This window comes from Sphingomonas sp. Leaf28 (genome assembly GCF_001421685.1).
GTDB classification, from domain to species: domain Bacteria; phylum Pseudomonadota; class Alphaproteobacteria; order Sphingomonadales; family Sphingomonadaceae; genus Sphingomonas; species Sphingomonas aurantiaca.
Genome location: NZ_LMKX01000001.1, coordinates 790340 through 905682 on the forward strand (window position 1 = coordinate 790340; position 115343 = coordinate 905682).

At 68.1% G+C, this 115343-nt stretch carries 99 protein-coding genes, 1 tRNA gene and 1 riboswitch; of the genes, 51 read left to right on the forward strand and 49 right to left on the reverse strand.

The features are described from left to right. Positions 1 to 357 precede the first annotated feature (357 nt). The 3 genes from lnt to ASE79_RS21930 all read left to right on the forward strand — a co-directional run bounded on the left by lnt (position 358) and on the right by ASE79_RS21930 (position 4503). Complete coding sequence (gene lnt / locus ASE79_RS03730; protein ID WP_056411861.1) at positions 358 to 1917, forward strand: apolipoprotein N-acyltransferase; 1560 nt, start codon at positions 358 to 360, stop codon at positions 1915 to 1917. Positions 1918 to 1988: 71 nt separating this feature from the next. Then, positions 1989 to 3230, forward strand: a complete 1242-nt coding sequence (metK, locus tag ASE79_RS03735; RefSeq protein ID WP_056411863.1) for a methionine adenosyltransferase — start codon at positions 1989 to 1991, stop codon at positions 3228 to 3230. Between the two features lie 229 nt (positions 3231 to 3459). Beyond that, complete coding sequence (locus tag ASE79_RS21930) at positions 3460 to 4503, forward strand: methyl-accepting chemotaxis protein (RefSeq protein ID WP_056411865.1); 1044 nt, start codon at positions 3460 to 3462, stop codon at positions 4501 to 4503. A gap of 7 nt (positions 4504 to 4510) precedes the next feature. Here ASE79_RS21930 and ASE79_RS03745 read toward each other — a convergent pair whose 3' ends face one another. From ASE79_RS03745 to ASE79_RS03765, 5 genes are read right to left on the reverse strand one after another with little or no spacing between them, the layout of a single operon-like run. Further along, on the reverse strand, positions 4511 to 5125 hold the full coding sequence (locus ASE79_RS03745; RefSeq protein ID WP_056411867.1) for a phosphatase PAP2 family protein: 615 nt from the start codon (positions 5123 to 5125) through the stop codon (positions 4511 to 4513). Further along, positions 5125 to 5949 carry a formate/nitrite transporter family protein gene (locus ASE79_RS03750; RefSeq protein ID WP_056411869.1) on the reverse strand — a complete coding sequence of 275 codons (825 nt, stop codon included), beginning with the start codon at positions 5947 to 5949 and terminating at the stop codon, positions 5125 to 5127. Before ASE79_RS03750 ends, ASE79_RS03745 begins: the two co-directional genes overlap by 1 nt. Positions 5950 to 6003: 54 nt before the next feature. Beyond that, the gene (locus ASE79_RS03755) at positions 6004 to 8124 is read right to left on the reverse strand and encodes a glycosyltransferase (RefSeq protein ID WP_056411871.1); all 2121 of its coding nucleotides are present in this window, start codon (positions 8122 to 8124) and stop codon (positions 6004 to 6006) included. Then, complete coding sequence (locus tag ASE79_RS03760) at positions 8121 to 9947, reverse strand: glycosyltransferase (RefSeq protein WP_056411873.1); 1827 nt, start codon at positions 9945 to 9947, stop codon at positions 8121 to 8123. The genes ASE79_RS03755 and ASE79_RS03760 overlap by 4 nt, the downstream gene beginning before the upstream one ends. Beyond that, on the reverse strand, positions 9838 to 12366 hold the full coding sequence (locus tag ASE79_RS03765; protein ID WP_056411874.1) for a glycosyltransferase family 2 protein: 2529 nt from the start codon (positions 12364 to 12366) through the stop codon (positions 9838 to 9840). The genes ASE79_RS03760 and ASE79_RS03765 overlap by 110 nt, the downstream gene beginning before the upstream one ends. Positions 12367 to 12530: 164 nt before the next feature. Here ASE79_RS03765 and ASE79_RS03770 point away from each other — a divergent pair, with 164 nt between their 5' ends. Then, complete coding sequence (locus ASE79_RS03770; RefSeq protein ID WP_162236988.1) at positions 12531 to 13853, forward strand: class I SAM-dependent methyltransferase; 1323 nt, start codon at positions 12531 to 12533, stop codon at positions 13851 to 13853. Between the two features lie 19 nt (positions 13854 to 13872). Here the strand turns inward: ASE79_RS03770 and ASE79_RS03775 are convergent, their stop codons facing one another. From ASE79_RS03775 to ASE79_RS03805, 7 genes are read right to left on the reverse strand one after another with little or no spacing between them, the layout of a single operon-like run. Continuing rightward, complete coding sequence (locus ASE79_RS03775) at positions 13873 to 15150, reverse strand: glycosyltransferase family 4 protein (RefSeq protein WP_056413334.1); 1278 nt, start codon at positions 15148 to 15150, stop codon at positions 13873 to 13875. Positions 15151 to 15173: 23 nt separating this feature from the next. Beyond that, the gene (locus tag ASE79_RS03780; protein WP_056411878.1) at positions 15174 to 16409 is read right to left on the reverse strand and encodes a capsule biosynthesis protein; all 1236 of its coding nucleotides are present in this window, start codon (positions 16407 to 16409) and stop codon (positions 15174 to 15176) included. After that, entirely contained in the window at positions 16409 to 17941 is a 1533-nt protein-coding gene (locus ASE79_RS03785; protein WP_082445038.1) for a hypothetical protein, read from the reverse strand. Before ASE79_RS03785 ends, ASE79_RS03780 begins: the two co-directional genes overlap by 1 nt. Beyond that, positions 17931 to 19100, reverse strand: a complete 1170-nt coding sequence (locus ASE79_RS03790; RefSeq protein WP_082445039.1) for a lipopolysaccharide biosynthesis protein — start codon at positions 19098 to 19100, stop codon at positions 17931 to 17933. Before ASE79_RS03790 ends, ASE79_RS03785 begins: the two co-directional genes overlap by 11 nt. A gap of 55 nt (positions 19101 to 19155) precedes the next feature. Continuing rightward, entirely contained in the window at positions 19156 to 19959 is an 804-nt protein-coding gene (locus tag ASE79_RS03795) for an ABC transporter permease (protein WP_056411880.1), read from the reverse strand. Beyond that, positions 19960 to 21294: a glycosyltransferase family 4 protein gene (locus ASE79_RS03800; RefSeq protein WP_235516732.1), complete on the reverse strand. Its 1335-nt coding sequence runs from the start codon at positions 21292 to 21294 to the stop codon at positions 19960 to 19962. Beyond that, a complete protein-coding gene (locus tag ASE79_RS03805) occupies positions 21284 to 22540 on the reverse strand; it encodes a glycosyltransferase family 4 protein (protein ID WP_235516733.1) in 1257 nt (418 codons plus the stop codon). The genes ASE79_RS03800 and ASE79_RS03805 overlap by 11 nt, the downstream gene beginning before the upstream one ends. 68 nt (positions 22541 to 22608) lie before the next feature. Here ASE79_RS03805 and ASE79_RS03810 point away from each other — a divergent pair, with 68 nt between their 5' ends. From ASE79_RS03810 to ASE79_RS03825, 4 genes are all read left to right on the forward strand, one after another. Then, positions 22609 to 23280 (forward strand): ABC transporter ATP-binding protein, encoded by a 672-nt coding sequence (locus tag ASE79_RS03810; RefSeq protein WP_056411886.1) that lies wholly within the window; start codon positions 22609 to 22611, stop codon positions 23278 to 23280. A 95-nt stretch (positions 23281 to 23375) separates the two neighbouring features. Next, positions 23376 to 24533 (forward strand): polysaccharide biosynthesis/export family protein, encoded by a 1158-nt coding sequence (locus ASE79_RS03815; protein WP_082445040.1) that lies wholly within the window; start codon positions 23376 to 23378, stop codon positions 24531 to 24533. A gap of 69 nt (positions 24534 to 24602) precedes the next feature. Further along, the gene (locus ASE79_RS03820) at positions 24603 to 27620 is read left to right on the forward strand and encodes a glycosyltransferase (protein ID WP_056411890.1); all 3018 of its coding nucleotides are present in this window, start codon (positions 24603 to 24605) and stop codon (positions 27618 to 27620) included. A 134-nt stretch (positions 27621 to 27754) separates the two neighbouring features. Continuing rightward, entirely contained in the window at positions 27755 to 28885 is a 1131-nt protein-coding gene (locus ASE79_RS03825; protein ID WP_162236989.1) for a glycosyltransferase family 61 protein, read from the forward strand. A gap of 10 nt (positions 28886 to 28895) precedes the next feature. Here the strand turns inward: ASE79_RS03825 and ASE79_RS03830 are convergent, their stop codons facing one another. Beyond that, positions 28896 to 30194: a glycoside hydrolase family 130 protein gene (locus ASE79_RS03830; protein WP_056413343.1), complete on the reverse strand. Its 1299-nt coding sequence runs from the start codon at positions 30192 to 30194 to the stop codon at positions 28896 to 28898. Positions 30195 to 30464: 270 nt separating this feature from the next. Here ASE79_RS03830 and ASE79_RS03835 point away from each other — a divergent pair, with 270 nt between their 5' ends. From ASE79_RS03835 to ASE79_RS03850, 4 genes are all read left to right on the forward strand, one after another. Next, positions 30465 to 30737 (forward strand): hypothetical protein, encoded by a 273-nt coding sequence (locus tag ASE79_RS03835; protein ID WP_056411895.1) that lies wholly within the window; start codon positions 30465 to 30467, stop codon positions 30735 to 30737. A 148-nt stretch (positions 30738 to 30885) separates the two neighbouring features. Beyond that, complete coding sequence (locus tag ASE79_RS03840; protein WP_056411898.1) at positions 30886 to 32112, forward strand: multidrug effflux MFS transporter; 1227 nt, start codon at positions 30886 to 30888, stop codon at positions 32110 to 32112. Positions 32113 to 32217: 105 nt separating this feature from the next. Next, entirely contained in the window at positions 32218 to 32502 is a 285-nt protein-coding gene (locus tag ASE79_RS03845) for a hypothetical protein (RefSeq protein WP_056411901.1), read from the forward strand. A gap of 100 nt (positions 32503 to 32602) precedes the next feature. After that, positions 32603 to 33679 carry an AI-2E family transporter gene (locus ASE79_RS03850; protein WP_056411906.1) on the forward strand — a complete coding sequence of 359 codons (1077 nt, stop codon included), beginning with the start codon at positions 32603 to 32605 and terminating at the stop codon, positions 33677 to 33679. A 317-nt stretch (positions 33680 to 33996) separates the two neighbouring features. On the opposite strand, the gene ASE79_RS03855 is transcribed toward ASE79_RS03850, so the two are convergent. From ASE79_RS03855 to ASE79_RS03865, 3 genes are all read right to left on the reverse strand, one after another. Further along, positions 33997 to 34542 carry a cytochrome b gene (locus tag ASE79_RS03855; RefSeq protein ID WP_056411908.1) on the reverse strand — a complete coding sequence of 182 codons (546 nt, stop codon included), beginning with the start codon at positions 34540 to 34542 and terminating at the stop codon, positions 33997 to 33999. A gap of 36 nt (positions 34543 to 34578) precedes the next feature. After that, the gene (locus tag ASE79_RS03860) at positions 34579 to 35364 is read right to left on the reverse strand and encodes a SapC family protein (RefSeq protein WP_056411911.1); all 786 of its coding nucleotides are present in this window, start codon (positions 35362 to 35364) and stop codon (positions 34579 to 34581) included. Positions 35365 to 35425: 61 nt separating this feature from the next. After that, positions 35426 to 36853, reverse strand: coding sequence for an FAD-binding oxidoreductase (locus tag ASE79_RS03865; protein ID WP_056411915.1), 1428 nt, complete (start codon positions 36851 to 36853; stop codon positions 35426 to 35428). Between the two features lie 107 nt (positions 36854 to 36960). On the opposite strand from ASE79_RS03865, the gene ASE79_RS03870 reads away from it, so the two are divergent. From ASE79_RS03870 to ASE79_RS03880, 3 genes are all read left to right on the forward strand, one after another. Continuing rightward, the gene (locus ASE79_RS03870) at positions 36961 to 37428 is read left to right on the forward strand and encodes a hypothetical protein (RefSeq protein WP_056411919.1); all 468 of its coding nucleotides are present in this window, start codon (positions 36961 to 36963) and stop codon (positions 37426 to 37428) included. 352 nt (positions 37429 to 37780) lie between these two features. Then, complete coding sequence (locus ASE79_RS03875; protein ID WP_056411922.1) at positions 37781 to 39424, forward strand: DEAD/DEAH box helicase; 1644 nt, start codon at positions 37781 to 37783, stop codon at positions 39422 to 39424. Next, positions 39424 to 39948 carry a thioredoxin family protein gene (locus ASE79_RS03880; RefSeq protein WP_235516734.1) on the forward strand — a complete coding sequence of 175 codons (525 nt, stop codon included), beginning with the start codon at positions 39424 to 39426 and terminating at the stop codon, positions 39946 to 39948. Before ASE79_RS03875 ends, ASE79_RS03880 begins: the two co-directional genes overlap by 1 nt. Positions 39949 to 40454: 506 nt before the next feature. On the opposite strand, the gene ASE79_RS03885 is transcribed toward ASE79_RS03880, so the two are convergent. The 6 genes from ASE79_RS03885 to ASE79_RS03910 form a co-directional block, all read right to left on the reverse strand. Beyond that, entirely contained in the window at positions 40455 to 41069 is a 615-nt protein-coding gene (locus ASE79_RS03885) for a glutathione S-transferase family protein (protein ID WP_056411925.1), read from the reverse strand. 195 nt (positions 41070 to 41264) lie between these two features. After that, positions 41265 to 42134: a dienelactone hydrolase family protein gene (locus ASE79_RS03890; protein ID WP_056411928.1), complete on the reverse strand. Its 870-nt coding sequence runs from the start codon at positions 42132 to 42134 to the stop codon at positions 41265 to 41267. Between the two features lie 34 nt (positions 42135 to 42168). Next, the gene (locus tag ASE79_RS03895; RefSeq protein WP_056411930.1) at positions 42169 to 43233 is read right to left on the reverse strand and encodes an MBL fold metallo-hydrolase; all 1065 of its coding nucleotides are present in this window, start codon (positions 43231 to 43233) and stop codon (positions 42169 to 42171) included. 300 nt (positions 43234 to 43533) lie between these two features. Then, on the reverse strand, positions 43534 to 44211 hold the full coding sequence (locus tag ASE79_RS03900) for a DUF1013 domain-containing protein (protein ID WP_055873545.1): 678 nt from the start codon (positions 44209 to 44211) through the stop codon (positions 43534 to 43536). Positions 44212 to 44311: 100 nt separating this feature from the next. Next, positions 44312 to 45334, reverse strand: coding sequence for a glycosyltransferase family 4 protein (locus tag ASE79_RS03905; RefSeq protein ID WP_056411932.1), 1023 nt, complete (start codon positions 45332 to 45334; stop codon positions 44312 to 44314). Between the two features lie 161 nt (positions 45335 to 45495). Then, positions 45496 to 46380, reverse strand: coding sequence for a UDP-2,3-diacylglucosamine diphosphatase (locus ASE79_RS03910; protein WP_056411934.1), 885 nt, complete (start codon positions 46378 to 46380; stop codon positions 45496 to 45498). Positions 46381 to 46558: 178 nt separating this feature from the next. On the opposite strand from ASE79_RS03910, the gene ASE79_RS03915 reads away from it, so the two are divergent. After that, on the forward strand, positions 46559 to 46825 hold the full coding sequence (locus ASE79_RS03915) for a hypothetical protein (protein WP_056411937.1): 267 nt from the start codon (positions 46559 to 46561) through the stop codon (positions 46823 to 46825). Positions 46826 to 47012: 187 nt separating this feature from the next. On the opposite strand, the gene ASE79_RS03920 is transcribed toward ASE79_RS03915, so the two are convergent. Beyond that, on the reverse strand, positions 47013 to 48044 hold the full coding sequence (locus ASE79_RS03920; protein WP_235516735.1) for an NAD(P)H-quinone oxidoreductase: 1032 nt from the start codon (positions 48042 to 48044) through the stop codon (positions 47013 to 47015). A 73-nt stretch (positions 48045 to 48117) separates the two neighbouring features. On the opposite strand from ASE79_RS03920, the gene ASE79_RS03925 reads away from it, so the two are divergent. From ASE79_RS03925 to coaD, 7 genes are all read left to right on the forward strand, one after another. Next, positions 48118 to 48312 (forward strand): DUF1192 domain-containing protein, encoded by a 195-nt coding sequence (locus ASE79_RS03925; protein ID WP_056411943.1) that lies wholly within the window; start codon positions 48118 to 48120, stop codon positions 48310 to 48312. A gap of 143 nt (positions 48313 to 48455) precedes the next feature. Further along, the gene (gene clpA, locus ASE79_RS03930) at positions 48456 to 50774 is read left to right on the forward strand and encodes an ATP-dependent Clp protease ATP-binding subunit ClpA (protein WP_056411947.1); all 2319 of its coding nucleotides are present in this window, start codon (positions 48456 to 48458) and stop codon (positions 50772 to 50774) included. A gap of 147 nt (positions 50775 to 50921) precedes the next feature. Continuing rightward, positions 50922 to 52607: a sensor domain-containing diguanylate cyclase gene (locus ASE79_RS03935; RefSeq protein ID WP_056411951.1), complete on the forward strand. Its 1686-nt coding sequence runs from the start codon at positions 50922 to 50924 to the stop codon at positions 52605 to 52607. Between the two features lie 103 nt (positions 52608 to 52710). After that, positions 52711 to 52911, forward strand: coding sequence for a hypothetical protein (locus ASE79_RS03940; RefSeq protein ID WP_056411953.1), 201 nt, complete (start codon positions 52711 to 52713; stop codon positions 52909 to 52911). 77 nt (positions 52912 to 52988) lie between these two features. Then, positions 52989 to 53228, forward strand: coding sequence for an exodeoxyribonuclease VII small subunit (locus ASE79_RS03945; RefSeq protein WP_056411955.1), 240 nt, complete (start codon positions 52989 to 52991; stop codon positions 53226 to 53228). A gap of 13 nt (positions 53229 to 53241) precedes the next feature. Then, positions 53242 to 54132, forward strand: coding sequence for a polyprenyl synthetase family protein (locus tag ASE79_RS03950; protein WP_107956759.1), 891 nt, complete (start codon positions 53242 to 53244; stop codon positions 54130 to 54132). 21 nt (positions 54133 to 54153) lie between these two features. Further along, positions 54154 to 54660: a pantetheine-phosphate adenylyltransferase gene (gene coaD / locus ASE79_RS03955; RefSeq protein WP_056411962.1), complete on the forward strand. Its 507-nt coding sequence runs from the start codon at positions 54154 to 54156 to the stop codon at positions 54658 to 54660. 64 nt (positions 54661 to 54724) lie between these two features. Here coaD and ASE79_RS03960 read toward each other — a convergent pair whose 3' ends face one another. Continuing rightward, entirely contained in the window at positions 54725 to 55927 is a 1203-nt protein-coding gene (locus ASE79_RS03960; RefSeq protein ID WP_056411965.1) for a penicillin-binding protein activator, read from the reverse strand. 10 nt (positions 55928 to 55937) lie between these two features. Between ASE79_RS03960 and rsmI the strand changes: the two genes are divergently transcribed. From rsmI to ASE79_RS03980, 4 genes are all read left to right on the forward strand, one after another. Beyond that, positions 55938 to 56783 (forward strand): 16S rRNA (cytidine(1402)-2'-O)-methyltransferase, encoded by an 846-nt coding sequence (rsmI, locus tag ASE79_RS03965; protein WP_156359506.1) that lies wholly within the window; start codon positions 55938 to 55940, stop codon positions 56781 to 56783. Between the two features lie 48 nt (positions 56784 to 56831). Further along, positions 56832 to 57233 carry a YraN family protein gene (locus ASE79_RS03970; RefSeq protein ID WP_056411972.1) on the forward strand — a complete coding sequence of 134 codons (402 nt, stop codon included), beginning with the start codon at positions 56832 to 56834 and terminating at the stop codon, positions 57231 to 57233. A gap of 244 nt (positions 57234 to 57477) precedes the next feature. Beyond that, positions 57478 to 58431, forward strand: a complete 954-nt coding sequence (gene gshB, locus ASE79_RS03975) for a glutathione synthase (RefSeq protein ID WP_056411975.1) — start codon at positions 57478 to 57480, stop codon at positions 58429 to 58431. Positions 58432 to 58607: 176 nt separating this feature from the next. Continuing rightward, positions 58608 to 59207 carry a DedA family protein gene (locus ASE79_RS03980; protein ID WP_056411978.1) on the forward strand — a complete coding sequence of 200 codons (600 nt, stop codon included), beginning with the start codon at positions 58608 to 58610 and terminating at the stop codon, positions 59205 to 59207. A 9-nt stretch (positions 59208 to 59216) separates the two neighbouring features. Here ASE79_RS03980 and ASE79_RS03985 read toward each other — a convergent pair whose 3' ends face one another. Next, a complete protein-coding gene (locus ASE79_RS03985; RefSeq protein WP_056411981.1) occupies positions 59217 to 60086 on the reverse strand; it encodes a tyrosine recombinase XerC in 870 nt (289 codons plus the stop codon). A 165-nt stretch (positions 60087 to 60251) separates the two neighbouring features. Between ASE79_RS03985 and ASE79_RS03990 the strand changes: the two genes are divergently transcribed. Next, positions 60252 to 61706: a diguanylate cyclase domain-containing protein gene (locus ASE79_RS03990; protein WP_056411986.1), complete on the forward strand. Its 1455-nt coding sequence runs from the start codon at positions 60252 to 60254 to the stop codon at positions 61704 to 61706. An 81-nt stretch (positions 61707 to 61787) separates the two neighbouring features. Then, positions 61788 to 63959: a primosomal protein N' gene (locus ASE79_RS03995; protein ID WP_056411989.1), complete on the forward strand. Its 2172-nt coding sequence runs from the start codon at positions 61788 to 61790 to the stop codon at positions 63957 to 63959. A 239-nt stretch (positions 63960 to 64198) separates the two neighbouring features. Here ASE79_RS03995 and ASE79_RS04000 read toward each other — a convergent pair whose 3' ends face one another. The 6 genes from ASE79_RS04000 to ASE79_RS04025 form a co-directional block, all read right to left on the reverse strand. Continuing rightward, the gene (locus tag ASE79_RS04000) at positions 64199 to 64453 is read right to left on the reverse strand and encodes an ATP synthase F1 subunit epsilon (RefSeq protein ID WP_056411992.1); all 255 of its coding nucleotides are present in this window, start codon (positions 64451 to 64453) and stop codon (positions 64199 to 64201) included. 126 nt (positions 64454 to 64579) lie between these two features. Next, positions 64580 to 66064: a F0F1 ATP synthase subunit beta gene (gene atpD, locus ASE79_RS04005; protein ID WP_056411996.1), complete on the reverse strand. Its 1485-nt coding sequence runs from the start codon at positions 66062 to 66064 to the stop codon at positions 64580 to 64582. A gap of 4 nt (positions 66065 to 66068) precedes the next feature. Then, positions 66069 to 66662: a hypothetical protein gene (locus ASE79_RS04010; protein ID WP_056411998.1), complete on the reverse strand. Its 594-nt coding sequence runs from the start codon at positions 66660 to 66662 to the stop codon at positions 66069 to 66071. Further along, a complete protein-coding gene (locus ASE79_RS04015) occupies positions 66659 to 67552 on the reverse strand; it encodes a F0F1 ATP synthase subunit gamma (RefSeq protein ID WP_056412000.1) in 894 nt (297 codons plus the stop codon). Before ASE79_RS04015 ends, ASE79_RS04010 begins: the two co-directional genes overlap by 4 nt. A gap of 123 nt (positions 67553 to 67675) precedes the next feature. Then, a complete protein-coding gene (atpA, locus tag ASE79_RS04020; RefSeq protein ID WP_055873607.1) occupies positions 67676 to 69205 on the reverse strand; it encodes a F0F1 ATP synthase subunit alpha in 1530 nt (509 codons plus the stop codon). Between the two features lie 4 nt (positions 69206 to 69209). Continuing rightward, positions 69210 to 69764, reverse strand: coding sequence for a F0F1 ATP synthase subunit delta (locus ASE79_RS04025; RefSeq protein ID WP_056412003.1), 555 nt, complete (start codon positions 69762 to 69764; stop codon positions 69210 to 69212). Positions 69765 to 70098: 334 nt separating this feature from the next. On the opposite strand from ASE79_RS04025, the gene ASE79_RS04030 reads away from it, so the two are divergent. Next, positions 70099 to 70776 (forward strand): dienelactone hydrolase family protein, encoded by a 678-nt coding sequence (locus ASE79_RS04030; protein WP_056412007.1) that lies wholly within the window; start codon positions 70099 to 70101, stop codon positions 70774 to 70776. A 262-nt stretch (positions 70777 to 71038) separates the two neighbouring features. On the opposite strand, the gene ASE79_RS04035 is transcribed toward ASE79_RS04030, so the two are convergent. Next, positions 71039 to 71881: an oxidoreductase gene (locus ASE79_RS04035; protein WP_056412010.1), complete on the reverse strand. Its 843-nt coding sequence runs from the start codon at positions 71879 to 71881 to the stop codon at positions 71039 to 71041. A gap of 115 nt (positions 71882 to 71996) precedes the next feature. Here ASE79_RS04035 and ada point away from each other — a divergent pair, with 115 nt between their 5' ends. Continuing rightward, positions 71997 to 73052 (forward strand): bifunctional DNA-binding transcriptional regulator/O6-methylguanine-DNA methyltransferase Ada, encoded by a 1056-nt coding sequence (gene ada, locus ASE79_RS04040; protein WP_056412013.1) that lies wholly within the window; start codon positions 71997 to 71999, stop codon positions 73050 to 73052. Here the strand turns inward: ada and ASE79_RS04045 are convergent. Then, positions 73028 to 74530 carry a S1C family serine protease gene (locus ASE79_RS04045; protein ID WP_056412016.1) on the reverse strand — a complete coding sequence of 501 codons (1503 nt, stop codon included), beginning with the start codon at positions 74528 to 74530 and terminating at the stop codon, positions 73028 to 73030. The genes ada and ASE79_RS04045 overlap by 25 nt on opposite strands. A 135-nt stretch (positions 74531 to 74665) precedes the next feature. On the opposite strand from ASE79_RS04045, the gene ASE79_RS04050 reads away from it, so the two are divergent. The 3 genes from ASE79_RS04050 (at position 74666) to ASE79_RS04060 (ending at position 79138) form a co-directional block, all read left to right on the forward strand. Continuing rightward, positions 74666 to 76201 carry a CpaF family protein gene (locus ASE79_RS04050; RefSeq protein WP_055873623.1) on the forward strand — a complete coding sequence of 512 codons (1536 nt, stop codon included), beginning with the start codon at positions 74666 to 74668 and terminating at the stop codon, positions 76199 to 76201. A gap of 260 nt (positions 76202 to 76461) precedes the next feature. Next, the gene (locus ASE79_RS04055; protein ID WP_056412019.1) at positions 76462 to 77682 is read left to right on the forward strand and encodes a hypothetical protein; all 1221 of its coding nucleotides are present in this window, start codon (positions 76462 to 76464) and stop codon (positions 77680 to 77682) included. Positions 77683 to 77689: 7 nt separating this feature from the next. Further along, positions 77690 to 79138, forward strand: coding sequence for an ArnT family glycosyltransferase (locus tag ASE79_RS04060; protein ID WP_056412022.1), 1449 nt, complete (start codon positions 77690 to 77692; stop codon positions 79136 to 79138). 4 nt (positions 79139 to 79142) lie between these two features. On the opposite strand, the gene ASE79_RS04065 is transcribed toward ASE79_RS04060, so the two are convergent. Both ASE79_RS04065 and phaR read right to left on the reverse strand, forming a co-directional pair. Further along, positions 79143 to 79316 carry a hypothetical protein gene (locus ASE79_RS04065; RefSeq protein WP_234422634.1) on the reverse strand — a complete coding sequence of 58 codons (174 nt, stop codon included), beginning with the start codon at positions 79314 to 79316 and terminating at the stop codon, positions 79143 to 79145. Between the two features lie 28 nt (positions 79317 to 79344). Continuing rightward, positions 79345 to 79905, reverse strand: a complete 561-nt coding sequence (gene phaR / locus ASE79_RS04070) for a polyhydroxyalkanoate synthesis repressor PhaR (protein ID WP_056412029.1) — start codon at positions 79903 to 79905, stop codon at positions 79345 to 79347. Positions 79906 to 79982: 77 nt separating this feature from the next. Here phaR and ASE79_RS04075 point away from each other — a divergent pair, with 77 nt between their 5' ends. From ASE79_RS04075 to ASE79_RS04090, 4 genes are all read left to right on the forward strand, one after another. Continuing rightward, a complete protein-coding gene (locus ASE79_RS04075; RefSeq protein ID WP_321163315.1) occupies positions 79983 to 80978 on the forward strand; it encodes an alpha/beta fold hydrolase in 996 nt (331 codons plus the stop codon). Between the two features lie 33 nt (positions 80979 to 81011). Then, entirely contained in the window at positions 81012 to 82199 is a 1188-nt protein-coding gene (locus ASE79_RS04080) for an acetyl-CoA C-acetyltransferase (protein ID WP_056412031.1), read from the forward strand. 147 nt (positions 82200 to 82346) lie between these two features. After that, positions 82347 to 85619, forward strand: coding sequence for a TonB-dependent receptor domain-containing protein (locus ASE79_RS04085; protein ID WP_082445042.1), 3273 nt, complete (start codon positions 82347 to 82349; stop codon positions 85617 to 85619). Positions 85620 to 85733: 114 nt separating this feature from the next. Next, the gene (locus ASE79_RS04090) at positions 85734 to 86705 is read left to right on the forward strand and encodes a 2OG-Fe(II) oxygenase (protein ID WP_056412034.1); all 972 of its coding nucleotides are present in this window, start codon (positions 85734 to 85736) and stop codon (positions 86703 to 86705) included. Here ASE79_RS04090 and alr read toward each other — a convergent pair. The 8 genes from alr to cpdR form a co-directional block, all read right to left on the reverse strand. Beyond that, positions 86698 to 87735: an alanine racemase gene (gene alr, locus ASE79_RS04095; protein WP_082445043.1), complete on the reverse strand. Its 1038-nt coding sequence runs from the start codon at positions 87733 to 87735 to the stop codon at positions 86698 to 86700. The genes ASE79_RS04090 and alr overlap by 8 nt on opposite strands. Before the next feature lie 40 nt (positions 87736 to 87775). Continuing rightward, complete coding sequence (locus tag ASE79_RS04100; protein WP_056412037.1) at positions 87776 to 88579, reverse strand: ABC transporter ATP-binding protein; 804 nt, start codon at positions 88577 to 88579, stop codon at positions 87776 to 87778. After that, on the reverse strand, positions 88570 to 89538 hold the full coding sequence (locus tag ASE79_RS04105; protein WP_056412040.1) for a FecCD family ABC transporter permease: 969 nt from the start codon (positions 89536 to 89538) through the stop codon (positions 88570 to 88572). Before ASE79_RS04105 ends, ASE79_RS04100 begins: the two co-directional genes overlap by 10 nt. Then, entirely contained in the window at positions 89535 to 90323 is a 789-nt protein-coding gene (locus ASE79_RS04110) for an ABC transporter substrate-binding protein (RefSeq protein WP_235516736.1), read from the reverse strand. Before ASE79_RS04110 ends, ASE79_RS04105 begins: the two co-directional genes overlap by 4 nt. 5 nt (positions 90324 to 90328) lie before the next feature. Next, positions 90329 to 92227, reverse strand: a complete 1899-nt coding sequence (locus tag ASE79_RS04115) for a TonB-dependent receptor plug domain-containing protein (protein WP_082445044.1) — start codon at positions 92225 to 92227, stop codon at positions 90329 to 90331. A gap of 112 nt (positions 92228 to 92339) precedes the next feature. Further along, positions 92340 to 92557, reverse strand: a riboswitch (cobalamin riboswitch). 51 nt (positions 92558 to 92608) lie between these two features. Beyond that, positions 92609 to 94690 (reverse strand): TonB-dependent receptor, encoded by a 2082-nt coding sequence (locus ASE79_RS04120; RefSeq protein WP_056413357.1) that lies wholly within the window; start codon positions 94688 to 94690, stop codon positions 92609 to 92611. Between the two features lie 93 nt (positions 94691 to 94783). Continuing rightward, a tRNA-Val gene (locus ASE79_RS04125) sits at positions 94784 to 94858 on the reverse strand. Positions 94859 to 94902: 44 nt separating this feature from the next. After that, complete coding sequence (gene cpdR, locus ASE79_RS04130) at positions 94903 to 95280, reverse strand: cell cycle two-component system response regulator CpdR (protein ID WP_056412047.1); 378 nt, start codon at positions 95278 to 95280, stop codon at positions 94903 to 94905. Positions 95281 to 95391: 111 nt separating this feature from the next. Between cpdR and ASE79_RS04135 the strand changes: the two genes are divergently transcribed. Next, positions 95392 to 96255 carry an N-formylglutamate amidohydrolase gene (locus ASE79_RS04135; RefSeq protein ID WP_156359507.1) on the forward strand — a complete coding sequence of 288 codons (864 nt, stop codon included), beginning with the start codon at positions 95392 to 95394 and terminating at the stop codon, positions 96253 to 96255. Positions 96256 to 96265: 10 nt separating this feature from the next. Here ASE79_RS04135 and ASE79_RS04140 read toward each other — a convergent pair whose 3' ends face one another. After that, positions 96266 to 99421 carry a helicase-related protein gene (locus ASE79_RS04140; protein ID WP_321163316.1) on the reverse strand — a complete coding sequence of 1052 codons (3156 nt, stop codon included), beginning with the start codon at positions 99419 to 99421 and terminating at the stop codon, positions 96266 to 96268. Between the two features lie 195 nt (positions 99422 to 99616). Between ASE79_RS04140 and ASE79_RS04145 the strand changes: the two genes are divergently transcribed. The 9 genes from ASE79_RS04145 to ASE79_RS04185 all read left to right on the forward strand — a co-directional run bounded on the left by ASE79_RS04145 (position 99617) and on the right by ASE79_RS04185 (position 107673). Then, entirely contained in the window at positions 99617 to 100480 is an 864-nt protein-coding gene (locus tag ASE79_RS04145) for a 2-dehydro-3-deoxygalactonokinase (protein ID WP_056413365.1), read from the forward strand. Beyond that, entirely contained in the window at positions 100477 to 101121 is a 645-nt protein-coding gene (locus tag ASE79_RS04150) for a 2-dehydro-3-deoxy-6-phosphogalactonate aldolase (RefSeq protein WP_056412050.1), read from the forward strand. The genes ASE79_RS04145 and ASE79_RS04150 overlap by 4 nt, the downstream gene beginning before the upstream one ends. A gap of 56 nt (positions 101122 to 101177) precedes the next feature. Continuing rightward, positions 101178 to 102299 carry an 8-amino-7-oxononanoate synthase gene (locus tag ASE79_RS04155; RefSeq protein WP_056412053.1) on the forward strand — a complete coding sequence of 374 codons (1122 nt, stop codon included), beginning with the start codon at positions 101178 to 101180 and terminating at the stop codon, positions 102297 to 102299. Further along, a complete protein-coding gene (gene bioD / locus ASE79_RS04160) occupies positions 102296 to 102913 on the forward strand; it encodes a dethiobiotin synthase (RefSeq protein WP_056412055.1) in 618 nt (205 codons plus the stop codon). The genes ASE79_RS04155 and bioD overlap by 4 nt, the downstream gene beginning before the upstream one ends. After that, positions 102910 to 104169 carry an adenosylmethionine--8-amino-7-oxononanoate transaminase gene (locus tag ASE79_RS04165; protein ID WP_056412058.1) on the forward strand — a complete coding sequence of 420 codons (1260 nt, stop codon included), beginning with the start codon at positions 102910 to 102912 and terminating at the stop codon, positions 104167 to 104169. Before bioD ends, ASE79_RS04165 begins: the two co-directional genes overlap by 4 nt. 121 nt (positions 104170 to 104290) lie before the next feature. After that, positions 104291 to 105379, forward strand: a complete 1089-nt coding sequence (locus ASE79_RS04170; protein ID WP_235516737.1) for an alpha/beta hydrolase family esterase — start codon at positions 104291 to 104293, stop codon at positions 105377 to 105379. Between the two features lie 187 nt (positions 105380 to 105566). Continuing rightward, positions 105567 to 106937 carry an MATE family efflux transporter gene (locus ASE79_RS04175; protein WP_056412065.1) on the forward strand — a complete coding sequence of 457 codons (1371 nt, stop codon included), beginning with the start codon at positions 105567 to 105569 and terminating at the stop codon, positions 106935 to 106937. 85 nt (positions 106938 to 107022) lie between these two features. Next, positions 107023 to 107241: a hypothetical protein gene (locus ASE79_RS04180; protein WP_055881323.1), complete on the forward strand. Its 219-nt coding sequence runs from the start codon at positions 107023 to 107025 to the stop codon at positions 107239 to 107241. Positions 107242 to 107277: 36 nt separating this feature from the next. Beyond that, positions 107278 to 107673, forward strand: coding sequence for an MAPEG family protein (locus ASE79_RS04185; protein ID WP_056412068.1), 396 nt, complete (start codon positions 107278 to 107280; stop codon positions 107671 to 107673). Between the two features lie 3 nt (positions 107674 to 107676). Here ASE79_RS04185 and mmsB read toward each other — a convergent pair whose 3' ends face one another. The 4 genes from mmsB to ASE79_RS04205 form a co-directional block, all read right to left on the reverse strand. Next, positions 107677 to 108552, reverse strand: coding sequence for a 3-hydroxyisobutyrate dehydrogenase (gene mmsB / locus ASE79_RS04190; RefSeq protein WP_056412072.1), 876 nt, complete (start codon positions 108550 to 108552; stop codon positions 107677 to 107679). Between the two features lie 132 nt (positions 108553 to 108684). Beyond that, entirely contained in the window at positions 108685 to 109461 is a 777-nt protein-coding gene (locus ASE79_RS04195; RefSeq protein ID WP_056412075.1) for an enoyl-CoA hydratase, read from the reverse strand. A gap of 104 nt (positions 109462 to 109565) precedes the next feature. Beyond that, a complete protein-coding gene (locus ASE79_RS04200; protein ID WP_416354502.1) occupies positions 109566 to 110594 on the reverse strand; it encodes an enoyl-CoA hydratase/isomerase family protein in 1029 nt (342 codons plus the stop codon). A gap of 124 nt (positions 110595 to 110718) precedes the next feature. Then, positions 110719 to 111864, reverse strand: coding sequence for an acyl-CoA dehydrogenase family protein (locus ASE79_RS04205; protein WP_056412081.1), 1146 nt, complete (start codon positions 111862 to 111864; stop codon positions 110719 to 110721). Positions 111865 to 111974: 110 nt separating this feature from the next. Between ASE79_RS04205 and ASE79_RS04210 the strand changes: the two genes are divergently transcribed. Beyond that, positions 111975 to 112292 (forward strand): GIY-YIG nuclease family protein, encoded by a 318-nt coding sequence (locus tag ASE79_RS04210; protein WP_056412084.1) that lies wholly within the window; start codon positions 111975 to 111977, stop codon positions 112290 to 112292. A gap of 93 nt (positions 112293 to 112385) precedes the next feature. On the opposite strand, the gene ASE79_RS04215 is transcribed toward ASE79_RS04210, so the two are convergent. Then, complete coding sequence (locus ASE79_RS04215) at positions 112386 to 113912, reverse strand: CoA-acylating methylmalonate-semialdehyde dehydrogenase (protein WP_056412087.1); 1527 nt, start codon at positions 113910 to 113912, stop codon at positions 112386 to 112388. A 106-nt stretch (positions 113913 to 114018) separates the two neighbouring features. Between ASE79_RS04215 and ASE79_RS04220 the strand changes: the two genes are divergently transcribed. Both ASE79_RS04220 and ASE79_RS04225 read left to right on the forward strand, forming a co-directional pair. Continuing rightward, on the forward strand, positions 114019 to 114948 hold the full coding sequence (locus ASE79_RS04220; RefSeq protein WP_056412090.1) for a LysR family transcriptional regulator: 930 nt from the start codon (positions 114019 to 114021) through the stop codon (positions 114946 to 114948). A gap of 51 nt (positions 114949 to 114999) precedes the next feature. Then, positions 115000 to 115317 carry a hypothetical protein gene (locus ASE79_RS04225; RefSeq protein ID WP_056412093.1) on the forward strand — a complete coding sequence of 106 codons (318 nt, stop codon included), beginning with the start codon at positions 115000 to 115002 and terminating at the stop codon, positions 115315 to 115317. Positions 115318 to 115343: the final 26 nt, after the last annotated feature.

The following is a 115343-nucleotide window of genomic DNA, read 5'->3' on the forward strand; positions in this document are numbered from 1 at the left end:
AAAGCAGGGAGTGCAATCGTCCGTGCCCGGCTTGAATATTGCCCGCCCCTCACACCACGCCATCGGATTCGTCATCCTATTGCGAGCGGGTCCCTTGTTCTCCCGCGAAGGCGGGAGCCCAGTCTGGGTCCCCGCCTTCGTGGGGAAACAGGCTTGGGTCGAGCTGCCCTTCCCAAACTACCCCCCGGCGGAGGCCGGCGGCCAACTGGAAAGGTCGCGGTAACAAAGCATTGCGTGTCGTTACCAACGTCCCCCAACTGGGCCCCGGCCTTCGCCGGGGTGGTAAAGCGGAGAGTGCTATGGCGCGATTCCGGCTAAGATATTGCCCGCCCCTGCCCACCACGTCATAGCTCCCGCGTGACCCGTTTTTCCGCCCCAGCGTACCCCGCCCTCGCCTGCCTCATCCTCGGCGCGCTCGCCGCGACGGGGTTTGCCCCGCTCGACCTCTGGCCGCTGACGCTGGTCGCGGTCGCGCTGTGGATGACGCTCGTCCATCGCGCGCCGACGTTGCGGGGGGCGCTCTGGCGCGGCTGGCTGTTCGGGCTCGGGCATTTCACTGTGAACAACAACTGGTTCCAGCACGCGTTCGACTTTCAGGACGCGATGCCGCCGGTGCTCGGCTATTTCGCCGCGGTCGGGCTCGCGCTGTATCTTGCAGTGTTCCCGATGCTGGCGGGCGCGCTGGCGTGGCGGATCGCGCGGCGCCCCGGCTCCCCGGACGCGACCTATGTGCTGGTCTTCGCTGCCGCCTGGATCGCCACCGAATGGCTGCGCGCGACGCTGTTCACGGGCTATGCCTGGGATCCGCTCGGTGTCGTCTGGCTGCCCGCGATCGGCGTCGCGCGGCTGTCGGCGTGGATCGGCACCTATGCGCTGTCGGGCGTGACCGTGCTGGCGGCGGGGGCGCTGGCGTTTCTCGCGCTGCGCCGCTGGGCGCTGCCCGCGATCGTGCTGCCCGCGCTTGGCCTCGCGGCGCTGTCCGCGCTGTGGACAAATGCGCCGCCGCCTGCCCCCGGCACGCCGCTGGTGCGCGTGGTCCAGCCCGACATCGGCCAGGAAGACCGCAGCGAAACCGATGGCGAACGCGTGCTCTCCGCGCTTGAAAAGCTCTCCGGCGCCAATGATCGCGGGGTCGGCGCGCCGCCGCGGCTCGTCGTCTGGCCCGAGGGCGTCGTGCGCGACTATGTCGAGGACGGCTATCCCTTCTACGCCTATGGCTGGTCGAGCCCGCTCTACCTCCGCCGCCGCATGGCGCGACTGCTGGGGCCACAGGACATGTTGCTGATCGGCGGCACTGCGCTGGAGTTCAACGCCAGGGATCAGATTTCCGGGGCCGCCAACTCGGTGTTCGCGCTCGACGCGCAGGCGCGGTTGCGAGGGCGGTACGACAAGGCGCATCTGGTGCCGTATGGCGAATATCTGCCGATGCCGTGGCTGCTCAAGCCGCTCGGACTCGCGCGGCTCGTCCCCGGCGACATCGACTTCACCTCGGGCAAGGGCCCGGCAAACCTGACGCTGCCCGGCTTCGGCGCGATTGGGATGCAGATCTGTTACGAGATCATCTTCTCGGGTGAGGTCGTCGACCGTGCGCACCGGCCGCGCATCTTGTTCAATCCGTCCAACGACGCCTGGTTCGGCAAATGGGGCCCGCCGCAGCATCTGGCGCAGGCGCGGATGCGCGCGATCGAGGAAGGGCTGCCGATCCTGCGCGCCACCCCGACGGGCATTTCGGCGATCATCGCCGCCGATGGCCACCTCGTCGCCACCGTCCCGCACGAGACCGCGGGCGCGATCGAGCAGCCGATGCCGTCCGCTCTCCCCCCGACGCTGTTCTCGCGCGTCGGGAATGCGATGGCCGCGATCGTTGCCGCGATCATGCTCGCAACCGCAGTTGCCCTGCGCCGCCGCCAGCGCTAGAAGGACATATAAAGCTTTCCTTATATGTCGCTCCCCGGCCCTCTACCGGCGAGCCTTTGCGAAGAGGTTTCATGCGCAAGTCCTTTCTCTTCACCTCCGAGTCGGTCTCCGAAGGCCATCCCGACAAGGTCGCCGACCAGATCAGCGACACGATCGTCGACCTGTTCCTCGCCAAGGATCCGCAGGCACGCATCGCCTGCGAAACGCTGACGACCACGCAGCTCGTCGTCCTCGCCGGCGAAATCCGCTGCCGTGGCGTTTACGAGTTCGGGAAGGTCGAGTGGAAGGACACCGACTACTGGGCCCCCGGCGCCAAGGACGAGATCGAGGCGGCCGTCCGCAACACCGTCAAGGAAATCGGCTACGAACAGTCGGGCTTCCACTGGAACGAATTCCGCTTCGAGAACAACCTCCACGGCCAGTCCGCGGAGATCGCGATGGGTGTCGACGAGAGCGGCAACAAGGACGAAGGCGCTGGCGACCAGGGCATCATGTTCGGTTACGCGACCGACGAGACCCCCGGCTTGATGCCCGCCACGCTGTATTACAGCCACAAGATCCTCGAGCGGATGGCCGCCGATCGTCATTCGGGCGCTGCCCCGTTCCTCGAGCCTGACGCAAAGAGTCAGGTGACGCTCGCATACGAGAATGAAAAGCCGGTCCGCGCGACCGCGCTCGTCGTCTCGACGCAGCACGCGCCCGGTTATTCGGAAAAGGGCAAGAACCCTGATCCGGCCAAATATGCCGAGCTGCGTGACTATGTCATGGGCGTGTTCACCGACGTGCTGCCAGCAGGCTTCATCTCGGACGAGACCGCGATCTACATCAACCCGACCGGCGCGTTCGAAATCGGCGGCCCCGATGGCGACGCAGGCGTCACCGGGCGGAAAATTATCGTCGACACCTACGGCGGCGCAGCCCCGCATGGCGGCGGTGCCTTCTCGGGCAAGGATCCGACGAAGGTCGATCGTTCGGCAGCGTATGTCGCACGCTATCTGGCGAAGAACGTCGTCGCTGCCGGGCTCGCCCGTCGCTGCACGATCCAGCTGAGCTACGCGATCGGCATCGCCGAGCCGCTGTCGGTGTATGTCGACACGCACGGCACCGGCACCGTGGAAGAGGCCAAGCTCGAGGCGGTCCTGCCGAAGCTCGTGCGCTTGACGCCGAAGGGCATCCGCGAGCACCTCAAGCTCAACGCGCCGATCTACAAGAAGACTGCGGCCTATGGCCATTTCGGTCGCGATCCCGAGGGTGACACGTTCACCTGGGAAAAGACCGATCTGGTCGACGCGCTGAAGGCCGCTATCGCCTGACGATGCCCCTCCCGCCGGCGGGAGGACAGCGATAAAGAGAAAGCCTCTCCCGAGCGATCGGGGGAGGCTTTGTTGCATCGGGACGATCGACGGTCGCGGGGGTCAGTCCGGGGAAGCGCGAATTTACGCTACGATATCAGCCGCTTCTTTCAGAAATATCCGTTTCGCGACTATCGGCGATTAACCATTTTCGGCTACCGAAGCCCCGTCGCTACTTCGGATACTGCCCATGCCCCGCCGCATACGTTCTTTAGTTGCCTCACTGGGCGAGGAGGTCACCGCGCATGCGCGTCAGTCCGAGGCGATCGCCGGGCGAACCAACCTGCTGGCCCTCAACGCGACGATCGAGGCGGCGCGGTCGGGCGAGGCCGGGCGTGGCTTCGCGGTGGTCGCTCAGGAGGTGAAGGCGCTGGCCGACCAGGCGCGCAGTTCGTCCGCGTCGTTCCGCGAACAGATTCTCGGACGGCTCCAACAGGGCGCGGCGATCGCCGACGATCTGGTGCGCGATGTCGAGGGCGGGCGGCTGGTCGAGCTGGCGCAGTCGATCGCCGATACGTTGTGCCGCACGCTGTACGACCGCTCGATCGACATCCGCATGCTCGCCTCCGACCATTCGGTCAGCGAGGCGATCCTGTTCCGATCCGATTCGCCCAAGGCCGAGGCCAAGGCGCTCGAGCGGCTGCGCGCGTTGCTGCGCTGTTCGCCCTATTTCCTCAACGCCTTCGTCGTCGATGCAAGCGGAGAGGTGGCGGTGTGCGCGCACGACAATGCCTCTGTCCGCACCGTCAATTTCAAGGGCTATCCACAGTTCGAACGCGCGCTGGTCGCCGATCTGTCGCAGGAATGGTCAACCGACGACGTCTGGGAAAACCCCTGGTCGGATCGTCGCAAGGTGCTGGTCTATGTCGCGCCCGTCCGCTTCGACGGCGCGACGATCGGCGTCTGCTATCTCGAATATGATTTCGAGGGACAGGCGGCGAAGATCATGGACGTCATCCGCAAATCGACATCGGGCGCGGTCGTCAGCATCGTCAATCGGCAGGGCCGCGTCGTCGCCAGCACCGGGGCCTATGCCTATCACGCGGTGCATCCCTATGTGAAACCCGGCGACGCGCCCCGGATCGACGCGCGCGACGGGCTGGTGGTCGCGCAGGCGTCGGTGCCGTCCGACCATGGGTTCGCAGGGCTCGACCTGCGCTGCGTGATCGAGGACCATGTCGCGACCGACGACGAGATTGCGGACGCGATGCGCGCGCGGATGCGCGTCGGCTGACCCGGCGTTACGCGTCCGTGGCCGGGGCGGTCGCGACGTGCGCCTCGATGACCGGCGCGACCCGGTCGAACACCGCGCTGACGAGCGCCTCCGAGATCCAGCCGACCGCCGCGCCGACGACGAGATCGGAGAGGTAATGCTTGCCGGTGAGCGGTTGCGCAACCGCGACCATGCCGCTGATCACCGCGGCCGGCGCGCCTGCCCCGCCAATGTCGCGCGACGCCGCGCGCGCCACGGCGACCGCGCCCGCGGTATGCCCCGAGGGGAACGAGGTCTGTTCGTGGTCGTCGCTGTCGCCCGGTTCGAACTTCGCCTTGCCGTCTTCGATCGCCTGTTCGGGACGCGTGCGATCAATCGAGCTCTTGATCGCCGATTTGACGAAGGTGGCCGCCGCATGCGCCGCGAGCATCCGCAGGCCGCCGCGGATCATGTCGGGACGCCGCGCGATCAGCCCGATCACCGCGGTCCCGATCGAGGTCGCGACGAGCTGGGGCTGGTCGCCGATCTCGGCGAGCAACCCGGTCGCCTTGACGACCGGCCGCTCGCGCTGTTCGGCCGCCTTCAGCGTCACGTCACGATCCGCGGTCGCGACCGCCTTGGCGGCCCGTTCGATCTTGCCCATCAGTTTTCGTCCCGCCCGTTCATCTCGCCGCGCACCTGCGCATGCGCCAGCAGGGCGAACAACCCCGCACCGCCCAACAGGTTGCCGAGGATCGCCGGCAGCATCAGCCCGCCGAGCGTCTGCACGACGCCGGTCTCGCCGACGAACAGCAGCAGCCACGCCTCGACCGCGCCGACGACCGAGTGGCTGAACCCGCCGATCGCGACAACATAGGTGATCGCGGCGATGACCTGGAACGCCTGCCCGCGCGCATTGGGCAACGACCAGGCGAGGATCGCGATCATGAACCCCGCGGGGATCGCGTTGACGAACGTCGCGCCGGCCGACAGCTCGGTGATCGCCACCGACACCTCGATCATCGCGGTGCGCAACTCGCTGCTGCCGAGCAGCCCCGCCGCGATCATCCCCGCGGCCAGCGCGGTCCCCAGCAGATTGGCACCGAGCACGACCGTCCAGAGCCGCAGGGTCCGCCGCAGCGCCCAGCCCGAGGGCTTGGTCACCAGCGGCAGCGTCGCGCTAATCGTGCTCTCGGTAAACAACTGCATCCGCCCGAGAATGACGACGAGAAACCCGATCGGATAGCCGAGCGACACGATGAGCGTGCGCCACGGCGTATCGGGCAGCGCCGCGTGCAGCGCGCCCTCCGTAATCAGTGAACTCGCGATCGCCATCCCCGCCGCGAGGCCGGAAAAGAACAGCGACGAAACGGGCCGGTCGAGTTCCTCTTGCCCCGCCTCGCGCACCGCGCGGTGCAGGTCCTTCGCATCGGCGGCCTTGAGGTCGTCGACATCGTCCTGCGGTGCGGTGCGATCGGGAGTGGCCATTACGCCTGTGTAACGGCCCGCCCCCCGTTTCGCTCCCGCCGCCTCGCGGTTTTGCTAAGGTCGCAGCTTCGTCACGCGCCACGGATCGGGCACCGCCGACCGGTCGATGAACGCGAGGATCTCGCTCATGCCCGGCTCGCGCAGGCCATCGAACGCCGCGCCGCCCAGCGCCCATTGCGGATTGATGCTTGGGTCGATCGTCAGTGCGTCGCCCCAGGTCGCATGGATGTCCGCGAGCTCGGCATCGTCCCACGCCGCCTCGTCCGCGGTCCGCGTGCGACCGCGAGTCTTCGATTCATGGTGGAGCAGCTCGATCTGCGGGCAATAGCGCACCCGGTATCCCGCCGCGCGCGCGCGAAGGCAGACGTCGATGTCGTTATACGCGATCGGCAGGCGGGCGCAGTCGAACCCGCCAATCTCAGCAAGCACCTCGCGTCGCATCGCCACGAACGCGCCGGTCACCGCCGCCGCATCATGCTGCGTCACGTATCGCCCGCCCGGCCCCGGGTCGTCGAACGCCGCATGCCGCCCGGCGTGCAGCGGCAGCCCCTCGCCCGTCCCGAGCACGATGCCCGCATGCTGCACCGTCATGTCGGGGTAGAGCAGCCGCGCACCGACGATCCCGCACGGCGGATCGGCCAGCAACCGGTCGAGTTCGACGTCCCAGCCCTGCGTCAGCATCACGACGTCGTTGTTCGCGAACACCAGCAGGTCGCAGTCCGCGACACGCGGGTCGGCGATGCCGAGCATGTTCGCGCGCGACCAGTTGAACGGTTCGTCCATCGTGACGACGGCATGATCGGACCGCACCGCGCGCGCGGCGAGCAACGCCTGCGTCGCCGCCTCGCGGCTTCGATTGTCGACGATCACGACGCGGATCCGATCGGGTATCGCCGCGGTCGCGATCAGGCTGTCGATCGCCTCGGCCAGCATCGCCGCGTGATCGCGCGTCGGCACGATAATGGCGATTCGCGATCGCCGCGCGTCGGACGAGCCTGATGCGATCGACGTCGCATCCGACGCGACCAGGCGCTCCACCCCCTCATCGAGCATCGAGGCGAGGATACGCGGAACATGCGCAACCGGCGCCTGCGCCGCCCGCGCGGCGTGCAGCATCGCGGCGCGCAAACCGGCGCCCGAGCGCGTGCCACCGCCGGACGGCATCCCCGCGAGATCACCGCGCACCGCCACCAGCCGGGGCGGGACCGCCGCGCGCAACGACGGATCATCGACTCCGTAAAGGACGGGATCGGCATGGCGCTGCCCGCGCGCCCAGTGGCGCCGCACATGGTCGTGATCGCACGTCACCGCGCCCGCGCCCGACCGCAGCGCCGCATAGCGCAGCCACGCCAGCGCATGCGGATGCAGGATCGTGCCCGCATCGATAGCGATCGTCAGCCCGGCGCCTAGCGGGTGATCGCCGGGATCGTCGAACCCGATCCGCGGATCGGTGAGCGTCATGCTCGCCACGGGATGATCGGCGATCCCGGCCGCGTCCACCAGTCGCGCCGCCCAGGACAGATCCGACTGATCGAGCAAGCCGGTCAAGGTGGCGCGGACCGCGGTTGCCGTCGCCCCGCCGCAGTCCATCATCAGCGTGATCGGCGGCAAGGGATCGTCGCCCCCGGTCGCGGGCGGTGGTGGCCGGATCGCGACATCCGCGCGGAACCGGTCATATGCCGCCATCGGATAGGCCGAGGTCCCGATCCAGGCGCGCAGCGCATCGTTCGCGTCGGCCAGCGCCCCCGCCACGGCATCGAGCCGCCGCCACATCGCCTCTCGATCGATCGTCGCCGCCGGGATCCGGTCGCGCGCGCCGAGATGGACGAGTTCGCCCAGCGCCGACTCGAGCTGCGGATCGAGCCGCAGCGCCTGCGCATAGGCTGAAACGGCACCCGCACGATCGTCCTGCATCTTGAGCAGATGCCCCAGCTGCAAATGCGTATCGGCGCTGAACCGGTCGATCGACAGCGCGCGCCGATACGCATCGCCCGCCGCCTGAAGGCCGCCCGATTCCTTCAGCGCATGGCCCAGTTGCACCCAGAGCCCGGCGTTGCGCGGCTGGACGCGCAGCACGCCGCGATAGGCCTCCGCCGCCTCCAGCCAGTCACGACGGTCGCGCGCCTGATCGGCGCGCGCCACCAGCGCGGCGACGCCGTCCTCCGCTGCGATCACGCCGCTCCGACTGGCGCAGCGGCGATCCGGTCCGATAGCCGCGTGGTGAACGCCTCCATCGTGAACATCGCCTCGTACACCGCGCGCGCTGGCGCGCGCACCGATTCGCGCAACGCGCGGTCCTCGATCAACCGGGTCAGCAGCGCGGCAAGATCGGCGATCCGCGCGGTCGGATAGACGAAGCCCGACACTTCATGCTCGATATAATCCGACGTCCCCGTGCAGTCGCTGCACACGATCGTCTTGCCGAGTGCCAGCGCGTCGGACGCGACCAACGGGAGCGGATCGTCGCGCGACGGGACCAGCACGATGTCCATGTCGGCGAGGCAATGCCAATAGTCCGGATGCCCCTTCTCGCCGTGGAAGTGGATACCCTCCTGGTGCTGCCACGTGTGGCGGACCTTGTCCTGGAAATCGGGATCGTGATCGCGACCGTAGAAATTGAGCGCGGCGCCCGCGCGTATGCGGGGCGGGATCATCGCAAAGGCCTGCGCGGCGATATCCTGCCCCTTGCGCGGCTCGAACGACCCGAACACGCCGATCCGGACGCGGTCGGTCTGCGCCGGGATCGGATATAAGGGCTTCGGATCGGCGATCCCGGTTTCCAGCAGGCGCGACGCGACGCCGTGCCGGCGCAGCACTGCCGCGGTTCGCGTGCTGACCGCGAGGATGTTGCGCGCCGATGCGAGCGCCGCGCCGAATCCTTGCGTATCGCGCACCATCTCGTCGATCAGCCCGGATTCATGGATGTACCAGCGCACCTCGGTTTCGGCATCGAGCTGCTGGACGACGCGCCAGCCGATCACCGTGTTGACGATGACGGTATCGAAGTTGCGCGCAAAATCATGGACGCTCGAATGGCCGGTGAGCGCGAGCGAATCGATGATGACGGGGATATCCGCCTCGGTCAGGCGCGCGCGCATCGGCCCGTCGGTCGGGCACGTCACCACGACGAACGCGCCCGATTGTTTGAGCGCGATCGCCATGTCCGCCGCAACGCGCGGCGCGCCGCTGTTGGTCAGGTCGTGCGAGACGATCAGGATGTCCGGCCCGGTGCCCGTATAGCGCGCCCTGGAGGGGTGGATCCGATAGGGTTCCTGCGAATCGACATAGCTGATCCCGCTCATCATCGGCGGGAAATACGGATCGTCCGCGATCAGCGTCGGAAAGCGCTTGAGCAGGAAGATATCCGCCTTGCTCTTCTTCCAGCGCGATCCCGCCGGCAGGTCGGCATCGCCGCCGATCGAGGCATGGCCGATATGGATCAGCTCGGCATGCGGCGTATAGACCAACCGGTAACCGGCCTCGCGGATCCGCAGGCTGAGATCGACGTCCGAATGCGCGATGCCGACATTCGGCGCATCCCACCCGCCAAGCTCGCGGAACAGCCGGGTGGGCATCGCGCAACACGCGCCGCACATCAGCCCGACGTCGCGGGTCGACTGGGCCAGGTTGAAATGCGTCGAACTATGCCGCGGGAAGGCGTGGAACGTCGTCCCCGTGAGCCGCCGCAGGCCGACCGCCATGCCCGCATATTGGATGCGCCCATTCTCGTAGAGCAGCTTGGGGCTGACTCCGCCGACCCCGGGCCGGACGAGCTGCTCGAGCAGCGCCTCGATCCAGTCGTGCGTCACGACCAGCACGTCGTCATTGTGGAAGACGACATACTCGCCCTGCGCGACCGCGGCACCGGCATTGCATTTCGCCGAGAAATTATACGGCGCATCGAACAGCGCGAAGCGGATACGCGGACCGTCGATCCAGTCGCGACACTGCGCGGCGGTCCGCGAATTGGTGACGATCAGGGATCTCGTACCGGTCATAACCCGTCCAGGCGACGATCGACATCACCGCGCGGACGATATGCCCGGCATCGTCGGACGGAATGATGATCGAGACGGGCTGGTCGAACGCCGCATAGTCTGCCTGCGCGCGATTCGATGCGGGCAGCGCGACCGCGCGACCATGCCAGCCGCGACGATCCATTGCCGCCTGGACCGCACCGATATTGGTCCGTCGTGCCTCGGGCTTGCCGCCGCTCGCCGCAGACCCTTCGATCATGCGCCAGCCATACAGGACATCGCGGATGTGGTGGACGACCGGCGCGGTCTCCGAGATCCGCAGCGCGAGGTCGTAATCCTGGGAGAAATCATAGGCGCTGCGAAAGCCCCCGACCGACCGGACCAGGCTTGATCGATAGACGGAAAGATGCCCGGTATACATCACCGACATCAGCAGCGACGGACTCCAGTCGGGCTTGGTCAGCAGTTCGTCGGGCTGGTCATCGACCCCGATCTTGCACTCGTCGCTGTAGAGCCAGTCGGTGTCGGGCGCCGCCGCGATCCGCCGGGCGACGATCTCGAGCGCATCGACGGTCAGCATGTCGTCATGATCGAACAGCGCGACATAGTCGCCGGTGGCGAGGTCGAGCGCGCGGTTGGTGGCCGCCGCGATCCCGCCATTGCGGCGCGCGCCGGCGAAGGTGATCCGCGGATCCGCCGCGCAGAACCGCATCACGACGTCGGCCAACGCAGTCTCGCGCGAACAGTCGTCGACGATGCACAATTCCCAATTGTCATAGGTCTGGGCGAGCACCGACAGGATCGCCCGCTCCAGATACACCACCGGCGAGCGATAGATCGGCAGCAGGATCGAGATTTTCGGCCCGTGCGTCACCGCACCGACGCGGTCGTGATCGAGGCGGAAGCGGTGCGCCAGGTCGCGCTGGCCGGCGCGGTAGCGCTCGAGCAGCCCCGCGGGCGGAAAACCGTCTTGGTCGTCGCCGGGCGCGACCGCGTGAAGCGGCAGAACGCCGAACATCGCCACCACCTCGCTCGCGGCGGCCACGGTCGCGTGCTGCAAGTCGCGGACCGCGGCATCGAGCAGCACCGGATCGCGGCGCAGCAGTTCGAGCTTGGCCATCGCATACCGGTCAGCGGACGGGCCGTCGGCGCCGGGCGCGATACGCCCGACCAGCCGCTGCAGCAGCCGATCGGCCGCGGCGATCCGCTCATCGGCGGGCGCCGTCGGCTCGAGGCGCAGTGGCGGCGGCCGGACGCCGAACTCGGACGGATCGAGCGAGTCGAAGGTGGCGCAGGCGAGCGCCTGGTCGCGGCCGATGAAATGCACGTACAGTTCCAGCGCGCTCTCGCCGCCGACCGGCGATCCCCCGAAGGTGTCCAGGATGCGGGCGGCCTGGAACCCCTCGATCGGCGTGACGTCCGCGGCATCGCCATGGTCGAGGTAATGGCCGAACGCCGTCTCGGTCTCGCCGATGTCGGGCATCGCCTCGCGGTAGCGGGCCGCGTCGAACAGCGGCGTCGGCGCGATCGCCTCGTCTGGCGCGCGCGTCAGGTAATGAAGGACGGGGATGGCACCGTCGCGAGCCGATTCGGGATGGCGTTCGCGGTACCAGCGCCCGGCAAACAGCGGGTGCGGATCGAGCCCGTTCGGACCGCCGACCTTGAGGAAATGATCGAGCAGGTTCGCGCCCGGCGGCAGGTCGCCCATCACCTGCGATCGATAGAAGCGACTGTCGAACAGGCGGTGCGGCTCATGCCCCTCGGCAGCGCCGATCGTCGCATAATGCTGCGCCGCGTCCATGCCCGGGGCGACCCCGTAGCGCTGCCGGTACCAGCGTTCGTCGAATAGCGGCGATTGCGCGATGGCGTCGCCGCGATCCGCAGCCGGTTCCGCGGCTCGATCCGCCATCGGGTCCACGGGGATATCCGGCGTCGGCGCCGGTGCCAGGAGATCGGCGGTCAGAACGACCGGGTCGCGCGTCGGATCGGCGAAGAAGGCGCCGCGCGCGACCGCGATGTCCGCCGCCAGCAGCGGATCCTCGAGCTCGGTCGCCGCATCGGCATTGGCGTCCAGCGCATAGCTCGCGACATAGGCGAAGCACGCCGCCGCCTGCTGGCCCCGCATCTTGTGCAGATGGCCGATGTTGACGAGCAGATCCGAATCGCGCGCATCGATCCTGTAGGCGGCATGATACGCCTCCATCGACGCGGTGAAATCGCGCGCCTCCTTCAGCGCGTGTCCCATCTGCACATGGATCGCGAAATCGCCGGGATTGAGCGCGACATGCCGGCGATAGGCCTCGATCGCGCCTGCCCAATCGCGTGCGTCGCGCGCGGCGTCGCCCGCGACCCGGTGGACCGTTCGGTCCCCCGATCCCGACCCGGCCCTCGATGCGGCGCCCATCAACCGACCGAAGCCCGTCCGGAATACGTTGTTCATCGATCTCTCTAATTAGGGGCCTGAATCGCCCTACTATAAGATCAAGACCGACGAAGGATACAACCCATCCAAGTATAGTCGTACAATTTTGGGGCACCGTTCCTTCAGCGCGTGACGCGTTCCTCCTTCGCCGCTACGACCTGCTGATGCAAACTACGCCATCCTTGTCATCCAGCGCCGAAGCACTTGAGATAGACGCGGGCCCGTTCGACTTCTGGCCCCCTCGAACGAGCCGAATTCAAGGACTTGGCGGCACCGAACCCTCGGAAGATCCGGCCTATGTCTTTCATACGCGCTACATTGCGCTGGACAGCGCGACGGTCCGCTGCTCGCTCGTCTTCACCGGCCTGACCGCAACGCTCGGCTCGATGGTCGTGCGGGTGAACGCGTTGCCGCTCGACGGATCGCGGCCCGCCGAGACGATCAAGACCTGGCCGATCGCGGTGCGCGAGATCGTCGCGGCCGGCGGCACGATGCGCCTCACGTTCGATGCGGTCGACGGCATGCAATATGCGGTGCTCGGGCATCTCTATTCCGACACCGACGCCGCCGCGCAGTCGTTCAAGGTCGTGCTCGAGACGGCCGCGCACCAGCCGCATTTCGAGAAGCAGGTCGAGGCCGCGCGCAAGTCGATCTTCGGCCAGCGCGTGTTCCGCCGCGCCTCGCGGCTGCTCGCGCCCGGCAAGGCGACGCTCGCCGATCCGGTCTCGCAGACCTGCACCGCATCGCAGTTCAACGAGCCTGCCTACGACCTGTGGCTCGACCGGCTGAAGCTCGCCAAGCACCGCCATCGCAAGCAATGGGAATTCGTCTACATCCTGCAGACGCTCGAGCGCTACGGCATGCTCAAGCCCGGCGCACGCGGCCTCGGCTTCGGCGTCGGCATCGAGCCGCTGCCCGCGGCGATGGCGGCGATGGGATGCTCGGTCGTCGCGACCGATCTCGCCTCGGACGACGCGCGCAGCCGCGACTGGACGCTGACCAACCAGCATAGCGACGGGCTCGACCAGCTTCGCTATCCCCAAATCTGCGCGGACGACGTCTTCGACCGGAACGTCGCGTTCCGGGTGGCCGACATGAACGCGATTCCCGCCGACCTGCGCGGGTTCGATTTCACCTGGTCCTCCTGCGCATACGAGCATCTGGGGTCGATCGAGGCGGGCCTCGATTTCGTCCGCAACGCGGTCCAGTGCCTCAATCCGGGCGGGCTCGCGGTGCACACCACCGAACTCAACCTCACCTCGAACGATGCAACGATCGACAGCGGCGGCACCGTCCTGTTCCGGCGGCGCGACTTCGAGCGGCTCGCGGTCGATCTCGTCTCGCGCGGGCATTTCGTCGCGCAGATCAAATATGATCTCGGCGATACGCAGCAGGATGCCTATGTCGACGTGCCGCCCTATTCGGCGGACAATCATCTCAAGCTCGCGCTCGGGCAATATGTCACGACCTCGTTCGGGATCGTCGTCCGCCGCGGCGATCGCTGAGCCACGCGCCGCCCGCAGGTCAGCCCCGCGCCATCGCCCCGACCGAATCGATCGTCGACTCGACCACGTCGATATGCTCTGCCCAGCTGACCGGCCGCCACCGCGCCATCCGGTCGAGCTGGGCGGCGCGGCGCGGCGATCCGGGGCGTGAATAGGCGATCACCGCCTCCAGCCACCCCAGCCCGTCGAGCGGATCGAGATAGTCGGGCGTCTCGCCGCCGACCTCGCGCAAGGCAGCGATATCGCTGCAGATCACCGGCACCCCGGCGGCAAGCGCCTCGCTGACCGGCATCCCGAACCCTTCGGCGAACGACGGCAACAGCAATGCCTGCGCACCGCCGAGCATCGCCTGCATCGCGCGATCGGACATGTCCGACGCCTCGATCACATGGCCCGACAAAGCGGTGCAGCGTTCGATCATGTCGATCGCATTTTCATTCTCCCACCCGCGCCGGCCGATCAGCACGAGCTTCGGCGCCGTGCTGCCCAGCGTCTCGACCAGCCGGCGCCAGACGTTGAGCAGCAGCAGATGGTTCTTGCGCGGCTCGATCGTCGCGACGCACACGAAATAAGGGACCTCGGGACTCGCCGGGAGGATCGTCGACCGGCTGGTCGAAGGCAGCTCGGCCGGGTCGGTGCCGAGATGCGCGACGCGGATCACGCGGTCGCTGCGCGCGTCGGTCAGATGCGCGCCGACCGCCGCGATCGTCGCCGCCGAATTGCCGATGATCCCGCTGGCATGACGGTCGATCGTCCGCATGACCCTGCCGTGCCGCGCCTGCCCGTCGCTCCGCGCGAATTCGGGATGCGTGAGCGGAATCACGTCGTGGATCAGCGCGATCAGCCGCGCGCGTTCGCGTTTCAGGATCGCCGCGACCAGGTCGATATCGTCGAGATGATGATGCGACGCCTGCAGATAGATGCGCCGCCGATCCGCCGTCGGCACCGGTCGCGGTCGCAGCGCCAGCAGATGCCGGTTGGCGGCGGCGCGCACCGCCTGCGGATCGAACGCGTCGGGATTCTGCCAGCGCGCATCGGTGAAGCTGAGGAACTGTCGCACCGCCCCCACCGGCAACCGCCCGTAATAGCCCCCCGCCGGATGCACCGCGGCAAAGGCCAGCCTGTCCGGAATGCGGTCGAGCAGTTCGCGCGCATAGACGAACTCGACCCGGTCGATCCCGGTCGGCGTCACATGATAGGAACGGCTGAGCAGACGCGACAGGTCGAGCACGACTTCCGCATCCTCGCTGGGGCGTCCGCCGAGCCATCGCGGCACCCAGGTCCGGGTCAGCAGCATCGGCGCAAACGCGCGGAACGGCTTCAAACGCCGACCTCGGGGTGATCGACAGGGTCGGCGCCCGTCAGGCGGCGCACGGCATGCCGGACGAGCATCGCGATCCCCTCGTCGCTCAGATACCCGCCGGGGATCAGGCATCGATCGATCAGGACCCGCTTGAACGCCTCGTACAGCTCGGTGTCGACCGGCGGCGGGTCTGCCCAGAACGTATCGAGCGGCTCGCGCCGGACGATCCCCTCGATATCGTAGATCGCGTCGCCGAGCACCGCCACCGGCACCCCCGAATTCAGCGCGAGCGTGCCGACCGTGCTGTTGACGGTCACGACTGCGCGGGCTCTCGCCACCAGCTCGGATATGTCGCCGTCGCCGATATAGAACACCCGGTCGTCGATCCCGTAGCGCTGCGCCTCGCGGCGAACGAACCGCCGCCAGCTCGTCAGCCCGCCATCGAGCGGATGCCGCTTGACGATCAGGTTGACCCCGGGCGGCGCCGACCGCGCAAAGCTCTTGATGATGAACCGCAGCGCGGCGCACATATCGCGGAACGGCGAATGGACGCGGATCTGGTAATCCGAATTCAGCTGCAACGGCAGCGCGAAATACGGCAAATTGCCGATCGCCGCCATCGTCGCCGCCGACCGCCTCCGCTCGCGCTGCCTGGTGAGGAAATGCACCGCCCAGCCGAGAGCCTCGCTGAGCATCCCGGCCGAGCGGTGCGACCGATAAAAGGGGTAGAGCGGCCGCGTGAGGCCGCTGGCGATGGTGTAGCGGCTGGTCTCGCGCAGTCGCCGGGCAAAGCTCGACGGGACGGGTCGCGCCGGGGGGATGGCGCCCAGCCGGTTCGCCTGTTCGCGATACCAGTCGCCATCGCGCGGCAACGTCGAATTGCCGTTCACGCCGTCTTCCTGCAACGTCATGAAATCGGGGCGGATATAGCCTTCCTCGACCACATGCACGCGGATGCCACGCAGCTTGGCCATGCCATGCGCGGAGGCGTGATACGGCCTGCAATCGCCGAAGAGGATGACGTCGGTGACCTGATGATCAACGACAAAATCATCGAAGAACAGCGGCCAGCCCTTCAGCGAACTGCGGTAATCGGTCGACACGCCGCTCCAGTCGGCGCGGTCGCCGCCGTTTAGGTTGATCCGGCGTATCGCATGCCCCTCCATCGCGAGCGCGGCGGCGAGCTGGTCGAAGAAGACGCCGTGCGGCCCCTGCAGGAACAGGAACGTCTGTCGGCCGGTGGTCGCCGGCATCAACGGAGCCCCGCCGACAGCAGGACGCCGCGATGCCGAAGGCGGCCGAGTGCCCGGCGCAGCAGCGTGAAGGCGGTGTCCGATCGCCCCTGCCCCGCCGCGATCCGGCCGATCAGCGTTTCGACGTCGCAGAACACGCCGGTCACCGGATCGATGTAGCGCGGGTACAGGATCAGCGCGCCCGCGACGAGTTGATCGAGCGTCAGCCTGCGCGCGCGCCGGTCGGGCTGGTCGACAAGATCCTCGGTAAGACCCCAGCCGGCATAGAAAGGGCGTCCATGGACGGTCACCGGGCGACCGCGCATCAGCGCCTCGAACCCGGTCAGCGATGTCAGGACATGAACGGCATCGACGCGTTCGACGAGCGAGAGCAGGCCGCTGCCCTGATCGATCCGATCGACCGATGCAGCGGCGGTCGCAGCCGGTAGATGCCCCTTGCGGTGGCCCGCGACGACATCGGGATGCGGGCGATAGACGATAAACGCATCCGGCTCGCACGCGCGCACACGCGCCAGGAACGCGATGTTCGACGTCACGCCGGCGCCGCCGCACAGCACCGAGCGATCATCCTCGACCTGCCCGATCGCGAGGACGCAGCGTCGATCGGGCAGCGGCGCGACCGTCCCGGCATCGACGCCGTATTTGCCGATCCTGAGATCGCAGATCATGCCACGCAGACGGCGCGCGCGCGCGATCAGCGCGTCCGGAAACGCGTGCGTCTGCAACAGGATTTCGAGATCGCTCGGCTGGCCGGGATCGTAATAGACGCCGCGCGTGTCGACCGTCACCGAACTCGGCACGCGGCCATCGGCGCCAAGCCCGCTCGACCGGACGAAGCCATCCTCGACGATGTGCAGGTCGAGCCCGGCCGCCGCCACGTCGCGCGCATAATCGGGCGGCATCCGCGACGCCCAGCCGGCGATCGCGCGGCCCGAACGACGCGCCGCAGCCAGCGCCTTTTTCGGCGAGAGGTCGGCCGGGTGCGCGTGTCCGTCCCACAGGAACCGGCCGATCGCGGTGCGTTTCCACATCGCCATGCCGGTCATCACGCCGATCCTGCGATTGGCGTCGAGCGTCCGGCGCCACTCCGCCAGCCTGGCGATCGTCTCGGCCAGCGTCGCGGGCCGATCCTCGAACGGATCATGGCAGGCAAACGCGGTCAGTCGCTCGAGGCAGGCGTGTTCGATCCGCACCGGATCGACGATTTCGTCGGTGCGGTCGCGGACCTCGACCTGCGACAGCCAGGCGACGATCGCGAGGTCGTCGGCGGGCTCCGCCTGCACCCACGCGGCGGTCGCGACCTGAGTCCAGGGATCGCCATCGCCGTCCCAGAACGCGCCGCCGACTCGCGCCGCGCGCAACGCATCCAGCGCAAGACGCGCCTCCGCAAGGCTGGGTGGCGTGCCGCCCGCCACGGTGATCGTCACCGGCGCCGCCCAGGGAAAGGGCGGTGCGCGCAGCAACGGTACGATGCTCGCCGCGCGCGCCGCCACGGTGGCGCGAGACGGTGCGTGGTGGATCTTAGCTCGCATGTTCCCGCACACCCGCGGCGACCAGCCAGCCAAGGCCGTACAGCACCATCAGCGCGATGAAGAGCGTCAACAACGACAGCGCGCGCTTGGGATATTCGGAGCGGACGGGCATGTTCGCATCGACGATCCGGACGACATAGAGCTGCTGGCGGACCGCCTGCTGCCGCGCCGCCTCGAATGCCGCCGAGGCCGCGTCGTAGCGCTTCGACAGGAACTCCTGCTGCATCCGCAGCCGCTCGTAATCGCCGAGCCCCGCGGCGATCGCGTTGCCGCCGCCGGCGAGCTTCGCGGATTGCGCCGCGACCTGGCTCTGCAGCGATCGGACCTGTTGCGACAGGGCTGCATATTGCGGATTGCGCGTGCCGATCAGGCTGACCGTCGTCGCGAGTTGCGAGCGCGCGGCGGACAGTTCGGATTCCAGCTTCGACACCAGGCCGATCTGCGCTTCGGCGGTGCCTTGCGGGTTCACGTCGCGGCTGTCCTGCCGGAAATTGGTCATCCGCGACTGGACCTGCGTCAGCGCCTGCTCGGCTTCGGCGAGTTGCTGGCGCGACAGCTTGACCGCATCGGCATAGGACCGGACGTTCATCGTGTTGACCTGGCCCTCGCCCAGTCCGAGCAGCTTGCGGGCGATGACATAGGCATCGGTCGGGCGGAACGCGCGGACCTTCAGCGTCGTGATGCCGGTGTCGGTGTCATAATGGACGTCGACCTGCTTGCGATAATATTTCAGCAGCGCTTCGGGCGTCGGATCGGCGGAGGGCAGGCGGCTCAGTCCATCCGCCTCGGGACGGCGGAACCGTGCGATCAGCGCGCTCTGCCGGCGCAGCGCGTCGACCGCGTCGTGCGACAGCAGGAAGTCCGCGACGCTGTTGGCCTCGCCCTGCCCGCCACCACCGCTGCTGCCGCTCGCGCCGAGCAGCTTTTCGATGCTCGACCCGCTCGATGCGGGCGCGCCCTGCGCACGGACCAGGTAATGCGCCTCGGACTCATACTGATCCGCGGCGAAGCCGTAGAGGTAGAGCGCGGCGGCAAGGCAGGGGAACACGACCACGACGAAGAACCAGCCATAGCGCGTGCGGGCATCGCGCCATCGCTCCCCGAGGCTCGGCATCGCCTCCGGTTCGGCGGTCGCCGGGGACATGAAACCGTGCGTCATGATGTTCTCCGAAGGTCGACCCGCTGACGGCCGAATAATGTGTGAGTATCGATCGTCACGGCATGTGTATCTTGCGCTTCACCGCAGCAATTGCGAGCAGCCCGATCAGGGTCGATCCGAATATCCAGCCGGCAAGATACCATCCATCGATGTAATAGGGCACCGCGCTGGTGAACCATCCGTATCGCAACATCTCGAAGATGTGCGACATCGGAATAGCCGAAAAGAACGGCCTGAACTTTGCCGGCACCCATTGCAGCATCACGAAGACACCGGACAGCGGCAGCATGATGTACGCAATTGGATGGACTAGCCGACCCATCGCTCTGTTTTCATAGGTGAAAGCACAGACGACGAGCGACAGGCCGAACGCCAGCAAGAACATGCTCGCGATGCCCAGGCAGACGTAGAGCGGGCGCGCGGGAAGGCCCGCCAGCCCGGTTGCCATCGCCAGCCCCATCAGGATCATGAACGACAGGAGGCACCCCGCCGCCTCGAGCAGCGCGCGCGCGAGCAGGATGTCGAAGATCGTGACGGTCTTGTGGTACAAGAGCGGAAGATTGGCCTCCAGCGCGCCCTCGGCGCGGCCGAAGATGCTGCGGAACATGATGAAGATGCAGTAGCCGATCAGCGCGAACGGCACCGGCTTGATGTCGTTGCCCAGATGCCCGCCGGTCTGCTGGTGCAGCAGCGCGATCATCGTCGCCAGCATCATCGGCTCGAGAATGAGCCAGACATAGCCGATATTGTCGCGACCATAGCGCGTGTGCAGTTCGCGCATGATCAGCGCACCGATCACGTTGCCCTGCACCTTGAGGCCCCGGCGCAGCGTGGCGCGGGGGGGACTATGCGTCGCCATCTATGCCGCCTCCGCCGGCATCGCCGGCCGTTTTGCCAGGATCGCGTCGTACATCGCCCCCAGCCGTGCCCGATACCGTTCCGTCGAGAAGCGCCCAGCCTGCACGGTTCCCGCCGCCACGAGCCGACGCGCCAGCGCATCGTCGGTATCGAGCGCCTGGATCGCGGCGGTCAGCGCGCCGACGTCATACGGGTCCACCATCAGCGCAGCCTCCCCCGCGACCTCCGGCAACGACCCGCGATCCGACGTGATGACCGGCGTCCCGAGCTGCATCGCCTCGAGCACGGGGAGCCCGAACCCCTCGTACAGCGATGGAAAGATCACCCCCTTGGCGTTCGCGATCAGGCGCAGCAACAGCCCGCGCGGCACATAGCGCAGCTGGAGGACCTGGTTTGCCACGCGTGTGCCAAAGGCGGTGCGCGCGCCGGCCATCCCGCTCGTGAGCAGCCGCAGGTCCTCGTCCGCCTGCCACGCGCGCGCGCCGACCAGCACCAGCGGCGTATCGACCTGGCTGCCGAGATACGCCTCGATCAGCCGGCCGACATTCTTCTTCGGCTCGATCGCACCGTAATAGAGGAAATAGCCCTTCGGCTTGAGCCCGAACACCGCCGTGATGTCGCCCAGGCGATCGTCGCGCGGCTGCGTGGTCGAGACGGATTGATAGGTGTTGGTGATCCGGTCCCCGGCGATCCCGAATTGCGCGATCACGTCGCCCCGGCTCGACTCCGATACGGTGCAGACATGGTCGGCGTCGCGCACGATCGCCTGGATCATCCGGTAATAGAGCCGCTTCCGATCGAGCGTCGCATAGGGAAGCTTGAGCGGAACGAGATCGTGCAGCGTATAGACGTTGCGCGTGCCCAGCATCCGGATCGGCACGGGATAGGTCCAGTGCATGATATCGGGGGGATTGGCGACGCGGATCGTCAGGAACCGTCCGGTCCGCACGAAATAGCGATCGGCGCGTTCGAACAGTCGGGCCGAACTCATGATCCGGTCGAACTGCGGCAATCGCCGTTCGAGCATGTCCTGCACGATCAGCCCGCGCGTCGGCACATCGAACACCTTCGCGCGGCGATACCGGGCGAGCCACTGCCGCACCGCGCGCACCGCCGGCAGCCCGGGATCGTCCGGGATACCGCGCCCCATCGCCTCGTAGAACAGGATCTCGCGCAAGTCGGGATTCGCCCCGACGGGGATTCCGAACACCCCGTCGAGCCGCGCCCCGAGCCCGGTGATCGCATCGCCGAGCGCACGGCCATAGGTCGCGACCCCCGTGCCGTGCGGCATGGCGAGGTTGAACCCGTCGATCGCGATCCGCACGTCAGCGTCCACGCGCGGTCTCCAGTCCCTGCCATCGGCCATCGGCGATCCGCGCGTCGATCAGCCGGTCGTACAGCGTCGTCAGCCGCGCGCCGAACGCGGCCGGCGCGAAGGCCTTTGCGCGTTCCAGCCCGCGCCCGGCCAGCGTGGCCCGCAAGCCGGCGTCGTCGACGATCCGCCGGAGCGCATCGGCGATCGCCTGCGCATCGGTCGGATCGACCAGCAGCGCCGCACCGCCTGCAATCTCCGCCAGCGCGCCGCGATCGGAAGTGAGCACGGGCGTTCCCAGCGCCATGGCCTCGGCGACCGGCACCCCGAACCCCTCCTCGAGCGACAGCAACACGAGCGCGCGCGCGTTGCGGATCAGGTCGATCAACACCGGCCTGCCCTGATAGGGCAGCACGACGACACCCGCGCGTTCCAGCGCGCCGCGCAACGCACCGCCATCGGCGCCGTCAGGGCCCGCGACCACCAGCGGCACGCCGCATCCGCTGGTCGCCCACGCGTCGGCAAGCCGGGCTAGGTTCTTGCGCGGCTCGATCACCCCGCAGAAGAATAGATAGCCTTGCGGACGCAGGCCCGACGGCAAGACGCGATCGGGGTGGGGTTCGGCCAGCGCCGCCAGCCCGCCGCCGCAATCGTTGACCAGCGCCGACGGGATCGCCAGCACGTCGAGGATCGTCCGGCGCGCCCAGGCGGAGACCGTGACGATCCGATCGGTCCGCGCGGCGATCGCGATGAGGCACGCCCGCAACCGATCCGCATCGACCGGCGACAGATCGGGGCGCCGCAGCGGGATCACGTCGTGGACGGTATGGACGTTGATCCATCCCTCGACGATCGCGGGGATGGGATAGGTCCAGTGCATCACGCCGACCGGGTGCGGCGGGGTCAGCCGCAACAGCGTGCCGTGCCGACCGAAATGGACATGCGCGAGCCGGAACACGTCGCGCCGCCACAATGAGGACGTCTCATGGGAGGGCGTTTCGCGCCGTGTCCCGACTCCTGCCGGTACACGCGCACCGTCGCTTCGAGCCGCACGCGCGTGCAATCGGCGCGGCCGCGACGACCATGCTGAGAGCCACCGCGACGCCGCCTCGCGCTTCGTGCCCGGCATGCCGAACCGGCCGACCGAATCATCGGCCAGCGCGAGCGTGGTACGGCCCGCAGCATCGAGCGCGGCGAGCACCGCGCGGCGATAGCTGGCGACCCCCGTCCCCCCGCTTCGTGACAATCGCGCGTCGACGGCAATCTTCACTTTCTTATCCACAGTGCAGTCGAGTACAGCGTGAGACGTCATCCCCTTCATGCGGAGCATTCGACACGATGATTGCCTTCGAGAACGTCTACAAGAAATATCACGGGCGCGGTTTCGAGAATGCCGTGCTCAACGATGTGAACATGGTAATCAAGCGCGGCGACAGCATCGGTGTTTGCGGCGCGAACGGCGTCGGTAAATCGACTTTGATGCGTATGATTTCGGGCGTCGAACGACCGACGTCTGGCAGCATCAAGCGTACCATGACTACGTCCTGGCCGATCGGCTATGCGAGCGCGTTTCAACCTGGTCTTACCGGTGCCGACAACGCACGCTTTATTGCCCGTATCTATGGGCGTGACCCACAACAACTGCTCGACTATGTTCAGGATTTTGCGCAACTCGGATCCTATATTTACGAACCTGTCAATACCTACTCGGCAGGAATGTCGGCACGTCTCGCATTCGGTGTCTCGCTCGCCATAGACTTTGATTGCTATATCGTCGACGAAATTACCGGTGCCGGAGACGAACGCTTCAGAATCAAGTCAGAAGAAGCACTTAAGGCCCGACGCGACCGTGGTACGTTAGTGATGGTGTCCCATGATACCCATGCTCTATTCCGATATTGCGACCGTGGTGCGGTTGTATTCGGTGGAGTTGTAACACTTTACGATACGATTCAAGAGGCGGCCGATGTGCATCACAGGTTACAAAGCTTTCCGCCGCAACGGCGTTGATTCGATTGTTTTCATCGCAGGGCTGATTTAACGGCGCATTGGGGAAAGTGGCTAGATACATTTTCCATTCGGCTGCTTTATTGGAAGAGTCATCGATGACAGCGTTTAAAAATTACAATTCGCGTCACCGAACTGCAAACCATTGGGCCAGGCTGGTTCTGGTCTCTGCTGGCCTCGGGGCGACCGGCGGGTGCGCGACCTTGCCCGCCGCCGGCCCGACCGCCGCGCAGATCCGCCGCGCGGAGACCAAGGACAACGGGACCGGATTCCAGATCGTCGACATCGACGCGGCGAGCACCGCGCGTCTCGCCGTCCACGCCGCCGCCGCCGCGCCGCTCGCGACGCTGGACGAAGTCGGCCGGACCGACACGCTGGGCCCGGGCGACACGCTGTCGATCGGCATTTTCGAAGTCGGCGTGACGCTGTTCACGCGCGGCAACGGCGCGACCGCGCAGAGCAGCTTCACCCCATCGGCATCGGGCACCGATCTCACCGTTCGCGTGGATGCCGCCGGCACCGTGCAATTGCCCTATGTCGGCCGCGTCGCGGTCGCCGGAAAGACACCGGGCGAGGTCGAACGGACGATCGAACACGGCATGATCGGCCTGTCGCAACGCCCCCAGGTCGTCGTGGCGGTCAAGGCGAACGCGTTCAACGTGTTCTATGTCTCCGGCGACATCCGCACGCCTGGCCGGTTCGAACTCGGCCTGCCGCGCGAACGGCTGCTCGATGCGATCGCGCGCGCAGGGGGAACGACCAACCAGCCCAACGACATGATCGTGCGGGTCACGCGCAGCGGACGCTCGGCGGAGACGCGGCTGAGCGACATCGACGCGTCGGGCGACCAGAACATCGCGCTGCTGCCGGGCGACCGGATCGAGTTGTTCAACCGACCCCGCACGTTCCTGGTGTTCGGCGCGACCGAGAAGGTATCGCAGGTCCCGTTCGGCGCCAGTTCGCTGTCGCTGGCCGAGGCGATGGCGCGGATCGGCGGTCCCAGCGAGCGCACCGCGGATCCCGCCGCGGTCTACCTGTTCCGCTACGACACGTCGCTCGGCACCGAGCCAAAGCCGGTGATCTACCGCCTGAACATGGTCCGCGCCGACAGCTACTTCCTGTCGCAACGCGTCGAGATGCAGGACAAGGATGTCATCTACGTCTCCAGCGCCGCCGCCAATGCGCCCGCCAAGATGACGCAGATCATCGGCCAGCTCTTCTCGCCACTGGCCGTCGCGCGCAGCCTCACGCGGTAGGCGCGAACGCCCGAGATTCGAGAGGGCGCGAGAACAGGACGGAACCGGCTAACGGAGCAGCCAATACCCATGACCGCAGGCTATATCGAGGCGCTGGAGTGCCTGGCGGACCGCACCGTCGTGCAGGGCTGGGCGACCGACGCCGCGCTGCGATCGGGCGCGCTGACGTTTTCGTTCGACGGTATCGCCCAGCGCATCGTCCAGATCGCCGAAACCGCGCATCGCGACGATCTTGCCGCGATCGGTGCGCGCGCGTTTCGCGTCTGCCTGCCGGTACCGATACATCCCGGCACGCATGTGAGCGCGGCGATCACCGGGCGGCCGCTCGACATTGCCGCGGACGCGCTCCGGCCGATGCCGCCGCGCGGGCATATCGAGGTCGCGGGCAGCGACGATGTCGCAGGCTGGGTGGTCGCGGCGGGCCTGCCCGTCACGCTCCAGTTCGACGGCACCAGGATCGCGGCGATCGACGCGGCGATCGGCCGTCCCGATCTGGCGCAGATGGTGCCGGGCAGCGCACCGAATTACGGCTTCCGCGTCTCGTTGCGGGCATTGCGCACGCACGCGACGGTGTCGTCCGATCCGCCCCTCGAACCGGACGTGATCCTGCTGCGCGCCGGCACGCACGTCCTCGCCCGGTCGACGATCGTCCGCACGCCATTGGTGCGCGGCAAGCTCGAACGCGTGACGCCGGCCGAGGCCCGTGGCTGGGCGGCCGACGCGAACCGGCCCGACGGGAGCCTCGGCGTCGAGATGCGGGTCGATGGCATCCGCTATGCGACCGGGGTCGCAGACCGGTACCGCGCCGATCTCGTCGCCAAGGGCATCGTCGCATCGGGCGGTGGGTTCCGGTTCGAGATGCCCTCGATCAGCATGACAGGCGGCTCGACCGCGCATGTCTCGGTCCATGCGCAAGGCGACGACGCCGCGATCCGCGGCGCGACCGACATCGCGGTGCCCGAGCGGCGCTCGCTGCTGACGTCGGTGATCCTCGACATCCTGCCCGACCTCGACGAGCGCGGGGTGACGATCATCGTCCCGGTCTACAACGCACCGGTCGATACCGCCGCGTGCATCGATGCGCTGTGCCGCGCCACCGACATGCCCTGCCGGCTGATCCTGATCGACGATTGCAGCACCGACCCCGCGATCGCCGGCATCCTTGCTGCGGCAGCCGCGCTCCGCAATGTCGAGGTTCACCGCAACCCGCGGAATCTGGGGTTCACGCGCACCGTCAACCGCGCGATCGGGCTCGCCGGTCGCGACGACGTGGTCCTGCTCAATTCGGATACGCAGGTGACGACGGGGTGGCTGCAGGGCCTCCGCCTCGCCGCCTATAGCGGTCGGTCGGTGGCGACCGCGACCGCGGTGTCGGACAATGCGGGGGCCTTCTCGGTGCCCGATTCGGGCATGGCCAACCCGGTCCCCGCGGGTCTGTCGTTCGACGACATGGCGCGGCTGGTCCGGCAATCGGCGATGACGCTGCGCCCGGAGGTGCCGACCGGACACGGGTTCTGCATGTATATCCGCCGCGATGCGCTCGACCGGATCGGGCCGCTCGACGCCGCCGCGTTTCCGCGCGGTTATGGCGAGGAGAACGACTTTTCGATGCGCGCCGACCATGCCGGGCTGCGCAACGTCATCGACGACCGCACCTTCATCCATCACGAGGGGTCGGCGAGTTTCGGCGGCGAGAAGGCGGCGCTGTATGCGGCGGGGCGGCGGGTCGTCGACGACCGCTATCCGGAATACAAGGCGCGGATCGGCGTGTTCACGCGCGGCCGCGACATGCTGGCGATGCGATGGCGGATCCGGCGCGCGCTCGCCGCGGTGACCGCGCCGCCGCGCCCGCGCATCCTGTACGTCATCGCGACGCAGTCGGGCGGCACGCCGCAGACCAATCAGGATCTGATGGCCGCGCTCGCGGATCGGTTCGAACCCTGGCTGCTACGCTGCGATACCGCCCGGATCGAACTGTCGCGGCTGGACCGCGGCGCGCTCGTTTCCGTCGAGACCGCGGACCTCGCGCGCGGCCTCGATCCGCTCGTCCATCGCTCGAGCGAATATGACCTGATCGTCGCCGACATGCTCACCCGCCACGCGATCGAACTTGTCCACATTCGACACATGGCCTGGCACAGCACCACCCTCCCCCAAACGTGTCGCAGGCTGGGAATAGCGACGATTTTCTCGTTCCACGATTTCTATGCGCTGTGCCCGACAGTGAAGCTGCTCGATCAGGACATGGTGTTCTGCGGGGGCCGTTGCACGCCGGGGCCTGGCCGGTGTCGCCCCGAACTATGGCCCGCCGATGCGTTTCCGAACCTGAAACATCAGTTCATTCATCGCTGGCGCGCGATGATGACCGCCGCGCTGCATCACTGCGATGCGTTCGTCACGACAAGCCCGACCGCGCGGACGATCATCCTGGAGGGATTGCCCGGTCTCACGGACCGGCCGTTCGACGTCATCCCGCATGGACGAAGCTTCGAAACCTTCGGGACGATGGCGGCACGCGACCCGGGCGCACCGCTCAAGATCCTCGTCCCCGGCAATTTGTCGGCGGCCAAAGGCTCCGTGCTGATCGAGGCCGTGGCGGCGATCGACGAGGGGCGCACCTTCGAGTTTCACGTCCTTGGCGACTCGGGTCACATGACCGCACGGCCCGGGCTGATCCTGCACGGACGATACCAGCGCGATGCGTTTGCAGCGCGCGTCGCCGAGATCGCGCCGCATGTCGGCGCGATCCTCTCGATCTGGGCGGAGACCTATTGCCATACGCTCACCGAACTCTGGGCGGCGGGACTGCCGGTCATCGGCTTCGATATCGGCGCGGTGGGCGACCGGATCAGAGACTCGGGCGCCGGATGGCTGCATCATGTCAACATCCCCCCCGCCGACCTGGCGCAGTGGCTAACGCATTTGTCCGCGCTCCCCGAGGCCATAGAGGCCGCCGGCGGGGCGACTCTCCACTGGCAAGACACGGTCGGCCGTCACTACGACACCGCAGCGATGGCAGATCGTTACGGTGCGGTATACGCGCAGGTGCGGGAGACCCGCCGTGCGTTCAGCCGCCCAATTCCCTGAGCGAACAAAGGCGTACAGGTCTAGGATCACGCCGAGTGACCGTGTCGCCTGCCGGTTCATATAGACGGCCATCCCGGACGCAGGTACGGGACGATGTTTCCCACAAGGAGCCGACGATCGCCGACCCTCTATTCGTGACTGACACGATGTATAGCCTGTTCCACCGTGATGGCATCCCAACGACGGACGACCTCTCGACCGCCATCGGCAGCGCAACGCGAGTCATCCTGCCCGGCAGCGCGCCGGTCGTCAGAAACGCTCCTCTCTTCTTCGCGATCGATCCGCGAGTCGCCGACGTGGAGCGCGAACACCAGGTCCGCGCAGGGCCGGTCGCGACGACGCGCCTGGCGCCCGCGTTCATGGCGGCATTGCCGCATGGCACGATCCTGACCGAGGGTTTCCTGGTCGCCGATCAGGACGATCGCATCCTCAGCGACAGCTTCCGGGCGTTTGGATCGCTGGCGCGGCACGGGTTCCAGGAACATGCCGACCGGCTGTTCTCGATCGACCGGACCGCAAGCCCCGAGCTGCCCGGCACCCATCTGGTCGTCGGCATCCAGACGAACCTGAATTATTTCCACTGGCTGCTGGAAGCGATGCCGCGATTGTGGCTTGCCCAGCATGAAGGCCTGGCGGCGGACTCGACGGTCTGGCTGCCACCACTGCGTCCATGGATGGCCGACATGCTGACCGCGCTGGACCCGATCGAGCGGCGCGCCACGCAAGGGACGGGCATTACCCGGTGCGAGCGCCTGCTGATGCCGGCGCGCGGGCTCGGCAATATCCATACATTCTGCCCGCACGCGTTTGCGATGGCCGATCAGATCCGCGAGCGGTACGCGCCCGAGACGCGGTCCGGACGCAGACTGTTCGTCACGCGCGCCGATGCTGGGTCCCGCAAGCTGGTCAACGAGGACGAGATCATCGCAATCGCTGCGGACTATGGATTCGAGACCGTCTCGCCCCAGCATCTCTCCTTCCGCGACCAGGTCGACCTGTTCGGCGGGGCGGACGCGATCGCCGGCCCGCTAGGCGCCGGGCTCGCCAACGCGGCGTTCCTGCGTCCGGGTAGTGCACTGATCGAGCTCGCCCCCGAAGGACGCGAGGGCGATGCCACGCTGTTCGCCAATCTCGCGCATCATCGCCAGCTCGACTATCTGGCTGCGGTCGGCCCGACCGTCCCTACCGACGCGCGGGCGGTGGATCGGCGGGACTTTTGGGTTGATACAGAGATCGTGCGCAAATTGTTTGCGGCGCTCGGGTGAGAAAAGCGTGTCAGGCGGGGACCATGGCGGCGAGGATGTCGTCGACGGTCCCGACCGCGAACGCGCTATATTCGTCGCCGATCGCATAGGGCAGCAACACCCGGCGGCCGTCGAGCAACCCGCCGCAGCTATAGGTGACGTTGGGCACGTAGCCGCCGCGCTGCTCCGCGGACGGGAAGAGCAGCGGCGACGGCGTCCGCGCGAGCAGCTTCGACGGATCCGCCTTGTCGAGCAGGCAGGCGCCGATGCAATAGCCGCGGACCATGCCGACGCCGTGCGTGAAGACCAGCCAGCCCTCGTCGATCTCGAGCGGCGACCCGCAATTGCCGAGCTGGACATATTCCCACGGATATTTCGGCGCCATGATCGGCGTGCCGCTGTCCCAGGTGTAGAGATCGTCCGAGCGCAGCAGCCAGATATTCTCGCTGTCCTGCCGCCCGAGCATCACGAACTGTCCGTCGATCCGCCGCGGGAACAGCGCCATGCCCTTGTAGCCGGTCATCGACCCCGCGAGTGGCCGCATCTCGAACGTGCGCATGTCGATCCCGCGCAGCATCTCCTGTCGCGCGGTCCGACCGTCGAACGCGGTATAGGTGCCGATGACGCTCTGCACGCCGTCATGATCGGTGAAGGTGACGAGCCGGAGATCCTCGACCCCCTGACGCTGGCTGGGCAGCACGGGGAAGATCACCGTCTCGGACACGTCGCGGCTGTCCTCGCACCGCAGCCTGACCCAGTCCGCCTCGGTCCGGTCGATCTGCGGCGGCACGCCGTTCGCGCTCGGCGGATCGAGCACCAGCCGGTCGCCCGGCCCCCATTCGCCGGTCCGGAACGTCACCGACGAGATATGCCCCTCGCCGATCCCGCGCAGCGACAGCAGGAACCGCACCGCCCCCGGTTCGCTCGGCTGCCCCTCGAGCGCGTCGTCGGGCAGCCGGACCATGCTCGGGTTGAACAACGCCGCCGATTCGAACGCATATTCCTGGCTGAAATAGGCGCCGATCAGGAACTGCTCGTCCTCGTCGAACTCGCCCGCCCCGATCTCGTCGCGGACCTCGGCAAAGCGCCGCAGGAAGACCTGATCGGCATTGCGGTGGCGTTCGCGCATCGGCGCGGTCAGCAGCGCGCGCATCCGCGTCCGCAGCGCGGGATCGGTGGCGCGGACCCGGTCGACCACGGCCTGCGCGCGGGACGGCCGGCCATCGTCGAACGCCTCGGGATAGGCGAAGCTGAACGGGCGGATCACGGTGCGCGACGGATCGGGCTTGAGCTCTAGGTCGAGCTTGGTGAAGACATCGGCTGCGGCCATGAAGTCGATCCCGCGCGGATCGGACCAGCCTCGCGGCGCGCTGTCCGTATCGGCCGGGCCCGTATCGGCTGCGTCCGTATCGGCCGGGAGGGAGTGCGCAGCGTCAGGTGTCGTCATGATCGGCCCTTCGAACGGAGATGATGGAGGAGCGCTGCACGCGCCGATTCGATCCCTGCGCGGCGCTCGAATCCCGCTGCTGGCGATGATGCCCCGGGCGGCGGCGGCGTTTTCGCGGATGCCTTGACGGCCGCGACGTTGTAGCAGCGCGCGATGGCCAAGCGTAAAGTCTACCTCATCGCGGTGCTGCCCGATGGCTATGTCAAGACGATCGGCCCTACCGCGCTCGACCTGACGCATTACTGGCGGATCGTCGCGGTGCTCGCCAACGGCAAGACCGAGGTCTTCTGGGGCCACAGCAAGTCGCTCGCCGAGGCGAAGCGGACCAAGAATCTCGCGGTCGAGGCGGCGGCAACGCGCGGGTGGAAGAGCCATGCGGTCGATATCGTCGAACTGGTCCGCAGCGATACGCCCGACGCGGGGTAGCGCGGGTTTGGGCGGGGGGCGGTGGAAACTGGCTGGTGTTGCGTGCCCTCCCCCTCCGTCGCCTTCGGCGCCACCTCCCCCTGGCGGGGGAGGATTTGCGGGCGATCGATTATGGCGCGGTGCAGCATAAGGCGGTAGGCGCGCAGGCATGACGCAATCGCCTACCCCCTTCGCCCTTGGTCGTCGCGAGTTCGTCGCCTTCATCGCTGCGATCATGGCGGTCAACGCGCTCGGGGTCGACCTGATGCTGCCCGCGCTGCCCGCGATCGGCGCCGAGCTCCATGCCGCCACCGCCAATTCGCGGCAGTGGATCGTCACCGCCTATGTGTTCGGGTTCGGGATCGGGCAGCTGGCCTATGGACCGCTCGCCGATCGCTATGGCCGGCGGCCGATCCTGCTCGTCACGCTGGTCGGCTTTGTCGGCGCGAGCATCTTCGCGGCGAGTTCGGCGACCTTCACCGCGCTGATCTGCGCGCGGATCCTGCAAGGGCTGATGTCGGCATCGACTCGCGTGCTGGCCGTCGCGATCGTCCGCGACCGCTATTCGGGACGGCAGATGGCCAAGACGGTGTCGCTGGCGCAGATGATCTTCTTCCTCGTGCCGATCCTCGCGCCGAGCATCGGCCAAGTGCTGCTGGGGATCGGGCCGTGGCGGTTCATCTTCTACGCGCTGGCCGGGTTTGCCGCGTTCGTCCTCGCCTGGTCGGCGCTGCGCCTGCCCGAGACGCTGGCGATCGAGCGCCGCGTAGCGATATCGCTGACGTCGCTGCGCGCCGCGTACCGGCTGACGCTGACCAACCGCTATTCGATCGGCTATGCGACCGCCGCCTCGCTGACGTTCGGCGGGATCATCGCGTTCGTATCGTCGGCGCAGCAGATCTTCGTCGACGAGTTCGGCGCGGGCGACCGGTTCACGATCCTGTTCGCGATCTGCGCGTTCGCGATGGCCGTCGCCTCGTTCGCCAACAGCCGACTGGTCGAACGGCTCGGCACGCGGCTGATCTCGCAGGCGGGCGTGTTCGTCCTCATCCTGGTGTCGCTGATCCACCTCGCGGTCATCGCCGCGGGTGTCGAGACGCTGTGGAGCTATATCGCGCTGCAGGCGCTCAGCATGACGTGCATCGGCCTGTGCGGATCGAATTTCGGCGCGATGGCGATGGAGCCGGTCGGGCATATCGCGGGGACCGCGTCGTCAGTGCAGGGCTTCATCACCAGCGTCGGCGCGGTGGTGGTCGGATCGCTGATCGGACAGGCCTATGACGGGTCCACCTTCCCGCTCGCGATCGGGTATCTCGGCATCGGGCTGGGGGCGCTGGCGATCGTCTATCTGGTCGAGGGCGGTTTCTGGTTCGGGCGAAAGGCCGCGCCGCGCTGAGCCGTGGTGTAAAAAGATCACACTCGATCAACAGGATCGCTGCGTCGGGAACCGTTACGTGGGCGTGACGGTTTGCGTCGTCACCATAACTACAGGATACCGATCATGAAGAAACTGACCGTAGCGCTGATGATGGCCGCGCTGACCGTTCCGCTCGCTGCATGCGGCGGCAAGGGCGACGACAAGCTGGGCAGCCAGGTCGAGGGCGCCGCGGACAACCGCGCCGACGCGCTCGAGGCGACCGCCGACAACCTGGAAGACCAGGCCAAGGCCGTGCGCGAGAGCGGCGACCAGCAGGCCGACGCGATCGACGATGCCGACGTGAACGCGCAGGCGATGCCGGCCAGCGAGAAGGCGGCACTGGTCAACGGCAGCGAGAAGCTGCGTTGATGATCCTCCCCCCGGGTGAACCCCGGGGGGATTTTTCTATAGCGATGCGAGACGGCGACACCGGGCTAGTCGACCGGATCGACCAAACGGGTTGCGCGACATGACTTACAGGGGCCGTATCGAGACCGGGGGATTCCTCGTCTTCCTGACGATCATCACCATCGCATTCGGCGCGGTGGTATCGTCCTTCGCCGCGGCGTTGCTGTGGAGCGCGCTCGCCGCGATCCTGTTCCAGCCGCTCTACCAGCGGCTGCTGGCGCGCCATCCCGGCAAGCGCAACCTCGCCGCGTCGCTGGCGATGCTGATCATCTTCATCGCGGTCGTCGTGCCGACGCTGGTGATCGCGAGCATGATGATCGACCAGGCGACCTCCGTGTACAGCAGCATGCAGGGCGGGCAGATCAATTTCTCCGCCTATTTCAAGCAAATCCATGACGCCCTCCCTGACCGGCTGCAAATGCTGGTCGACAAGTCGGGGATCGACAGTTTCGAGCGGCTGCAGACCCGCGTGTCCGACGCGCTGGGCAACAGCGTAAGGACGATCGCCGGCCAGGCGCTGTCGATCGGGCGCAATGCGTTCGCGTTCCTGCTGGCGTTCGGCATCGCGCTGTACGTGACGTTCTTCCTGCTGCGCGACGGCGACCGGATCGGGCCGGCACTCTGCCGCTCGCTGCCGCTCGAACCGTCGGTGACGCAGAGGCTGGTCGACAAGTTCGTCGCGGTCGTGCGCGCGACGATCAAGGGATCGGTGATCGTCGGGCTCGTCCAGGGCGGGCTCGGCGCGATCACCTTCTGGCTGGTCGGGGTGCCCGCGGCGTTGCTGTGGGGCCTGCTGATGGCACTGACGTCGCTGCTGCCCGCGCTGGGGCCGGCGATCGTCTGGGTGCCCGTCGCGGTCTATCTGCTCGCGACCGGAGCGATCTGGCAGGGTATCGCGGTGGTCGTGTCGGGCGTCGTCGTGATCGGGCTTGCGGACAATATCCTCCGCCCGATCCTGGTCGGTCGCGATACGGGGATCCCCGATTTCGTCGTGCTGGTGACGACGCTGGGCGGGATCGAGATGTTCGGGCTGAGCGGGATCGTCGTCGGGCCGGTAGTCGCGGCGCTGTTCCTCGCCGGGTGGCAGATCCTGACCGAGCAGCGGCTGGGGCGGACGAAGAACGACGCGGAGGCTTGAGCGCGGTCGGGGTGGCCGTTGCCGGAGCGCGGCGCCCCCTTCCGTCAGGCTGACGGCTGCCACCTCCCCCTGCCAGGGGGAGGTTTTTTTTGGCGTCGCGTCCGCGGGGGGCCAAAAAAAACCACCCCGTGCTGAGCACGGAGTGGCCTAGGTTCAGGGAGGAGGTACGCTAGAAGCGTACCGTACGGCGTCGCGAAAGGGGGGGACACGATGCCGTACAGGATCTAAATGGGTGAGACCCGATTTGGTTCAACCCTTGTTGCACCGCACGCCGATTTTTTTTCGGGCACTGTCGGGCGCGGGCTCCGATCGCGGTTTCAGCGGCGATCCAGCACCGGCGCGATCCGGGTCAGGACGGGGTCGCGCAGCAGCAGGTGATGCCGCAGCGCGGCGGCGATGTGCAGCACGACCAGCGCGAGCATCACCCAGCCAAGCAGCTCGTGCGCCTCGTGACCGAAATGCCCGGTCGCCTTCGACACGGGCAGGTTGGGGACCGCGAACAGGCCGAACCAGTCGGTGCCGCCCGGCTTGCCGCCTGATACCATCAGCCAGCCAGTGACCGGCAGCGCGAGCATCAGGACGTAGAGCAGCGTGTGCGAGCCATGCGCGAGGACCCGCTCCCACATCGGCGTGCGCAGCGGCAGCGGCGGCGGGCGATGCGCCAGCCGCCATGCGATCCGCGCGACCGTCAGCGCGAGGATCGCCAGGCCGAGCGCCTTGTGCGCGCCCATCCAGCTGCGCAGCGCGGGAATCGAGTCGTGCAGCAACCCGACTGCCAGGTTGAGGATGATCAGCAGCGCGATCGTCCAGTGAAACCAGATCGCTACGCTCGAGTAGCGATCCGGACGATCCTGCGCTGCCATGCCTATTCCTTTGCTAACGGTCCTGGAGACGCGCGATCAGACGTTGAACGGCGCGGGGGCAGGCATCTGCTGCTGCGGCGCCTGGCCGAGCTGGACCTGGCGCGCGAAGATGTCGCGCATCAGCGACAGCGAGAACAGGTGCGCGTAGAGCAGCGGGAGCATGCCCGACTTGCTCATCTTGCGCAGCGCATCGCCGCGCAGGTCGACCAGCTTCTCTTCGTTGATCATCTGGAACCCGCGATAGACGAAGGGCTGCTCGGCGCCGTCGGGCTGGATCGTGACTTCGCCGTCCATCAGCAGCTCGAGCTCGCGCAGCTCGTTCATGAAGTTCTGCGTGCGCGCGCCGGCCTGTTCGAACGATTCGTTGAAGCCGAGGATGTTCTTGGTCAGCTCGGTCGGCTGGCCGTTCTCGAACAGCGCATCGCCGTCCTCGAACTCACCCAGCGTCGGCGAGGTGGGATCGAAGCAGAGCGACAGCTCCTGCGCGTCGGGGTGCAGGCGGGCGAGCATGTACGGGTAGCGACGGACATAGGCGGGCACGTAGAAGGTGCTCTCGGTCAGCTTGCCGTCGTCGCCGACGAATACGTTGACGCCCTCGTTCAGGCCCATCAGCGCGAGCGGAATCGCGTCGTCGCCGGTCGAGAAGACGATCGGCATGTGGCGCTGGACCAGCGGAAACTCGTCGACGGTGATCGGGATCGCGTGCTGGCCGACCAGGAACGGCGCGCTGTCCTGCGGGCGGACCTTGTAGTTGGCGTGCGTATCGCTCGAGAGCGGCTCGAGGCCATTGTAGAAAAGCGGAAGCTGCGCGGTGCTGGCCATGTTACTCTCCGGATCGGTCGTTCAAACGCCGGTGGCTGGTGCCACCGATTGGGGCGAGGCTCTATGGTGCGCCGGGCGGGCGTGCAAGTGTGACGAGCTTGCCCGGGTTGAGGATGCCGAGCGGATCGAGCGCGGCCTTGATCGCACGGAGTGCAGTCATCCGCGCGGGCGACGACAGCCGTTCGAGCTCTTCGCGCTTCATCTGGCCGATGCCGTGCTCGGCGGAGATCGACCCGCCCGCTTCGGTCACGAGATCGCCGACGAAGCGGGTGACGACCGGCGCATCCTCGGCATACCAGCGCGCGGGGTCGGTGCCGGGCGCGGCGCGGACGTGGAAATGGACGTTGCCGTCGCCGAGATGCCCGAACCCGCTCGCATGCGTGCCGGGAAAGCGCGCATCGCACGCCGCCGCCGCCTCGATCATGAAGTCCGGCATCGTCTCGACGGGGATCGAGATGTCGTGCTGCGTCGCGGGGCCCAGCGCGCGCTCGGCCGCGGACAGCGAATCGCGCAGCAGCCAGAACGCCGCGGACTGGGCTTCACTCGCGGCGATCGTCGCATCCGCGAGCGCGCCATCGGCGAGCGCGTCGCCGAGCAGTCGTTCGAGCAGCGCGGACGGGGATTCGCCCGCGGTGGTCGGTGAGGTCGCCTCGATCAGGAGATGCCAGGGGTGCCGGCCGGAGAGCGGCGCGCGGGCGTCGGGGAGGTGCGCGATCGCCGCGTCGAGCGATTCGGCGGGGAGGATCTCGAAGCTCTCGATCGCGTCGGTCCGTGCCTGCACCCTGCGCAGGAGCCGCAGCGCCGCCTGCGGGGAGTCGATGCCGACCCAGGCGGTGCCGCGCGCGGCGATCGCGGGCGCGAGCCGCAGCGTGGCGGCGGTCACGATCGCCAGCGTCCCCTCCGCGCCGATGAACAGCTGATCGAGGTCATAGCCGCGATTGTCCTTCTTCAGCGCGGACAGGCCGTCATGGATGCTGCCATCCGCCAGAACCGCCTCGACGCCCGCGACCAGCCCGCGCATCGTGCCGAACTTGAGCACCTGCGTACCGCCCGCATTGGTCGAGACGAGCCCGCCGATCGTCGCCGTCCCGCGCGCGCCGAGCGTCAGCGGGAAGCGCCAGCCCTGCCCTTGCGCCGCGCCGTCGAGGTCGGCGAGGATCACGCCCGCCTCGGCGATCGCGAGCCCGGCGTCGGCATCGAGGCGGCGGATGCGGTTCATCCGGCGCAGCGACAGGATCAGCGCGTGGCCATCCGCGGGTGCGGTCGCACCGCCGACCATCGAGGTGTTGCCGCCCTGCGCGACGAGCGGCACGCGGTGCGCGGCGGCGGCCTTGACGATCAGCGCGACCTCCGCGGTCGAGCCGGGCGCGAGCATGGCGGGCGCCGCGCCGTGGAACCGGTCGCGCCAGTCGTGCAACCAGGGATCGATGTCCGCGGGGTCGGTGACGATCGCCTTGGCGTCGAGCAGCGGCGCGAGCGCGGACAGCATCGCGGCTTGCGAAGATGTCAGGGTTGCTGTCTGATTTTCGGGCACGGTCGATGTGCTAGACAAAATTCATCGCGCGTTCAACGATTGGCCCTAACGGTTACGTCAGCATGATCCATCCCGCGATTCCCGCCACCCTGCTCGCGCTCGCGGGCCCCTTCGCTGCGGCGATGCGCGATGCCCCGCAGCCAGGAGTCGCGCTCGACCGCCTGCAGATCGCGCAGGTATCGATCCACGAACGCATCATCATCCGCGTGCCGCGGATGAGCCGGATGCCCGCGCGCAGCTATGCGCCGCCGCGCGAATGGAAGGAGCATAAGGGCCCCAAATGCATCGCGGTCGCCGCGATCGCGGGCGCGATGCTCAACAAGGACGGCGCGGTCGATCTGGTAATGGACGATACGACGCGATTGCGCGCGCGGCTCGACGGCGACTGCAAGCCGCTCGATTATTATTCGGGCTTCTACCTGCGGCCGGGGCCCGACGGGCAGATCTGCAAGGGACGCGACGCGATCCGGATGCGATCGGGCGCACGCTGCGAGATCGATGCGTTCAAGAGCTTGCGGCCGAAGAAGTAGCGGCGGGCAATAGCCGCGAAGGATGGCCTGCAGCATCTGCGGCAGTACGGACGCCTGCACTTTGCATCTTCTTTCCGTCATCCTGACGAAAGTCAGGATCCAGGGTAACCAACGCTGACGCACGTGGCTCTGGATCCTGACTTTCGTCAGGATGACGGAACTGGCAGGGGGCTGCATCAGGATGACGGGGGCTGGACTGGGCACGATCAGGACTGGCCGCGCTACGGGAATGCGCCGCTGCATCCACTTCCACGTCAATCTACCGACGTTTCCTTGACATTTGTCGACAAATCGGCGAGCGCCGGAACGCTTGAGGGCAGTGCATTTCACCCTCCATTTACCGGACATTTGCATGAGTTTTGCCGATCTCGGCCTCTCCGACGAACTGCTGAAGGCAGTCACCGACTCCGGCTATACCGAGCCGACCCCGATCCAGGCCGGTGCGATCCCGTCCGTGCTGATGATGCGCGACATTATCGGCATCGCCCAGACGGGCACCGGCAAGACCGCGTCGTTCGTGCTGCCGATGATCGACATCCTGGCGCACGGCCGTAGCCGCGCGCGGATGCCGCGCAGCCTGATCCTCGAGCCGACGCGCGAACTCGCCGCGCAGGTGGCGGAGAATTTCGAGAAATACGGCGTCAATTCGCACCTCTCGATGGCGTTGCTGATCGGCGGCGTGTCAATGGGCGACCAGCTCGCCGCGCTGGAAAAGGGCGTCGATGTCCTGATCGCGACGCCGGGCCGGCTGATGGACCTGTTCGGGCGCGGCAAGATCATGCTCAACGGCTGTTCGCTGCTGGTGATCGACGAGGCGGACCGGATGCTCGACATGGGCTTCATCCCCGACATCGAGGAAATCTGCACCAAGCTGCCCAAGCAGCGCCAGACGCTGCTGTTCTCGGCGACGATGCCGCCGCCGATCAAGAAGCTGGCGGACAAGTTCCTGACCAATCCCAAGACGATCGAGGTGTCGCGCCCGGCGTCGACCAACCTCAACATCAAACAGTATCTGGTGCCGGTGCCGAGCCAGACCGCCAAGCGCGAGACGCTGCGCCGCATCCTTGCGCAGGACGAGGTCACCAACGCGATCATCTTCTGCAATCGCAAGACGACGGTGCGCGACCTGAACAAGGTGCTGAAGCAGGCGGGCTACAAGTCGGGCGAGATCCACGGCGACATGGAACAGCCGCAGCGGCTCGCCGAGCTCGAGCTGTTCAAGACTGGCGCGGTGACGATCCTCGTCGCGTCGGATGTCGCGGCGCGCGGGCTCGACATCAAGGGCGTGTCGACGGTGTTCAACTATGACGCGCCGTGGCATCCCGACGATTACGTCCACCGGATCGGCCGCACCGGCCGCGCCGGGGCCAGCGGCACCGCGTACACGTTCGTCGCACCCGACGATTCGGAGAACATCCAGAATATCGAGAAGCTGACCGGCCAGACGATCGAGCGGCTGAGCATGGGCGGCGAGCCCAAGGCCGCCGCGCCCGCGCCCGTCGTCGAGGACGACGGGCAGGCGCCGCGTCGCGAACGCTCGCGGCACCGTCGTGCCCCGCGCGCGGATACGGTCGCACCGGCGATCGTCGCCGAGGTGCTGGCCGCCGCCGCCGAGCCGGTTGCGGCCGAGCCGGTGCCGGAGGTGAAGCGCTCGCGGTGGCAGCGTACGCCGATCGACGAGCCGGTCGCGGCGATCGTGCCGGCGCGTGCCGTCGTGGCGGCGCCGGTTGCGACTCCGGTGGAGCCGGTTCGGGTCGCGCCTGCGCCTGCCCCTACCCCCGCTCCGGTTGCAGCGCCGCGCTTCGTGACGGTGCCCGCCGAGCCGGTACGCCCCAAGGCCGCGCCGCGTGCCGAGCCTGTCCGTGCGCAGCAGGGTGAAGCGAGCCGGGTTGAAGCGAACCGGGGCCGTCGCGAGCCGGTCAATCCAGCGGCTGATGACGGCTGGAACGGGCCGTTCCCGAGCTTCCTCAATGCCGTCATCGGAGGATATGAATGATGTCGATCAAGCACCTTGCCACGCTCGCGCTGCTCGCGACTGCCGTTGCAGCGCCGGCTGCGCCGCGCGGCGCGGTCTCGGCACCGCGAATCAGCGCGACGAGCTTCGACCGGCTGCCGACGCCGCTGCCGCTGCCCTATGACGAGAAGGCGAACGCCGATGCGCAGGTCGCCGCGGCGCGCGCGCGTGCGGTCAAGACGCACAAGCGGTTGCTGATCGATCTCGGCGGCAACTGGTGCCTCGATTGCCGGTTGCTCGCGGGGACGATCGATCTTCCCGAGATGAAGCGGTTCGTCGACAGCAAGTTCGTCGTCGTCACGGTCGATATCGGCCGGTTCGACAAGAACGGGCAGATCGCGGCTCGCTATGGCATCAAGGGGCGGCTGAAGGGCGTTCCGGCCGTGCTGATCGTCGATCCACGCAGCAACCGGTTGCTGAACGCGGGGCATGAGACGGAACTCGCGGATGCACGCTCGATGGGACCGCAGGCGCTGGCCGACTGGCTGGCGAAATGGGCGGCCTGATCGGGGTTTGCTGACGGGTGCGGGGCTGGCTTTGGGCCGGCTCTGTACGTTTGTTTGATCGGGGTTGCCGGGCTGCTGTTTGGGTCGGGTGATCGTCGATGCGTTCGGCTTTGATGCCCGACTTGCCGTCGTCGCGACGAAAGTCAGGATCCAGGATACCAACCGCAGCGCCCGTGGCTCTGGATCCTGACTTTCGTCAGGATGACGGGGGTGTTGGGGTTGGCGTTGGGGCCGCCGATCGGGCGCTCGACCAGCTGGTTGGTTTTCTTGAGCCGCGTTGCACTCGTGTTTTTAGCGTCGACTGATGGTCGGTACATCCGGTGCGCCCCGCCCAACCTTCCGTCATCCTGACGAACGTCAGGACCCAGGATACCATCCGCAGCGTCCGTGGCTCTGAGTCCTGACTTTCGTCAGGATGACGGGGTTGGGTGGGGCTGGCGTCGCGGCGCTAGCCGCGTGTTCTTCCGGGCTGGGAACGCTTGCCCGATGAACGCTGCCCTTGCGTCCTACGCAGCTGTAGCCATCGTTGCGTCATCGAGGGCGGCGGCGCGTAGATAGGCGGCGCGGTTCGTCAGGTTTGCGGCGTATGCCACGAACGCATCGCGCTTCGGGAGCCAGCCGAACTGCATGCCCCAGATCACCTGCGATCCGACATAGACGTCGGCGGCGGTGAACCGCGCGCCGGCGATGTAGGGGTGTGCGGCGACCGCGTGTTCGAGCACGTCGATCACGCGTTCGAAGCTGCCATAGCCGATCATCCGTTGTTGCGCGGCATCGGGCACGACGCCGAGCGCGCGGTTGCCGGTCGCGGCCTCGACCGGGCCGGCGGCGAAGAACAGCCAGCGATAATAATCGGCGCGTTCCTCGTCGCGGGGGCCGAGTTCGGCGTCGGGGAACGTGTCGGCGGGATAGGCGCAGATCGCGGCGCATTCGGTCACGGTCTTGTGGTTGTGGACGATCGCCGGAACCTTGGCCATCGGGTTGATCGACAGATGCGGCTCGGCCTTCATCGTCGTTTCGTAGTCGAGGATGACGGTGTCATACTCCTCCCCGACCTCTTCGAGCATCCACCGCGCGATCCGGCCTCGCGACATCGGGTTGGTGTACAGGGTCAGCGTCATGCGACTCTCCATGAGAACGGATCGCGAACGAAGGTCTCATGGAGTAACGCCGTGGTCAAGAGCGCGCGCGGCTGAAGCCTGCAGTGCGAACGTCCGTCATCCTGGGCTCGACCCAGGGCCCAGAGCCAAGAACGATACCGCGCTTGGCTCTGGATCCTGACTTTCGTCAGGATGACGGTTTTACAAGTGCAAGTTTTACACCAGCGCCTTGTCGAACAGGGCCAGCATGCGCGCCCAGGCCTTGTCCGCCTGGACCGCGTTGTAGACCTTCGAGTCGGGTGGGCACCAGCCGTGCATCGTGCCGGCATAGACCTCGATCTCGGCGGGCAGCTTGGCCGCGGCGAACGCGGTGCGCAGCGTGTCCTTCTCGGTGGGCGAGCGCGCGTCGTCGTTGGCGGCGATCGCGATGAGGTAGCGGCCCTTCATCTGCGGGATCAGCAGATGCGGGCTGTCGGGCGTGTCGGTGACGAAGCCGCCGCCGTGGAAGGTCGCGCCGGCGCGGATGCGGTTCGGGACGGCGGCCGCGGTGCGCAGGACCATCGGACCGCCCATGCAATAGCCGGTGGTGGCCAGCCCACGCTTGCGATCGGTCTGCGGCTGCGCGTCGATGAAGGCGGTGAAGGCCTTTGCGTCACGGACCGTGCCGTCGGCGCTGAGCGCGTCGCGGAACGGCGCGATGCGCGCGCGGACGGCGGGCTGGTCGTAGGATTCGCCGGGCTTGAGGAACGGCGCCTTGGTCGAGCGGTAGAACTGGTTGACGACGAGCACGGCATAGCCCGATTGCGCGAGGCGGTCGGCCATCTGGCGGAAGGCAGGGCGCAGGCCCATCACGTCGGGCCAGATCAGCACGCCGGGATGCTTGCCGGTGGCGGGCGCGACGAAATAGGCGTCGGCCTTGCCGTCGGGGGTGGTAATCGACACGTCGCGGCCCTTGATGACCGCGGCGTTGGCGGGGGCGGGCAGCAACATCGTCAGCCCCATCGCGCCGGTCATCACACCAAACTGGCGGCGCGAGACGCCCGCCAGATAGGCTTCGTTATCGTCTGCGGTATGCTCGTCGCACATGGGCCTATCCTCTTGTATTTGGCCGCATGCTAGCTCAGGTCGCGCGCCACCACCACACGCCATCTTGCGTTTCGCGGACGGCGCGGCGCTCGACCTCGAGGCGGCGGAGATGCGCGAGCGCCTCGCCGGTCGCCATGCCGAGCACGTCGGGACCGATCGCGCGGCGGAAGAGGCGGCCGAAACAGTCGACCGCGCGGCGCGGCTCGGCGAGGAAGACGGCGAGTTCGTCGAGTCGTTCGCGGTGCTCGCGGTCCATCGCGTCGAGGCGCGTGTGGAGGCCGGTGAACGGGTCGCCGTGGCCGGGGAGGACGAGCAGGTCGGCGGGGAGTGTCTTCAGCTTGGCGATCGAGGCGAACCATTCCCCCAGCGGGTCGGCGCCCGGTTCGGTGACGCCGAGCGAGACGTTGGGGCTGATCCGCGGGAGGACCTGGTCGCCGGCGATGAGGATGCCGCCGGCTTCGTCGAGCAGGCACGCATGTTCGGGGCTGTGACCGGAGCCGGTGACGATCCGCCAGTCGCGCGCGCCGATCGTGAGCGTGTCACCGTCCTCGATGCGGGTGTAGCTGAGCGGCAATGGCGTGATGATCTTGCGGAAGCCGGCCCAGCCCTTGGCGGTGGCGTGGGCGATCTGCGCGTCGTCCCAGCCTGCGGCGTGCCAGAAGGCGAGCATCTCGGGCGGGACCGAGTCGCGCGCGTCGGCGGCGAGCATGCGCGCGGTCAGCCATTCGCCGCGCGTCATGATCAACGGGGCGGCGTGGTGGTCGCACATCCAGCCGGCGAGGCCGATATGGTCGGGGTGGAAGTGCGTGCCGATCATCCGGGTGACTCGGACGCCGGCCTTGGGTCCTGCGAACACGGCCTTCCAGGCGTCGCGCGCGGGGGCCGTGTTCATGCCGGTGTCGATGAGCGCGTCGCCGTCGCCATCGGCGAGCAGCCAGCAATTCACGTGTTTCAGCGGGCCGGGGATGTGGAGGCGGACCCAGTCGATACCGGGGGCGACCTGCATCGTGCCGCCGCTTGCGGGCTCTGCGCCGCCGAACGGGTAGGTCAGGCCCTTGTGGCTGGTGGGCGCGAACGCGGTGTCGGGTTGGGTGGCCATGCGTTGCGGTTAGCAACTGGTCGGTTTGCAGGCCAGCGGCATCGGTTCGCCAGCTGCCAGCCAGAGCCGGCAGTCGGGTAAGTAACTCCTATACCTACAGCCACCTCCCCGGCGGAGGCCGGGGTCCAGTTGGAAAGGTCAGGATAACGGCGCGCCACCGTCGCCATGATCGTCCCCCAACTGGGCCCCGGCCTCCGCCGGGGAGGTGTAATGGGAGGACGCTGCGCCCCAAACGAAAAGGGCGGCACCTTTCGGCACCGCCCCTCCATGTCTTTTCCCCGGCGATACCGGGCTAAACGCTCAGCGCTTGAAGGGGTCGTCGAAGAGCGGCTTGACGGGCAGCACGCCGCCGTCCGCTACGAACTGCGCGTCCGCGGCTGCCTGGGTGCGTTCGGCGCGGAGCTGCTGGAGCAACACTTCGCGGTCGCCTTCGAGGCGGGTGTCGGTCGGGGCTTCCATGCCCGCGGCCTTGGCCGCCTTGGCCACCGCCGCGTCGAGCTCGCGCTGCGAGGTCAGGCCGAGCGTGACCGGATCCTTCGGCGTGATGTTGGCGATGTTCCAGTGGCTGCGGTCGCGGATCGCGGCGATCGTCGTGCGAGTCGTGCCGATCAGCAGCGAGATCGCGCCGTCGGTGATCTCGGGGTGATTGCGGATGATCCACGAAATGCCGTCGGGCTTGTCCTGGCGCTTCGAGACCGGCGTGTAGCGCGGGCCCTTGGTGCGGCGGACCTGCTCGGGGCCCTTGATCATCTTGAGCTGGTAATCGGGATCGGCGGCACCCTTGTCGATCTCGTCCTGCGTCACTTCGTGCGCGCGGACCGGATCGCGACCGGTGAGCTTGGTCGAGGTCGTGTCGTCGGCGATCGCCTGGATCTCGAGGATGTGCAGGCCGCAAAAGTCCGCGATCTGCTCGAAGCTGAGCGCAGTATTGTCGACCATCCAGGCGGCGGTCGCGTGGGGCATGAGCGGCTGGGCCACGGCGGAAACTCCGTAAAAATAGAAAGGGCCGCCCCTTTCGGAGCGGCCTGACATGAGAGAGACTTACTGCGCGCGGGCCTAACAGGCAAGCGAACAAGCGTCAGGCCGCCATGAGCTTCCTGTCGAGCGGAACGAGCGCGTGCAGGAACTGTCGGGCGCTCGCGGGCCAGCTGTAGCGGGCGGCATAGGCGGCGCAGGTGACGCTGCGGCGGGTGAGCGCGGCGGCGATCGCGACATCGAGATCGGCGTCCATCGCGCCGACGCGATCGTCGAGGACGTCGATCGGGCCGGTGACGGGATAGGCCGCGACCGGCGTGCCGCAGGCCAGCGCCTCGATCATGACCAGCCCGAACGTGTCGGTGCGACTGGGGAAGACGAGCACGTCGGCGGTGCGATAAGCCGCCGCAAGATCGAGCCCCGAACGCTGGCCGAGAAAGACGGCGTTGGGGAAGCGGCGCGCGAGCGAGGCGCGGGCCGGGCCATCGCCGACCACGACCTTGGTACCGGGATGCCTGGAGGCGAGGAACGCCTCGATATTCTTCTCGACCGCGACTCGCCCGACATAGAGCAGGATCGGGCCGGGCAGCGCCGCGATCTGCGGATCGCGCGCGCCATCGAAGCCGAATTGCGCGAAGTCGATCCCCCTGCCCCATTCGCGGACCTGGGGCAGCCCCTGGTCGACGAGCGTCTTGGCGACCGAGGGGGTGGAGACGAGGATCGACTGCGCGGGGCGGTGGAACCAGCGGATATAGCGCCAGATCCAGTCGGGGTTCGCGCCGGTGCGCGCGGCGACGTAATCGGGAAATTGCGTGTGATAGGCGCTGGTGAAGGGCAGCGCGCGGGCGAGGCACCAGGTGCGCGCGGCGAGGCAGACCGGGCCCTCGGTCGCGAGGTGGATCGCGTCGGGGCCGAACGCGGCGAGCATGCGGCCGACCGCGCCCGATCGCGCGAAGGCGAGGCGGATCTCGGGATAGGTCGGGCACGGCACCGAGGCGAAGCGTTCGGGCGAGACCACCAGAACCTGATGGCCGATCGATTCCAGTTCGCGCTGGACCGCCTGCAGCGTGCGGACGACGCCGTTGACTTGCGGGCTCCAGGCGTCGGTGACGATTGCGATACGCATCGGTGTTCTCCTGCTTGCCCTCTCCCGTCGGGGAGAGGGAGGGACCCGCCCGGCGCAGCCGGGTGGGAGGGTGAGGGCACGCTTTTCAGTCGCGTCGTGGACTTGCCCTCACCCGCGCCGCTGACGCGGCTTGCCCTCTCCCCGCGGGGGAGAGGGTTTCATCAGGCGGCTAGCGTCACGACCTTGTCCTGTTCGCGTGCGGCGATCTCGTCGGCCCAGTGGAGCAGCTCCATGCGGCCGTCGAAATGCTCGACCAGCGCGGTGCAGCCTTCGACCCAGTCGCCGTCATTGTAATAAGCGATGCCGGCGATCTCGCGCATTTCGGCGGTGTGGATGTGGCCGCAGACGACGCCCTCGACACCGCGGACGCCCGCCGCGTGCGCGACCACCTCCTCGAAGTGCGAGATGAAGGCGACCGCGTTCTTGACCTTGGCTTTCGCGTGCTTCGACAGCGACCAATAGGGCATGCCCAGCCGCCGCCGCACGCCGTTGACCCAGCGGTTGAGCCCCATCAACATCGTGTAGGCGGCGTCGCCGATATGCGCGACCCAGCGGTGCGCGAGCGTGATCGCGTCGAACTCGTCGCCGTGGAGCACGAGCAGGCGGCGGCCGTCTGCGGTTTCGTGGATCGCTTTGCGCCGGATCGAGATGCCGCCGAAGTCGAGCCCCGAATATTGGCGGAACACCTCGTCGTGATTGCCGGGGATGTAGACGACGCGGGTGCCGCGCTTGGCGCGCTTGAGCAGGCGCCAGAGCACGTCGTTGTGCGCGTCGGGCCAGTAAAATTTCTTCTTGAGCCGCCAGCCGTCGATCATGTCGCCGACCAGGTACATCGTCTCGCTGTCGACATGATCGAGGAAGTCGTTGAGCATGCCCGCATTGCAGCCGCGCGTGCCGAGATGGACGTCGGAGATCCAGATCGTGCGATACTGGCGCCGATCGACGATCGGTTCGGGTACGGACGGGCGCGAATGAATGAAATCGGCGATGTCGGCGATGTCGGCGCCCATGTTGCCAGATGGCGAAAACGTCGTAACGGCGTTCATGAGCCTGCCCCCGCGAAACTAACCTTGGGCATTCTTCTACTGGACTATTGTGACATCGTAATCGCAGTCCGGTGACTGTTCGAAGTCATTGTCGCGACGCTGTTGCAATGCACGCAAACGCGTTGACGAATCGCGGGGAAGCTGAACCTATGGCGCGACTATACAGGGAGATTCTATCGTGAAGTTCCGTTTCAAGAGCGTTGCCACGGCGGTTGCCGGGATGGCGATGATGACTGCGCCGACGATCGCATCGGCCGCCAATCCAGCCGCGTCGTTGTCGGTGGCCAAGCCGGCGACCGTCCGCGCGGGTACGCCGTCGTCGGGCAAGAGCGCGCTCGCCGAGGGTCCGACCGCGACCTATGTCAGCATCGGCATCCTGGCCGCGCTGGTCGTCGGCGTGCTGCTCGCGACGAGCGGCGGGGATGATTCCTCGGACAGCAACTAAGCGTGGGCTTTCCGGGACCGCGTCCCGGGTAAATTGGCGACCCTCCCCCGCCAGGGGGAGGTGCCGCGGTACGCGGTGGAGGGGGAGGTCACGGAACAGGCGTTTTCCTGTCCTCCCCCTCCGTCAGGCTGCGCCTGCCACCTCCCCCTGGCGGGGGAGGATTGGGTTTGGCGCGGGCGGCTGCGTTTTATTCCATCGTCAGGACGATCTTCCCGACATGGTCGCCGGCTTCCATCCGCGTGTGCGCGGCGGGGGCGTCGGCGAAGGCGAAGGTCCGGTCGATCACCGGCTTGAGCTTGCCCGCCTCGACATGCGGCCAGACGGTGCGCGCGAGTTCATCGGCGACCAGCGACTTGAACGCGGTATCGCGCGGGCGCAGCGTCGAGCCGGTCAGCGTCAGGCGGCGACGCATGATCTCGAACAGCGGCACCGTCGCGGTCATCCCGCGCTGCACCGCGATCGAGACGTGGCGGCCGTCCTCGGCGAGGCATTGCAGGTTGCGCGGGACATAGTCGCCGCCGACCATGTCGAGCACCGCCGCGACGCCCTTGCCGCCGGTGATCTCCTTGACGCGCTCGACATAATCCTCGGTCTTGTAGTCGATCGCGTGGGTGGCGCCGAGGCTGAGCGCCGCCTCGCACTTGGCCTTCGAGCCCGCGGTGACGATGATGTCGATGCCGAACAGGTTGCACAGCCCGATCGCCATCGTGCCGATGCCGCTGGTGCCGCCATGGACCAGAACGGTATCGCCTTCGGTGGCGTAGGCGCGCTCGAACAGATTGGTCCAGACGGTGAAGAGCGTCTCGGGCATCGCTGCCGCCTCGACCATCGTCAGCGCGTCGGGAACGGGCAGGCACTGGCCGAACGGCGCGACCGCATAGTGCGCATAGGCACCACCGGTGATCAGCGCGCAGACGGTTTGCCCGATCTGCTCGTCGCCGACGCCTTCGCCGACCGCGACGATCGTCCCGGCGATCTCCATGCCGAGAATCGACGGCGCGCCGGGGGGCGGCGGATATTTGCCCATGCGCTGCATCACCTCGGGGCGGTTCACGCCGGCGGCGGCGACCTTGACGAGGACCTCGCCCTGCCCCGGGCGTGGGACCGGGCGGTCGACGAGCACCAGGACGTCGGGACCGCCGGGCTGTTCCGGATCGATCGCCTTCATGACGTCAGGGATAGTCGGGGTAGTCGAAGTGGTGTCGGGTATCGCGGTCATTTGCTCGTCACGTCCCTTTAGATTTCCGCGCCTTATTGACATCCCTCGGGTGCGGGTCAACGTTGCATCCACGATGGACATGGATGACGCCCCCTCCCGTCCCGACGATCTGCTTGACGCACTGGTGCGGCAGGACCTTGATCCGCTGTCGGTCGCCGAGCTCGATGCGCGGATCACCGTGCTGCAGGGCGAGATCGCGCGATGCCAGATCAAGAAGGACCGTGCGGTCAGCCACCGCGCCAGCGCCGACGACCTGTTCAGGCGGTGATCGGCCGGGCCACCGCCATGCGTGCTATATTTAAGCAACGCAGGAACGGACGGGGCCGGGTTCAAGAGGTTGATGCGACCGATATCAGTTCCGACATAGTGGCAAAGGGCCTGCGGTTTCGCGGCCCGACAGGAGTAATGTAAATGCCATCATTTGCACCCGCGCTCGAGACCACGCTGCACAAGGCGCTCGAGGCGGCATCGGCCCGCCGCCACGAATATGCGACGCTCGAGCATCTGCTTCTCGCGCTGATCGACGACGAGCATGCGTCGAAGGTCATGACCGCGTGCAACGTCGAGATCGCCGAGTTGAAGACCACCGTCGCGCAGTATCTCGACAGCGAGCTCGACGCGCTGAAGGTGGATGCGGCGACCGACCCCTCCCCCACCAGCGGATTCCAGCGGGTCGTCCAGCGCGCGATCCTGCACGTCCAGTCCTCGGGCCGCGACGAAGTGACCGGCGCGAACGTGCTCGTCGCGCTGTTCAGCGAGCGCGAGAGCTACGCGGTGTATTTCCTGCAGCAGCAGGACATGAGCCGCCTCGATGCGGTGAGCTTCATCAGCCACGGCGTCGGCAAGGGCGGCCAGCAGCCGACCGAAGCCTCGACGCCCAAGGGTGCAGACGACGAGAAGCCGGCCAAGGGACAGGAGAAGGGCAAGACGGAAAGCGCGCTCAAGCAATTCACGGTCGACCTCAACGAGAAGGCAAAGGCGGGCAAGGTCGATCCCCTGATCGGGCGCGGACCGGAGGTGGATCGGACGATCCAGATCCTGTGCCGCCGGTCGAAGAACAACCCGCTCTATGTCGGTGATCCCGGCGTGGGCAAGACTGCGATTGCCGAAGGCTTGGCGCGGAAGATCGTCGAGGGCGACGTGCCCGACGTGCTGCTGCCCGCGATCATCTACTCGCTCGACATGGGCGCGTTGCTCGCCGGCACGCGGTATCGCGGCGACTTCGAGGAGCGGCTTAAGGCGGTCGTCAACGAGCTCGAGAAGCTGCCAGACGCGGTGCTGTTCATCGACGAGATCCACACCGTGATCGGTGCCGGCGCGACGAGCGGCGGCGCGATGGATGCGTCGAACCTGCTCAAGCCGGCGCTCAGCGGCGGCACGATCCGGTGCATCGGCTCGACGACGTACAAGGAGTTCCGCAACCACTTCGAGAAGGACCGCGCGCTGCTGCGGCGCTTCCAGAAGATCGACGTGAACGAGCCGACGATCGAGGACACGATCAAGATCCTGGCGGGTCTGCGGTCGGCGTTCGAGGATCACCACAACGTCAAGTACACCCCCGACGCGATCAAGTCGGCGGTGGAGCTGTCGGCGCGGTACATCAACGATCGGAAACTGCCCGACAAGGCGATCGACGTGATCGACGAGGTCGGCGCGATGCAGATGCTGGTGGCGCCGAACAAGCGCAAGAAGACGATCACCCCCAAGGAGATCGAGCAGGTCATCGCGACGATGGCGCGCATCCCGCCAAAGTCGGTGTCGACCGACGACAAGTTGGCGCTCGCCACGCTCGAGACGGATCTGAAGCGCGTGGTGTTCGGGCAGAATGCGGCGATCGAGAAGCTGAGCTCGGCGATCAAGCTGGCGCGGGCAGGCCTGCGCGAGCCCGAGAAGCCGATCGGCAACTATCTGTTCACCGGCCCGACGGGTGTCGGCAAGACCGAAGTCGCCAAGCAGCTCTCGACGATCCTGGGCATTCCGCTCCAGCGGTTCGACATGTCCGAATATATGGAGCGGCATTCGGTCAGCCGTCTGATCGGTGCGCCCCCGGGCTATGTCGGGTTCGACCAGGGCGGTCTGCTGACCGATGCGGTCGACCAGAACCCGCATTGCGTATTGCTGCTCGACGAGATCGAGAAGGCGCATCCGGACCTGTTCAACATCCTGTTGCAGGTGATGGATAACGGGCGGCTGACCGACCAGCACGGCAAGTCGGTCGACTTCCGCAACGTCATCCTGATCATGACGACCAATGCGGGCGCGAGCGACATGGCGCGCGAGACGGTCGGCTTCGGCAACCTCACGCGTGAGGGCGAGGACGAGCAGGCGGTGCAGAAGATGTTCACGCCCGAGTTCCGCAACCGCCTCGATGCGGTGGTGCCGTTCGGATACCTGCCGACCGAGGTGGTGGCGCGCGTCGTCGACAAGTTCATCCTCCAGCTCGAACTCCAGCTGGCGGACCGCGGCGTGCACATCATGCTCGACGAGGAGTCGAAGGCGTGGCTGACGACCAAGGGCTATGACAAGCTGTACGGCGCACGCCCGATGGGTCGCCTGATCCAGGAGAAGATCAAGCAGCCGCTCGCCGAGGAACTGCTGTTCGGAAAGCTGGTCCATGGCGGCGAGGTGACGGTGAAGATGAAGGACGGCGCATTGTCGTTCGCGATCGAGCCCGCCGCGCCAAAGAAGCCCAAGAAGAAGGGCAAGGTGGAGACCGTCGACGCGAAGTAAGCGCGGCTTGACGGTGTGAGACATGGCCCGCCGCCGGAGCGATCCGGCGGCGGGCTTTTTCTTGGGTGCGGCCCCGGGGTCGACCGATCGAGCGCTGAATCTGCCCGCGTTTACCGTTAATTCGCGAAGCTCCGCTAAAATAGTCTCATGGACCGCTTGGCATGGCTGCGATGGACGATCGGTGCGCTCGCGCTGATGCTTGGTCTTTCGCTCGCCCTTCCCGTCACCGCGACCACCGGCACGCCGTTGTCGGTGTGCATCCGGCCGGTGCTGGCCGGACAGACGCCGGCCGCGCTGTTCGCGCAGCCGGCCGGGTTCGATTGCACCACCGCGCAGACCAAATTCGGCGGCGGCGACTTCTGGATCCTGTCGCAGCGGCTGCCCGCGATCGCCGCGGGCGACCATGATCCTACCGTCCGGATCGGCAGCACCTGGGTGCACCGGGTGACGTTGTACGTGCTGTATGCGGACGGATCGATCCGCCGCAGCGGCTTCACCTCGCGCACCGCGGGCCGGTTGCTCGGGCTCGGCGCGGTGATCGTCCAGCCGGTCCCGCGGCACGACGTCGCCCCCGTCCGGCTGCTCTGGCATCTGGAGGGCGCGGCGAACCTGCGCGGGCTGATCCTGGGCCCCGCGCTTGCGGCGCATGCGCAGAGCGACACGACCGAAATCCTGCTCGCCGCGCTGTATGGCGCGTTCGGTGGCATGGCGATCGCGCTGATCGTCTATAATTTCGCCCTGTGGGGCGCGCTGCGGCAGGCGTTCCAGCCTGCGTATTGCCTGCTCGTGCTGTGCCTGCTCGCCTATGCGCTGACCTCGTCGGGTGCGCTCGGGCAGATGCTGCCGATGCTCGACAATAACGATCGCCAGCGGTTCAACGCGCTGTTCCTCGCCGCGTCCGCCGCCGCCGCGTTGCTGTTCGCGCGCACCTTCTTCGAGCGCGCGGTGTTCAGCGGGTGGCTGCGGCCTGCGAGCACGGTCGTGATGGCCGCTTTGATGACCACGGGCCTCGCCTGGGCGGCGCTGGCGCCGTGGCAGTTCCACTTGCTCGACCGGTTGCTGGCAGGCGCGTATCTCGCGCTGCTGGTGCTGATCCCCGCCGTCCTGATCCAGGCCTGGCGCGTGCGGAGCAATTTCCTGTGGCTGTTCGCGCTGGCCTGGGGCGTGCCGATCGCGGTCGCCGCGCTGCGCGTCGCCAACGCGTTCGACCTGTTCGGCTGGAGCCTGTGGCTCGACAATTCGACGATCCTGTCGATGGCGCTCGAATCGATGCTGTCGAGCATGGCGATCGCGTACCGGATCCGGTTGCTGAGCGTCGAGCGCGACACCGCGCGCGCGCAGGAGATCGCCGCGCGGCTGCTGGCCGATACCGAACCGTTGACGGGCCTGCTCAACCGCCGCGCGTTCCTGAACCGCGCGATCGGCCGGCCGGGCGACCAGGTGCTGATGATCGCCGATGTCGACCACTTCAAGCGGGTCAACGACCTGATCGGGCATGACGGCGGCGACGAGGTGCTGCGCGTCGTCGCCCGCGCGCTGCACAATTCGGTGCCGCCCGATTCGCTCGTCGCGCGGATCGGCGGCGAGGAATTCGCGATCCTGTTCGATGCGACCAACGCGGTCGACCCTGCCGCGGTGCTCGAGCGCGTGCGCGGCCAGCGGATGCCGTTCGATATCGTCGTGACCGCGAGCATCGGCACCTGCACCGGGCCGCTGATGCACGAGACCGACTGGAAGCATCTGTACCACTGCGCCGACCGTGCGCTGTTCGCGGCGAAGGCGGCGGGACGCGACTGCGCGCGTGCGGCCCCGACCGCGCGGATCGCGGCCTGACCGGCGCGCGCCGCGGTCGGCTTTGCACCCGGCTTGTCGGCGGCGGCGATTTGCGACATGGTCGCGCGCCTGCCCGGGGGGGCATGGGCCGGGGGGACACGGGATGCGCAATCACAAGGGGACGCTGCTGATCGCGGGGCTGGTCGCGCTGACCGCGCTGGCGGTGCGCCATCCGACGATCGACGTCCAGCTGGTGACCCACGACTCGCGCGACCCGTCGCCGCACCGGATGCAGGCGGCGGTCGACCTCGGGCTGGTCGGTATCTCGGTGCTCTACACATGGACCGTCAGCCGCCTGCGCTGATTGGCCGCGTGTTCCCACGGGCGATCCTTGGCCCGCGTCCTTGACCCCCATCGCGTGCCTGCGCCATAGCGACGGACATGGACACGCCGATCGAAGACCTCGCGTTCGAGGATGCACTGAAGGAACTCGAGCTCATCGTCGGGAAGCTGGAGAGCGGCGACACGCCGCTGCAGCAGGCGATCGAGCTGTACGAGCGCGGCAACAAGCTGCGCCAGCGTTGCGCCGACCGGCTCGATGCGGCGCAGGCGCGGATCGAGGCGATCCGGCTCGATGCCGACGGCAAGCCCGCGGGCGTTCGCCCGTTCGCGGCGGGCTGACGCGGTGAGCGCGATGCCCCTCACGCTCGACGCCGCGCTCGCCGACGTCGCAGCCGAGATCGACCGGCAGTTCGACCAGCTGCTGGCGATCCCCGACGATCCGCGCGCCGACCTGTACCGCGCGATGCGGCACGCGGCGATCGGTGGAGGCAAGCGACTGCGCCCGTTGCTGGTCTTCGCGACCGCCAACCTGTTCGACGTCGCGCGCGAATGTTCCGCGCGGGCGGCGACCGCGCTCGAGGCGATCCACGTCTATTCGCTGATCCACGACGATTTGCCGTCGATGGACAATGACGACATGCGCCGCGGCAAGCCGACCGTGCACAAGATGTTCGACGAGGCGACCGCGATCCTGGCGGGCGATTGCCTGCATGCGCTGGCGTTCGAGGTGCTGGCGGATCCGGCGACGCACGCCGATCCTTTCGTGCGGATCGAGCTGGTCCTCGACCTGGCGCGCGCGGCCGGCCCGAACGGCATGGCGGGCGGCCAGATCATGGACATCGAGGCGGAGACGACGCGCTTCGACCTGAACACCGTCACGCGGTTGCAGCAGATGAAGACGGGCGCGCTGATCTCCGCCTCGGTCGAGGCGGGTGCGATCCTGGGGCGGCTGCCGCCCGAGGGCCGGGTGGGCTTGCGCGGCTATGCGCACGACCTGGGGCTCGCGTTCCAGATCGCCGACGACCTGCTCGATGCCGAGGGCGACGAGGCGGTCGCGGGCAAGAAGCTGCGCAAGGACGAGGTCGCCGGCAAGGAGACGTTCCTGTCACTGCTGGGCCCCGAGCGCGCGCGCGAACAGGCGCGGATGCTGGTCGACCAGGCGATCGCGCATCTGCACAGCTACGGCAAGGAAGCCGATCTGCTACGCGACATTGCGCGCTTCGTGCTCGAACGCGACCGCTAAGCGCATCACCGGGAGCTCAACATGACCGCACGCATTGGTGTCTATCCGGGCACGTTCGATCCGGTCACGCTGGGCCATATGGACATCATCCGGCGCGGCGCGAAGCTGGTCGACCGGCTGGTGATCGGGGTGACGACCAACCCGTCCAAGTCGCCGATGTTCACGATCGAGGAGCGGATGGCGACGGTGCGCCGCGAGGTCGCGGGGATCGGCGGTGACATCCAGGTCGTCGCGTTCGATTCGCTGCTGATGGACTTTGCCGAGCGCCAGGGGGCGAAGGTGATCGTCCGCGGCCTGCGCGCGGTGGCGGACTTCGAATATGAATATCAGATGGCGGGGATGAACCAGCAGATCAATCCGCGCGTCGAGACGGTGTTCCTGATGGCCGACGTCGCGCTGCAGCCGATCGCGAGCCGGCTGGTCAAGGAAATCGCGCTGTACGGCGGCAACATCGCCAAGTTCGTGCCCGAGGCGGTCTGCGCCGACGTGGTGGCGCGGGTCGAGAAGATCGGCCGCAAGGGCAGCTGAGCCCTTCGCAGCTAAGCCGGGCGGCGTATCGATCCCGCGGACGGGATCGATACGTCCGGCAATCCTACTTCCCGAACCCGGTCGGTGCGGGCGAGACGACGCTGGTCGTGCCGCCGCGGATCTCCTTCACCTCCAGCGCGCGCTCGGCGACATTGTCTCGGCCGAAGCGGAACGCGCCATCGATGCCGGCAAAGCCGTCGCCGTCGCGCAGGCGGTTGACCGGGAACGGCGTGCCGGGCTTCCAGTCGCGCGCGATGCGGACCGTGAGCAGCACCGAGTCATAGCCTAGGCTCGACAGGCGGTACGGCCCTGCGCCGAAGCGGGCGCGGTATTTGGCGGCATATTGGCGGTAGAGCGTGTCCGAGACGCTGGCGTACCAGGCGCCCGACAATGCGGGCTTGGTGGCGATGCCGGTGTCCGAATTCCAGAGCTCGGTGCCGAGGATGCGCGTTGCGGCACCGCTGCCGCGCTTCACCATTGCCGCCGCGGTCGCCGCGTTCGCGCCGCTGTCGGCGATCAGCACCGCGTCATACGGGGCCTTCGCCGCGAGCCGCGTGACCGCGCCCGAGACCGCGCCGGGGGCCCGCGCGTAAGTCTGGAGCGAGACGACCTGGCCGCCCGCGCCTTCGACGGCGCGCAGGAACGCGGTCGAGGCGCGCTCGCCGTACAGGCCGTTGGGAACGAGCCCGGCGAAGTTGGTGACGCCGCGTTCGCGCGCGAAATCGACGACGCGCGCAACCGACTGGGTCGGCACATAGCCCATCAGATACGCGCCGTTGCCCGCCACGCCGAGATCGTTGGAGAAGCTGAGCACGGGGATGTTCGCGGCGCGTGCGATCGGCGCGACCGCGCGGACATCGTCGGCGAGCAGCGGCCCGAGGATCAACTGCGCGCCCTCGGCGATCGCGCGCTGCGCGGCGGCGGCGGCGCCGGTCGCGGTGTCGTAGTTGGTGATCCGGACTCGCTGGTTCTGCGTATCGAGCAAGGCCAGCATCGTCGCGTTGGCGATCGAGGTGCCGACGCCGGCGTTGCTGCCCGACAGCGGCACGAGCAGCGCGACGCGGTTGCGCTCGGCATCGCGCGGGATGCCGGTCTCGACGTCGATGCTGGGGCGATCCGCCGGCCGCGTGGTCGGGCGCTGCTGCGATGGCTCGACCGGACCGCGCGGGACGATCGTCTGGCACGCCCCCAGCAGCCCCGCCGCGGCAAGCACCGTCCATCGCCCGAATCGGCGTGCCGATTGCCCTATCGTCGTCGCGTCTGCCATGACCGTCCCCATGAACCCTGAAACTCTTCTCGATCCCGGCCTCTACATCGTCGCGACCCCGATCGGCAATCTTGGCGATCTGTCGCCGCGCGCCGCCGATATCCTCCGGCGCGCCGACGTGATCGCGGTCGAGGACAGTCGCGTGACCGCCGGGCTGCTCCGCCATATCGGCACCAAGACGCCGATGGTGCCGTATCACGATCACAGCGCGGAGGGCGTGCGGCCGGCGCTGATCGCGCGGATGGCGACGCAGGCGGTGGCTCTGGTGTCGGATGCGGGGACGCCGCTGATTTCCGATCCGGGGTTCAAGCTGGTGCGCGACGCGCGCGCGGCGGGGCATCTGGTGGTGACGATCCCGGGGCCGTGCGCCGCGGTCGCCGCGCTGACGCTGGCGGGGTTGCCGACCGATCGCTTCCTGTTCGTCGGCTTCCTGCCGTCGAAGCTGCACGCGCGGGCGGAGGCGATCGCGGAGGTAGCGACGATCCGCGCGACCTTGGTGATGTACGAATCGGGGCCGCGGCTTGGTGCGTGCCTGGCGGCGCTGCTCGAGGGACTTGGCGACCGCGAGGCGGCGGTGACGCGCGAGATCAGCAAGAAGTTCGAGGAGGCGGTGACGGGGACGCTGTCGATGCTCGCCGCGCGCTACGCCGATGCGCCGCCGCGCGGGGAGATCGTGATCGTGGTCGCGCCGCCGGGCGAGGCACCGCCGGCGAGTGCGGAGGACGGCGACGCCGCACTGGCCGAGGCGCTGACGCGGCTGTCGACGGGCCAGGCGGCGAGCGAGGTGGCCAAGGCGCTCGGGCTTGATCGCAAGGCGCTGTATGCGCGTGCGCTCGAGCTGAAGGCGAAACCCTGATCGCCCCTCCCGCTTGCGGGAGGGGTCGGGGGAGGGCATGCAACGGTCGTGTCGCCCCCGCCCTCCCCTAACCCCTCCCGCAAGCGGAAGGGGAACACGCAGGACCGACAGGTCGCTGAGGCTGTCGGGCGGCGCGGGGAGCGGCTGGCGGGCTGGTGGCTACGGCTGAAGGGCTGGAGCATCCTCGATCGCCGCGTGCGGACGCCCGCGGGCGAGGTCGACATCGTTGCGCGCAAGGGGACGCTGGTCGCGTTCGTCGAGGTGAAGACGCGCGCGACCGCGGCCGAACTCGACTTTGCGATCGACGAGCGGCGGCTTGCGCGGGTGGCGGCGGCGGCGGAGTATCTGATGCCGCGCTATGCCGCGCCGGGCGACGATATCCGCGTCGACGTGATCCTGCTCGCGCCGGGTACGCGGCCTCGGCATATCGAGAATGCTTGGATCGGATAGGGGGGCTCTCCGGCGGCCCACTTTCCTCCGTCATCCTGACGAAAGTCAGGATCCAGGGTAACTCTGGGCATCCCCGTTTGGCTCTGGATCCTGACTTTCGTCAGGATGACGAGGGAGTGGGTGACAGGGCGTGGGTGCCGGAAGCGGCGTGACGAGGCGTGGATGACGGAAGGGGGCGTGGGTGACTGGGTGACTTCGCGGCCCCGCGCTCCTACATGCGCTCGATCGCATAGAAGGAAGACGCATGAGCCTCACCGTCGCCGTCCAGATGGACCCGCTCGACAGCATCAACATCGCGGGCGATTCGAGCTTTGCGCTGATGCTGTCGGCGCAGGAGCGTGGGCATCGCCTCTTCCATTATGCCGCCGAGGACCTGAACTATCGCGACGGCCGCGTGTGGGCGAAGGCGCATCCGGTGACCGTCCAGCGCGTCGTCGGCGATCATTTCTCGGTCGGCGAGGCGGTCGACCTCGACCTTGGTGACGAGGCGGACGTGGTGCTGATGCGGCAGGATCCGCCGTTCGATCTCGGCTACATCACGGCGACGCACCTGCTCGAGCGGATCGCGCACAAGACGTTGGTCGTGAACGATCCCGCGCAGGTGCGGAATGCGCCTGAAAAGGTGTTCGTGCTCGATTATCCGCAGTTCATGCCGCCGACGCTCGTCACGCGCAGCCTCGACGAGGCGCGGAAGTTCCTCGCCGAGCATGGTGCGATCGTCATCAAGCCGCTCCACGGCAATGGCGGCAAGGCGATCTTCAAGGTCGAATCGGACGGCGCCAACCTGTCGGCGCTGATGGAGGTGTTCAACATGACGTGGCGCGAGCCGCACATGGTGCAGGCGTTCCTCCCCGACGTGGCGAAGGGCGACAAGCGGATCGTGCTGGTCGACGGCGAGATTGCGGGCGCGATCAACCGGTTGCCGGGCGAAGGCGAGATCCGCTCCAACCTCGCGGTCGGCGGATCGGCGGAGAAGACCGAGCTGACCGACAAGGAACGCGAGATCTGCGCGGTGCTCGGGCCGGAGCTCAAGAAGCGCGGGCTGTTGTTCGTCGGGATCGACGTGATCGGGGGCACGTGGCTGACCGAGATCAACGTGACCTCGCCTACGGGCATCGTCGCGATTGGGACGTTCGATGGGACCGATGTTGCTGGCATGATCTGGGATGCGATCGAGGCGAAGGTGGCCGCGCGGTAGGCTCTCCCAATACACCACCCCGGCGAAGGCCGGGGCCCAATTGGAAAGGTTGCGGTAACGGAGCGCGACCGTTCGCCACGACCGTCCCCCAATTGGGCCCCGGCCTCCGCCGGGGGGGGGGGCGAACTGGGGGGCCGTGTGGAACCCATCCGGCGTCCCGGCAGTATCTGATACCCATGACCGAATTCATCCTCGATCTCATCGCCTGGGGCGGATATTTCGGTATCTTCCTGTTGATGGCGCTCGAGAATATCGTGCCGCCGGTGCCGTCCGAGGTCATCATGGGGCTGGGCGGCATGGCGGTCTCGCGCGGCAATATGAGCGTCGTGCCGCTGATCGCCTGGGGCACCGCGGGCTCGGTCGTCGGCAACTACTTCTGGTATTATATCGGCCGCAACATCGGCTATGAGCGCTTCCGCCCGTTCATCGAGCGCAATGGCCGCTGGCTGACGATGGAATGGTCCGACGTCGAGACGATCCACCGCTTCTTCATGAAGCGCGGCGGCTGGGTAATTTTCGTATTCCGCTTCATGCCGACCTTCCGCACCGTCATCTCGCTGCCCGCGGGGATGACCCGGATGCCGATCTGGCAGTTCGTGATCTGGACCGCGGCGGGCAGCGCGATCTGGAACACGGTGCTGACCTATGCCGGTATCCTGCTCGGCTCGCATTTCTCGCAGCTCGACCGCTATGTCGGCCCGGTCGCGGTGGCGACGTTCGTCGTGATCTTCATCGGCTATGGCTGGCGCGTGATGACCTGGAAGCCCAAGGGCTAGGCACGTACGTCAGCCGTGCGGATGCGCGTTGCGGTAGACGTCCATCAGATGCGCGGCATCGACCTGCGTATAGACCTGCGTCGAGCTGAGGCTGGCATGCCCCAGTAGCTCCTGTAGCGCGCGCAGGTCGGCGCCGCGGCCCAGCAGGTGGGTCGCAAAGCTGTGGCGGAGCGCATGCGGCGTCGTCCGGTCGCCCAAGCCAAGCCGGGTGCGCGCGGCCTGGACCGCGCGACGGATCATCACCGGCGAGAGCGCGCCCCCCTTGGCGCCACGAAACAGCGGTTCGTCGCGTGCGATGGCCCAGGGCGCCTGCGCGACATAGGCGTCGATCGCGGCGCGGACCTGCGGCAACAGCGGGACGACTCGCGTCTTGGCACGCTTGCCCGTCACGCGGAGCGTCTCGCCGAGCGGCAGGATGTCACCGTGCAGCGTCAATGCCTCGCCGATGCGGAGTCCTGCCCCGTACAGCAACAGCAGCACCGCCCAGTCGCGCGCGCCGATCCACGGCTCGGCGGCGTCGTCGGCCACCTCCTCCGCGAGCGCCATGGCGTCGGCGGGCGAGATCGGCCTGGGCACGCCGGTCTTCACGCGCGGGCCCCGCATCCGCGGTTGCTCGGCCTCCGCATTCGCCCAGGCGAGGAAGCCGCGCAGCGCGGACACTTCGCGCGCCGCCGACGCATTGCCCAGGCCGTGCTCGCGGCGATCGGCGAGATAGGCGCGCAGGTCGGATGCGGTGACGCGCGCCAGATCGGCCCGGTCGATGCGCGCGCCCCAATGCACCTGGAGGAACGCGGTCAGCCGCTCGGCGGTCGCGCGATAGGCGCGAATCGTGTGCTCGGAGCGACGCCGATCGCGCGCCAGATGCTCGCTCCAGAGCATCGAGGACGGCCTGTTGTAAGAATCAATATCATCGGATGCCGATGCATCCTGCCGCGCCACGGCAGGCGGCGGCGGTGTGGGGGGAGTGGTGGGGGGGCGCATGCATGGACAGTATCCGCTGGAACCGGCAAAGAAAATTAACGCCCTCACATTATTAGAAAACCCATGTCTTCAGCACTGCCCACGGCCGATATGTTCGCGGACGAGACACGACGGTTGGCCGCCCTTCATGCGCTCGCGTTGCTCGATAGCGAACCCGAGCGCGAGTTCGACGCGCTGGTCGCGCTGGCGGCGGACATGCTCAATTGCCCGACCGCGATGCTGACGCTGGTCGATACCGACCGGCTGTGGATCAAGGCGTCGACCTCGGGCGAGCAGAGCGAGATCGCGCGCGATGTCGGGATGTGCACGCAAACGATCCGGGGCAGCGACCCGTTGGTCATCGACGATCTCGCGCTCGACCCGCGGTTCGATGCGAACCCGATGGTCGCCGCCCGGGACGGCCTGCGCTTCTATGCAGGCGCCCCGATCCACGCGGTCGACGGCGAGGGCGAACGGCATGCGATCGGCGCGCTGTGCGTCGTCGATACCACACCGCGCAGCATGAGCGACGCGGGCCGCCGTGCACTCCAGCATCTCGCGACGCTCGCCGAGACGACGATCGCGGCGCGGGCCGCCGCGTCCAAGGCGCTCGAAATCGCCACCACCGCGGACCGCCAGGCCGCGGCGCTCGCGCGGCAGGACCGGATCTTCCGCCAGGCGGAGCGGATGGCGGCGTTCGGATCGTGGCGGGTGGACTTCGCGGACGACCGGCTCGAATGGTCGGACGGCGTCTATCATATCTACGGCCTGCCGATGTCGGTCCGCCCGACGATGACGACCGCGATGGACTTCTATCCGCCGCATGCGCGTGCGGAGATCGATGCCGGGCTGGCGCGCGCGATCGAGACCGGCGAGCCGCTCGATATCGAGGTCGATTTCACGACTGCGCAGGGCGAGCAGCGCCGGGTCCGCGTGATGGGCGAATGCGAGGGACGGGGCGAAGGCGGCAAGCCGGCGGCGCTGGTGGGCGTGTTCCAGGACGTGACCGAACGCCACGCGCTCGAACTGACGCTGCGCCGGACCGCGGACACCGATTCGCTGACGGGAATCGCCAACCGTGCCGCGTTCGATCGCGCGCTGGATGCGGCGATGCTGCGCGCACACCGGCAGGGCACGCCGCTGTTGCTGGCGCTGATCGATCTCGACGGGTTCAAGGCGATCAACGACACGCTCGGCCATACCGCGGGCGACGACGTGCTGCGCGGGGTCGGTCGCGTGCTCGAGGCGCCGTGGCTGAAGGGCAGCTTTGCCGCGCGGCTGGGCGGGGACGAGTTTGCGGTGATCGTCGACGATCCGGGGCTCGCCGCGTCGATGGGCCATGTCTGCCGGCGGCTGGAGGAGACGCTGCGGTTTCCGATCGCGATGGGCGGGCTGGCGATGGTCAGCGCCGGCACGGTCGGCGTCGCGATGCTCGACCAAGATTGCCATACGACGCGCGATTTCGTCCACCGGGCCGACACGATCCTCTACCAGGCCAAGCGCGAGCGCGTCGGCGAGCGTCGGCGGTCAGCCGCCTAGGCTGCCACCCGAGGCTGCCCGACAGGCCGTGGTGCGCAAGGCGGTTCACGCGGCGGCGATCTGCCCCCATATACGCACCCGATGTCGTCTCGTGCCCGTGTCCTGATCCTCAACGCTGCCCTCGGGCCGCTCGACTACCGCGTGCCTGCCGGCATGGAGGTCGGGCCGGGCTCGATCGTCGTCGCGCCGCTCGGGCCGCGGCAATTGCTCGGCGTGGTGTGGGAGGCGGAGCGGATGCCGTCGGAGGCGGAGGTCGGCGACAACCGGCTGCGCAACCTGCTCGCGGTGGCCGACGTGCCGCCGCTGGGGGCACCGCTGCGGCGGCTGGTCGAGTGGACCGCGGACTATTATCTCGCGCCCGCCGCGTCGGTGTTGCGGATGACGCTGGCGTCGACCTCGGCGCTGGAGGGTGCGCGGACCGCGGTCGAGTATCGGTCGACCGGTGTCGTGCCGCCGCGGCTTACCCCGCAGCGCGAGCAGGCGCTGGAGCGGATCGGCGACCGGCAAGGCCTGATCCGCGAACTCGCCACGCTCGCCGAGGTCAGCGATGCGGTGATCCGGGGGCTGGTGAAGGTCGGTGCGATCGAGGCGGTCGAGGTCAGCATCGACGTCCCCTACCCCGTCCCCGATCCGGTGCATCACGAGCCGACGCTGTCCGACGACCAGCGTGCGGCGGCGGATGCGCTGGTGGCCGGGGTCGCCGAACATGCCTTCCATCCGACCTTGCTCGACGGCGTGACCGGTTCGGGCAAGACCGAGGTGTATTTCGAGGCGGTCGCGCAGGCGATCCGCGACGGGCGACAGACGCTGGTGCTGCTCCCCGAGATCGCGCTGACCGAGCCGTTTCTCAAGCGCTTCCACGACCGGTTCGGGTGCGAGCCGGTCGCGTGGCATTCGGGGCTGCGCTCGACACAGCGGCGTCGTGCGTGGCGCGCGATCGCGAGCGGCGAGGCGCTGGTAACGGTGGGCGCGCGCTCGGCGCTGTTCCTGCCGTATCGCGACCTCGGGCTGATCGTCGTCGACGAGGCGCACGAGACGAGCTTCAAGCAGGAAGAGGGCGTGCATTATCATGCACGCGACGTCGCGGTGATGCGCGGCAAGTTCGAGGGGTGCCCGGTCATCCTCGCGTCGGCGACGCCGGCGATCGAGACGCGGCAACAGGTCGCGACCGGACGCTATGCCGAGCTGAAACTGCCCGGCCGGTTCGGCGTCGCGGAGATGCCGACGATCGAGCCGATCGACCTGATCAAGGATCCGCCCGAGCGCGGCCGATGGCTGGCGCCCAAGCTGGTCAAGGCGATGCAGGCGACGCTGGAGCGGCGCGAGCAGTCGCTGCTGTTCCTCAACCGGCGCGGCTATGCGCCGCTGACGCTGTGCCGGACGTGCGGGCACCGGTTCCAGTGCCCGAACTGCACCGCGTGGATGGTCGAGCACCGGCTGACCAACCGGCTCGCGTGCCATCATTGCGGCCATGCCGAGCCGACGCCGCGCGTGTGCCCCGAGTGCAAGGGCGAGGATACGCTCGTTGCCTGTGGGCCGGGGGTCGAGCGGATCGCGGACGAGGTGGCGGCGCTGTTCCCCGAGGCGAAGACGGCGGTGGTGACGTCCGACACGATCTGGTCGCCCGCCAAGGCGTCAGAGTTCGTCGGGCGGATGGAGGCGGGCGATATCGATATCGTCGTCGGCACGCAGCTGGTGACCAAGGGGTATCACTTTCCGAACCTGACGCTGGTCGGGGTGGTCGACGCCGATCTGGGGCTCGACGGCGGCGATCTGCGGGCGGCGGAGCGGACGTTCCAGCAGATCCGGCAGGTGTCTGGACGCGCGGGGCGTGGCGAGAAGCCGGGACACGTTTTCATCCAGACGCATAGTCCGGGCGCGCAGGTGATGCAGGCGCTGATCACCGGCGATGCGGATGCGTTCTATGCGGCGGAGACCGACGCGCGCAAGGATGCGGGGGCGCCGCCGTTCGGGCGCTATGCGGCGATCGTGGTGTCGTCGGAGGACCAGAAATGTGCGCACGAGACCGCCAAGCTGGTCGGGCGGAGTGCGCCCGAGGTCGAGGGGATGCACGTCTATGGGCCGGCCCCTGCCCCGCTGGCTATGCTGCGCGGGCGGCACCGGTATCGGCTGCTGGTCCACGCCAAGCGTGCGCTCGACGTGCAGGATGTCATCCGCGAGTGGCTCGGGAAGCTGGACTGGCCGTCCAAGGCGCGGGTGACGGTGGACGTCGACCCGTATAATTTCCTGTAGCGGCTGGGGAATCATTTCCCCTGGAGAGCGCCGCAAATGTGGGAGCGCCTCCACCCCGGCGAAGGCCGGGGCCCAATTGGCAAGGTAGAGGTAATGGAGCGGGGTGCGCATCATCGGCCTTCCCCACTTGGACCCCGGCCTTCGCCGGGGTGGTGGAGACAGAAGGCGTGTTCACCCGCGAAGGCGGATGTCCAGACTGGGTCCCCGCTTTCGCGGGGACACACTCTTTTTAGGTAAGCTTACTCGCCCGCGTGCTCGGCCAGCACGGTCAGACCCTTGGCGTTGACCTCGGCGAAACCACCGCGGATCGCGATCGTCTCGGGCGTGCTGTTCTGCGTGCGATACACCTGCACGCCGCCGTCGCGAACCGTCGACATGAACGGCGCATGGCCTTCCAGCACGCCGAAATCGCCTTCGGTGCCGGGGACGACGACCATGTAGACCTCCTCCGAGCGGACGAGCTTTTCTGGCGTGACGAGTTCGAAGTGCAGCATCTTATTCGCCTTCTCCCTCTCCCCGTCGGGGAGAGGGTCGGGGTGAGGGGCAGTACCGGGCGGGAGCGCTTGTGGCGGCCCCTCACCCCAACCCTCTCCCCGGAGGGGAGAGGGAGCTAGAAGCGCTTAGGCTTCCGCGGCCATCTTTTCGGCCTTGGCGACGGCTTCGTCGATGCCGCCGACCATGTAGAATGCGCTCTCGGGCAGGTGATCATACTCGCCCTCGACGACCGCCTTGAATGAGCGGACGGTGTCCTCGAGCTGGACGAACTTGCCGCTGATGCCGGTGAAGACCTCGGCGACGTGGAACGGCTGGCTCAGGAACTTCTGGATCTTCCGCGCACGCTGCACGGTGAGCTTATCCTCTTCCGACAGCTCGTCCATGCCCAGGATCGCGATGATGTCCTGCAGCGACTTGTACTTCTGCAGCGTCGACTGGACCGCACGCGCGGTGTCGTAATGCTCCTGGCCGACGACGCGTGGCTCGAGCAGACGCGAGGTCGAATCGAGCGGATCGACCGCCGGGTAGATGCCCAGCTCGGAGATCGCACGGTTGAGGTTGGTCGTCGCATCGAGATGCGCGAACGACGTCGCAGGCGCCGGATCGGTAAGATCGTCGGCCGGCACGTACACGGCCTGCACCGAGGTGATCGAGCCCTTGTTCGTGGACGTAATGCGCTCCTGCAGCGCGCCCATGTCGGTCGACAGCGTCGGCTGATAGCCCACGGCCGACGGAATACGGCCGAGCAGTGCAGACACCTCTGCGCCCGCCTGCGTGAAGCGGAAGATGTTGTCGACGAAGAACAGCACGTCCTGGCCTTCGACGTCGCGGAAATACTCAGCGATCGTCAGGCCCGACAGAGCGACGCGTGCGCGTGCGCCTGGCGGCTCGTTCATCTGGCCGAATACGAGCGCGACCTTCGAGCCTTCCGACTGCGGATTGCCGTCGGCATCCTTGGCGATGACGCCCGCGTCGAGGAACTCGTGGTACAGATCGTTACCCTCGCGGGTACGCTCGCCGACGCCCGCGAACACCGAGGTGCCGCCGTGACCCTTGGCGATGTTGTTGATCAGTTCCTGGATCAGCACGGTCTTGCCGACGCCGGCGCCACCGAACAGGCCGATCTTGCCGCCCTTTGCATAGGGTGCGAGCAGATCGATAACCTTGATGCCGGTGACCAGGATCGCGCTCTCGGTCGACTGGTCGACGAACAACGGTGCCGAGGCATGGATCGGTGCGGTCGTCTCTGCGCCGACGGGGCCACGCTCGTCGATCGGCTCGCCGATGACGTTGAGGATGCGGCCGAGCGTCTTCGGGCCGACGGGGACGCGGATCTGCGAGCCGGTGTCGGTGACGGTCTGGCCGCGGGTGAGACCCTCGGTCGCGTCCATCGCGATCGTGCGCACGGTGTTCTCGCCGAGATGCTGGGCGACCTCGAGCACGAGCCGGTTACCGTTATTGTCGGTTTCGAGCGCCGACAGAATGGCGGGCAGGTTGTCGGGGAAATGCACGTCGACGACGGCACCGATGACCTGCGAGATGCGGCCGGTGTTGTTCGTGGCCTTCGAGCTGCCCTCGGTCGGGCGGATGTCTTCAGCGGCGGTTGCCATCACACTATCCTTGGGTCTTGTTGTTGGCCGGGCTGGTAGCCGGAGAACGGGTAAAAGTCACGTCCACGCGCGCCGGCGTGGTGTTGGTAGCAGGGACGATCGCGACCGTGGCGGGCGCCGCATCGAGCGGTTGCCCGAGGCGGATCGCGCGCAACAGGTCGGGCGATGCCTTGATCTTAAAGCGGCCCAGAAACTCGCCGACGGTCTGCGCGAGCCGCATCCGGGCGGTGGTCGCGTCGACCGGATCGGTCAGCGACAACGCATAGGTCACGGTGTCGATCGACTCGACGCTCTTGCCGGCGACGACGACGGAGGTCGTGTTCGGCGCCTTGGCGTTCGAGTTGGAGAACATCCGCGGCTGGCCGGTGGCGATGAAGCCCTCGCCCTTTGCCGCATAGCCGCCCAGCGCGAAGCCGGCCTGGTTGATCGCGCCGATCGTCTCCTGCGGGGCGGCGAACAGCCGATCCCAGCCCGACAGGCTTGCGACCGACCTGGCCTGCGCCGCCTCCTGCTCGCGCACCGTCGGTGCCGGCTTGCCGCAGCTCACCAACAACGCAGTGCCCACGAACAGGGACGTCAGGGCGACGACGAACTTCATTTAAGCGCTTCGGCACCCGAGATGATCTCGACCAATTCGGTCGTGATCGCGGCCTGACGCGTGCGGTTATACTGGATCGACAGACGCGTGATCATGTCGCCGGCATTGCGCGTGGCGTTATCCATCGCGTTCATGCGGCTGCCCTGCTCCGACGCTGCGTTTTCGAGCAGCGCGCGGAAGATCTGGATCGCGACGTTGCGCGGCAGCAGGTCGGCGAGGATCGCTTCCTCGTCGGGCTCGTACTCGACCACGGCTTCGGCCGGACCGTTCGGCTTGGCTTCCGCACCGGGGGTCGTCGAGATCGGCACAGGAACGATCTGGATCCCGGTCGGGATCTGCACCAGTGCCGACACGAACTTCGAATAGAACAGATGCGCGACGTCGAACTGACCTTCGCCAAAGCGCTTGATCAGGTCTTCGGAGATCTCCTGCGCGTCGCTGAACGCGAGCTTCTTGATTCCGCTCATCTCGTGATCGGCGAGAATGTCGTTCGGGAAGAAGCGCTTGATCACGCGCCCCTTCTTGCCGGCGACATAGAATTTCACGGTCTTGCCGGCCGCGATCAGCTCCTCGGCCTTGCGGCGTGCCGCACGGACGATGTTGGTGTTGAACGCACCCGCCAGGCCACGCTCCGACGTCGCAATGACGATCAGGTGGACCTGGTCCTTGCCGGTCCCGGCCAACAGCGGCGATGCGCCCGGCGCGATGCCGACTCGCCCCGCGAGGCTCGCCATCACCGCTTCGAGCCGCTCCGCATAGGGCCGGCCGGCGACCGCCGCGTCCTGCGCCCGGCGCAGTTTCGCAGCGGCGACCATCTTCATCGCCTTGGTGATCTTCTGCGTCGACTTCACCGAGCCGATGCGGATCTTGAGGGCCTTAAGTGATGCCATCTTCTCTTCCTGCTCCCTCTCCCCTCCGGGGAGAGGGTTGGGGTGAGGGGCTGCCACGGGGGCGGCACCTCGCGGTACTGCCCCTCACCCCGACCCTCTCCCCGCAGGGGAGAGGAAGTTTACTTATGCAAACGTCTTGGCGAACGCCTCAAGCGCTGCCTTCAGCTTGTCCTTCGCCTCGTTACCCAGATCGCGGGTATCGCGGATCAGCTTCAGCACATCGGCATGGTTCGCGCGCATGTCGGCCAGCAGCGCCTGCTCGTAGCGGGTCACGTCGGCGACGGGCACCTTGTCGAGATAGCCGCTGGTGCCAGCGAAGATCGACACGGTCTGCTCCTCGAACGGCAGCGGCGAGAACTGCGCCTGCTTGAGCAGCTCGGTCAGACGCGCGCCGCGGTTGAGCAGCTTCTGCGTCGACGCATCAAGATCCGACCCGAACTGCGCGAACGCCGCCATCTCGCGGTACTGCGCGAGCTCGAGCTTGATCGAGCCCGACACCTTCTTCATCGCCTTGGTCTGCGCGGCCGAGCCGACGCGGCTGACCGAGAGACCGACGTTGATCGCCGGGCGCACGCCCGAGAAGAACAGGTCGGTTTCGAGGAAGATCTGGCCGTCGGTGATCGAGATCACGTTGGTCGGGATGTACGCCGAAACGTCGCCCGCCTGCGTTTCGATGATCGGCAGCGCGGTCAGCGAGCCGCCGCCGTTCGCGTCCGACATCTTGGCCGCACGCTCGAGCAGACGGCTGTGGAGATAGAACACGTCGCCGGGATACGCTTCACGGCCGGGAGGACGACGCAGCAGCAGCGACATCTGGCGGTAGGCGACCGCCTGCTTCGACAGATCGTCGTAGCAGATCAGCGCGTGCATGCCGCGATCGCGGAAATACTCGCCCATCGCGACGCCGGTGTAGGGCGCGAGATACTGGAGCGGTGCAGGGTCCGACGCGGTCGCAGCGATCACGATGGTGTATTCCATCGCGCCGTTCTCTTCGAGCGTCTTGACGAGCTGCGCCACGGTCGAGCGCTTCTGGCCGATCGCGACATAGACGCAATACAGCTTCTTCGACTCGTCGTCGCCGGCGTTGGCGATCTTCTGGTTGATGAACGCGTCGATCGCGACGGCCGACTTGCCGGTCTGGCGATCGCCGATGATCAGCTCGCGCTGGCCACGGCCGACGGGGACGAGCGCGTCGATCGCCTTGAGGCCGGTCTGGACCGGCTCGCTGACCGACTGGCGCGGGATGATGCCCGGTGCCTTGACCTCGACGCGGCTGCGCTCGGTCGTGTGGATCGGGCCCTTGCCGTCGATCGGGTTGCCGAGGCCATCGACCACGCGGCCGAGCAGCTCCTTGCCGATCGGCACATCGACGATCGTGCCGGTGCGCTTGACGATATCGCCTTCCTTGATCTCCGAGTCCGACCCGAAGATCACGACGCCGACATTATCGGCCTCGAGGTTGAGCGCCATGCCCTGCACGCCGTTCGAGAATTCGACCATCTCGCCGGCCTGGACGTTGTCGAGGCCGAAGATGCGCGCGATGCCGTCGCCGACGCTCAGCACCTGGCCGGTCTCGCTGACCTGGGCCTCGGTGCCGAAATTGGCGATCTGATCCTTGATGATCTTCGAGATTTCTGCGGCGCGGATATCCATTAGCTTAGCCCTTCATCGCGTGCGCGAGAGTGTTGAGACGCGTCTTGATCGACGAATCGATCATCTGGCTGCCGACGCGGACGACGAGTCCACCCAGCAACGATGGGTCGACGCTGAGGTCGACGGAAACTTCACGGCCGACGCGCTGGCGGAGCTGATGCTTCAGCTCGATCACCTGTTCGTCGGTCAGCGGGTGCGCGGAGGTCACTTCGGCGGCGATCTCGCCGCGATGCTGCGCGGCAAGTGCGCGGAACGCCTTGATGATCTTTGGCAGCGCACCCAGCCGGTGGTTCTCGGCGAGCACGCCGAGGAAACTCTTGGTGGTCGCATCGACGCCGAGTTCGTCAGCGACCGCGGAGACCGCCTTCACCGCCGCGCCACGCGACACCATCGGGCTGATCGTCAGAGTACGGAAGTCCTCCGACTGCGCCAGTGCGTCACGCACGCGCGACAGGCTCGACTCGACTGCGTCGATCGTCTTCGCGTCACGTGCGAGTTCGAACAGGGCCAGCGCATAACGCCCGCCTAAGCTCGCCTGAATACCGCCGGATGTCTCCACGGACCTGTCAATCCTCGCCTGAAACCGAAAATGTTGCTGTCCCATGGGGGAAGAGGGCGCGAAAGCACCTCTCATGGGACGCGGCGCGGGTAGCATCGGGTTCCGGGATTGGCAACCCGGCGGGAGGGTCGGGAGGATCGGTTTGTGACTGTTTTGTCATTGGTACGGGGCTGGAGGCCCCCGATCTTCCCCCTCCCCGTCATCCCCGCGCAGGCGGGGATCCATAACCTCCGGACCCGGCGCTTTCATCGCACGGCCTGCCACTATGGGTTCCCGCCTCCGCGGGAATGACGGTATTGGGCGAGCGTTACGACCAACCGACGAGGACCCGAAAATGAGCGGCACGATGGAAACGATGACCATGTCCGACGGCGCGACCGTCGCGGTCTATCACGCGCACCCGGCAGGAGAACGCCGCGGCGGGCTCGTGCTGGTGCAGGAAATCTTCGGGGTCACCGATCATATCCGCGACCTGTGCGACGAATATGCCGCCGACGGCTATGAGGTGCTGGCGCCCGCGCTGTTCGACCGCGAGCATCCCGGGTTCGAGGCGGACTATTCGGGCGACGGCCTCGCGCGCGGGATCGAACTCGCGCGGCAGCTCCACCCGTTCGATCTTTCGCTGAAGGACGTCCAGACGTGCATCGACACGCTCGCCGCCGCGGGTCCGGTGTTCGTGGTCGGCTATTGCTATGGAGGGTCGGTCGCGTGGTTCGCGTCGACCAAGCTCAACGGCGTGGCGGCGGCGAGCGGCTATTATGGCAGCATGATCCCCGCCGCGGCGGACGAGGAACCGAACGTGCCGGTGATCCTGCACTTCGGTCGCCACGATCACGGCATCCCGATGGAGGGCGTCGAGCAGGTCATCGCCAAGGATTGGCCCAACGCGACGGTGTATGTCTACGAGGCGGGCCACGGGTTCAATTCGGACCGGCGCAAGGATTATCACGAGCCAAGCGCGGATCTCGCCAAGCAGCGCACGCTGGAGTTGTTCCGCGCGAACGGGGGCTGAGGCATCCCCCGTCTTCCACCCCGGCGAAGGCCGGGGCCCAATTGGGAAGGTGGCAATAACCGGGGGAAGCGCTCCGTTACCAACGTCCCCCAATTGGGCCCCGGCCTTCGCCGGGGTGGGGCAAATGGTGCAGCGGCGGCTTTGTTGGGTGGGAGGCTTGCCCCTGCCCCGTTCCCCCGCGGAGGCGGGGGCCCAGAAATACAGCAGCGCTCCGCCCGTGATTCCTGGATCCCCGCCTTCGCGGGGAAACAGAAATTTCACATTACGCCGGGAAATCCGCGCCCAAACTCGCCGCCTTGTGCGCCTCGATCTCCTTCAGCCGCTCCGCCAGCTTCGCCGTCACGTGATCATAGCCCCACGCGCCCAGCACCAGATGCCGCGGCGGGTTCGCATCCTCGGTCAGCGCGATCATCGCCTCGCCTGCACGCACCGGGTCGCCCGCCTGCGTGCCGCTGCCCTCGCGCGTGCCGTCGAGCCGCTTGCCTGCGGTGTCGGCATAGTCGGCGATCGCGACCGGCGTCTGCTTGAGCGAACGCCCGGCCCAGTCGGTGCGGAACGGCCCCGGCTCGACGCAGGTGACCTCGATGCCGAGCGGCTTCACCTCGGCAAGCAGCGCGTCGGACCAGCCCTCCACCGCATGCTTCGACGCGGCATAATAGCCAGAGCCCGGGAACCCGATCTGCCCCGCGACCGACGTGATGTTGATCACATGCCCGCTCTTCTGCGCGCGCATGATCGGCAGCACAGCGCGGGTCAGTGCGAACAGGCCGAACACGTTCGCGTCGAACTGCGCGCGGATCTCGGACTCCTCGCCTTCCTCGACCGACGCCTGATAGCCATAGCCCGCATTGTTCACGAGCACGTCGATCCGCCCGAACTTCGCCTTGGCCTGCGCGACCGCCGCGTCGATCTGCGCCTGATCGGTCACGTCGAGCGAGACCGCGAGCGCGCGATCCTCCGCGCCCTCGGCCAGATCGGCGACGCGGTCCGCGTCACGCGCGGTGACGACCGCGCGCCAGCCGCGCGCGAGCACGAGCTTGGCGAGTTCGCGGCCGAAACCGGTCGAGCAGCCGGAGATGAACCAGACGGGCGTGTCGGATGCCATGGTGCAAGTCTTTCATATTTGGGGACTTGCTCAGAACGACCGGCCCGGCATTTGGCTCCGGCTTTGACCGCAAGCCACGGGATGCACGGGGAGCACGGTGCGCTATAACCGTCGCATGAGCACCGCCCCCGCCCTCGACGACGACACCGCGTGGCGCGCGTTCGCGGCGCGCGATCGCGCGTGGGACGGCCGGTTTCTCGTCGGCGTGAAGACTACCGGCATCTACTGCAAGCCGAGCTGCCCCGCGCGGCACCCCAAGCGCGAGAATGTCAGCTTCCACCCCGACCCGGCGAGCGCACGCGCCGCCGGGTTCCGCGCGTGCCTGCGCTGCACCCCGGACACGGTCGGCCGCGACCGGATCGCCGTCGCCGCCGCCATCGCACTGCTCGAAGCCGCCGAAGACCGGCTCTCGCTCGACTCGGTCGCAGCGCAGGTCGGCTACGCGCCGCACCATTTCCACCGCCTGTTCAAGCGCGCCACCGGCGTCACCCCTGCCGCCTATGCGCGCGCGTTGCGCACCGGCCGCGCGGCCGACGCCTTATCGGAGGATTCGACCGTGACCGAAGCGATCTACGACGCCGGCTATTCCGCCCCGAGCCGCTTCTACGAGGCGGATGCCAAGCGGCTCGGCATGGCGCCCAGCGCGTGGGCGCGCGGCGGCGAAGGCGTCACGATCCGCTGGACTGTCGCCGACACGAGTCTGGGCGCGCTGTTCGTCGCGGCGACCGACAAGGGCCTGTGCCGCGTGTCGTTCGATGAAGACGCCGACGAACTCCGCCGCCGATTCCCCAACGCGACGATCGAACCGGGCGATGCCGCGCTCGCCGCGCTCGCCGCGCACGTCGTCGCCGCCGTAGAATCCCCCGAGCGCGACCAGGACCTGCCGCTCGACGTCCGCGGCACCGCATTCCAGGAGGCGATCTGGCAGGCGCTGCGCACCATCCCGATCGGCGAGACTCGCACCTATAGCGAACTCGCCGCGCTCGCTGGGCGCCCCGCCGCGGTGCGCGCCGCGGGCACCGCGTGCGGCCAGAACCCGGTGTCGATCGTCATCCCCTGCCACCGCGCGCAGCGGATCGGCGGGGCGCTCGGCGGCTATGCGTACGGGCTCGACCGCAAACGCGCGCTGCTCGCGACCGAAGCCGGTCAGCGCGCCGATTTGCAGGAATAGACGAGCTTCTCGTTGGGCAGCGGCGGCAGCACCGCGCGGATCGCGGCCTGCTGGCTGGTCAGCTTGGCGAGCGCGGTGTCGTCCATCCCGCACACGTTCGGGACGACCCCGCGCGCGGTCCGCGCCGCCGCCATCCCCGCCGCCGACATCAGATAGCGCGTGTTCGAATAGATCCGCGTCGCCGGATCGAACGACAGCACCGACACGGTCTGCTCGGCATCGGGCACCAGCACGCGGTCGTAGCGCCCATTCGCACCGACATATTGCGTCTTGCCGTTCATGCAGCCCTTGGCGCCCCAGTCGATCGGCACGTCCTCGCTCGACGAGATCGTGATCCGGCTGCGCTCGGGGATCAGCGTGCACATCAGCTTGCCGAGCGCCACGTCGGGCGTCGCAAGCCGCGACTTCGGCAGCGCCGACAGCGGCACGTCGACTTCGCCCGATGGCCGCAGCACGAACACGATGATCGCGACGAGCACCGCCACGCCGCCGATCGACACCGCCCAGATCGCCTGCCGCCGCTGGCCGCGCGATTCGAGCAGCCCCGCGCTGCCGATCACCAGCGCGCCCGCGACGAGCAACAGCCCGGCGATCGCCATCACGTTCTCGCGCGTGTGCGCCGCCTCGGTCCGGGCCTTTTCGACCGCGCCCTCGCGTGCCAGCGCATCCTGTGCCGCCGCGTCGCGCCTCGCCGACGCCGCATCGGCGGTCGCGCGCGCATCGGCGTCGCTGTCCTGCCGCAGGCGGTCCTCGATCGAGGTGCAGCCCGTGCCGATCGACGCATAAGGCTGTTTCGAATCGCGCAGGAAGCCCGCGAGCTCGGTATCCGCGATCGCGAATCCGAACGTCGAATCGCCCTCCTCGCCGCGCGTGATCGCCGAGTTCACGCCGATCACCCGGCCGCACCGGTCGAGCAGCGGCCCGCCCGAATTGCCGCGCGCGATGCTGGCGGTGTGCAGCAGCACCTCGATATCGCTCAGCACGCGGCGCCCGGACAGCACGCCCTCCGATCGCACCGGCGTCATCGGCCGGATATAGTCCGCCGCCGAACGCGCGGTCGCCAGGTCGACATTGCCGGGGAAGCCGAGCGACACCACCGCATCGCCCTCGTTCATCGGCCCGGTATAGAGTGCGCTCGGCGGCAGGCGCGCGCCGGTGAACTCGATCAGCGCCAGATCGCGCTGCGAATCATAGGCGATCACCTTGCCCTGGTAGGACTTGGTACCCTCGGTGGGCACGATCCCGACGACGACGTTGTCGGGATAGCGCTCGGCGAGATCGACGACATGCGCGTTGGTGACGATCCGGTTGGGCGCGACCGCAAAGCCGCTGCCATGGCCGAAGCCGACGACCTGGTCGTCGACCACCGCGATCGTGACGACGCGCACCACGCCGCGCCCGGTGGCGGCGATGTCGTCGGCCGACGCGGAACTGGCCAACCCGAAAGTCAGCGCGAGAAGGAGCAGCAGGCGGATCATGTCCCCGCCTTCGGGGAGTTCGCGGCGGCGATCAACCCTCGGCACCGCCGGGACCACGCGCGCCGATCCGGTTTGGTTAGCGAATTATCAAGCCTTGCCCCCTAACCCTTTGGGCAATCATCCAGGGATTTGGGCATGAGCGCATTCGGGCGTCGTAATGGCATCAGCGGGGGGCAAGCGGCCCGGCCAGCATTCGGCGTGGCGCGCCCGATGCAAGGCGGTGGCCCTGCGCCACGCCCCGAGCCCGAAGGCGGATCGCAGTTTCCGCCGATCGAGTCGCTGCCGATGCCCGGCGAAACCGATGGCTTCGGCCCCGGCACGATGCCCGGCACGCAGATGGACGCGATGCAGCGCCTGTCCGACCGGCAGAACGCCAGCGGCGAGGCGGGCAACAGCCGCGTCGAGGGATTCGAACAGTCGATCCACAAGATCAAGGAACAGGTCCTCCCGCGCCTGCTCGAACGCGTCGATCCCGAGGCCGCGGCGACGCTCGGCAAGGACGAGCTGGCGGAGGAATTCCGCCCGATCATCGGCGAAGTGCTCGCCGAGCTGAAACTGACGCTCAACCGCCGCGAACAGTTCGCGCTGGAAAAGGTGCTGGTCGACGAATTGCTCGGGCTCGGGCCGCTCGAAGAGCTGCTGGCGGATCCGAACATCACCGACATCATGGTGAACGGCCCCGAACAGACCTATGTCGAGCGCAAGGGCAAGCTCGAGCTCGCCCCCATCCAGTTCCGCGACGAGGAGCATCTGTTCCAGATCGCGCAGCGGATCGTGAACTCGGTCGGCCGCCGGGTCGACCAGACCACGCCGCTCGCCGATGCCCGCCTGAAGGACGGCAGCCGCGTCAACGTGATCGTGCCGCCGCTGTCGTTGCGCGGCACCGCGATCTCGATTCGTAAGTTTTCGGCCAAGCCGATCACGCTCGACATGATGGCCGGGTTCGGCAGCATGAGCCCGAAAATGGCGACCGCGCTGAAGATCGCGGGCGCGTCGCGGTTCAACGTGGTCATCTCGGGCGGTACGGGCTCGGGCAAGACGACGATGCTCAACGCGCTGTCGAAGATGATCGACCCGGGCGAGCGCGTGCTGACGATCGAGGATGCGGCAGAGCTCCGCCTGCAACAGCCGCACTGGCTGCCGCTCGAGACGCGGCCGGCCAATCTGGAGGGCCAGGGCGAAATCTCGATCCGTGATCTCGTGAAGAACGCGCTGCGTATGCGGCCTGACCGGATCATCCTCGGCGAAATTCGTGGCTCCGAGTGTTTCGACATGCTCGCGGCCATGAACACCGGTCACGACGGCTCGATGTGTACGCTCCACGCCAACTCCCCGCGCGAGGCGCTCGCGCGTATGGAGAACATGGTGATGATGTCGGACATCAAGGTGCCTAAGGAAGCGATTTCGCGCCAGATCGCCGATTCGGTCGAGCTGATCATCCAGGTGAAGCGCCTGCGCGACGGCTCGCGTCGCGTCACGAACATCACCGAGGTGATCGGCATGGAAGGCCCGGTGATCGTCACGCAGGAGCTGTTCAAGTTCGAATATATGGACGAGTCGGCCGACGGGAAGATCCTGGGCGAATACCGCTCGATGGGGCTTCGGCCCTATACGCTGGAGAAAGCCAAGCAGTTCGGGTTCGACCAGGCGTATCTTGAGGCGTGCCTGTAGGGCGCACCGAAGCCCCGCCCGTTGTCCCTAACTCCTGCCTTCGCTGAAAAGCGGGGCGGCGGGGGCTCATCCTCCCCCGCCAGGGGGAGGTGGCTGGCACTTGCCAGACGGAGGGGGAGGAAAGGCAAACGCCGGTTCCGTGTCCTCCCCCTCCGTCGCCTTCGGCGCCACCTCCCCCTGGCGGGGGAGGATCGTTAGAGCTGGCCGGTCGCGACGCCGCGGGTTGTACGCATCCCCCGACCCGCTAGGGACGACGGTCTATGCGCCGTGCCCTGCTTGCCCTCGTCCCGCTGATCGCGGTCGTCTTCGTCTCGGCGCGCGAGCCGGCCAAACCCGTCGCGGCGGCGAGCGTCTCCCCCGCGTCGCGTGACCGCGGCGTCTATCGTCTGTTCGACGATGCCGAGGCGCGTTGGGTGCCGTTCGAGCTCACCCCGGGCAACCAGATCCGGTTCACGATGCAGCTCGACGGGCGCGACCGCACCGCGATCCTCGATACCGGCGTCAGCTACACGCTGCTCGCCAAGGCCTCCCCCGCCGTCGATACCGCCAAGCTGGTCGCGGGCGGCAGCGCGCAGGCGATCGGCGGATCGGTCCAGCTGGGCTGGATGCCGACGCGCACGCTCGCGATCGGCGGGCTTGCGCGGACCGGCGGCGGCGTCACCGTCACCGATCTGCCCGCGATCGCGACCGGCAGCACCGCGGCGGTCGACCTGCTGGTCGGCGCGGACCTGCTCGCCGGGCATGCGCTCGACATCGATTATGCCGCGCACCGCTTCCGCCTGATCCGCTCCGGCCGGCTTCCGTTCAAGGGCGAGACGGCGCCGCTCAGCGTCTCGACCGAGCGCAGCGTGTACGAGAGCGCGGCGACGCTCGGCACGCGGCGACTGGCGCCGATGATCGTCGATACCGGCGACGGCTCCGCAGTGACGGTGACCGCGGCGGGCTGGGACGCCGCGGCGCTGCACGTGCCGGCGACGACCGCGGTCTCGTTCGGACTCGCCGGCCCGGTGGTGAGCGGCCTCGCGATCGTCCCCGAGTTCCGCGTCGGCGCGATGACCGCGCACGCCACCGAGATCCGGATCGAACCCGCCGGCGGCTTTTCGCAGTCGATCGGCGCCGCCGGGCGGATCGGCTCGGGCTTTCTCCAGAAGTATCGCGTGCTGCTGGATCCCGGCGCGCGCCGGATGGTGCTGAGCCGCGGGCCGACGGCCGACACGCCGCCGCTCCGCTCGACCAGCGGGTTGCTGATCGGCATCGAGAAGGATCGGCTGAAGGTGCTCCACGTCATGCGCGGCGGCCCCGCGGCGGCGGCAGGCTGGAAGGACGGCGACCTGATCTGCACGATCGACGGGATCGCGGTCACCGGCGACTATGCGTCCAGCCCGATCGCGTCCTGGTCGGCGGGTACGCCCGGTCGAGTCGTGACGCTCGGTCTGTGCGACGGCACCACGCGAAACCTCGCCTTGAAGCATTTCTATTAGGACCATCATGACCAGCCTGCGTCACCGGACTGGGCAGGCGCTCGTGCTGCTGCTCGTGGCCTTCGCGATCCGCAGCCCGCTGTTCGGCAACCCGGTAATCCATAGCGACGAGCAATTCTATCTGCTGGTCGGCGATCGCCTGCTGCACGGCGCATGGCCGTTCGTCGACATCTTCGATCGCAAGCCGGTCGGGCTGTTCCTGATCTTCGCGGGCATCCGCAGCGTCGGCGGCAACGGCATCCTGATGTACCAGATCGCCGCCACGCTGGTCGCGGCGGGGACCGCGTTTCTGGTCGGCCGGATCACGCACCGGCTGGTCGGGGCCGGGATAGCCGAGCGTGACGCGACCCGTGCGAGCCTGGGTGCGGGGCTGATCTATCTCGTCTGGCTGATGATCTTCGATGGCGCGGGCGGCCAGTCCGCGGTGTGGGGCAATGCGCTGATGGCGGGCGCGGCGCTGTTCGTGCTCGGCCGGGACTCGGGCGGGCGCCACCTCACGGCGCGCGGGGTCGCCGCGATGCTGCTGGTCGGGCTGGCGATGCAGGTCAAATATACCGCGCTGTTCGAGGGCATCTTTTTCGGGCTGGTGCTGCTGCGCCAGGCGCGCGACGCGGATCGCGCGATCGTGCGGCTGCTCGGGCGTGCGGTGCTCTGGGTTGCTGTGGCGCTGTTGCCGACCGCGATCGCATGGATGGTCTACGCGCTGGCCGGCCACAATGACGCGTTCGTGTTCGCGAACTTCCTGTCGATCTTCGGCCAGCAGAACGACGATGGCATCGGCTCGAGCCTGCTCAAGCTCGCCGGCGCGCTTGCCTTGAGCGCGCCGCTGCTCCTGCTGGCATGGCGGGGGCACCGGTCGGGGACGGCGTCGTTCGCGCTCGGCTGGCTCGCCGCCGCGGGGATTGCCGTCGTCATCATGCGCAATTTCGAGCTGATGTACCTGCTGCCCGTCACGCTGCCGCTCGCGGTCGCCGCCGGCACCGGACTAGCGCGGTGTTCGGTCGTCGCGGGTCGTCGATGGCTGATCGCGGTGCTGCTGTTCGGCACGGTCGCCGCGGCGATCCTGGGCGGCATCCGCGTCGCCCGGCGCGGCGATGCGCGACAGGTCGCAACGCTCGTCCGGATGATCGGACAGCGCCCGCAAGGCTGCCTGTTCGCGTTCGGCAGCGAGCCGATCCTCTATTACCTGACCCGGTCCTGCCTGCCGACGCCGTATATCTTCCGCAGCCATCTCAGCCGGATGACCGAGGCGCACGGGCTCGGCACCGATCCCGCCGCCGAGACTGCGCGGTTGCTCGCCGCCAGGCCCGGGATCATCGTCGTCCGCGCGCCGAAAGCCGACACCAACCCGGCGACCCGCACGCTCGTCGCCGCGGCGATCGCACAGCATTACCGTCTGGTCGGAATCGTCGCGATCGGCACCTTGCCGCACCGCGTCTACCGCCTGAACCGCTGAGCCGTCAGCTTTTGACCGCGAGCCCGATCGTGACGGCGAGCGCGATCAGTGCGAGCATCTGCACCGTCGGCCAGTCGACCCAGCCGACCGAATCCGGATCGCGCCGCCGCCGCCGGCGTCGCTCGCCGAATCCGGCGACGACGGCCAGCGCGGCGAGCCCGCCGCTCGCGCTCCACAAGACCGGCCCCATCGCGCGACGCAGCCCGTCAGCCGAGCTTCTCGACCTTTTCCTGTAACTTGGCGAGTTCGCTGCGCAACGCGGCGATCTCGTCGTCCTGGCTGGCAGCCGAGGCGGGCGCGCCGGCGGATGCGGGTGCCGGGGCCGCGGGCTTCATCGCCTGCGCGGCGACGTCGAACATCGCAAGGTTGCGCTTTGCCAGATCGGCGAACGGCGAATTCGCGAACGCCCCCTCGACCGCGGACTTGAACTGATCATGGTTGCGGCGGAAGCTGTCCATCGACGCCTCGAGATAGCCCGGCACCATCGTCTGCATCGAATCCCCGTACATCGAGATCAGCTGGCGCAGGAAATTCACCGGCATCATCGTCTCGCCGCGGCTCTCCTCCTCCATGATGATCTGCGTGAGGACGTTGTGCGTGATGTCCTCATCGGTCTTCGCGTCGACCACCTTGAAGTCGCGGCCCTCGCGGGTCATCGTCGCGAGATGATCGAGCGTGATGTAGGATGAGGACTCGGTATTATAGAGTCGACGGTTGGCGTATTTTTTGATGATGACGATTCCGTCGGCAGCCGGTTGCTTCTTCATGGATCCCCCGTCTTATGTTTGAAACGGAGGCTACAGTCTTTGATGACGCACCGCAACACGGACCGAGGCCCCTGCCCTTGTTCCTCGCGATGCTGCGCAGCGAGACCGCAGCATCGCCCGACCGGATGGCGCGCGCGCTGGCCGGATTGCGCGCGTATCAGGCTGCGCCACGAGAGCGGCGGGCCGATCCGATGCCAGCCGTCCACCGTTCGGGCCGTGTAAGTCTGCGTGATTATGGCGGCAGCGGACGCCCCGTCGTGTTCGTCCCGTCGCTGATCAATCCGCCCGATATCCTCGATCACACGGCCGAGTCTTCGCTGTTGCGGTGGATCGCCGCGCAAGGAGTCCATGCATGGCTGGTCGACTGGGGATCGCCCGGCGACGAGGACCGCGACCTCGATCTGGCCGCGCATGTCGAACATTTGCTGGTGCCGTTGCTGCAGGTGCTGCCCGAACCGCCTGTCGTGGTCGGCTATTGCCTCGGCGGCACGCTCGCGCTGGGTGCCGCTGCCGTCATGCCCGTTACGGGAGTCGCGACGATCGCCGCGCCGTGGCATTTCGCGGGGTACGGCGACAGCCGTCCCACGCTGGCCGCGACCTGGGCCGCGGTGAAGCCCGCCGCCGCGCTGCTGGGCCTGCTGCCGATGGAAGTCCTGCAAGCCGGTTTCTGGCAACTCGACCCGGCCCGCACGATCGCCAAATACGAAGCCTTTGCCGATCTCGCTCCCGACAGCGACGCGGCGCGCGCGTTCGTCCGGCTGGAGGACTGGGCGAACGCCGGTGCGCCCCTCCCCTACGCCGCCGCCGCCGGCCTGTTCGAGGACTGCATCGCCGACGACCGCCCCGGCAAGCGCCGCTGGACCATCGCCGGCATCCCGGTCGACCCGCACGCGCTCGCCTGCCCGACCATCGAGTTCGTGTCGCTCAGCGACCGCATCGTGCCCGCCGCCACCGCGATCGGGTTCGCCGACCGCCGCGATCTCGGTGCGGGGCATGTCGGCATGGTCATCGGCCGATCCGCGCGCGCGCACCTGTGGGAACCGCTCGCCAACTGGATCGCCGCGCTCGACTGACGTACATGGGGTACAAACATAGAGGATCCCGACATGACCGACCTGCTTCCCACTGACGTCGTCATCACCGCTGCCAAGCGCACCCCGGTCGGCAGCTTCCTCGGCGCGTTCGCCACGACGCCCGCGCACGAACTCGGCCGGATCGCGATCGAGGCCGCGCTCGAACAGGCGGGCGTGGCGGGCGAGGACGTCTCCGAAGTGATCCTCGGCCAGGTGCTCACCGCGGCACAGGGCCAGAACCCCGCGCGTCAGGCGTCGATGGCGGCGGGCGTGCCGAAGGAAATCCCCGCCTGGGGCGTCAACCAGGTCTGCGGCTCGGGCCTTCGGGCCGTCGCGCTCGCGGCCCAGGCGATCCAGACCGGCGACGCGACGATCGTCGTCGCGGGCGGGCAGGAATCGATGTCGCTCTCGGCGCACGCGCAGTCGATCCGCGGCGGCCAGAAGATGGGCAACCTAAGCCTCGTCGACACGATGGTCAGCGACGGGTTGACCGACGTCTTCAACGGCTATCACATGGGCATCACCGCCGAGAATCTTGCCGAGCAATACCAGGTCACGCGCGGCGAGCAGGACGCGTTCTCGGTCGCCTCGCAGAACAAGGCCGAGGCCGCACGCGGCGCCGGGCGGTTCAAGGACGAGATCGCGCCGGTCACGATCAAGGGCCGCAAGGGCGACACCGTGGTCGCCGACGACGAATATATCCGCGCCGGCGCGACGATCGAGAGCGTCTCGGGCGTGAAGCCCGCGTTCAAGAAGGATGGCACCGTCACCGCCGCCAATGCGAGCGGGCTCAACGACGGCGCCGCCGCGCTCGTCATGATGCGCCGCGACGAAGCCGAACGCCGCGGCTCGACGATCCTCGCGACGATCAAGAGCTGGGCGTCGGCGGGCGTCGACCCGTCGGTGATGGGCATCGGCCCCGTCCCCGCCACCAAGCGCGCGCTCGAGAAGGCCGGCTGGACGCTCGCCGACCTCGACCTGATCGAGGCCAACGAAGCGTTCGCCGCGCAGGCGCTGTCTGTCGGCAAGGAACTCGGCTGGGATGCGAGCAAGGTCAACGTCAACGGCGGCGCGATCGCGATCGGCCATCCGATCGGCGCGAGCGGCGCACGAGTCCTGACGACGCTGATCTACGAGATGCAGAAGCGCGACGCGAAGAAGGGGCTGGCGACCTTGTGCATCGGCGGCGGCATGGGAATCGCGATGTGCATAGAACGGTAGGACGTATTACCAATTGTTGCATTCGTGTAACACGATACGTACAAAAATAACGCTTCGTTCATCTCTCTGTAATAATTGATTGCATGGGAGCCCCCGTCTCGTCACCGTGTAGCCATAAGGCATACATGCCAAAACGGGGGCTTTTTCATGAACTTATCACGCCTTTTGGGTGCAACGGCGCTTGTAGGCGCCTTCTCGCTCCTGCCGACGCTCGCACTCGCACAAGCTGTGCCGGATGCGAACTCGCCGCCAGTCAATGCGGACGGCACGACGCCGACCCAGACCACGCAGGGCGACGAGGCCGGGTCCCAGGAAATCCTTATCACCGGATCGCGCATCCGTCGTGCCAACGATGAGTCGCCCAACCCGATCACGACGGTGACCGCCGCGGATATCTTCGCGTCGGGTCGCGTGTCGATCGGCGACGTCCTCAACGACCTGCCGCAGCTGCGCAGCACGGTCAGCTCGCAGAACTCGACGAGCGGCCTCGGCGTTCGCGGTCTCAACCTGCTCGATCTTCGCGGTCTCGGCACCTCGCGCACGCTCGTGCTGGTGAACGGCCGACGCCATGTGTCGTCGGAGATCATCAACAACGGCAACAGCCCCGACATCAACACCTTCCCGACCGACCTGATCGAGAAGATCGACATCGTGTCGGGCGGCAATTCGGCGGTCTATGGTTCGGACGCGATCGCGGGCGTCGTCAACTTCATCCTGAAGGAAAATTACGACGGCCTCGACCTGCACGGCCAGACCGGCATCAGCAAATATGGCGACGCAGGCAACCAGTATCTGTCGGCCGTCGCCGGCAAGAACTTTGCCGATGGTCGCGGCAATATCGCGCTCAATCTCGAATATGCGCACCAGCAGGATTACTACGCGTCGGGCCGACCCAATCTTCGCCAGAATGACGGCTTCGTCCAAGTCGACACCGATCCGGCGGGCTCGGTCAACGGATCGGACAGCATTCCCGATCGCATCTTCGCGCGCGATATCCGCTCGACGACGATTTCGACCGGCGGCCAGGTCGGCATCCGCTATGCCAACACGGCCAATGCACCGTGCGGCGTGGATTCGGCCGGCAGCTCGTTCACCTGCGCCTATCTGTTCCAGCCGAATGGCGCGCTGACTCCGCAGACGGGCACGCGCATCGGCCTCGGGCCGAACGGCAGCTATATCGGCGGAAACGGCTATACCGGCCGCGAAGGCCGGCTGCTCGTCCTGTCGCCAGAACTCAACCGCTATGCCGTCAACCTGATCGGCCATTTCGAAGTCAGCCCGGCGCTCGTCCCGTTCATCGAAGCCAAGTATGTCCGGTCCGAAGCACGCGGTTCGCAGAGCGGCCCGTTCTTCTCGCAGGGGCAGACGCTGGCCGACGCCACGCCGATCGCTGGCTTCAACGACCGGTCCTACGTCCTGACGAACCCGACCGGCAACGGCCCGGTCAACCGCGAGGGCATCCGTCTCGACAACCCCTATCTCGATGCGGGCGCACGCGCGACGATTACCGCCCAGTTGACGGCAGCGGTGAACTCGGGCGTCAATCCGAACACCGGCGCTGCGTTCGGCACGAACGCAACCGGCGTTGCCCTGCGCAATGCCACGCTGGCGCAGATCGCGGCGGGGACGTTCCGCTTCTCGAACCGTCGCAACTATGTCGATCTCGGCATCCGCGATGAGAACATCCGGCGCGAGACCTACCGCATCGTCGGCGGCGTCCGCGGCGATTTCAACGACGATTGGCATTACGAACTGTCCGCCAACTATGGCGAGCATCGCGAACGCAACGTCATCCAGGGCAACATCAACCGCCAGCGCTTCCTGCTCGCCAACGATACGGTGCGCAACGCAGCGGGCCAGATCGTCTGCCGCTCGCAGGTCAATCCGGCTTATGCCGGCACCGACCGGGCAGGCAATCCCGCGGTCCTGGCAGCGGACGTGGCGGCGTGCGTTCCGCTCAATCCGTTCGGCGATGGCTCGGTCAGCCAGGCTGCGCGCCAGTACCTGACCGTGTCGACCGAAGCGATGGGCAAGGCGACGCAGTTCCAGGGCATGGGCTTCGTGTCCGGCGATCTCAGCCAGTTGTTCACCCTGCCGGGCGGTCCGATCGCCTTCTCGCTGGGTGGCGAATATCGCCGCGAAACGCTGTCCTATGATCTCGATCCGGTGACGCAGGCCGGGTATGCGTTCTACAACGCCATCCCGACCTTCCGTTCGCCCGCGTTCGAGGTGAAGGAAGCCTTCGGCGAAATCTCGATCCCGCTGGTCAAGGACGTTCCGCTTCTGCAGGAACTGACGATCAACGGTTCGGGCCGCGTCGCGGATTACAAGGGCTCGGTCGGCACCGTCTACGCCTATGGCGGCGGCGTGAACTGGCGTCCGATCCGGGACCTGATGGTTCGTGGCTCCTATTCGAAGTCGGTGCGCTCGCCGTACCTCGGTGATCTGTATTCGGCGCAGAGCCAGAACTTCACGCCGGCTCCGAACGACCCCTGCTCGGCCCGCAACCTTGCCACGGGCTCCGCGACCCGCGCTGCGAACTGCACCGCAGCGGGTGCACCGGCAGGCTACGACTATGTCTACAGCTCGTCGCTCGAGATCATCAGCGGCGGCAACCCGCAGCTCGAGGCGGAGACGTCCAAGTCCTACACGATCGGTGGCGCGTTCCAGCCGCGCTTCCTGCCAGGACTGTCGATCACGACCGATTACTACAACATCACCGTCGACAAGGTGATCTCGGCAGTGACGGCGCAGAACATCCTGAACCTGTGCTACGATTCGCCGACGCTGAACAATCCGTTCTGCGGCCTGTTCCAGCGCGCCGGCGCCAGTGGCGGTCCGCGCGGCGAGATCCCGTTCCGCGTTCTCGAAGGGTCGCTGTTGCAGACGACGGCCAACTTCGCAAAGCTGAAGGCGACCGGCATCGACACCAACATCGCGTACAACCACCGGTTCGCCTGGGGTGAAGTGTCCGCCAAGGGCATCTGGACGCACGTGATCCAGCGCGACAACTACACCAATCCGGCCGACCCAAGCTTCAAGAACACGATCACGGGCGAGCTGGGCGATCCGTCCGACCAGTTCAACATCAGTGCAGACGTGAAGGTCGGCAAGGTCACCTTGGGCTATTCGGTGCGCTGGATCGACAAGATGTACCTGAACACGTTCGAGGACTATAACGCGCTGAACGGCCAGCCGCCGCAGAATGCCGATTACGCGACGATCGAACAGTACCCGGCCGTCACCTATCACGACATTCGTGCAGGGGTGGACGTGACCGAGCGCTTCAACGCGTATTTCGGTGTGAACAACGTCAGCAACAAGCAGCCGCCTTACGGTCTCACGGGTATCGGCGCAGGCAGCGCCATCTATGACAACCGTGGCCGGTTCGGTTACATTGGCGTCACCGCCAAGTTCTGAGCGATCGGAACACGCAGACGTGATGAGGGGCCGGGGAAACCTGGCCCCTTTTTTTGTTGCCGGATGGCGCTTTGCGAATCCGGTCTGATAGGGCCGGTCTGATAGGAGAGCAGGATGACCCACAGCCCGGCGGCGAACGCGCTGCATCTGGTTTCGATCGGCCGAGCTTCGGAGGCGCTTGCGATCCTGCGCAGTGCTGGCGATCGCGGTGATGTCGACGCGATCATGCAACTGGCGGTGTGGCATCTCGCGGGCGATGTCGTTCCGCGCGACCTCGTCCAGGCACGCGCTCTGCTGGCGCGCGCGGTGTCGATCGGCCATGTCGATGCCGCGCTGATGGAGATCGCGCTGACCGCCAATGGCAGCGGCGGTACGCCCGATTGGCCCGGCGCGGTTTCCCTGTTGCGAACGGCCGCGCGCGCCGATCCGGTTGCGCTGGGGCAGTTGACGCTGCTCGACGCGATGGCGATCGACGCCGCTGGCGCGCCGACCGCGTTGCCGGTGCCCGAGACGCTCAGCGCGTCGCCCGACGTCATCCGCTTTCCCCGATTATTGACCGCGGCGGAGTGCGCGCATCTCGCCGGTGTCGCCGCAGCGATGCTCGAGCCAGCGCGCGTGATCGATCCGCGGACCGGCCGCTGGATCGCGCATCCGATCCGGACGTCGGACGGAACCGCGATCGGGCCGGCGCGCGAGGATCTGGTCGTTCGCGCGATCAACCGGCGCATCGCCGCCGCGAGCGGTACGGACATCGGGCAAGGCGAACCGCTGACGGTGCTGCGATACCGGCCGGGCCAGCAATACCGGTTGCACCTGGACACGATCCAGGATGCCGCGAACCAGCGCGTCGCGACCGTCCTGGTCTATCTGAACGAAGGCTATGGCGGCGGCGAAACGCATTTTCCCGCCGGCAACCTGACCATCACGCCGCGCGGTGGCGACGCGATCGTGTTCAGGACACTGACCAGGGATGGCGCGATCGACCAGTCGAGCCGACATGCGGGCTTGCCGGTCACGCACGGCGCCAAATGGCTGGCGACACGCTGGATCCGGGCGGACCCGATCGACCCGTGGACGATCAGCTAGCCGCCCACACCCGATCGAACCGCTGGCCGAGACCGGTGAGCAGCTCATATTGCGACAGTCCGGACGCCGCTGCGCTGGCCGGCAGGGCATAGTCCAGTTCGACCCAGTCCCCCTCGGCCAGGTCCTTGGCCGCGTCGACGTCGATCGCGACCAGGTCCATCGAGACCCTGCCGAGCACAGGCAAGACCCGACCCGACGCCAGCGCCGCACCGATATTGGTGAAATGCCGGCGATAACCATCCGCATAACCGAGATTGAGGATCGCGACCTCGGTGTCCTCCGCGGCCGTCCATTGCGCATTGTAGCCGACTGTATCGCCTGCACGAACCCGGCGGCGTTGCAGGATCTGCGCCTCGGGCCGGACGACCTGCCGGATCGCGCCGAGTTCGCCGCGCGGGACGCCGCCGTAGAGTGCGAGGCCGGGGCGGGTCAGGTCGAATGCGTAGCCCGACAGCGCGATGCCGGCGGAATTGGCGAGGCTCATCCGGCGCGCCGAGGTCTGGCCGGCGAGCGCGGCGAAGCGGTCGCGCTGGGTGGCGTTCATCGGCGACTCCTCGTCGGCGCAGGCGAGGTGGCTCATCAGCGTCTCGATCTGGAGATCGCCCAGCAGCCCCCCCGCAATGTCGTCCGCGGACACGCCGAGGCGGTTCATGCCGGTGTCGACCATCACGTCGCACGCGCCGCCGCCTGCGGCCTTCCAGCGTGCGACCTGCGTGGCGGTGTTGAGCACCGGGCGGGCGAAACCCGCGGTGGCGGCGGGCATGTCGTCTTCGCGGACGCCATGCAGGACGGAGACGGTCAGCCCCAGCGGCGCGAGGTCGGCGGCTTCCTGCCAGTTCGAGACGAAGAAATCGCGGCAGCCGGCGTCGGCGAGGCGGCGAGCGACCTCGGTCGCGCCGAGGCCATAGCCATTGGCCTTGATCGCCGCGCCGCAGGCCGCAGCGCCGCTCATGCGGTCGAGCGTCCGCCAGTTCTGGACGAGGGCGTCGCCGTCGAGGCGCAGGCGGAGCGGGGCGGGAATATCGATCACCCGGCGCGGGATAGTGCGCCGGGCGGGGCGCGTCGACCGTCTATGCCAAGTCGATGCGGCCGACCGGCACCAGCAGGCGCCGCGTGCCCCCACCCTCCCCCAAGCCCGAGACGTCGTCGAGCGGGGCGACGCGGACGCCGAACACGCGTGCGAGCGTGTCCGCGGTCATCACTTCGGCGACCGGCCCGAACGCGACGACGCGGCCCTCGGCGATCAGCAGCGCATCGTCCGCCGCGCGCTGCGCCTGGACGAGGTCGTGGAGGACGATCGCGACCCCTGCCCCGCCCGCCGCGTAGGTGCGCAGGCGCGCGAGCAGGTCGATCTGGTGTGCGGGGTCGAGGCTGGCGAGCGGTTCGTCGGCAAGCAGCCAGCGGGGTTCGCCGGCAAAAACGCGCGCGAGCAGGACGCGGGCGCGCTCGCCGCCGGACAGTTCGCCGACCGGACGATCGGCGAGGTGGGTCGTCTCGGTATCGTGCATCGCGCGGTCGACGGCGGCGCGATCTGCGGGCGACGGCGCGGCATGGGGGCCTAGGTGCGGCAGGCGGCCGAGCGCCACGACATCGCGGGCGACGATGTTCCAGTGCACCGTCGCGTCCTGCGGCAGATACCCGATCGCGCGCGCGCGGACGCGGGGGTCCATCGTCGCCACGTCCTGCGCGTCGAGCCGGACGCATCCCCCGGCCCGCCCGACCAGCGCGGCGGCGGCCTTGACGAGCGTGCTCTTGCCCGCGCCATTGGGGCCGAGGATCGCGGTGACGCGGCCAGGGCGCAGGTGCGCGGACGCATCGTGCAGGACGATGCGCTTGCCCAGCTTCACGCTGAGCGCGTCGACGATCAGATCCATGCGCGGCCTCGTTCCCTGATCAGCACCCCGAGGAAGAACGGCGCGCCGATCAGCGCCATCGCGACGCCGAGCCGCACTTCGCCCGCGCCGGGTGCGAGGCGGACGAGGCTGTCGGCAGCGAGAACGAGCGCCGCGCCGCCAAGCGCGGAGGGCAGCAGCACGTCGCTCGGGCGGTGGCCGAAGATCGGCCGGAGCAGATGCGGGACGACCAGGCCGACGAACCCGATCACGCCGGTGACCGCGACGCCTGCGCCGACCACCAAGCCGGTACCGAGCACCACCTGCCAGCGGACCCGGCCCATCCGTATCCCGAGCGACCGTGCCGCCGCTTCGCCGAGCGAGAGCGCATCGAGCGCGCGCCCGGTGAGCAGGAGGAGCACCGCGCCGACCAGCATCGGCGGCAAGGCGAGCGCCAGGTCGTCCCAGCCGCGATCGGTCAGCGCGCCCATGATCCAGTCGATCACTTCGGCGACCGCATAGGGGTTCGGCGCGATCGAGATCAGGAACGCGGTCAGCGCGCCGGCCAGGCTGGCGAGCACGGTGCCCGCGAGGATGAAGGTGATCGCGCTCGGCGACCGCCAGGTCAGCGCGGCGAGCATGGCGACCGCGCCGCCCGCGCCGAGCATCGCGGCGACGAAGATCGCGAAGCCCGAGCCGATCCCGAAAATGATCGCGGCGACCGCGCCGAGCGCTGCGACCGACGACACGCCGACCACCGCGGGATCGGCGAGCGGGTTGCGCAGATAGCCCTGCAGGACCGCGCCCGACAGCCCCAGCGTCGCGCCGAGCGCAAGCCCGAGCACCGCGCGCGGCAGGCGGAGTTCGAGGATGATCCACCAGCGCGGATCGCTCGAGAACCACGCGCCGAGCGGCACCCAGACCTTGCCGCAGCCGAGCGACAGGCCGAACAGGACGACCACCAGCAGCAGCAGCGCCGCAAGCTTGAGCGGCCGGCTCACGACACGCTCGCCCGGATCGCCGCGAGCCGTTCGAGCGCGGGCGGCAGCGTCGGGCCGCCGCAGTTGATCAGGACGCGTGGGAAGACGGCCTGCGGCGTGGTCGGCAGCAGCCGGTGCCGCAGCAGCGTGCCGCGACTGACGCGTTCGGGGGCGATCACGACCGCGGGCGGCTGCGTGACGATCGTCTCGGCGGACAGCGTGCCGGTATGCGTCAGGCCATAAGTGGCGGCGGCGTTGCGGAAGCCGACGCGGGTCATCATCTCGTTCAACAGCGTGCTGCCCCCCGTCGCCAGATCGCCGCTGATATAAAGCAACGCGGCTGGTGCGGGTCCATCCTTGCGGCTCCAGCGCACGACCGCGCGATCGATCTCGGCGTTGATCCGCGCGCCGCCTGCGGGCGCACCGACGGCGTCGGCGATCTGCGTGACCTGCGCCTGGCTCTCCGCGATCGAATCGGGGATGCCGAGCAGCAGCGTCTTCAGCCCGGCGCGCGCATAGGCCGCCTGCGTCGCGGGCGGCGTATAGGTGCTGGCGATGACCAGATCGGGGTGCAGCGCGATCACCTCCTCGGCGGTCCCCGCGGTCGCGTGGAAGCGGCGCGCGACGTCGAGCGGGATCGAGGTCGCCGTCGGCGCCTGCGAATAATGGCTGATCGCGGCGATCCGCGCGGGCGGCAGGATCCGGATCAGCACCGAATCCACGCAAGGGTTGGTCGAGACGATCCCCCCGCCCCCGGTCGGCGGTTGCGCACACGCGCCGAGTAGCAGCGCGAGAAGTATCCCCACAGACCTCACTTCAGGCGCAGCCGGACGCCGCCATAGGCTGCGCGGCCATAATTCCCATAGCCCGCCACCGTCTGGTAGCGCGCGTCGGTGAGGTTATCGACGCGGCCGTAGAGCGCGACCTGCTCGGTGATCGGCACCTCCGCGCGGATGCTGGCGAGCGCATAGCCATCGAGGCGAGTCATGTTGGCGGCATCGTCGAAGCTGTCGCCGACCAGCGACACCGTGCCGCCGATCGAGAGCCCGACCGCGAACCGGTAATCCGCGTTGACGCTCGCGGTCTGTTCGGGACGCCGCGCGAGGGTGTTGCCGAAATTGGCACCGATCGAGCGGTTCTCCGTGTGGATATAGCTGTAGTTCGCGGTCAGCGTCAGCGGATCGACCGGACGCAGCGCGAGCGAAACCTCGACCCCGTCCGCCTCCGCGCGCGCGACATTGTCATAGACGCCGAACGGGCGGTCGACGCAGATCGAACCGGCGGTCGTCTGCTCTGTCGGGCTGCAATCGCGGAAGTCGATCTGGTTGCGCGTGCGGCGGTTGAAATAGGTCACGCCGACGCGCGCCCGGTCGGCGAGGAACGCCTGCTCGACGCCGATGTCGAAATTGCGGGCGGTCTCCGGATCGAGGCCGCGGTTCCCGTAGTCGGAGAAGAGCTGGTACAATGTCGGCGCCTTGAAGCCCTCGCCATAGCTCGCGCGGACGGTGGTCCCGGTGCGCAGCGCCAGCGCCGCGTTCGCGCCGAACGTCGTGTGGTTGCCGAAATCCTCGTGGTCGTCGTTGCGGACGCCGCCGGTGAGCGTGAGGATGTCGAGCGGCTTGACGATCAGCTGGCCGTAGACGCTGGTGATGCCGGTGTCGGCATAGGTGAAGCCGTCGTTGAAGCGGCTATTCTCGCGCTCGACGCCGGCGACGACGCGAACCTGGTCGAGCGGGCGGAAGTCGCCCTGATATTCGTAGCGCTCGCTGCGGCCGCGGCCGAGGAACGACGGCTCTGCACCAAAGGCCGGTTCGTACGTGTCGCGGTTGATGTCGGCGATCGTGAACGCGACTCGGTTGTTGAACCGCCCGTCGGCGAAGTTCGCGTGCAGCCCGGCATAGCCATAGAGCTCCTGCGTCTTGCCATAGTCCGCGGTGTCGGCAAGCACATAGTCCGGCGCGGGAAAGCCATCGAGTTCGGCCCGGCTGTCCGCGAAATAGCCACGCAGATCGAGGCCGATCCCGGGTGCGAACTCGACGCCCAGCCGGCCGGTCGCGCCGTATTGGCGATAGCCGTCGCGCTCGGTACCGCTGGCCGCCGACGAGATGCCGTCGGTGCGCAGATACCCGCCGGTGAGCGAGCCCGACACCGGCCCCGTCGCGCCGGAGATGCCCGCGCTCGCGAACATGCTGTCGGCATAGCCATATTCGGCGTTGGCGCGCGCCTGCAGCCCCTCGGCGGGGGCGGCGGTGATGATGTTGACGACGCCGCCGATCGCCTGGCTGCCCCAGGGTACCGAGTTGGGGCCGCGCAGCACCTCGATCCGCTCGACCGAACTCGCCAGCAGGTTGCCAAAATCGAAGCCGCCGCCGGTCGAGGCCGGATCGTTGACTCGCACGCCGTCGATCACGACCAACGTCTGGTCGGATTCGGCACCGCGGATCCGCACGCCGGTCAGCGCCCCTAGCGTGCCGTTACGCGTGACGGTGACCCCGGGCGTGGTCGCGAGCAGATCGGACACCACGACCGTCTGCCGCCGCTCGATCTCGGCGCGATCGATCACGGTCACCGCCTGCCCGATCTCGCTGGCGGGTTGCGCGACTCGGGTCGCGGTCACGACGACGTCCGACGCGTCGGCGGCCGGGAGCGTCTGGGCATCGGCCGATGCCGCGATCGCGGCGGCGCTCAGGAGGAGGAGGAACTTCGTCATGGGGCACGTCCTGGCAGAGCCGCCCACGACCATTCGCGGACCGGCAGACGTCTCTCGCTCGAGGACACCCCTTCGATAGGGCACTCGTCCGCACCGGAGCACCCGCCCGCGCAGTGGATCGACCGTGACGGGCAGGTCTCCTGGCTTCCGGGTCGTCGCTGCCACCCCGCCTTCCCAGGCCGAGACCCAGTGGCGCAATCGGGGTGGCCGCTATCCGGTCACAGTTGCGGGGACAGCGCCGGTCTTGCGGATGGGGATCCTGACGACCCTGCCCGCGCACCGGCTTCCCTTTTGATCCCGTCGCCGGGAACCCTTCACAGGGTTTGCATTAGTCGCGGGTCCGGCACGGGTCAACGCAAGCGCGGATGCGACCCTGCCCCCTCAGCGCAGGCCGTAGCGCAACCCGACCCAGATCGTCCGCGGCGTGGCGCGCTCGACGATATTCGCGCCGCTGATCCCCGCCTCGACACGCGCATCGAACAGGTTCTCGCCGCGCAGCTCGGCGACCAGCGCGCGCGTGATCGGCAGCGCGGCATAGCCATCGAGCGTCGTCGCCGGATCCAACACGCGGCTGTTCTGGTCGTCGTCATATTGCCGGCCGATCCGCCGCACGGTCAGCGACAGCGCGGCGGCATCGCGCCGCCAGTCGACCGTCCCCGACACCTGGTCGCGCGGCGTCTGCGCCGGGCGAAGGCCATCGAGCGCAGCGGTGAGCCCGGACCCCTCGACCGTCGAATTGGTGTGCGACCACGATGCCTGCACGCCGAACGGCCCCGCATCGGGGCGATACGCCGCGTCGAGTTCGAACCCGTGCGCGCGGATCGCATCGAGATTCTGGCGGACCCGGTAGGTCGTCACCCCCGGCAGGATCTGCGGCGGGCTGGTCGTCGTGACGTTGGCGATCGCATCCTTGAGCCGGTTGTAGAAATAGGTCGCGGCGATCGTCACCCCCGGCGCGGGCGTCAGCGTGACGCCAGCCTCGATCCCCGTCAGCCGCTCGGGCGACAGCAGCGCGTTCGCCGCGGTCGCGTCGTTGCCGACACGGAACGGGCGGTACAGCTCGTTGAGCGTCGGCAACCGCCAGCCGCGATAGCCGGCGGCGCGCAGCGTGATCGACTCCACCGGCTGATACGCCACGCCCGCCCGGCCGGTCGTCTCATGGCCATCGCGGTCCGCATAGCGCAGGTTGGTCAGCGCCGCACCGCCCGCCAGCGGCCGTTCGGACAGATAGCCGCCATCGATCGACCACCAGTCGATCCGCCCGCCGAGGCTGAGCGTGACGTCGCCCGCCACCAGGCTGGCATCGGCGAACGCGCCCGTCGTCGTCGTGCCGCCACCGGCCTCGCGCCGTCGCGTCGGTGCCGCGTTCACGAAGGTATAGAGCTCCTGCGTCTTGCCGCTGACGTCGCGGATATCCGCGCCCAGCCGTAGCGTGATGCTTTCGCCCAGCGGCGGCAGGATCTCGATCCGCCCGCCGAGCCCGGTGGCGGGCGTGTTATACTGGTTCAGCGACTGGATCGCGGTGGTGCGCACGGCATTGATGCTGTTGAAGCTGCTCGCAAAGGCGCGCGTCTGCAGATACGCCAGCGCGGAATAGCCCCAGCGCCCGCGCCCGATCAGCCGGACGCTCGCATCGGCGCCCTCGCTGGTGTTCGCGGTGAAGTCGCTCCCGCGATCGCGGCGATCGGTGAACGCGCTCGCATTCATCTGCACCTCGGTCGTCGCGCCGATCCCGACGACGGTCCGGAGCGCGCCCGAGGCCTGCTCGTACGGCGCCGGGCGATCGACGATCCCGCGGCTCTGCGCGACGGTCGGCGTGAACCCGTCGCCGCGCGCATAGGCCCCCGACACGGTCGCGAACCCCGATCCGCGCACTAAGGCCGCCGAGCCCTGCGCGTCGACCGAATCGCGGCTGCCATAGGCGATGCTGGCCTGGACCGGCGCCAACTGCTCGGGCGTCGCGCTTTCGAGTTCGACCGTCCCGGCCAGCGCGCCCGGCCCCTGATAGCCGCTGCCACCGCCCCGCGTGACCCGGATGCGCCCGAGCCGCCCCGTCGCATAGGCCGGAAACGCCACCCAGCCGCCGAACGGATCCGCCTGCGGCACGCCGTCGAAGATCAGCAGCGCTCGGCTCGACGCATTGCCGCCGATGCCGCGGAGCGAAATGCCCTGGCTGGTCGGGTTGGCGCTGCGCGAGTCGGACCGGCGGAACTGCTGCAAGCCGGCAACGTCGGCGAGCACGCTCTCCAGCCGGTTGCTCGCATTGGCCTGGATCCGCGCGCGATCGATCGTGACGACAGCATAGGCACGATCGCCGCGCGCGTCGGCCAGCCCCCGCCCGGTCACGACGATCTCGCGCGCGACGGCGTTTTCAGGGGCAGAGGCTGCGGGCTGTTCGGCGGACTGGGCGACGGCAGCGCTGGAAGACAGAAGGGCGGCAGCGGAGAGCGAGAAGCGGATCATCGCCGCGCCATGCCAGCTTTTCACGATACCGGAAGCCCCAAAGCCCCGGACAGCAAAAAGCCCCGCTAACCAAATGGCTAGCGGGGCTTTCTATGGTGGGCGTGGCAAGGATTGAACTTGCGACCCCTGCGATGTCAACACAGTGCTCTACCACTGAGCTACACGCCCGCCGGAGCGCTCCACTAGCCGCGGTTATCGCGGGGTGCAAGCGTTCAATGCATGCCGGTTGCATTATCCATCTCGAACAGCCGATCCACCTCGGCGACGAGGTCGCGCAGATGGAAGGGTTTCGACAGGACACGGGCTTGCGGCATCGCGCGCCCGGCCTTCAGCGTGACCGCCGCAAAGCCGGTGATGAACATGACGCGCAGATCGCGGCACATCTCGCCCGCCTTCTGCGCGAGTTCGATCCCGTCCATCTCGGGCATCACGATATCGGTGAGCAACAGGTCGAACGTCTGCGTCTCGAGCAGCGGAATCGCCGCCGTCCCCCGATCGACCGCGGTGACGGCATAGCCCGAGCGTTCAAGCGCCCGCGTCAGATACTCGCGCATGACCTGATCATCCTCGGCCAGCAGAATTCGCAACATCGATCTAAAGTCCTGTTTGCACGCGTGCTTTGACGCGCGGTCCTAGCCGCAAATTGGTTAACATTTCCAGGTCCATTGCCCGTCCCGGTCGGCCGGTTTAGCGTGGTCGCCATGCCGCTGTCCCCCTTCGATCGTCTGCCGCCTGCCGACCAACGGGACGCCGCGCCGCCGACCAGCCCGGTGGTGATATCGGTGCCGCATGCCGGGCGCGACTATCCGCTTTCGCTAAAAACCGCGTTGCGCGTGCCGCTGGCGGCGTTGCTGCCGCTCGAGGATCGGCTGGTCGATGCGGTGGCACGCAGCGCGCGGACGGACCAGGCGACGATCATCCAGCGGCGTGCGCGCGCCTGGATCGATCTCAACCGCGCGGAAGACGAGCGCGATCCGCTGATCGACGAGGGCGCGCGCGGGGTCGCGCCGGTCCAGCAATCCGCCAAGCTGCGCAGCGGCCTGGGGCTGGTGCCGCGCCGCGTATCGGGGGCGGGCGACCTGTGGGCGCGGCGATTCACCGATGCCGAAGTCACCGCGCGGATCGTCGCCGACCACCGCCCCTATCACGCGGCGGTCGCGGCGGCGTTGCAGGCCGCGCAGGCGCGATTCGGCGTCGCGGTGCTGCTCGACCTGCATTCGATGCCGCCGCTCGGGCCGGGCGGTACGCGGATCGTGCTCGGCGACCGGTTCGGCCATGCCGCCGCGCCGCGGTTCGTCGATCGCGCCGAGCGCGCCTGTACCGAGCACGGCTTTTCGGTGGCGCGCAACACGCCCTATGCGGGCGGGCATATCCTCGAACGCCATGCCCGCCCCGACAGCGGTATCCACGCGATCCAGCTCGAACTCGATCGCACCGTCTATCTCGATCGCAAGCTCCACGCGCCCGGCGCGGGGTTCGCGCGGGTCGTCGACCTGGTCCAGGCGATCCTCGCCGCGCTGGCGGACGAGGCGCTCTCGACACCGCTGGCCGCTGCCGCGGAATAGACGGGCCGGATCACCCGGCCAGCGCGTCGAGCAGCGCCTCGATCTGTGCGGCGCGCTCGACCGGATCGGCGACCGCGCACTTCAAGATCCAGCGGCCGTTCTTCTCGACCAGCTCGTCAAGCGGCGCCTCGGCGCGGCGATCGTGCGGCGTGAACGCGATCGCCGCAGGGCCGGCGTCGATCCGCCGGATTCCCGCGGCACAGGCACGCAACCGGATCCGTGCGAGCAACAGCAGCTGTCGCGCCGAATCGGGGATCGTGCCGAAGCGATCCTCGAGCTCGGCCTCGAACCGGTCGAGCGCCACGACGTCCTCGAGCCGTGCCAGCCGGCCGTACAGCGACAGGCGAACCTCCTCCTCCGGAATCCAGGCTTCGGGCAGCGTGCCGCCGAGCTCGAGATGGAGGTCGGGCACCCAGTCGTCGACCTGTTCGCCGCGCGCCAGCCGCAGCGCGCGGCCGAACAGGTGCTGGTACAGGTCGATCCCGATCAGCTTCATGTGCCCGGCCTGCGCCTCCCCGACGAGATCGCCCGCGCCGCGCAGGTCGAGATCGCGCGCGCTGATCGCGAAGCCCGCGCCGAGCCGGTCGAATGCCTGCAACGTCCGCAGCCTCTTGAGCGTCGCCTCGGCGATCGTCGCGTCGCCGTCGGTGAGCAGCATCACCTGCCCGCGGCGCCCGCCGCGCCCGACCCGGCCGCGCAACTGATGCAGCTGCGACAGGCCGAACCGGTCGGCATGGTGGACGATCATCGTGTTCGCGCGCGGGACGTCTAGCCCCGCCTCGATGATGTTGGTGGCGAGCAGCACGTCGCCATCGCCCGCGGCGAACCCGACCATCGCCTCGTCGATCTCGGCGGCGGGCATCTTGCCATGCGCCTGGACGATGCCGAGTTCGGGGACGAGCTTGGCGAGCCGGGCGGCCAGCGGCGCCATGTCGTCGATCCGCGGGACCACGACGAAGCTCTGGCCGCCGCGTGCACGCTCGCGCCGCAATGCCGCGCGGACGGTGGCATCGTCGAACGCCGCGACCGCGGTACGGATCGGCTGGCGACGCGCGGGCGGGGTCGCGATCACCGACATGCCCTGGAGCCCGATCATCGCCGATTGCAGCGTCCGCGGGATCGGCGTGGCGCTGAGCGTCAGGACGTGCCCCGCCCCCAGCGCGTGCAGCCTGGCCTTGTCCGCGGTGCCGAACCGCTGCTCCTCGTCGATCACGACCAGTGCCAGATCCTTGTACGCCACACCCTTGCCCGCGATCGCGCCGGTGCCGATGACGACGCCGATCGATCCGTCCGCAAGCCCGGCCTTCACGCGCGTCTTTTCGGCGGTGCTCGACAGGCGCGACAGACCGGCGACGGCAACGCCGGTCCCCTCGAACCGCCGCGTGAACGTCTCGATATGCTGGCGGACGAGGACCGTCGTCGGCGCGGTGATCGCGACCTGACGCCCCGCCAGCGCGACCGCGGCGGCGGCGCGGAGCGCGATCTCGGTCTTGCCGTAGCCGACGTCGCCGATCACGAGCCGGTCCATCGGCTTGCCGCTCGCCAGATCGGCCAGCGTGGTCGTGATCGCGCGCGCCTGGTCGGGCGTTTCGGTGAAGGCGAACCCGGCGGCGAACCGCTCATAGGCCACCCGGTCGGGGATGATCGGGTCGGTCGTCTGCGCCGCGCGCTCGGCGGCGATCGCCGCGAGATCGCGCGCGCTGTCGGCGATCGCCGCGTCGATCGCGCCGCGCCGCTTCTGCCACGACGCGCCGTCGAGCGTGTCGAGCGTCACCGCGTCGGCGTCCGCGCCATAGCGCCAGATCCGGTCGGCCTCGGCGACGGGGACGAGCCGGCGGCCTTCCTTGGCGTAGCACAGGATGATCGCGTCGCCGCCGGTATCCGGCAGGGTTTCGAGTCCACGGACGATGCCGATCCCGAACTCCTCGTGCACGACGACGTCGCCGCAGCGCAGCTCGCTCGAAAGACCCGTGAGCGCGCCCGCGCCGCTCGCGGCGATCTCGTCGCCGCGCGCGCGGCCGCCGAGCAGGTCTGCACCCGCGACGACGGTGACGCCAGAGCTCGCAAAGCCGCGATCGATCGGTGCGACCAGCATCATCGCCGTGCCGAGCCTGGCCGCGACGACCTCCGACCAGCGCTTGACGGGCACGAGATCGATCTTCGCCCGCCGCTCGAGCCGCGGCTGGAGAAAGCGCAGGTCGCGCGGCGAGCCGACCAGCACGAGACGCGAATCGGCCAGCACGTCCTTGGCGAGCTTGGCGAACCCTCGCGCGGGATCGCGCTGTTCGACGAAGCGGGGCGACGGCGTGGCATCCGGCGCGATCGCGACGACGTCGCGCTTGGCGACCGCGGCATCCCAGGACCGGGTCGCGACCAGATCGGCGCTGGCCTTGCGACGCGGCAGGCCATCGGCGGCGATCGCCATGAACCGTGCGCGACGGCGATCGACGCCGGGATCGAACGCGATCGCCGCATCGGCGAGATGCGCGAGGAGCGCGACGCCCTTCTCGACCAGCGGCTCGGTCGCGCGCCCGACCTCGACACAGGCGATGTCGGCGGAGCCGAGCTGCGAAACGGGATCATAGTCGCGCAGCGCAGTGATCCGTCCGTCGGCGAATTCGATGCGGACCGGGGTCTCGCGGTCCGCAGGAAAGATGTCGATCACGTTGCCGCGCACCGCGATCTCACCGGGCTCGTCGATCCGGTCGTCGACGATATAGCCGATCTCCGCCGCTGCCGCCGCGAACGCCTCGATGTCGAGCGTATCGCCGACCTCGAGCCGGGGTGGCGCCGCATCGAACGATGCCGGTTCGGGATAGCGCACCGCGGTCGCCTCAGCCGTAGTCACCAGCAGGACCGGTCCGGTTTCATGCGTGGTCGCATGCCGCACGCGACGCAGTGCCGCGACGCGTAGCCCGACATTGGCGGGCGAGGCCGGCGCGTCGTCGCCCGGCAACGCATCGCTCGACGGCAGCTGGATCACCACCGCATCGGGCACGAGCGCGGCGGCGATCGCCGCGATGTCGGTCGCGCGCCGGTCGTCCAGCGCGACATAGACCAGACTTCCTTGCGCGAGCCGGTCGGCGATCGCCACCGCGACCGATTCGGGAGGCGCTGCCTCGATAGTGCCGGTGTCGGTCTCGGCCTGAGCGCTAATCTGAAGCACACGCATTCCTCTCGCTGGTCGGGGCTGAACGAGGGGGTTCGGTGTCTGTTCCTGCGGCGCTATCCTCGATCAGTGCGTTTCGGCCGAATGCGTTTTGCCGGAGCGGACGACTCGGTGGAGGCTGGACATGGTTGTTTTATCGTATAATTCGGAGGGCGTACGCCGTTGCGTCGCGACGGGAGCAAGGTGGCGACCATGACGTCTTTCATCGCAGTCGACTGGGGCACCTCCAACCGACGCGCGTTCCGGATCGAGGACGGCCAGGTGGTCGCGTCCGAACGCGACGATCGCGGCGCGGCGAGCGTCGCCGCGGCGGACTATCCCGCCGAGGTCGCGGGGATCCGCCAGCGGCTCGGCGACTTGCCGATGCTGCTCGCCGGGATGGTCGGATCGAACATCGGCTGGCGCAGCGTTCCCTATGTCGCCGCGCCCGCGGGTCTTGCCGACATCGCCGCTGCGCTAGACCAGATCGACGACCGCACCGCGATCGTGCCGGGGCTGTCGTACCGCGACGGGGTGCATGCAGACGTCATGCGCGGCGAGGAAGTCCAGCTGCTCGGCGCGGTCGCGGCCGGGCTCGTGCCCGCGGAGGCGCTGCTGTGCCAGCCCGGCACGCACTGCAAATGGGCGACGGTCGAGCGCGGCGCGATCACGCGCTTCACCACCGCGATGACCGGCGAGCTGTTTGCGCTGCTCCGCACGCACGGCGTCCTCGCCCGACAGCTCGGCCACCCGGTCGAGCCGGGGGCGGCGTTCCTCGCCGGCGTCGCGGAGGGGGCGAAACGCGATCTCGCCGCGAGCCTGTTCGCGATCCGCGCGCGCGGCGTGCTCGGGCTTGCCGACGATGCGGATGCGGCCTCGTTCGCGAGCGGGTTGCTGATCGGCGCGGATACCGCCGCGCGGATCGAGTCCGGCACGACGGTCCATATTCTCGCCGACCCAGCGCTCGGCGCACTCTATGCCGGGGCGATCGATGCACTCGGCGGCACGTCGCACGCTATCGACAGCCAGGCCGCGTTCGTGGCCGGCATCACGCGCATCAAGGATCTTGCCGCATGACTTTCACGACGCCCCACCGCCAGGCCTTTGACGACGCGTTCGCGCGCTGCCCGCTGATCGCGATCCTGCGCGGCGTGACGCCCGACGAGGTGGAGCCGATCGGCGACGCGCTGGTCGAGGCCGGGTTCACGATCCTCGAAGTGCCGATGAACTCGCCCGATCCGCTCGACAGCATCGCCCGCCTGGCGCGCCGGCTCGAAGGCCGCGCCGTCGTCGGGGCGGGCACCGTGCTGCGAGTCGAGGACGTCGCGGCGGTCGGCGCGGCGGGCGGCACGCTGATCATCGCGCCCAACGCGAACGTGCAGGTGATCGCGGCGGCGGCCGAGCGCGGCTATGTCGCGCTGCCTGGCATCGCCACGCCGACCGAGGCGTTCGCGGCGCTCGACGCGGGCGCCGCCGCGCTGAAGCTGTTCCCCGCCGAAGCCGCCAGCCCGGCCGTGTTGAAGGCGATGCGCGCCGTCCTCCCCAAGGGCACGCGCGTGCTGCCGGTCGGCGGAATCGTGCCCGAGGTCATGGCCGAGTGGCGCAAGGCAGGCGCGGCAGGCTTCGGCCTCGGCTCTGCGCTCTATGCGCCGGGCATGACCGCGGCAGAGGTCGGCGCGCGCGCCGCGCGGTTCATCGCGACGTTGCAGGCAGGCTAACCGCGCGGTCGCGCCGCACTATCGTCTTCGCGCCGCGTAGCGGTTAGGGCGGCGCGATGATGTTCGCCGACCAGCACCGAGACCTTGCCACGCTGACCGCCGCCGACCGGTACCGATCGCTCCGCCCGCGCGCAGGCGTCGATTTCGCGTCGAACGACTACCTCGGGCTCGCCGGATCGGACCGACTGCGCGGCGCGATGGCCGAGGCGTTGGCGCGCGGCGTGCCGGTCGGTTCGGGCGGCTCGCGGTTGCTGCGCGGCAATGCGCCCGAGCACGAGGCGCTGGAGGCGGCGGCCGCGCGGTTCTTCGGGACCGAGGCGGCGCTGTTCTTCGCCAGCGGGTATGTCGCCAACACGATACTGTTCGCGACGCTGCCGCAGCGTGCCGACCTGATCGTCCATGACGCGCTGATCCATGCAAGCGCACACGAGGGCATGCGGCTGACCCGCGCCACCTGCGTGCGCGCGGCGCATAACGATGCCGGCGCGGTCGAGGATGCGATCGCCACATGGCGCAGCGCGGGCGGCACGGGGCAGGTCTGGATCGCGGTCGAGAGTCTCTACAGCATGGACGGCGACCGCGCGCCGCTCGGCGATCTCGCGCGCGTGGCCGATCGCCACGACGCGATCCTGCTGATCGACGAGGCGCATGCGACCGGGGTGTTCGGTACGGACGGCCGCGGGCTGGCCGAAGGACTCGACGGACGCGAGAACGTCATCACCCTGCGCACCTGCGGCAAGGCGCTGGGCTGCGAGGGTGCACTGTTGTGCGGGCCCGCGGTGATGCGGGACTTCATCGTCAATCGCGGGCGCGGCTTCATCTTTTCGACCGCGCCGTCGCCGCTGATGGCGCTGGCGGTGGACGAGGCGTTGCGGATCGTCGCGGACGAGCCGGGGCGGCGCGAGCGGTTGTGGGACCTCGTCGCGACCGCCGCGCGCGTGCTCGCGCCACACGGCGTCGCGGCGACGGGGTCGCAGATCCTGCCGCTCGTCCTCGGCGACGCCGCGCGGACGATGCGCGTCGCCGACGCGATCCAGCGCGCCGGGTTCGACGTGCGGGGGATACGCCCGCCGACCGTGCCCGAGGGCGGATCGCGGCTGCGGATATCGCTGACGCTCAACGCGACCGTCGCGGATATCGAGGCACTGGGAGTGATCATGGGAGAGGCGCTGCAATGACGATCATCGTCACCGGGACGGACACCGACATCGGCAAGACGGTCTTCGCCGCCGGCCTGACCGCCGCGCTTGGCGCGCGCTACTGGAAGCCGGTGCAGGCGGGGCTGGCGGACGGCAGCGATGCGGCGTCGGTCGTGACGCTCGGCGTGCCCGCGGACCGCGTTCTGCCCGAAGCGTATCGGCTGACGACGCCGTGTTCGCCACATCTCGCGGCCGAGATCGATGGCGTGACGATCGAGCCGGACCGGCTTGCGCTACCCGAGGTCGACGGCGCTCTGGTGGTCGAGGGCGCTGGCGGCGTGATGGTGCCCGTCACCCGCGAGCTGATCTTCGCGGACCTGTTCGCGCGCTGGGGCAAGCCGGTCGTGCTCGTCGCGCGGACCGGGCTCGGCACGATCAACCACAGCCTGTTGTCGATCGAGGCGCTGCGCAACCGCGGCGTGCCGATCCTCGGCATCGCGTTCGTCGGCGACGCGGTCGAGGATAGCGAGGCGACGATCGCCACGCTCGGCAAGGTCCGCCGGCTCGGCCGCCTGCCCCGCCTCGATCCGCTGGACGCGGCGACGCTGGCCGAGGCGTTCGCCGCGGCCTTCGACCTGGAGGCGTTCCGGTGAGCGACTCCCCCGTCTGGCACCCCTTCACGCAGCACGGCCTGCGCGAGCCGATCCCGCTCGTCACGCATGCCGAGGGCGCCGCGCTCTACACATCGGATGGCCGGCGGATCGTCGATGCGATCTCGTCCTGGTGGGTCACCACGCATGGCCATGCCAACCCGACGATCATGGCGGCGATCGCCGAGCAGGCGGGCACGCTCGACCAGATCATCTTCGCCGGCTGGACGCACCAGCCCGCCGAGGACCTCGCGCGCGGGCTGACCGCGATCATGCCGCCCGAGCTGACGCGCGTGTTCTTCTCGGACTCAGGGTCGACCAGCGTCGAGTGCGCGCTGAAGATGGCGCTCGGCTATTGGCTCGATCGCGGCGAGGATCGCCACCGCATCCTCGTGCTCGAGCACAGCTATCATGGCGACACGATCGGCGCGATGTCGGTCGGCGCGCGCGGCGTCTTCAACCGCGCCTACGCGCCGCTGCTGTTCGACGTCGGGACGATCCCCTTCCCCGCCGCCGGGCGCGAGCAGGCGACACTCGACGCACTGGAGGCGGCGTGTGCCGCGCATCCGGCCGCGTTCATCGTCGAGCCGTTGCTGCTCGGCGCGGGCGGGATGCACATCTATCCGCCGCACCTGCTGGCCGAGATGCGGCGGATCTGTGCCGCGCACGACGTGCTGTTCATCGCCGACGAGGTGATGACCGGCTGGGGCCGCACGGGCACGTTGCTCGCCTGCGAACAGGCAGGCGTGGTGCCCGATATCCTGTGCCTGTCGAAGGGGCTGACCGGCGGCGCGATCCCGCTCGCGGTGACGATGGCGACCGAGGCGATCTACCAGGCGCATTACGGCACCGACCGCGCGCGGATGTTCTTCCACTCGTCGAGCTATACCGCCAACCCGATCGCCTGCGCCGCCGCCAATGCGAACCTCGCGATCTGGCGCGACGAGCCGGTGCGCGACCGGATCGCCGATCTCGCCGCCCGTCAGGCCACGCGGCTGGAGGCACTTGCCCGGCATCCGCGCATCGCCAATGCGCGGCAGATCGGCACGATCACCGCGGTCGAACTGCGCGGCGAGGACGGGTATCTCTCGCAGATCGGCCCGCGCCTGCTCGCCTTTTTCGGCGCGCGCGACCTGCTGCTCCGGCCGCTCGGCAACACCGTCTACGTCATGCCACCCTACTGCATCGACGATGCCGATCTCGACCGGATCTATGCTGCGATCGGCGAGGCGTGCGACCGGCTCGGACACGGATCCTGACCTGGATGCTGCAGTGCAGCAACAAATAGGCTAGGGCGTGCGTTGATACGCTATCGCGGCCCCCACGGCCTGTGGTGAAAGGCCCCTAGTCTTGAGAAACATCGCCGATACCATCGCACGCATGGCCCGCGCAGGTGCGCCCGCAAGCGCGCATGATGGGCCGAGCCGCCTCGTCGCGCTGACCGCGTTCGGGACGAATCCGGGCGCGCTGCTCGGCCATGTCCATGTGCCCAAGACCCTGCCGGCCGGCGCGCCGCTGGTCGTGGTGCTGCACGGCTGCACGCAAACCGCGGCGAGCTATGACCACGGATCGGGCTGGTCGCGGCTGGCCGACCGCGCGGGGTTCGCGGTGCTGTATCCCGAGCAGACGCACGCGAACAATCCCAACCGCTGCTTCAACTGGTTCGCCTCCGAGGACACCGCGCAGGCGGGCGGCGAGGCGGAATCGATCGCGCAGATGACCGAGACGATGATCGCCCGCCACGGCCTCGACCGGGGCCGCGTCTACGTCACCGGCCTGTCCGCGGGTGGTGCGATGACGCTGGCGATGCTCGCGACCCGGCCCGACCTGTTCGCGGGCGGCGCGGTGATCGGTGGGCTCGCTTATGGCACCGCGACCGGCGTGTCGCAGGCGTTCGACCGGATGCGCGGGCATGGCGACACCAGCGATGCCGCGCTGGTCGACGCGGTCCGCAGCGGATCGCGCGGGCATGACGGGCGCTGGCCGACCCTGGCGATCTGGCATGGCGGGGCGGACGCGACGGTGAGCGTCTCGAACGCAGACACGATCGCCCGGCAGTGGCGCGGCATCCACGGCGTCGACGCGAAAGCGGTGCGCGTGGAACGCCAGGGAACCGCGGTGCACCGGATCTGGTCGGACGCACAGGGGCGCGACGTGGTCGAGGACTGGACCGTGCCGGGGATGGGCCATGGCACGCCGATCGATCCGTCGCGGGGCGAACGGCTGGGCGCCGCGGGGCCGTATATGCTCGACGTCGGGATTTCGAGCACCGCGATCATCGCCCGGTCCTGGGGTTTGATTGCCGAGACCGACGCCGCCGTCGCGGCCAAGCCGGCGGCGGTCGGCCGCGTTGCGAAGATCGCGATTCCCGTGGCTCCCAAGCCCGCGGCGAAGCCTCGCGCGGCGGCGCCGGCGGGGATCCAGGCGACGATCGAGCACGCGCTCCGCGCCGCCGGGTTGATGCGGTAGGGCGGCATAGCGGCGTCGCGGTCTTCAGTTCGCACTCCCCCCTTCCGTCATCCTGACGAAAGTCAGGATGACGGAGTGGTGGTGGCGGGGTAATCGCCACAAGCACGCGTCGGATCGATCCGCGTCGATCTGTGGGGGAGCATCGGTCGGTGATCGACTTGGGCGAGAACCCGGGTAAAGCCGGCGCATGACCACCCCGCCCCGCCCCTGGCGCACCGAATTCGCGGCGACGCTGACTCTCGCCTGGCCGCTCGTCGCGACCAACCTCGCCCAGGCGCTGGTCGGCGCGACCGACGTCGCGATGCTCGGGCGGCTCGGCCCCGATACGCTGGCGGCGGCGACGCTGGGGCTGAACCTGTACCTCGTCTTCCTGGTCTTCGGCATGGGGCTCACCACCGCCGCGGTGCCGATGATCGCGCGTGAGCGGGGCGCGCGGCCGCATGCGGTGCGCGATATCCGGCGGACCGTGCGCCAGACGATCTGGGTCGCCGCCACGCTGTGCATCCCGTCCTGGATCCTGCTGTGGCAGGCCGAGCCGATCCTCGTCCACCTACTCGATCAGGATCCGGCGCTCGCGCACGAGGCGGCGCGGTTCGTGCGCGCGGTGATGTGGGGGATGTTGCCCAGCCTCGCCTTCCTCGTGCTGCGCGCCTTCGTCGCCGCGCTCGAGCGGCCGGGCTGGTCGCTGGTGGTGATGGTCGGGCTGCTGAGCGTGAACGCCGCGCTCAACTGGATGCTGATCTTTGGCCACGCCGGCCTTCCCTCGCTCGGCCTGCTCGGGTCGGGCATGGCGAGCAGCATCGCCAACGGGCTGAGCTTCGTCGCGATGGCGGTCGTCATCGTCTGCGCAAGGCCGTTCCGCCGTTACCGCCTGCTCGGCCGGTTCTGGCGCCCGGACTGGCCGCGGTACCGCGCGGTGTGGAGGCTCGGGCTGCCGATCGCGATCACGCTCGGGTTCGAATCGACCGTGTTCATCGCCGCGGTATTCCTGATGGGGTTGCTCGGCACCGTCCCGCTGGCCGCGCACGCGATCGCGATCCAGATCGCCAGCGTCACCTTCATGGTCCCGCTCGGCATCGCGCAGGCCGCCACCGTCCGCGTCGGGCTCGCCTCCGGGCGCGGCGACCGCGCCGGGATCGGCCGTGCGGGCTGGGCCGCGTTCGCGATCGGCGAGGGGTTCATGGTGCTGACCGCGCTGCTGCTCGTGCTAGCACCACAACTGCTGATCGGTATCATCCTCGACGTCGACGCGCCCGCCAACGCGCCGGTGGTGGCGCTGGCGATCTCGCTGCTCGCGGTGGCCGCGGTGTTCCAGGTCGTCGACGGCGCGCAGGTGATCGGCGCGGGCATGTTGCGCGGGCTGGGCGATACCACCGTGCCGATGCTGTTCGCGGCGATCGGCTATTGGGGGATCGGTATCGGCGTCGGCGCGTGGCTCGCCTTCGCGCGCGGCTGGGGCGGAGTCGGGATCTGGACCGGGCTGGCGACCGGGCTGGCGGTGGTATCGGTGCTGATGATCGCCCGCTGGCACGCGCGTGAGCGACTTGGGCTCGGCTAAGGCTCGGCTCGGCTCTTTATCCGATATTTGCGATACACAATCGTTTCAGTGTGTTAACATGCGTTACACCACTGGAGCCTACCTTATGCCTGATCAAGACCGCATCGTTGCGATCGGGTTGCTCACGCAGCGCGACGTCTTCGCGCTCGGCCACGACCTGTCGCGAGTCTATCCGATCGACGAGGCGCCGTGCTTCGGTGCGTTGCTCGGCGCGATCGATGATGCCGACCGCGCGTTCCACCGCGCGCATGATGCGCGGCAGCTTGCCAGCGCACCCCGACACGGCGCAACCTCGCGCGGGTAGCGGCGTTCGAGACCCGCACCTTTGCGGAGATCGACGATGACGCTGCCTACCGAATTGCTGCTGCTGGGCTGGTCGACGGTCCTGCTGTTCGCCTATGTCATGATCCAGGGGCAGACCGCGACACGCGACCGCGGGCTCGACTGGAATGCCGGCCCACGCGACGGCGAGCAGAAACCACTCGGCGAGATGGCCGGCCGCGCCGAACGCGCGCTCAAGAACTTCCAGGAAACCTACCCGGTATTCGTCGCGCTCGCGCTGGGGCTGGCGGTGACCGATCGCACCGGCGGACTCGGTGCGATCGGCGCCTGGCTGTGGTTCGGCGCGCGGATCGCGTACATTCCGCTATACCTGTTCGGTATCCGCTACGTCCGCAGCCTGTGCTGGCTGGCGTCGATCCTCGGGCTGCTGCTGATGCTGATCCGCTTCCTCTGAGGCTCAGTCGCGCAAGGTGCGGATGATGGCCGAGAAGTCGAGCCCACCCTGCCCGGCCGCCGCGAACGCTTCGTAGCGCTCGGCGGCCTTCGCGCCCATCGGCGTGTCGGCGCCGACGTCCTGCGCCGCCGCCATTGCGAGGCGCAGGTCCTTGAGCATCAGCGCGGCGGCGAACCCGCCCTGATAGTCGTGGTCGGCGGGCGTATCGGGGCCGATCCCGGGGAGCGGCGCGTAGCTCGTCATCGACCAGCTCTGGCCCGAGGATACGCTGGCGATGTCGTAAAAGGCCTGCGCGTCGAGCCCGAGCCTGTCGGCCAGCACGAACGCCTCGCAGGTCGCGATCATCGTCGCGCCGAGGATCATGTTGTTGCAGATCTTCGCCGCCTGCCCCGCGCCGTTCGCGCCGGCGTGAATGACCGCCTTGCCCATGTCGGCGAGGATCGGCTGCGCGCGATCGAACGCCTCGCGCGAACCGCCGACCATGAAAGTGAGCGTGCCCGCATTGGCCGCACCGATCCCGCCCGAGACGGGCGCGTCGACCGCGGCGAGACCCTTGGCCTGCGCCGCCTCGGCGACCTGCTTGGCGGTCGCGACGTCGATCGTCGAGCAGTCGATCAGGATCGCGGACGGCGACGCGACGCCGAACAGCGTGTCGTACACCTCGGCGACATGCTTGCCGGCGGGGAGCATCGTCACGATCGCCTCGGCACCGTCTGCGGCTTCGGCCGCTGAGGCGACCGGCAGGCAGCCCGCGGCCTTCGCCTTGGCCAGCGCATCGGCGCTCAGGTCGAATGCGCGAACGTCATGACCCTTCTTCGCGAGGTTGGCAGCCATCCCGCCGCCCATGTTGCCGAGCCCGATGAATCCGATGCGTGCCATGTTCTCTCTCCTGAATTTCGCTCCCCTCCCGTTTACGGGAGGGGTTGGGGGAGGGCAGCGCCGCATAGGTTGCGTCGGCAACCGGGGCACGCCCCTCCCCTAGCCCCTCCCGCGAGCGGAAGGGGAATTGCATCACTTCCCCGTCCAGGTCCCCGCACGCTTCTCGACGAACGCGGCCATGCCTTCGCTCTGGTCCGCGGTGCCGAACAGCCCGTGGAACAGCCGCCGCTCGAACTGGACGCCCATCGCCAGCCCCGTCTCGAACGCCGCGTTGACCATTTCCTTGTTCGCCAGCACCGCGAGCGGCGCCATCGCGGCGATCGTCGCGGCGGTCTTCACCGCTTCCTCGACCAGCTCGGCGGCGGGGATGATCCGCGAGACGAGGCCTGCGCGCTCGGCCTCGACCGCGTCCATCATCCGCCCGGTCAGCACCATCTCCATCGCCTTGGCCTTGCCGACCGCGTGCGTGAGGCGCTGCGATCCGCCCATGCCGGGGGAGACCGCGAGCTTGATCTCGGGCTGGCCGAACTTGGCGGTGTCCGCGGCGAGGATGAAGTCGCACATCATCGCGACCTCGCAGCCGCCGCCCAGCGCATAGCCCGCGACCGCAGCGATGATCGGCTTGCGCGTCCGCGTCACCTGCTCCCAGCCGGCGAAGAAGTTGCTCGCATACATGTCGGCAAAGCCCTGGCTCTGCATCTCCTTGATGTCCGCGCCCGCCGCGAACGCCTTGGCCGAGCCGGTCAACACCGCGCAGCCCTGCGACGGATCCGCATCGAACGCGGCAAACGCGGCGATCAGGTCGGCGAGCACCTGCGAGTTGAGCGCGTTGAGCGCCTGCGGCCGGTTGAGCGTGACGAGCGTGACGCCACCGCGCTGCTCGACGAGGATCGTTTCGTAATCGGCCATGTCAGTCTCCAATAAGCATCGTCATCCTGGACTTGATCCAGGATCCAGAGCCACGAGCGTCATCGTACATGGCTCTGGATCCTGACTTTCGTCAGGATGACGGATTAACCCGGCGTCCACGCCTCGGCTTCCGGCAACGGCGCGAAGATCTGGTCGATCACGTGATCGGTCACATCCTCGGGCGTCGCCGGATCCCAGCGCGGCGCATTGTCCTTGTCGACGATCACCGCGCGCACGCCCTCGATGAAGTCGTGCCGCTGCACGACATGCGCGCCGACCGCATATTCCTGTTTCATCTCGTCCGCGAAACTGGCCATCGCCGCGCCTTCGTGGAGCAGCCGGAGCGACACCTTCATCGTTTGCGGCGACTTGGTCTTGAGGGTCGCAAGCGTCTTTGCGGCCCACTCCCCGCCATCGGCGTCGAGAGCGGCGTAGATCTCCTCGAGTATGTCGGACGCGAACAGCCGGTCGATCTCGTCCCTGCGCGCGAGGATCTGCGCTTCGGGCGGCGCGATCGACAGCGCATCGAGCACGCCGGCGATATCCTGCGGCGTCTGCGCGATCCGCGCCTTGGCGGTGTCGAGCGCCTCGCTCGGCAGATAATGCGTCGCCAATCCGAGTGCGGCACACTCCGCACCATCGAGCCGATGCCCCGTCAGCGCGAGATACTGACCGATCCGCCCCGGCAGCCGCGACAGATACCAGCCGCCGCCGACATCGGGGAACAACCCGATCCCCGTCTCGGGCATCGCGAACTTCGTGTTCTCGGTCGCCACGCGGTACGTGCACGGCAAGGCGAGCCCGACGCCGCCGCCCATCGTGATCCCGTCCATGAACGCGACGATCGGCTTGGCATAGACGAACAGCCGGTGATTCATCCGGTACTCAGCATGAAAAAACGCGCGCGCCTCCACCCCGTCGCCAGCCCCCGACGCAGCTAGCATCCGGATATCGCCCCCGGCGCAGAACCCACGACCCTCGGCATGATCCACCAGGATCGCCTCGACCGACGGATCCCCGCGCCACGCCTCCAGCGCCTCCAGCACGCCCTCGCACATCGCCAGATTGAGCGCATGCAACGCCTTGGCCCGGTTCAACCGAATCCGGCCGACAGGCCCATCAATCTCAGCAATCAAGTCGGTCACGACGCAAGCCTTTCGAGCGACATCTCTGCGCTCTCTGCGCCTCCGCGCGAAAAATTCTCGCGCGCAGAGGCGCAGAGAGCGCGGAGAAGAAAGATGGAATCGCTGCGCGGCCTCATTGCCGGGTCAGCTCACGACCGACGATCATGCGCATCACCTGGTTGGTGCCCTCAAGGATCGAATGCACGCGCAGGTCGCGCCAGAAGCGTTCGATCGGGTAATCCTGGAGATACCCGTACCCGCCATGCAACTGCAACGCGCGGTCGACCACCGACGAGCCCGTATCGGTCGCCAGCCGCTTCGCCATCGCCGCGAACTTGGTCTTGTCGGGTGCGTTCGCGGTCACCTTGGCCGCCGCGATGTAGAGCAGCGCGCGCGCCGCCTCGAGTTCGGTCGCCATGTCCGCCAGCATGAACTGCGTGTTCTGGAAGTCCGCGATGGGCTTGCCAAACTGCTTGCGGTCGCGCGTATAGGCGATCGCCTCGTCGAGACACCGCTGCGCGCCGCCCAGCGAGCACGCGCCGATGTTCAGCCGCCCGCCGTCGAGCCCCATCATCGCGATCCGGAAGCCCTCGCCCTCGCCGCCGACCATGTTGGCGGCCGGCACGCGGACGCCGTCGAAAATCACCTGCCGAGTCGGCTGCGAATGCCAGCCGAGCTTCTTCTCGTTCGCGCCGAACGACACGCCGGGCATGTCCTTCTCGATCACGAGGCAGGAAATACCCTTGGGCCCGTCCTCCCCGGTGCGGACCATGGTGACGTACACCTCGTTCTCGCCCGCGCCCGAGATGAACTGCTTCGAGCCCGTCACGATCCAGTCGTCGCCGTCGCGCACCGCGCGAGTCTTGAGCGCAGCGGCGTCGGAGCCCGAACCCGGCTCGGTCAGGCAATAGCTCGCCAGCCGGTCCATCGTCACCAGATCGGGGAGATACTTGTCCTTCACCGCGGCCGACCCGAACCGGTCGATCATCCACGCCGCCATGTTGTGGATGCTGATGAACGCGCTCGTCGACGGGCACCCGTACGACATCGCCTCCATGATCAGCGCGGCTTCGAGGCGCCCGAGCGCGATCCCGCCGCTCTCCTCGCTGACATAGATCGCCGCGAAACCGAGCTCGGCCGCCGCCTTGATCGTGTCGCGCGGGAAGATGTGCTTCTCGTCCCACTCGGCCGCATGCGGGGTGATCCGGTCGGCGGTGAAGCGACTCGCGAGCTCCTGGATCTCGCGCTGGTCGTCGGTGAGGTCGAACTGGTTGGTCATAAATCTCTCTTCCGTCATGCTGGGCTCGACCCAGCATCCAGAGCCACAAACGCGGAAACCTGTGGCTCTGGATCCTGACTTTCGTCAGGATGACGACTGGGGGGAATGATATGGCTAGGCAACCCGCGGTCTATATCATGGCGAGCGGGCGCAACGGAACGCTCTACATCGGCGTCACGTCCGACCTGATGGCGCGGATCGTTCAGCACCGCGAGGGCATGTTCGACGGGTTCTCAAAGCGATACGGTGTGAACCGGCTGGTCTGGTTTGCGATGGCGGACACGATGGACGCGGCGATCACACGCGAGAAGCATTTGAAGGTGTGGAAACGGTCTTGGAAGATCACGCTGATCGAGACGGACAACCCGACATGGCGCGATCTGGCCGAGGACTGGGGCTTCGATCCTCTCCCGCCCCCGTCATTCTGACGAAAGTCAGGATCCAGAGCCACGAGCGTTGCACTCCGTAACTCTGGATCCTGGATCAAGTCCAGGATGACGGAAGGGGAGCGCGGCATCCAATCACCCCATCGTCGGAATGACGAACGCGTCGTTGTTCCGCGCCGGGCCGCCATCTTCCGCCATCGCCGGCAGCGCGGAGCCGTCAGGCCAGCGCTGCGTGATCGTCTTGACCTTGGTCCAGAACTTCACGCCTTCCATGCCGTGCTGGTTCGTGTCGCCGAACGCGCTGCGCTTCCACCCGCCAAACGTGTGATACGCCACCGGCACCGGGATCGGCACGTTGATCCCAACCATCCCGACATTCACCCGCGCCGCGAACTCGCGCGCGGCGTGGCCGTTGCGCGTGAAGATCGCGACGCCGTTGCCATATTGATGCTCGCTCGGCAGCCGCACCGCCTCCTCGAAATCGGCAGCGCGGACGATCTGCAACACCGGCCCAAAGATCTCCTCCTTGTACGCCGACATCTCGGTGGTGACGTGATCGAACAGCGACGGGCCGATGAAGAAGCCTTTCTCATGCCCCTGGAGCGCGAACCCGCGCCCGTCGACGACGAGCTCCGCACCCTCGTCGACGCCGGTCTGGATCCAGTTCTCGATCCGGGTGCGATGCGCCGCATTCACCACGGGGCCGTAATGCGCATCGTTGTCGGTCGAGACTCCCACCCGCAAAGCCGCGATCGCCGGGATCAGCTTTTCGCGCAGCGCGATCGCGGTCTTCTCGCCGACCGGCACGACCACCGGCAGCGCCATGCACCGCTCGCCCGCCGAGCCGAAGGCCGCGCCCGACAGGTCGGCGACGACCTGGTCGAGATCCGCGTCGGGCATCACGATACCGTGGTTCTTCGCCCCGCCCATCGCCTGGACGCGCTTGCCCGCCTCGACGCCGCGGCGGTAGACGTAATGCGCGATGTCGGACGAGCCGACGAAGCTGACCGCGCTGATCGCCGGATGATCGAGGATCGCGTCGACCATTTCCTTGTCGCCGTGCACGACCTGGAAGATGCCTTCGGGCAGCCCCGCCTCGACGAACAATTCGCCCAGCCGCACCGGCACCGACGGATCGCGCTCGGACGGCTTGAGGATGAACGCGTTGCCCGTCGCGATCGCGACGCCTGACATCCAGAGCGGAATCATCGCCGGGAAGTTGAACGGCGTGATCCCTGCGCCGATGCCGAGCGGTTGGCGCATCGAATAGACGTCAATCCCCGGCCCCGCGCCTTGCGTATACTCACCCTTGAGGATGTGCGGGATGCCGCAGCAGAACTCGATCACCTCGAGCCCGCGCTGGATATCGCCTCGCGAATCCGCGATCACCTTGCCGTGCTCGGACGAGAGCATGCGCGCCAGCTCGTCCATGTTCGCTTCGACGAGCCGCTTGAACTCGAACATCACGCGCGCGCGGCGCTGTGGGTTGGTCGCGGCCCAGGCCGGCTGCGCCTTCTGCGCGGCGGCGACCGCCACATCCAGATCGGCCGCACCAGACAGGCGTACGCGCGCATGAACTTCGCCCGAATTGGGGTCGAACACGTCGCCGAAGCGCTCGGCCTTGCTAGCTGCACCGCTCGTGAAATTCTCGATCGTCCGCATGGCATCCTCTTCTTGTTGCGTGCATCGTCCGCCATAAGCGTTTCGCAGCCAAGTGGGGCTGTTTGCAGATTCGCTCTGCAAATGTGCAGCTTGAGGTGAGGCGTTCATGGATTGGGACGACGTCCGGTATTTCCTCGCCCTGGCGCGCGCGCACCGGCTCGGCCCAGCCGCAAAACTGCTCGGGCAGGACGCGACGACGGTCTCGCGCCGCCTGCAACGGCTCGAGCGCCGGCTCCAGACGACGCTCTTCGAACAAACCGTCGCCGGGTACGCGCTGACCGAACGTGGCGCGGCGCTCCTCGAACATGCCGAGACGATGGAAGCGTCCGCGCTCGGCATCCAGGAAGTCGTCGGCACCGATGCGGGCGTGCTCGCGGGACCGATTCGACTGAGCGTCTCCGAAGGGTTCGGCAGCCGCATCCTCGCGCCCCGGCTCGCCGCGTTCACCAACCAGCATCCCCGGATCGCGATCGACCTGATCGCCTCGACAGGCTTCCTCAACCCGTCGCGGCGCGAGGCGGATATCGCGGTCATGCTCGCCCGCCCGAAAAGCGGGCCGCTGGTGGCGCGCAAACTCACCGATTATCATCTCGGTCTCTACGCGCACCCCGATCACCTCGCGCGGAGCGGCCCGATCGCGACGACCGCGGACCTGATGCGACACCGGCTGATCGGCTATGTCCCCGACATGATCTACGCGCCCGAGCTCCGCTATTTGGCGGAGATCGACGGGCGGCTGGACGCGTCGATTCGCAGTTCAAGCATCGTCGCGCAGGCCGAGCTGATCGCGGCGGGGGCCGGGTGCGGGATACTCCCGTGCTTCATCGGCGACGGCGTACCGGGGCTGGTGCGCGTGCTGCCCGAGGCGGTCGATATCCAGCGCTCGTTCTGGCTGGTCGTCCACCGCGACGTCCGCCGGATCGCGCGGATCGACCGGTTTATCGCGTGGCTGGACGCGACCATCGGCGATCTGAAGCCGCTGATGCTGGGCACGACGCCTGTCGATGCCGGTGCGCAGATTGCCGCGACCGAGTGAGCCCCGTATAGCGCGCTTCGCGGCGGAATTCCGTTCGTCCGGAGTAGCAGCGTGACCCCGACTTTCTACCACAAGATGATCGACTGGATCGGCGACGGCACCGGGCTGCCCGATACGATCCTGCACATCCATGCCGGCATGGCACTGCTGATGCTCGCACGGTTGGTCACGCGGCGATCGTTCGGCTCGTTCATTCCGTGGTGGGTGGTCGTCGCGGGCGAGGCGTTCAACGAGATCATGGACCGGATGACGTTCGGGTCGTGGCGGTGGGAGGATACGTCGCTCGATATCCTCAACACGTTGCTCTGGCCGACGGTGATCTGCCTTGGCGTGCGACTGCGGCCGATGATCGGCAAGCGCGGGCGGTAAGCCGCGCCTCCATCCCCCCAACGTTA

What these genes read in the sequence shown, in the direction of transcription:
- metK (WP_056411863.1), top strand. Translation starts at nt 1,989, where the DNA reads ATGCGCAAGTCCTTTCTCTTCACCTCCGAGTCGGTCTCCGAAGGCCAT.
- ASE79_RS21930 (WP_056411865.1), top strand. Translation starts at nt 3,460, where the DNA reads ATGCCCCGCCGCATACGTTCTTTAGTTGCCTCACTGGGCGAGGAGGTC.
- ASE79_RS03745 (WP_056411867.1), bottom strand. Translation starts at nt 5,125, where the DNA reads ATGGGCAAGATCGAACGGGCCGCCAAGGCGGTCGCGACCGCGGATCGT.
- ASE79_RS03750 (WP_056411869.1), bottom strand. Translation starts at nt 5,949, where the DNA reads ATGGCCACTCCCGATCGCACCGCACCGCAGGACGATGTCGACGACCTC.
- ASE79_RS03760 (WP_056411873.1), bottom strand. Translation starts at nt 9,947, where the DNA reads ATGACCGGTACGAGATCCCTGATCGTCACCAATTCGCGGACCGCCGCG.
- ASE79_RS03765 (WP_056411874.1), bottom strand. Translation starts at nt 12,366, where the DNA reads ATGAACAACGTATTCCGGACGGGCTTCGGTCGGTTGATGGGCGCCGCA.
- ASE79_RS03775 (WP_056413334.1), bottom strand. Translation starts at nt 15,150, where the DNA reads ATGCTGCTGACCCGGACCTGGGTGCCGCGATGGCTCGGCGGACGCCCC.
- ASE79_RS03780 (WP_056411878.1), bottom strand. Translation starts at nt 16,409, where the DNA reads ATGCCGGCGACCACCGGCCGACAGACGTTCCTGTTCCTGCAGGGGCCG.
- ASE79_RS03785 (WP_082445038.1), bottom strand. Translation starts at nt 17,941, where the DNA reads ATGCGAGCTAAGATCCACCACGCACCGTCTCGCGCCACCGTGGCGGCG.
- ASE79_RS03790 (WP_082445039.1), bottom strand. Translation starts at nt 19,100, where the DNA reads ATGACGCACGGTTTCATGTCCCCGGCGACCGCCGAACCGGAGGCGATG.
- ASE79_RS03795 (WP_056411880.1), bottom strand. Translation starts at nt 19,959, where the DNA reads ATGGCGACGCATAGTCCCCCCCGCGCCACGCTGCGCCGGGGCCTCAAG.
- ASE79_RS03810 (WP_056411886.1), top strand. Translation starts at nt 22,609, where the DNA reads ATGATTGCCTTCGAGAACGTCTACAAGAAATATCACGGGCGCGGTTTC.
- ASE79_RS03815 (WP_082445040.1), top strand. Translation starts at nt 23,376, where the DNA reads ATGACAGCGTTTAAAAATTACAATTCGCGTCACCGAACTGCAAACCAT.
- ASE79_RS03820 (WP_056411890.1), top strand. Translation starts at nt 24,603, where the DNA reads ATGACCGCAGGCTATATCGAGGCGCTGGAGTGCCTGGCGGACCGCACC.
- ASE79_RS03830 (WP_056413343.1), bottom strand. Translation starts at nt 30,194, where the DNA reads ATGGCCGCAGCCGATGTCTTCACCAAGCTCGACCTAGAGCTCAAGCCC.
- ASE79_RS03835 (WP_056411895.1), top strand. Translation starts at nt 30,465, where the DNA reads ATGGCCAAGCGTAAAGTCTACCTCATCGCGGTGCTGCCCGATGGCTAT.
- ASE79_RS03840 (WP_056411898.1), top strand. Translation starts at nt 30,886, where the DNA reads ATGACGCAATCGCCTACCCCCTTCGCCCTTGGTCGTCGCGAGTTCGTC.
- ASE79_RS03845 (WP_056411901.1), top strand. Translation starts at nt 32,218, where the DNA reads ATGAAGAAACTGACCGTAGCGCTGATGATGGCCGCGCTGACCGTTCCG.
- ASE79_RS03850 (WP_056411906.1), top strand. Translation starts at nt 32,603, where the DNA reads ATGACTTACAGGGGCCGTATCGAGACCGGGGGATTCCTCGTCTTCCTG.
- ASE79_RS03855 (WP_056411908.1), bottom strand. Translation starts at nt 34,542, where the DNA reads ATGGCAGCGCAGGATCGTCCGGATCGCTACTCGAGCGTAGCGATCTGG.
- ASE79_RS03860 (WP_056411911.1), bottom strand. Translation starts at nt 35,364, where the DNA reads ATGGCCAGCACCGCGCAGCTTCCGCTTTTCTACAATGGCCTCGAGCCG.
- ASE79_RS03865 (WP_056411915.1), bottom strand. Translation starts at nt 36,853, where the DNA reads ATGCTGTCCGCGCTCGCGCCGCTGCTCGACGCCAAGGCGATCGTCACC.
- ASE79_RS03870 (WP_056411919.1), top strand. Translation starts at nt 36,961, where the DNA reads ATGATCCATCCCGCGATTCCCGCCACCCTGCTCGCGCTCGCGGGCCCC.
- ASE79_RS03875 (WP_056411922.1), top strand. Translation starts at nt 37,781, where the DNA reads ATGAGTTTTGCCGATCTCGGCCTCTCCGACGAACTGCTGAAGGCAGTC.
- ASE79_RS03880 (WP_235516734.1), top strand. Translation starts at nt 39,424, where the DNA reads ATGTCGATCAAGCACCTTGCCACGCTCGCGCTGCTCGCGACTGCCGTT.
- ASE79_RS03885 (WP_056411925.1), bottom strand. Translation starts at nt 41,069, where the DNA reads ATGACGCTGACCCTGTACACCAACCCGATGTCGCGAGGCCGGATCGCG.
- ASE79_RS03890 (WP_056411928.1), bottom strand. Translation starts at nt 42,134, where the DNA reads ATGTGCGACGAGCATACCGCAGACGATAACGAAGCCTATCTGGCGGGC.
- ASE79_RS03895 (WP_056411930.1), bottom strand. Translation starts at nt 43,233, where the DNA reads ATGGCCACCCAACCCGACACCGCGTTCGCGCCCACCAGCCACAAGGGC.
- ASE79_RS03905 (WP_056411932.1), bottom strand. Translation starts at nt 45,334, where the DNA reads ATGCGTATCGCAATCGTCACCGACGCCTGGAGCCCGCAAGTCAACGGC.
- ASE79_RS03910 (WP_056411934.1), bottom strand. Translation starts at nt 46,380, where the DNA reads ATGAACGCCGTTACGACGTTTTCGCCATCTGGCAACATGGGCGCCGAC.
- ASE79_RS03920 (WP_235516735.1), bottom strand. Translation starts at nt 48,044, where the DNA reads ATGACCGCGATACCCGACACCACTTCGACTACCCCGACTATCCCTGAC.
- ASE79_RS03925 (WP_056411943.1), top strand. Translation starts at nt 48,118, where the DNA reads ATGGACATGGATGACGCCCCCTCCCGTCCCGACGATCTGCTTGACGCA.
- clpA (WP_056411947.1), top strand. Translation starts at nt 48,456, where the DNA reads ATGCCATCATTTGCACCCGCGCTCGAGACCACGCTGCACAAGGCGCTC.
- ASE79_RS03935 (WP_056411951.1), top strand. Translation starts at nt 50,922, where the DNA reads ATGGACCGCTTGGCATGGCTGCGATGGACGATCGGTGCGCTCGCGCTG.
- ASE79_RS03940 (WP_056411953.1), top strand. Translation starts at nt 52,711, where the DNA reads ATGCGCAATCACAAGGGGACGCTGCTGATCGCGGGGCTGGTCGCGCTG.
- ASE79_RS03945 (WP_056411955.1), top strand. Translation starts at nt 52,989, where the DNA reads ATGGACACGCCGATCGAAGACCTCGCGTTCGAGGATGCACTGAAGGAA.
- ASE79_RS03950 (WP_107956759.1), top strand. Translation starts at nt 53,242, where the DNA reads ATGCCCCTCACGCTCGACGCCGCGCTCGCCGACGTCGCAGCCGAGATC.
- coaD (WP_056411962.1), top strand. Translation starts at nt 54,154, where the DNA reads ATGACCGCACGCATTGGTGTCTATCCGGGCACGTTCGATCCGGTCACG.
- ASE79_RS03960 (WP_056411965.1), bottom strand. Translation starts at nt 55,927, where the DNA reads ATGGCAGACGCGACGACGATAGGGCAATCGGCACGCCGATTCGGGCGA.
- rsmI (WP_156359506.1), top strand. Translation starts at nt 55,938, where the DNA reads ATGAACCCTGAAACTCTTCTCGATCCCGGCCTCTACATCGTCGCGACC.
- gshB (WP_056411975.1), top strand. Translation starts at nt 57,478, where the DNA reads ATGAGCCTCACCGTCGCCGTCCAGATGGACCCGCTCGACAGCATCAAC.
- ASE79_RS03980 (WP_056411978.1), top strand. Translation starts at nt 58,608, where the DNA reads ATGACCGAATTCATCCTCGATCTCATCGCCTGGGGCGGATATTTCGGT.
- ASE79_RS03985 (WP_056411981.1), bottom strand. Translation starts at nt 60,086, where the DNA reads ATGCTCTGGAGCGAGCATCTGGCGCGCGATCGGCGTCGCTCCGAGCAC.
- ASE79_RS03990 (WP_056411986.1), top strand. Translation starts at nt 60,252, where the DNA reads ATGTCTTCAGCACTGCCCACGGCCGATATGTTCGCGGACGAGACACGA.
- ASE79_RS03995 (WP_056411989.1), top strand. Translation starts at nt 61,788, where the DNA reads ATGTCGTCTCGTGCCCGTGTCCTGATCCTCAACGCTGCCCTCGGGCCG.
- ASE79_RS04000 (WP_056411992.1), bottom strand. Translation starts at nt 64,453, where the DNA reads ATGCTGCACTTCGAACTCGTCACGCCAGAAAAGCTCGTCCGCTCGGAG.
- atpD (WP_056411996.1), bottom strand. Translation starts at nt 66,064, where the DNA reads ATGGCAACCGCCGCTGAAGACATCCGCCCGACCGAGGGCAGCTCGAAG.
- ASE79_RS04010 (WP_056411998.1), bottom strand. Translation starts at nt 66,662, where the DNA reads ATGAAGTTCGTCGTCGCCCTGACGTCCCTGTTCGTGGGCACTGCGTTG.
- ASE79_RS04015 (WP_056412000.1), bottom strand. Translation starts at nt 67,552, where the DNA reads ATGGCATCACTTAAGGCCCTCAAGATCCGCATCGGCTCGGTGAAGTCG.
- atpA (WP_055873607.1), bottom strand. Translation starts at nt 69,205, where the DNA reads ATGGATATCCGCGCCGCAGAAATCTCGAAGATCATCAAGGATCAGATC.
- ASE79_RS04030 (WP_056412007.1), top strand. Translation starts at nt 70,099, where the DNA reads ATGAGCGGCACGATGGAAACGATGACCATGTCCGACGGCGCGACCGTC.
- ASE79_RS04035 (WP_056412010.1), bottom strand. Translation starts at nt 71,881, where the DNA reads ATGGCATCCGACACGCCCGTCTGGTTCATCTCCGGCTGCTCGACCGGT.
- ada (WP_056412013.1), top strand. Translation starts at nt 71,997, where the DNA reads ATGAGCACCGCCCCCGCCCTCGACGACGACACCGCGTGGCGCGCGTTC.
- ASE79_RS04045 (WP_056412016.1), bottom strand. Translation starts at nt 74,530, where the DNA reads ATGATCCGCCTGCTGCTCCTTCTCGCGCTGACTTTCGGGTTGGCCAGT.
- ASE79_RS04050 (WP_055873623.1), top strand. Translation starts at nt 74,666, where the DNA reads ATGAGCGCATTCGGGCGTCGTAATGGCATCAGCGGGGGGCAAGCGGCC.
- ASE79_RS04055 (WP_056412019.1), top strand. Translation starts at nt 76,462, where the DNA reads ATGCGCCGTGCCCTGCTTGCCCTCGTCCCGCTGATCGCGGTCGTCTTC.
- ASE79_RS04060 (WP_056412022.1), top strand. Translation starts at nt 77,690, where the DNA reads ATGACCAGCCTGCGTCACCGGACTGGGCAGGCGCTCGTGCTGCTGCTC.
- phaR (WP_056412029.1), bottom strand. Translation starts at nt 79,905, where the DNA reads ATGAAGAAGCAACCGGCTGCCGACGGAATCGTCATCATCAAAAAATAC.
- ASE79_RS04080 (WP_056412031.1), top strand. Translation starts at nt 81,012, where the DNA reads ATGACCGACCTGCTTCCCACTGACGTCGTCATCACCGCTGCCAAGCGC.
- ASE79_RS04085 (WP_082445042.1), top strand. Translation starts at nt 82,347, where the DNA reads ATGAACTTATCACGCCTTTTGGGTGCAACGGCGCTTGTAGGCGCCTTC.
- ASE79_RS04090 (WP_056412034.1), top strand. Translation starts at nt 85,734, where the DNA reads ATGACCCACAGCCCGGCGGCGAACGCGCTGCATCTGGTTTCGATCGGC.
- ASE79_RS04100 (WP_056412037.1), bottom strand. Translation starts at nt 88,579, where the DNA reads ATGGATCTGATCGTCGACGCGCTCAGCGTGAAGCTGGGCAAGCGCATC.
- ASE79_RS04115 (WP_082445044.1), bottom strand. Translation starts at nt 92,227, where the DNA reads ATGACGAAGTTCCTCCTCCTCCTGAGCGCCGCCGCGATCGCGGCATCG.
- ASE79_RS04120 (WP_056413357.1), bottom strand. Translation starts at nt 94,690, where the DNA reads ATGATCCGCTTCTCGCTCTCCGCTGCCGCCCTTCTGTCTTCCAGCGCT.
- cpdR (WP_056412047.1), bottom strand. Translation starts at nt 95,280, where the DNA reads ATGTTGCGAATTCTGCTGGCCGAGGATGATCAGGTCATGCGCGAGTAT.
- ASE79_RS04135 (WP_156359507.1), top strand. Translation starts at nt 95,392, where the DNA reads ATGCCGCTGTCCCCCTTCGATCGTCTGCCGCCTGCCGACCAACGGGAC.
- ASE79_RS04145 (WP_056413365.1), top strand. Translation starts at nt 99,617, where the DNA reads ATGACGTCTTTCATCGCAGTCGACTGGGGCACCTCCAACCGACGCGCG.
- ASE79_RS04150 (WP_056412050.1), top strand. Translation starts at nt 100,477, where the DNA reads ATGACTTTCACGACGCCCCACCGCCAGGCCTTTGACGACGCGTTCGCG.
- ASE79_RS04155 (WP_056412053.1), top strand. Translation starts at nt 101,178, where the DNA reads ATGATGTTCGCCGACCAGCACCGAGACCTTGCCACGCTGACCGCCGCC.
- bioD (WP_056412055.1), top strand. Translation starts at nt 102,296, where the DNA reads ATGACGATCATCGTCACCGGGACGGACACCGACATCGGCAAGACGGTC.
- ASE79_RS04170 (WP_235516737.1), top strand. Translation starts at nt 104,291, where the DNA reads ATGGCCCGCGCAGGTGCGCCCGCAAGCGCGCATGATGGGCCGAGCCGC.
- ASE79_RS04175 (WP_056412065.1), top strand. Translation starts at nt 105,567, where the DNA reads ATGACCACCCCGCCCCGCCCCTGGCGCACCGAATTCGCGGCGACGCTG.
- ASE79_RS04180 (WP_055881323.1), top strand. Translation starts at nt 107,023, where the DNA reads ATGCCTGATCAAGACCGCATCGTTGCGATCGGGTTGCTCACGCAGCGC.
- ASE79_RS04185 (WP_056412068.1), top strand. Translation starts at nt 107,278, where the DNA reads ATGACGCTGCCTACCGAATTGCTGCTGCTGGGCTGGTCGACGGTCCTG.
- mmsB (WP_056412072.1), bottom strand. Translation starts at nt 108,552, where the DNA reads ATGGCACGCATCGGATTCATCGGGCTCGGCAACATGGGCGGCGGGATG.
- ASE79_RS04195 (WP_056412075.1), bottom strand. Translation starts at nt 109,461, where the DNA reads ATGGCCGATTACGAAACGATCCTCGTCGAGCAGCGCGGTGGCGTCACG.
- ASE79_RS04205 (WP_056412081.1), bottom strand. Translation starts at nt 111,864, where the DNA reads ATGACCAACCAGTTCGACCTCACCGACGACCAGCGCGAGATCCAGGAG.
- ASE79_RS04210 (WP_056412084.1), top strand. Translation starts at nt 111,975, where the DNA reads ATGGCTAGGCAACCCGCGGTCTATATCATGGCGAGCGGGCGCAACGGA.
- ASE79_RS04215 (WP_056412087.1), bottom strand. Translation starts at nt 113,912, where the DNA reads ATGCGGACGATCGAGAATTTCACGAGCGGTGCAGCTAGCAAGGCCGAG.
- ASE79_RS04220 (WP_056412090.1), top strand. Translation starts at nt 114,019, where the DNA reads ATGGATTGGGACGACGTCCGGTATTTCCTCGCCCTGGCGCGCGCGCAC.